The sequence below is a fragment of the Amycolatopsis sp. NPDC005003 genome, from assembly GCF_053600695.1.
Genome location: NZ_JBSGAI010000005.1, coordinates 56,052 through 169,573, shown reverse-complemented (window position 1 = coordinate 169,573; position 113,522 = coordinate 56,052). Strand labels below are relative to the sequence as shown.

At 71.6% G+C, this 113,522-nt stretch carries 97 protein-coding genes and 1 pseudogene (2 of these 98 cut by a window edge); 58 read left to right on the top strand and 40 right to left on the bottom strand.

Annotated features, from left to right (window positions below):
* On the bottom strand, positions 1 to 148 hold the 5' end (the start) of the coding sequence (locus ACWED2_RS08140) for a polyprenyl synthetase family protein (protein WP_449689729.1). The gene continues 944 nt to the left of window position 1, outside the view; only the first 148 of its 1,092 coding nucleotides appear in the window; its start codon is at positions 146 to 148; its stop codon lies off the left edge, out of view.
* Between the two features lie 60 nt (positions 149 to 208).
* Positions 209 to 898, bottom strand: coding sequence for an organomercurial lyase (merB, locus tag ACWED2_RS08135; protein WP_449689728.1), 690 nt, complete (start codon positions 896 to 898; stop codon positions 209 to 211).
* A 49-nt stretch (positions 899 to 947) separates the two neighbouring features.
* Between merB and metF the strand changes: the two genes are divergently transcribed.
* From metF to ACWED2_RS08120, 3 genes are all read left to right on the top strand, one after another.
* Positions 948 to 1,832 carry a methylenetetrahydrofolate reductase [NAD(P)H] gene (gene metF, locus ACWED2_RS08130; protein WP_449689727.1) on the top strand — a complete coding sequence of 295 codons (885 nt, stop codon included), beginning with the start codon at positions 948 to 950 and terminating at the stop codon, positions 1,830 to 1,832.
* 42 nt (positions 1,833 to 1,874) lie between these two features.
* A complete protein-coding gene (locus ACWED2_RS08125) occupies positions 1,875 to 3,557 on the top strand; it encodes a DUF885 domain-containing protein (RefSeq protein ID WP_449689726.1) in 1,683 nt (560 codons plus the stop codon).
* Positions 3,558 to 3,776: 219 nt separating this feature from the next.
* Positions 3,777 to 4,643: a DMT family transporter gene (locus ACWED2_RS08120; protein WP_449689725.1), complete on the top strand. Its 867-nt coding sequence runs from the start codon at positions 3,777 to 3,779 to the stop codon at positions 4,641 to 4,643.
* Between the two features lie 19 nt (positions 4,644 to 4,662).
* On the opposite strand, the gene ACWED2_RS08115 is transcribed toward ACWED2_RS08120, so the two are convergent.
* Positions 4,663 to 5,235, bottom strand: a complete 573-nt coding sequence (locus ACWED2_RS08115) for a GNAT family N-acetyltransferase (protein ID WP_449689724.1) — start codon at positions 5,233 to 5,235, stop codon at positions 4,663 to 4,665.
* Positions 5,232 to 5,744 carry a YbaK/EbsC family protein gene (locus ACWED2_RS08110; protein ID WP_449689723.1) on the bottom strand — a complete coding sequence of 171 codons (513 nt, stop codon included), beginning with the start codon at positions 5,742 to 5,744 and terminating at the stop codon, positions 5,232 to 5,234. Before ACWED2_RS08110 ends, ACWED2_RS08115 begins: the two co-directional genes overlap by 4 nt.
* Positions 5,745 to 5,911: 167 nt before the next feature.
* Between ACWED2_RS08110 and ACWED2_RS08105 the strand changes: the two genes are divergently transcribed.
* The 4 genes from ACWED2_RS08105 to ACWED2_RS08090 all read left to right on the top strand — a co-directional run bounded on the left by ACWED2_RS08105 (position 5,912) and on the right by ACWED2_RS08090 (position 9,868).
* Positions 5,912 to 6,967 carry an SAV_6107 family HEPN domain-containing protein gene (locus ACWED2_RS08105; RefSeq protein ID WP_449689722.1) on the top strand — a complete coding sequence of 352 codons (1,056 nt, stop codon included), beginning with the start codon at positions 5,912 to 5,914 and terminating at the stop codon, positions 6,965 to 6,967.
* Positions 6,957 to 7,724 carry a maleylpyruvate isomerase family mycothiol-dependent enzyme gene (locus ACWED2_RS08100; protein WP_449689721.1) on the top strand — a complete coding sequence of 256 codons (768 nt, stop codon included), beginning with the start codon at positions 6,957 to 6,959 and terminating at the stop codon, positions 7,722 to 7,724. Before ACWED2_RS08105 ends, ACWED2_RS08100 begins: the two co-directional genes overlap by 11 nt.
* Positions 7,725 to 7,782: 58 nt before the next feature.
* Entirely contained in the window at positions 7,783 to 8,514 is a 732-nt protein-coding gene (locus tag ACWED2_RS08095; protein WP_449689720.1) for a VOC family protein, read from the top strand.
* 292 nt (positions 8,515 to 8,806) lie between these two features.
* Positions 8,807 to 9,868, top strand: coding sequence for a GNAT family N-acetyltransferase (locus ACWED2_RS08090; protein ID WP_449689865.1), 1,062 nt, complete (start codon positions 8,807 to 8,809; stop codon positions 9,866 to 9,868).
* 3 nt (positions 9,869 to 9,871) lie between these two features.
* Here the strand turns inward: ACWED2_RS08090 and def are convergent, their stop codons facing one another.
* The 5 genes from def to pdxA form a co-directional block, all read right to left on the bottom strand.
* On the bottom strand, positions 9,872 to 10,372 hold the full coding sequence (def, locus tag ACWED2_RS08085) for a peptide deformylase (protein WP_449689719.1): 501 nt from the start codon (positions 10,370 to 10,372) through the stop codon (positions 9,872 to 9,874).
* A 346-nt stretch (positions 10,373 to 10,718) separates the two neighbouring features.
* Positions 10,719 to 15,389, bottom strand: coding sequence for a DEAD/DEAH box helicase (locus tag ACWED2_RS08080; RefSeq protein ID WP_449689718.1), 4,671 nt, complete (start codon positions 15,387 to 15,389; stop codon positions 10,719 to 10,721).
* Positions 15,382 to 16,170, bottom strand: a complete 789-nt coding sequence (locus ACWED2_RS08075; RefSeq protein ID WP_449689717.1) for a DeoR/GlpR family DNA-binding transcription regulator — start codon at positions 16,168 to 16,170, stop codon at positions 15,382 to 15,384. Before ACWED2_RS08075 ends, ACWED2_RS08080 begins: the two co-directional genes overlap by 8 nt.
* Positions 16,142 to 17,419 carry an MFS transporter gene (locus ACWED2_RS08070; protein ID WP_449689716.1) on the bottom strand — a complete coding sequence of 426 codons (1,278 nt, stop codon included), beginning with the start codon at positions 17,417 to 17,419 and terminating at the stop codon, positions 16,142 to 16,144. The genes ACWED2_RS08075 and ACWED2_RS08070 overlap by 29 nt, the downstream gene beginning before the upstream one ends.
* Positions 17,416 to 18,444, bottom strand: coding sequence for a 4-hydroxythreonine-4-phosphate dehydrogenase PdxA (pdxA, locus tag ACWED2_RS08065; RefSeq protein WP_449689715.1), 1,029 nt, complete (start codon positions 18,442 to 18,444; stop codon positions 17,416 to 17,418). The genes ACWED2_RS08070 and pdxA overlap by 4 nt, the downstream gene beginning before the upstream one ends.
* Positions 18,445 to 18,751: 307 nt before the next feature.
* Between pdxA and ACWED2_RS08060 the strand changes: the two genes are divergently transcribed.
* From ACWED2_RS08060 to ACWED2_RS08045, 4 genes are all read left to right on the top strand, one after another.
* Positions 18,752 to 20,599: an Hsp70 family protein gene (locus ACWED2_RS08060; RefSeq protein WP_449689714.1), complete on the top strand. Its 1,848-nt coding sequence runs from the start codon at positions 18,752 to 18,754 to the stop codon at positions 20,597 to 20,599.
* A gap of 36 nt (positions 20,600 to 20,635) precedes the next feature.
* A complete protein-coding gene (locus ACWED2_RS08055; protein WP_449689713.1) occupies positions 20,636 to 20,830 on the top strand; it encodes a DUF3046 domain-containing protein in 195 nt (64 codons plus the stop codon).
* A gap of 239 nt (positions 20,831 to 21,069) precedes the next feature.
* A complete protein-coding gene (recA, locus tag ACWED2_RS08050) occupies positions 21,070 to 22,116 on the top strand; it encodes a recombinase RecA (protein ID WP_449689712.1) in 1,047 nt (348 codons plus the stop codon).
* A gap of 255 nt (positions 22,117 to 22,371) precedes the next feature.
* Positions 22,372 to 22,899, top strand: coding sequence for a regulatory protein RecX (locus ACWED2_RS08045; RefSeq protein WP_449689864.1), 528 nt, complete (start codon positions 22,372 to 22,374; stop codon positions 22,897 to 22,899).
* Between the two features lie 250 nt (positions 22,900 to 23,149).
* Here the strand turns inward: ACWED2_RS08045 and ACWED2_RS08040 are convergent, their stop codons facing one another.
* From ACWED2_RS08040 to edd, 4 genes are all read right to left on the bottom strand, one after another.
* The gene (locus tag ACWED2_RS08040) at positions 23,150 to 24,469 is read right to left on the bottom strand and encodes an MFS transporter (RefSeq protein WP_449689711.1); all 1,320 of its coding nucleotides are present in this window, start codon (positions 24,467 to 24,469) and stop codon (positions 23,150 to 23,152) included.
* A gap of 21 nt (positions 24,470 to 24,490) precedes the next feature.
* On the bottom strand, positions 24,491 to 26,458 hold the full coding sequence (locus tag ACWED2_RS08035; protein ID WP_449689710.1) for a PEP/pyruvate-binding domain-containing protein: 1,968 nt from the start codon (positions 26,456 to 26,458) through the stop codon (positions 24,491 to 24,493).
* 216 nt (positions 26,459 to 26,674) lie between these two features.
* Complete coding sequence (gene eda, locus ACWED2_RS08030) at positions 26,675 to 27,280, bottom strand: bifunctional 4-hydroxy-2-oxoglutarate aldolase/2-dehydro-3-deoxy-phosphogluconate aldolase (protein ID WP_449689709.1); 606 nt, start codon at positions 27,278 to 27,280, stop codon at positions 26,675 to 26,677.
* A complete protein-coding gene (gene edd, locus ACWED2_RS08025) occupies positions 27,277 to 29,166 on the bottom strand; it encodes a phosphogluconate dehydratase (RefSeq protein WP_449689708.1) in 1,890 nt (629 codons plus the stop codon). The genes eda and edd overlap by 4 nt, the downstream gene beginning before the upstream one ends.
* A 247-nt stretch (positions 29,167 to 29,413) precedes the next feature.
* Between edd and ACWED2_RS08020 the strand changes: the two genes are divergently transcribed.
* Genes ACWED2_RS08020 through ACWED2_RS08005 form a run of 4 tightly spaced genes read left to right on the top strand, consistent with a single transcriptional unit; the run spans position 29,414 to position 33,233 of the window.
* Entirely contained in the window at positions 29,414 to 29,701 is a 288-nt protein-coding gene (locus tag ACWED2_RS08020; protein WP_449689707.1) for a hypothetical protein, read from the top strand.
* Positions 29,698 to 30,522, top strand: coding sequence for a hypothetical protein (locus ACWED2_RS08015; RefSeq protein WP_449689706.1), 825 nt, complete (start codon positions 29,698 to 29,700; stop codon positions 30,520 to 30,522). The genes ACWED2_RS08020 and ACWED2_RS08015 overlap by 4 nt, the downstream gene beginning before the upstream one ends.
* Before the next feature lie 45 nt (positions 30,523 to 30,567).
* Positions 30,568 to 32,484, top strand: coding sequence for a fumarate reductase/succinate dehydrogenase flavoprotein subunit (locus ACWED2_RS08010; protein ID WP_449689705.1), 1,917 nt, complete (start codon positions 30,568 to 30,570; stop codon positions 32,482 to 32,484).
* Positions 32,481 to 33,233 carry a succinate dehydrogenase/fumarate reductase iron-sulfur subunit gene (locus ACWED2_RS08005; protein WP_449689704.1) on the top strand — a complete coding sequence of 251 codons (753 nt, stop codon included), beginning with the start codon at positions 32,481 to 32,483 and terminating at the stop codon, positions 33,231 to 33,233. Before ACWED2_RS08010 ends, ACWED2_RS08005 begins: the two co-directional genes overlap by 4 nt.
* A gap of 61 nt (positions 33,234 to 33,294) precedes the next feature.
* Here ACWED2_RS08005 and ACWED2_RS08000 read toward each other — a convergent pair whose 3' ends face one another.
* A complete protein-coding gene (locus ACWED2_RS08000; RefSeq protein WP_449689703.1) occupies positions 33,295 to 33,762 on the bottom strand; it encodes a restriction endonuclease in 468 nt (155 codons plus the stop codon).
* Positions 33,763 to 33,868: 106 nt separating this feature from the next.
* Positions 33,869 to 34,738, bottom strand: coding sequence for a hypothetical protein (locus ACWED2_RS07995; protein ID WP_449689702.1), 870 nt, complete (start codon positions 34,736 to 34,738; stop codon positions 33,869 to 33,871).
* Positions 34,739 to 34,914: 176 nt separating this feature from the next.
* Here ACWED2_RS07995 and ACWED2_RS07990 point away from each other — a divergent pair, with 176 nt between their 5' ends.
* Together ACWED2_RS07990 and ACWED2_RS07985 are read left to right on the top strand one after the other, a co-directional pair.
* A complete protein-coding gene (locus ACWED2_RS07990; protein ID WP_449689701.1) occupies positions 34,915 to 35,439 on the top strand; it encodes a GNAT family N-acetyltransferase in 525 nt (174 codons plus the stop codon).
* Complete coding sequence (locus ACWED2_RS07985; RefSeq protein ID WP_449689700.1) at positions 35,436 to 36,551, top strand: amidohydrolase family protein; 1,116 nt, start codon at positions 35,436 to 35,438, stop codon at positions 36,549 to 36,551. The genes ACWED2_RS07990 and ACWED2_RS07985 overlap by 4 nt, the downstream gene beginning before the upstream one ends.
* On the opposite strand, the gene ACWED2_RS07980 is transcribed toward ACWED2_RS07985, so the two are convergent.
* Together ACWED2_RS07980 and ACWED2_RS07975 are read right to left on the bottom strand one after the other, a co-directional pair.
* A complete protein-coding gene (locus tag ACWED2_RS07980; protein ID WP_449689699.1) occupies positions 36,535 to 36,720 on the bottom strand; it encodes a DUF397 domain-containing protein in 186 nt (61 codons plus the stop codon). The two genes, ACWED2_RS07985 and ACWED2_RS07980, sit on opposite strands and share 17 nt — an antisense overlap.
* Positions 36,721 to 36,723: 3 nt before the next feature.
* Entirely contained in the window at positions 36,724 to 37,575 is an 852-nt protein-coding gene (locus tag ACWED2_RS07975; RefSeq protein WP_449689698.1) for a helix-turn-helix domain-containing protein, read from the bottom strand.
* Positions 37,576 to 37,760: 185 nt separating this feature from the next.
* On the opposite strand from ACWED2_RS07975, the gene ACWED2_RS07970 reads away from it, so the two are divergent.
* Genes ACWED2_RS07970 through ACWED2_RS07960 form a run of 3 tightly spaced genes read left to right on the top strand, consistent with a single transcriptional unit; the run spans position 37,761 to position 40,119 of the window.
* Positions 37,761 to 38,804 (top strand): DUF4037 domain-containing protein, encoded by a 1,044-nt coding sequence (locus tag ACWED2_RS07970; RefSeq protein WP_449689697.1) that lies wholly within the window; start codon positions 37,761 to 37,763, stop codon positions 38,802 to 38,804.
* Positions 38,797 to 39,456, top strand: a complete 660-nt coding sequence (locus tag ACWED2_RS07965; protein WP_449689696.1) for a YoaK family protein — start codon at positions 38,797 to 38,799, stop codon at positions 39,454 to 39,456. The genes ACWED2_RS07970 and ACWED2_RS07965 overlap by 8 nt, the downstream gene beginning before the upstream one ends.
* 54 nt (positions 39,457 to 39,510) lie before the next feature.
* On the top strand, positions 39,511 to 40,119 hold the full coding sequence (locus tag ACWED2_RS07960; protein ID WP_449689695.1) for a hypothetical protein: 609 nt from the start codon (positions 39,511 to 39,513) through the stop codon (positions 40,117 to 40,119).
* 1 nt (position 40,120) lies between these two features.
* Here ACWED2_RS07960 and ACWED2_RS07955 read toward each other — a convergent pair whose 3' ends face one another.
* The 5 genes from ACWED2_RS07955 to ACWED2_RS07935 form a co-directional block, all read right to left on the bottom strand.
* Positions 40,121 to 40,858 carry an SDR family NAD(P)-dependent oxidoreductase gene (locus ACWED2_RS07955; protein WP_449689694.1) on the bottom strand — a complete coding sequence of 246 codons (738 nt, stop codon included), beginning with the start codon at positions 40,856 to 40,858 and terminating at the stop codon, positions 40,121 to 40,123.
* A gap of 75 nt (positions 40,859 to 40,933) precedes the next feature.
* Positions 40,934 to 41,797: an amino acid ABC transporter permease gene (locus ACWED2_RS07950; RefSeq protein WP_449689693.1), complete on the bottom strand. Its 864-nt coding sequence runs from the start codon at positions 41,795 to 41,797 to the stop codon at positions 40,934 to 40,936.
* A gap of 73 nt (positions 41,798 to 41,870) precedes the next feature.
* A complete protein-coding gene (locus ACWED2_RS07945) occupies positions 41,871 to 42,518 on the bottom strand; it encodes an amino acid ABC transporter permease (protein WP_449689692.1) in 648 nt (215 codons plus the stop codon).
* Between the two features lie 101 nt (positions 42,519 to 42,619).
* The gene (locus ACWED2_RS07940) at positions 42,620 to 43,546 is read right to left on the bottom strand and encodes a glutamate ABC transporter substrate-binding protein (RefSeq protein ID WP_449689691.1); all 927 of its coding nucleotides are present in this window, start codon (positions 43,544 to 43,546) and stop codon (positions 42,620 to 42,622) included.
* Positions 43,547 to 43,601: 55 nt separating this feature from the next.
* Positions 43,602 to 44,330 carry an amino acid ABC transporter ATP-binding protein gene (locus ACWED2_RS07935; protein ID WP_003054447.1) on the bottom strand — a complete coding sequence of 243 codons (729 nt, stop codon included), beginning with the start codon at positions 44,328 to 44,330 and terminating at the stop codon, positions 43,602 to 43,604.
* A 278-nt stretch (positions 44,331 to 44,608) separates the two neighbouring features.
* On the opposite strand from ACWED2_RS07935, the gene ACWED2_RS07930 reads away from it, so the two are divergent.
* Both ACWED2_RS07930 and ACWED2_RS07925 read left to right on the top strand, forming a co-directional pair.
* Positions 44,609 to 45,283 carry a response regulator transcription factor gene (locus ACWED2_RS07930; protein ID WP_449689863.1) on the top strand — a complete coding sequence of 225 codons (675 nt, stop codon included), beginning with the start codon at positions 44,609 to 44,611 and terminating at the stop codon, positions 45,281 to 45,283.
* 3 nt (positions 45,284 to 45,286) lie between these two features.
* Entirely contained in the window at positions 45,287 to 46,684 is a 1,398-nt protein-coding gene (locus ACWED2_RS07925; protein ID WP_449689690.1) for a sensor histidine kinase, read from the top strand.
* Between the two features lie 131 nt (positions 46,685 to 46,815).
* Here ACWED2_RS07925 and ACWED2_RS07920 read toward each other — a convergent pair.
* Positions 46,816 to 46,938 (bottom strand): annotated as a pseudogene (locus ACWED2_RS07920) (IS481 family transposase); the annotation flags it as partial.
* Positions 46,939 to 47,316: 378 nt separating this feature from the next.
* Between ACWED2_RS07920 and ACWED2_RS07915 the strand changes: the two are divergent.
* Positions 47,317 to 47,796 carry a hypothetical protein gene (locus ACWED2_RS07915; RefSeq protein ID WP_449689689.1) on the top strand — a complete coding sequence of 160 codons (480 nt, stop codon included), beginning with the start codon at positions 47,317 to 47,319 and terminating at the stop codon, positions 47,794 to 47,796.
* 29 nt (positions 47,797 to 47,825) lie between these two features.
* Here the strand turns inward: ACWED2_RS07915 and ACWED2_RS07910 are convergent, their stop codons facing one another.
* Positions 47,826 to 48,752: a TAXI family TRAP transporter solute-binding subunit gene (locus tag ACWED2_RS07910; RefSeq protein WP_449689688.1), complete on the bottom strand. Its 927-nt coding sequence runs from the start codon at positions 48,750 to 48,752 to the stop codon at positions 47,826 to 47,828.
* A 218-nt stretch (positions 48,753 to 48,970) separates the two neighbouring features.
* Here ACWED2_RS07910 and ACWED2_RS07905 point away from each other — a divergent pair, with 218 nt between their 5' ends.
* Positions 48,971 to 49,519, top strand: coding sequence for a CGNR zinc finger domain-containing protein (locus tag ACWED2_RS07905; protein ID WP_449689687.1), 549 nt, complete (start codon positions 48,971 to 48,973; stop codon positions 49,517 to 49,519).
* On the opposite strand, the gene ACWED2_RS07900 is transcribed toward ACWED2_RS07905, so the two are convergent.
* Positions 49,498 to 51,462 (bottom strand): hypothetical protein, encoded by a 1,965-nt coding sequence (locus tag ACWED2_RS07900; RefSeq protein ID WP_449689686.1) that lies wholly within the window; start codon positions 51,460 to 51,462, stop codon positions 49,498 to 49,500. The genes ACWED2_RS07905 and ACWED2_RS07900 overlap by 22 nt on opposite strands.
* 189 nt (positions 51,463 to 51,651) lie before the next feature.
* Here ACWED2_RS07900 and ACWED2_RS07895 point away from each other — a divergent pair, with 189 nt between their 5' ends.
* From ACWED2_RS07895 to ACWED2_RS07865, 7 genes are all read left to right on the top strand, one after another.
* Positions 51,652 to 52,761: an ROK family protein gene (locus ACWED2_RS07895; protein WP_449689685.1), complete on the top strand. Its 1,110-nt coding sequence runs from the start codon at positions 51,652 to 51,654 to the stop codon at positions 52,759 to 52,761.
* Positions 52,762 to 52,928: 167 nt separating this feature from the next.
* A complete protein-coding gene (locus tag ACWED2_RS07890) occupies positions 52,929 to 53,885 on the top strand; it encodes a carbohydrate ABC transporter permease (RefSeq protein WP_449689684.1) in 957 nt (318 codons plus the stop codon).
* 10 nt (positions 53,886 to 53,895) lie between these two features.
* Positions 53,896 to 54,738, top strand: a complete 843-nt coding sequence (locus ACWED2_RS07885) for a carbohydrate ABC transporter permease (protein WP_449689683.1) — start codon at positions 53,896 to 53,898, stop codon at positions 54,736 to 54,738.
* Positions 54,739 to 54,765: 27 nt separating this feature from the next.
* Positions 54,766 to 56,079 (top strand): ABC transporter substrate-binding protein, encoded by a 1,314-nt coding sequence (locus ACWED2_RS07880; RefSeq protein WP_449689682.1) that lies wholly within the window; start codon positions 54,766 to 54,768, stop codon positions 56,077 to 56,079.
* An 8-nt stretch (positions 56,080 to 56,087) separates the two neighbouring features.
* Entirely contained in the window at positions 56,088 to 60,251 is a 4,164-nt protein-coding gene (locus ACWED2_RS07875) for a glycoside hydrolase family 38 N-terminal domain-containing protein (RefSeq protein ID WP_449689681.1), read from the top strand.
* A gap of 147 nt (positions 60,252 to 60,398) precedes the next feature.
* Positions 60,399 to 62,249, top strand: coding sequence for a phosphatase PAP2 family protein (locus tag ACWED2_RS07870; protein WP_449689680.1), 1,851 nt, complete (start codon positions 60,399 to 60,401; stop codon positions 62,247 to 62,249).
* Positions 62,246 to 63,574, top strand: coding sequence for a jacalin-like lectin (locus tag ACWED2_RS07865; RefSeq protein ID WP_449689679.1), 1,329 nt, complete (start codon positions 62,246 to 62,248; stop codon positions 63,572 to 63,574). Before ACWED2_RS07870 ends, ACWED2_RS07865 begins: the two co-directional genes overlap by 4 nt.
* Here ACWED2_RS07865 and ACWED2_RS07860 read toward each other — a convergent pair.
* Positions 63,559 to 64,302: a protein kinase domain-containing protein gene (locus ACWED2_RS07860; RefSeq protein WP_449689678.1), complete on the bottom strand. Its 744-nt coding sequence runs from the start codon at positions 64,300 to 64,302 to the stop codon at positions 63,559 to 63,561. The two genes, ACWED2_RS07865 and ACWED2_RS07860, sit on opposite strands and share 16 nt — an antisense overlap.
* Positions 64,303 to 64,425: 123 nt before the next feature.
* Positions 64,426 to 68,478, bottom strand: a complete 4,053-nt coding sequence (locus tag ACWED2_RS07855) for a family 43 glycosylhydrolase (RefSeq protein ID WP_449689677.1) — start codon at positions 68,476 to 68,478, stop codon at positions 64,426 to 64,428.
* Between the two features lie 269 nt (positions 68,479 to 68,747).
* On the opposite strand from ACWED2_RS07855, the gene ACWED2_RS07850 reads away from it, so the two are divergent.
* From ACWED2_RS07850 to ACWED2_RS07840, 3 genes are all read left to right on the top strand, one after another.
* Complete coding sequence (locus ACWED2_RS07850; RefSeq protein WP_449689676.1) at positions 68,748 to 70,121, top strand: glycoside hydrolase family 43 protein; 1,374 nt, start codon at positions 68,748 to 68,750, stop codon at positions 70,119 to 70,121.
* Positions 70,122 to 70,143: 22 nt separating this feature from the next.
* Positions 70,144 to 71,580 carry an RICIN domain-containing protein gene (locus ACWED2_RS07845; RefSeq protein ID WP_449689675.1) on the top strand — a complete coding sequence of 479 codons (1,437 nt, stop codon included), beginning with the start codon at positions 70,144 to 70,146 and terminating at the stop codon, positions 71,578 to 71,580.
* A gap of 81 nt (positions 71,581 to 71,661) precedes the next feature.
* Entirely contained in the window at positions 71,662 to 73,413 is a 1,752-nt protein-coding gene (locus ACWED2_RS07840; RefSeq protein WP_449689674.1) for a cellulase family glycosylhydrolase, read from the top strand.
* On the opposite strand, the gene ACWED2_RS07835 is transcribed toward ACWED2_RS07840, so the two are convergent.
* Positions 73,414 to 74,514, bottom strand: a complete 1,101-nt coding sequence (locus ACWED2_RS07835; RefSeq protein WP_449689673.1) for an FAD-dependent oxidoreductase — start codon at positions 74,512 to 74,514, stop codon at positions 73,414 to 73,416.
* A gap of 83 nt (positions 74,515 to 74,597) precedes the next feature.
* Here ACWED2_RS07835 and ACWED2_RS07830 point away from each other — a divergent pair, with 83 nt between their 5' ends.
* Complete coding sequence (locus ACWED2_RS07830) at positions 74,598 to 75,254, top strand: TetR/AcrR family transcriptional regulator (RefSeq protein WP_449689672.1); 657 nt, start codon at positions 74,598 to 74,600, stop codon at positions 75,252 to 75,254.
* Here ACWED2_RS07830 and ACWED2_RS07825 read toward each other — a convergent pair.
* The gene (locus ACWED2_RS07825) at positions 75,251 to 75,946 is read right to left on the bottom strand and encodes a TetR/AcrR family transcriptional regulator (protein ID WP_449689671.1); all 696 of its coding nucleotides are present in this window, start codon (positions 75,944 to 75,946) and stop codon (positions 75,251 to 75,253) included. The genes ACWED2_RS07830 and ACWED2_RS07825 overlap by 4 nt on opposite strands.
* 68 nt (positions 75,947 to 76,014) lie before the next feature.
* Between ACWED2_RS07825 and ACWED2_RS07820 the strand changes: the two genes are divergently transcribed.
* From ACWED2_RS07820 to ACWED2_RS07810, 3 genes are all read left to right on the top strand, one after another.
* Positions 76,015 to 77,127, top strand: a complete 1,113-nt coding sequence (locus ACWED2_RS07820) for an FAD-dependent oxidoreductase (protein ID WP_449689670.1) — start codon at positions 76,015 to 76,017, stop codon at positions 77,125 to 77,127.
* Between the two features lie 124 nt (positions 77,128 to 77,251).
* On the top strand, positions 77,252 to 78,277 hold the full coding sequence (locus ACWED2_RS07815) for a Rieske 2Fe-2S domain-containing protein (protein WP_449689669.1): 1,026 nt from the start codon (positions 77,252 to 77,254) through the stop codon (positions 78,275 to 78,277).
* Between the two features lie 39 nt (positions 78,278 to 78,316).
* Positions 78,317 to 78,805 (top strand): hypothetical protein, encoded by a 489-nt coding sequence (locus ACWED2_RS07810; protein WP_449689668.1) that lies wholly within the window; start codon positions 78,317 to 78,319, stop codon positions 78,803 to 78,805.
* Here ACWED2_RS07810 and ACWED2_RS07805 read toward each other — a convergent pair.
* The gene (locus ACWED2_RS07805; RefSeq protein WP_449689667.1) at positions 78,802 to 79,116 is read right to left on the bottom strand and encodes a hypothetical protein; all 315 of its coding nucleotides are present in this window, start codon (positions 79,114 to 79,116) and stop codon (positions 78,802 to 78,804) included. The two genes, ACWED2_RS07810 and ACWED2_RS07805, sit on opposite strands and share 4 nt — an antisense overlap.
* A gap of 641 nt (positions 79,117 to 79,757) precedes the next feature.
* On the opposite strand from ACWED2_RS07805, the gene miaB reads away from it, so the two are divergent.
* A complete protein-coding gene (gene miaB, locus ACWED2_RS07800; protein WP_449689666.1) occupies positions 79,758 to 81,251 on the top strand; it encodes a tRNA (N6-isopentenyl adenosine(37)-C2)-methylthiotransferase MiaB in 1,494 nt (497 codons plus the stop codon).
* Complete coding sequence (locus ACWED2_RS07795; RefSeq protein ID WP_449689665.1) at positions 81,248 to 81,721, top strand: Rv2732c family membrane protein; 474 nt, start codon at positions 81,248 to 81,250, stop codon at positions 81,719 to 81,721. The genes miaB and ACWED2_RS07795 overlap by 4 nt, the downstream gene beginning before the upstream one ends.
* Positions 81,722 to 81,739: 18 nt before the next feature.
* On the opposite strand, the gene ACWED2_RS07790 is transcribed toward ACWED2_RS07795, so the two are convergent.
* Together ACWED2_RS07790 and ACWED2_RS07785 are read right to left on the bottom strand one after the other, a co-directional pair.
* On the bottom strand, positions 81,740 to 82,177 hold the full coding sequence (locus ACWED2_RS07790) for a hypothetical protein (protein ID WP_449689664.1): 438 nt from the start codon (positions 82,175 to 82,177) through the stop codon (positions 81,740 to 81,742).
* A gap of 170 nt (positions 82,178 to 82,347) precedes the next feature.
* On the bottom strand, positions 82,348 to 83,661 hold the full coding sequence (locus ACWED2_RS07785) for a DUF349 domain-containing protein (protein WP_449686242.1): 1,314 nt from the start codon (positions 83,659 to 83,661) through the stop codon (positions 82,348 to 82,350).
* Positions 83,662 to 83,880: 219 nt separating this feature from the next.
* On the opposite strand from ACWED2_RS07785, the gene miaA reads away from it, so the two are divergent.
* Positions 83,881 to 84,792, top strand: coding sequence for a tRNA (adenosine(37)-N6)-dimethylallyltransferase MiaA (gene miaA, locus ACWED2_RS07780; protein WP_449689663.1), 912 nt, complete (start codon positions 83,881 to 83,883; stop codon positions 84,790 to 84,792).
* A gap of 10 nt (positions 84,793 to 84,802) precedes the next feature.
* Complete coding sequence (gene dapF, locus ACWED2_RS07775) at positions 84,803 to 85,630, top strand: diaminopimelate epimerase (protein WP_449689662.1); 828 nt, start codon at positions 84,803 to 84,805, stop codon at positions 85,628 to 85,630.
* An 18-nt stretch (positions 85,631 to 85,648) separates the two neighbouring features.
* Here the strand turns inward: dapF and valS are convergent, their stop codons facing one another.
* Entirely contained in the window at positions 85,649 to 88,162 is a 2,514-nt protein-coding gene (gene valS, locus ACWED2_RS07770) for a valine--tRNA ligase (RefSeq protein WP_449689661.1), read from the bottom strand.
* Positions 88,163 to 88,171: 9 nt separating this feature from the next.
* The gene (locus tag ACWED2_RS07765) at positions 88,172 to 89,425 is read right to left on the bottom strand and encodes an MFS transporter (protein WP_449689660.1); all 1,254 of its coding nucleotides are present in this window, start codon (positions 89,423 to 89,425) and stop codon (positions 88,172 to 88,174) included.
* 63 nt (positions 89,426 to 89,488) lie between these two features.
* Between ACWED2_RS07765 and ACWED2_RS07760 the strand changes: the two genes are divergently transcribed.
* Genes ACWED2_RS07760 through ACWED2_RS07750 form a run of 3 tightly spaced genes read left to right on the top strand, consistent with a single transcriptional unit; the run spans position 89,489 to position 92,549 of the window.
* Complete coding sequence (locus tag ACWED2_RS07760) at positions 89,489 to 89,992, top strand: ArsR/SmtB family transcription factor (RefSeq protein ID WP_449689659.1); 504 nt, start codon at positions 89,489 to 89,491, stop codon at positions 89,990 to 89,992.
* A 42-nt stretch (positions 89,993 to 90,034) separates the two neighbouring features.
* Positions 90,035 to 91,477 carry a GTPase HflX gene (hflX, locus tag ACWED2_RS07755; RefSeq protein WP_449689658.1) on the top strand — a complete coding sequence of 481 codons (1,443 nt, stop codon included), beginning with the start codon at positions 90,035 to 90,037 and terminating at the stop codon, positions 91,475 to 91,477.
* Positions 91,478 to 91,529: 52 nt separating this feature from the next.
* Entirely contained in the window at positions 91,530 to 92,549 is a 1,020-nt protein-coding gene (locus ACWED2_RS07750) for a hypothetical protein (RefSeq protein WP_449689657.1), read from the top strand.
* 75 nt (positions 92,550 to 92,624) lie between these two features.
* On the opposite strand, the gene lexA is transcribed toward ACWED2_RS07750, so the two are convergent.
* Positions 92,625 to 93,284 (bottom strand): transcriptional repressor LexA, encoded by a 660-nt coding sequence (gene lexA, locus ACWED2_RS07745; RefSeq protein WP_167384977.1) that lies wholly within the window; start codon positions 93,282 to 93,284, stop codon positions 92,625 to 92,627.
* 360 nt (positions 93,285 to 93,644) lie between these two features.
* Here lexA and ACWED2_RS07740 point away from each other — a divergent pair, with 360 nt between their 5' ends.
* The 3 genes from ACWED2_RS07740 to ACWED2_RS07730 all read left to right on the top strand — a co-directional run bounded on the left by ACWED2_RS07740 (position 93,645) and on the right by ACWED2_RS07730 (position 98,836).
* Positions 93,645 to 94,118 (top strand): LysM peptidoglycan-binding domain-containing protein, encoded by a 474-nt coding sequence (locus ACWED2_RS07740; RefSeq protein ID WP_449689656.1) that lies wholly within the window; start codon positions 93,645 to 93,647, stop codon positions 94,116 to 94,118.
* A gap of 299 nt (positions 94,119 to 94,417) precedes the next feature.
* Entirely contained in the window at positions 94,418 to 94,918 is a 501-nt protein-coding gene (nrdR, locus tag ACWED2_RS07735; protein ID WP_449689655.1) for a transcriptional regulator NrdR, read from the top strand.
* 30 nt (positions 94,919 to 94,948) lie between these two features.
* The gene (locus ACWED2_RS07730) at positions 94,949 to 98,836 is read left to right on the top strand and encodes a vitamin B12-dependent ribonucleotide reductase (RefSeq protein ID WP_449689654.1); all 3,888 of its coding nucleotides are present in this window, start codon (positions 94,949 to 94,951) and stop codon (positions 98,834 to 98,836) included.
* 45 nt (positions 98,837 to 98,881) lie between these two features.
* Here ACWED2_RS07730 and ACWED2_RS07725 read toward each other — a convergent pair whose 3' ends face one another.
* On the bottom strand, positions 98,882 to 100,420 hold the full coding sequence (locus ACWED2_RS07725) for an FAD-dependent monooxygenase (protein ID WP_449689653.1): 1,539 nt from the start codon (positions 100,418 to 100,420) through the stop codon (positions 98,882 to 98,884).
* Positions 100,421 to 100,514: 94 nt separating this feature from the next.
* On the opposite strand from ACWED2_RS07725, the gene ACWED2_RS07720 reads away from it, so the two are divergent.
* The 3 genes from ACWED2_RS07720 to ACWED2_RS07710 all read left to right on the top strand — a co-directional run bounded on the left by ACWED2_RS07720 (position 100,515) and on the right by ACWED2_RS07710 (position 102,743).
* On the top strand, positions 100,515 to 101,210 hold the full coding sequence (locus ACWED2_RS07720; protein WP_449689652.1) for a TetR/AcrR family transcriptional regulator: 696 nt from the start codon (positions 100,515 to 100,517) through the stop codon (positions 101,208 to 101,210).
* A 19-nt stretch (positions 101,211 to 101,229) separates the two neighbouring features.
* Positions 101,230 to 101,940 (top strand): hypothetical protein, encoded by a 711-nt coding sequence (locus ACWED2_RS07715; RefSeq protein WP_449689651.1) that lies wholly within the window; start codon positions 101,230 to 101,232, stop codon positions 101,938 to 101,940.
* A 62-nt stretch (positions 101,941 to 102,002) separates the two neighbouring features.
* On the top strand, positions 102,003 to 102,743 hold the full coding sequence (locus ACWED2_RS07710) for a ferritin-like domain-containing protein (RefSeq protein WP_449689650.1): 741 nt from the start codon (positions 102,003 to 102,005) through the stop codon (positions 102,741 to 102,743).
* On the opposite strand, the gene ACWED2_RS07705 is transcribed toward ACWED2_RS07710, so the two are convergent.
* Positions 102,740 to 103,285 carry a TetR/AcrR family transcriptional regulator gene (locus ACWED2_RS07705; protein ID WP_449689649.1) on the bottom strand — a complete coding sequence of 182 codons (546 nt, stop codon included), beginning with the start codon at positions 103,283 to 103,285 and terminating at the stop codon, positions 102,740 to 102,742. The two genes, ACWED2_RS07710 and ACWED2_RS07705, sit on opposite strands and share 4 nt — an antisense overlap.
* A gap of 77 nt (positions 103,286 to 103,362) precedes the next feature.
* Between ACWED2_RS07705 and ACWED2_RS07700 the strand changes: the two genes are divergently transcribed.
* Both ACWED2_RS07700 and ACWED2_RS07695 read left to right on the top strand, forming a co-directional pair.
* On the top strand, positions 103,363 to 103,974 hold the full coding sequence (locus ACWED2_RS07700; RefSeq protein ID WP_449689648.1) for an FMN-dependent NADH-azoreductase: 612 nt from the start codon (positions 103,363 to 103,365) through the stop codon (positions 103,972 to 103,974).
* Entirely contained in the window at positions 103,974 to 104,288 is a 315-nt protein-coding gene (locus ACWED2_RS07695; RefSeq protein WP_449689647.1) for a DMT family transporter, read from the top strand. The genes ACWED2_RS07700 and ACWED2_RS07695 overlap by 1 nt, the downstream gene beginning before the upstream one ends.
* Here the strand turns inward: ACWED2_RS07695 and ACWED2_RS07690 are convergent.
* Positions 104,278 to 106,290 carry a prolyl oligopeptidase family serine peptidase gene (locus ACWED2_RS07690; RefSeq protein WP_449689646.1) on the bottom strand — a complete coding sequence of 671 codons (2,013 nt, stop codon included), beginning with the start codon at positions 106,288 to 106,290 and terminating at the stop codon, positions 104,278 to 104,280. The two genes, ACWED2_RS07695 and ACWED2_RS07690, sit on opposite strands and share 11 nt — an antisense overlap.
* A gap of 112 nt (positions 106,291 to 106,402) precedes the next feature.
* Between ACWED2_RS07690 and ACWED2_RS07685 the strand changes: the two genes are divergently transcribed.
* Entirely contained in the window at positions 106,403 to 107,380 is a 978-nt protein-coding gene (locus ACWED2_RS07685) for a neutral zinc metallopeptidase (protein WP_449689645.1), read from the top strand.
* Here ACWED2_RS07685 and ACWED2_RS07680 read toward each other — a convergent pair.
* Positions 107,373 to 107,945 carry a TIGR03086 family metal-binding protein gene (locus ACWED2_RS07680; RefSeq protein ID WP_449689644.1) on the bottom strand — a complete coding sequence of 191 codons (573 nt, stop codon included), beginning with the start codon at positions 107,943 to 107,945 and terminating at the stop codon, positions 107,373 to 107,375. The two genes, ACWED2_RS07685 and ACWED2_RS07680, sit on opposite strands and share 8 nt — an antisense overlap.
* An 83-nt stretch (positions 107,946 to 108,028) precedes the next feature.
* Here ACWED2_RS07680 and pdxR point away from each other — a divergent pair, with 83 nt between their 5' ends.
* The 3 genes from pdxR (at position 108,029) to ACWED2_RS07665 (ending at position 110,418) form a co-directional block, all read left to right on the top strand.
* Positions 108,029 to 109,441 (top strand): MocR-like pyridoxine biosynthesis transcription factor PdxR, encoded by a 1,413-nt coding sequence (pdxR, locus tag ACWED2_RS07675; protein ID WP_449689643.1) that lies wholly within the window; start codon positions 108,029 to 108,031, stop codon positions 109,439 to 109,441.
* Positions 109,438 to 109,884, top strand: coding sequence for a hypothetical protein (locus tag ACWED2_RS07670; RefSeq protein WP_449689642.1), 447 nt, complete (start codon positions 109,438 to 109,440; stop codon positions 109,882 to 109,884). Before pdxR ends, ACWED2_RS07670 begins: the two co-directional genes overlap by 4 nt.
* Positions 109,885 to 109,986: 102 nt before the next feature.
* Positions 109,987 to 110,418: a CBS domain-containing protein gene (locus tag ACWED2_RS07665; protein WP_449689641.1), complete on the top strand. Its 432-nt coding sequence runs from the start codon at positions 109,987 to 109,989 to the stop codon at positions 110,416 to 110,418.
* A gap of 42 nt (positions 110,419 to 110,460) precedes the next feature.
* Here the strand turns inward: ACWED2_RS07665 and ACWED2_RS07660 are convergent, their stop codons facing one another.
* Positions 110,461 to 112,017, bottom strand: a complete 1,557-nt coding sequence (locus ACWED2_RS07660; protein WP_449689640.1) for a DUF4139 domain-containing protein — start codon at positions 112,015 to 112,017, stop codon at positions 110,461 to 110,463.
* Positions 112,018 to 112,101: 84 nt separating this feature from the next.
* On the opposite strand from ACWED2_RS07660, the gene ACWED2_RS07655 reads away from it, so the two are divergent.
* Positions 112,102 to 113,522, top strand: partial view of a Xaa-Pro dipeptidyl-peptidase gene (locus ACWED2_RS07655; protein ID WP_449689639.1) — the 5' portion only. It continues 376 nt past the right edge of the window; 1,421 of the gene's 1,797 nt are visible here — the first part of the coding sequence; the start codon lies at positions 112,102 to 112,104; its stop codon lies off the right edge, out of view.

Sequence of the window (113,522 nt, the reverse complement as noted above, 5' to 3'; positions counted from 1 at the left end):
CGCCGAGCACGAACCCGCGCAGCGCGTCGATCCCGGCCGCCACGGTGGGCTCGGTCTCGAGGATCGTGGTGCCCGCCCGATCGAGGAACCCGGCCAGCGCGCGCTCGACGTGGGCGGGCAGGTCGCTGTCGGCGGCGGGCGCGTTCATCCCGCCATCCTCGCGGAACGCGCGGGGGCGCGGGCGGGCGGGGCACCCCGATGTGGCGAATCAGACTTCCGCGGTGGCGCCCCAGAACGGACCGGTGAGGCCCGCTTCGGCGAAGTAGGCGACGGCGTCGTGCGGTTCGCGACGGCGGTAGCCGCGCTCCAGCCGGCCCGCGTACCAGCCGCGGGCGAGCCGCCAGAGGGTGACCAGGTCGAGCACGGACCCCTTGGCCTGCCCGGTTTCCGCCAGCCAGGCGTCCACACAGGACTCGCAGCAGAAGAGGCGCTGGTTCGCGCACGTGTGCAGCACGTCGTCCCACATCCGCGCGGCGGGCACCAGGAAGTGCGCCACCTGGATGCCTTCGGGCGGCGCGGACCGGTTCACCACCAGCGCGTGCGGCTGCCCGCAGCCGGGGCAGCGGGTCGCGACCAGCACCTCCGGCTCGGCGTCGACCAGGTGCGGGATGGCGAACGAGTCCCACGCGCAGCCGCCCCACCACAGCGTGTGCGCGCCCATCACGGAGAAGCCGAGCGGCTTCGCGGCGAAGGGGTGGGCCAGGACGACGTGCTCCCGCTCGTCGAGCACCAGGTGGTGGGCGTCGGCGAGCCGGTGCAGGGCCTGCTTCGCGACGGCCAGCGACCCGCCCGCGGCGTCGGCCAGCTCGGGCGCGCCCGGCGCCCGGCCGTGGCGGGCGAACGCGTGGTACACGGCCAGGCGCACGTCCTCGTCCCAGCTCGCGTCGTCATCCCTCATCGCTCACTCCTGTACCGAGTCTAGAGCCGGGCCCCTTAACATTCGAGGTATGACGTCGGTGATCGAGCGGTTGCGCGGAGACGGGCCGAAGTTCTCCATCGAGTTCTTCCCACCCCGGGACACGGCGGACGAGGCCGTCCTCTGGAAGGCGATCCGGGAGCTCGAGCCGTACGACCCGGCGTACATGTCCATCACCTACGGGGCCGGCGGCTCCAGCCGCGACGGCACGGTCCGCAGCATCGCCCGCGTCGCGACCGAGACGACGCTGGTGCCGATGGCGCACCTGACCGCGGTCAACCACTCCGTCGCCGAGCTGCGGAACGTGATCGGCTGGTACGCCTCGGTCGGCGTCCGCAACATCCTCGCGCTGCGCGGCGACCCGCCCGGCGACGTCTACGGCGAGTGGATCCCGCACCCGGAGGGCCTCCAGTACGCCGAAGAGCTGGTGCAGCTGGTGCGCTCGCTCGGTGACTTCTGCGTCGGCGTGTCGGCGTACACCTACGGCCACCCGCGCTCGACCGACCTGGAATCGGACACGAAGTACCTGGTCCGGAAGCTGCGCGCGGGCGCGGACTTCGCCATCGCGCAGCTGTTCCACGACGCCGAGGACTTCCTCCGGCTGCGGGACAGGGTGGCCGCGACCGGCTGCGACGTCCCGGTGCTGCCCGGCGTCATGCCGCTGACGACGATGCGGACCCTGCAGACGACGATCAAGCTGTCCGGCGCCCCGGCCCCCCGCAAGCTCCTGGACCGGCTCGAACCCCTGGCCGACGACCCCAAGGCGTTCCGCGCGGCGGGCATCGACGTCACCACGGAGCTGTGCGAGAAACTGATCGGCGAGGGCGTGCCGAACCTGCACTTCTACACGTTCAACCGCTCGAAGGCGACGCGCGAGGTGATCGCCCGGCTGGGGCTCGTTCCAGCCCGTGCTTAAGTACGTACCACCGGGTCGGTGTGGCCCGGTAGCGTGCCGCACATGGCTTCTACTGCTTCCGAAGGCGTGCACGAGATCTGTGACCGCTACGTCGACGACTACGCGGCCGCCGACCCGGTCGCGGCGACCGCGCACGGCATCGCCGGCCACGACCACCGGCTGACCGACTACTCGGCGGACGGGTACGCCGAGCGGGCCGGTCTGGCCGCGCGGGCGCACGCCGCCGTCACCGCCGCCGAGCCGCGGGATGCCGCCGAGCGCGCCGCCAAGGCCGTGTTCACCGAGCGCGTCGGCCTGGAGCTGGAGATCCACGAGGCCGGCCTGGACGTGGCGAGCCTGAACGTCATTTCCTCGCCGGTGCAGGAGCTGCGCATGGCGTTCGACCTGATGCCGCTGGAGACGGAGCAGGACTGGGCGGTCGCCTCGGCCCGGATCGCCGAGGTCCCGCAGGCGCTGGCGAACATCCGCAGCGGCCTGCTTTCGGCGGCCGACGCGGGGCACGTCGCGGCGCTGCGGCAGGTCGCGAAGGTCGCGGAGCAGTGCGAGACCTGGGCCGGCCTGAAGGAGGCGACGGGCTTCTTCACCGAGTTCGTCGCACCTTCGCCGGATTCGGCGTTGAAGGCGGACCTCTCGCAGCGCGCCCGGGCCGCGGACGAGGCGTTCGCGGAGTTCGCCGGCTTCCTGCGGGCCGAGCTGGCGCCGAAGGCCCCGGTCAAGGACGCCGTCGGCGAGGACGTTTACCGCCTGTGGTCCCGCTACTTCGTCGGCGCGGCGCTGGACCTGCGCGAGGCCTACGAGTGGGGCTGGGCGGAGTTCGCCCGCATCGAGGCCGAGATGCGCGCGGTGGCGAACCGCGTCAAGCCGGGCGCTTCGCCGGCCGAGGCGGCGGCCGCCCTCGACGCGGACCCGCGCTACCGCGTCCGGGGGCGCGCGGAGTTCGAGGCGTGGATGCAGCGCCTCTCCGACGGCGCCCTGGAGTCGTTGCGCGGCAAGCACTTCGACATTTCCGACCGGGTGATGGCCCTGGAGTGCAAGATCGCCCCGCCGGGTGGCGGAGTGGGCGCGTACTACACGGGCCCGAGCGAGGACTTCGCCCGGCCGGGCCGCATGTGGTGGTCCCTGCCCGCGGGCCGCGAGGAGTTCAGCACCTGGCGCGAGACGAGCACGGTGTACCACGAGGGAGCCCCGGGCCACCACCTGCAGATCGCGACGGCGGTGGACCAGTCGGACGGGCTGAACAAGTACCAGCGGCTGCTGGCGTTCACGTCCGGGCACGCGGAGGGCTGGGCCCTGTACGCGGAGCGCCTGATGGAGGAACTGGGCTACCTCTCGGACGACGGCGACCTCCTGGGGATGCTGTCGGAGCAGCTGTTCCGCGCGGCCCGCGTGGTGGTGGACCTGGGCATGCACCTGGAGCTGGCGATCCCGGCGGGAACGGGCTTCCACGAAGGCTCGCGCTGGACCCCGGAGCTGGGCCTGGAGTTCATGCTGACCCGAACGATCACGGACCAGGCCCACATCCGCGACGAGATCGACCGCTACCTGGGCTGGCCGGGCCAGGCCCCGGCGTACAAGATCGGCGAGCGCCTCTGGCTGACGGCCCGCGCCGAGGCACAGGCGCGCGCGGGGGCGGGGTTCGACATCAAGCGCTTCCACACGGAGGCGCTGAAGATGGGCGGGATGGGGTTGGACACGCTGCGGGAACAGCTGGCCGGCCTGGACTGAGTGCTCGGGAACGGGGCCACCGGTAAACCGGTGGCCCCGTTCGGCTTCTCCCCGTTAGGTTGATCTCGTGCGCCGAATCCTCTTCGTCACCCCACCGCCCCGCGCCTGAGCGGGGTGGTCCCTCGCCGCGTGGCCTCCGAGGCCCGCGGCTGATTCGTGGTGCGCACCGCCCCGCGTTCGTCGAACTCCCCTTCCTTCGACGCAGACGCAGGAGCGTTCATGTCCCTCGCCCTACCCACGCGCGCCCGCTCGTCGGCCGCGCTGGTCCTCGCCGGTGTCCTCTGGGGCACCGGCGGCCTCGCCGGGTCGCTGCTCGCGCGGCGGGCCGGCCTCCACCCGCTCGCCGTCGCCGACTACCGGCTGCTCGTCGGCGGTGCGGCCGCGACCCTCCTCCTCAACGGCCGCCCCCTGCCGCGGACGGCGAACGCCGCCCGGCGCATCCTCGCCGTCGGCGGCCTCTTCGCCCTCTTCCAGGCGAGCTACTTCGCCGCCGTCGCGCTCAGCTCGGTGAGCGTCGCGACGATGACCACGATCGGCGCCGCGCCCGTCATGGTCACCCTCGCGTCGGTGCGGCGGCTCCGTCGCTGGACGCTGGTCTCCGTGACGGGCACCCTCGCCGGCCTGGTGCTGCTCCAGTGGTCACCGGGCGAAGCGATCTCGTTCGGCGGCCTCGGCTTCGCCCTGCTCGCGGCGGCCGGCTTCGCGACCCTCACCCTGGTCACCGCGAAGCCCGCCGATGGCCTGGATCCGCTGTCGACGACGGCGTTCGGCTGCCTCACCGGCGGCCTGCTGCTCCTCCCGGTGGCGAGCTGGTCCGGCATGGCGATCCCGCTGCACGCGGACGTCCTCGCGACCGTCTGCTACCTCGGCGCCGTCCCGACAGCGCTCGCGTACGCCGCGTACCTGCGCGGCCTGGCCGACGCGCACCCCGTGCTCGGCTCGCTGTCGGCGGTGCTCGAGCCGCTGACGGCCGCGGTGCTCTCCGCCGCGGTGCTCGGGGAACGGCTGGGCGTCACGGCGTGGTGCGGCGCCGCCGTGCTGGTCGCGGCCCTGGTCGTCGGCTACTGGCGACCCGAGCCGCGCTGAGCACCCGCTGCCCCTCGGCTCAGCGCGGGTCGAGGGGCAGCGCCCGGCCCAGGATCGCGAACGGGCGCGGGTCGCCCGCGAAGTGGTAGTCGCGCAGGACGTCGACGAACCCGGTCCGGCGGTAGAGCTTCCACGCCCGGCTCGTGCCCTCGGGCGTCGACAGCAGCACGTTCGCGCTCGGGACGCCGTCCAGGAGGCTGCGGAGCAGGTCCTCGCCGATCTGGTGGCCCTGGTTCTCCGGCCGGACGTGGATCTCGGTCAGCTCGAAGTAGTCCGCCAGCCAGCGGTCGGCCTCGGCGGCGCCGGCCCGGCGGCTCAGGCCGTGGCGCACCTGCTCGTGCCACCACTGCCCGGCCCGGCCGCGGTAGCCGTAGGCGACCCCGAGCAGGACGTCGTCGGCGTCGAGCGCGGCCATGCAGCGCCAGCCCTCGCGCAGCGCGTGGGTGAGCCACATCGGCGCGCGCTGCTCGGCGGTGCCCGCCGGGTACCGCATCGCCCGGACGTAGATGTCGAGCGCTTCGGGCAGGCGGGCGCGGAACTCGTCCGCGGAGAGCTGGACGTACCGGGAGCAGCCGGCGGGCATCGCGGTCACGGCTGCCCATCCTCCTCCGCGCCGCCGAGCGCGCCGGGGGTGCCCCCGGTCAAGGCGACCAGCCCGGCGAAGGTCGTGGGGAACACGGCCTTCGGGTGCCCGGCGGCGGCCCACACGACGTCGTGCGCGCGCAGTGCGGTGTCGACCAGGGTGGGCAGCGGCTCGGGGTGCCCGACCGGGGCGACGCCGCCGATCGGCTGCCCGGTGTGCGCCCGCACGAAGTCGGCGTCGGCCTTGCCGATTTCGCCCCCGGCCAGCTGCTCGAGGGTGCCCGGATCGGCGCGGTGGGCACCCGAGGTGAGGGCGAGGAGCGCTTTTTTGTCGGACCCCAGGCGGAAGATGAGGCTGTTGGCGATGGCCCCGACGGGCACGCCGAGTGCTTCGGCCGCCTGGGCGGCGGTCCGGACCTCGGCGGGCAGGACACGGATGCCCTCGGCGGCGGCGTGCTGTCCGGCTTCGGCCAGCGCGGCCGCCACCTTGGCGACGGCGGGGTGCTCCAGCGAACTCATGAACCTATGAGATCACGGCACCGACCTGGTGTCCCGCACCACGCCCCCTGGGGTTGAGCGGGCAGCGGGTCGGGGGTTACTCTGGAAATTGTTCGAACAGGCGTTCGACATCGGTGAGTGGGTGCCGGTCAGGTGCCGGGGCTCACCCGCGCAGGAGGAGGGTCGCCATGTCCGTCAAGGTCGTGTCCCCCACGGATCCCGGGCAGCCGGAGCTGCCCATGTCGCTGCGCCCGCAGCCGGCCCCGGCCGGCTCCCAGCGCGGCCGGTCCCGGCAGTGCTTGGCGCCCGGAGCGGAGCCGCGGCAGCGCTCGTCGGCGGTGGACTCCCGGCAGCCCCAGCTGCCGATCTCCCTGTGCACCTCGGCGGTCGCGGAGGCCGGACAGCCCGAATCGGTGAGCTCGCCGGTTGCGGAGGCGGGTTCCGAGCTGCCGAGCTCTTCGCCTTCGGATGTCGCGGACCACGGGCGACCCGAGGCGGACTCCCGCCAGTCGGAGCTGCCGCTTCCGGCCCTGGCGATCCCGGAGCAGGCCCGGCCGGTCGATGTCGGCGTGGTCGCCGGTCGTCCAGAGTCCTTTGTCGCCGATTCCGCTGTTGCCGATTCCGTGCAGCTCGAGCTGCCGGCCGCCGCGCTGGCTCCCCAGCCGGCAGCACCCTCTTTCGCTGCTGCACCGGCAGCCGCGCGCCCGCCCGTCGTGGCGTCGCCTGCTGTCGGCGCGTCCGAGCTGCCGGTTCCCGAGGCGCCGGCCGGCCCCGAGCTCCCCATGGCGCTGCGCCCGCCCGGTGCCGATTCCGACCAGTCCCAGCTGCCCATGTCCCTGCGCCCGCCCGCTTCGCCGGCCGCCGCCGGGTTGCTTGCCCAAGCCCGGCGTGGGCTCGCCGAGGCCGCGCAGGAAACCCGGCCCGCCGAACGCTTCATCGGCGCCTACCTCGCCGCTCTCCGAGGCGCCGCCGCGGTGCTCGCCGCCCGGGGGCGGCCGCACCGGGGGCGGGCCCGGCCCGCCAGCACCTGGGTGCTGCTCGACTCCGTCGCCCCCGAGCTGCGGGAGTGGTCCGCCTTCTTCGCCAGCAACTCGGCCACCCGCGCCGCCGCGCAGGCCGGGATCACCGGGAAGGTCACCGCCGAGTCCGCCGCCGGGCTGGTCGGGGCCGCCACGCCGTTCCTGGAGCTCGTCCGCCGTCTCGTGCACGGCCTGCCGATCACCGGGGAAGCCCATGTCGCGTGAGCACGGCCCGGTCGACCAGGGGCGGTTGCTCACGGCGTTGGGAATCGAAGGCAGGCTGCTGGCCGAGGTGGTGCACACGGCGCCGACCGAAGCCCCGGTGCCCGCCTGCCCCGGCTGGTCGCTCGGCGAGGTCGCCCGGCACGTCGGCAGCCTCTACCGGATGGTCCGGCGCCGGCTGACCGACGGCCGTAGCCCGGAAGACTGGCCGCGCGAGCCCGAGCCGGGCCAGAGCCTGCAGGAATTCCTGGAGGCGGGCCTCACCGAACTGCTCGACGAGCTCGCCGCGCACGACCCGGAGGAACGCGCCGACACCTGGTGGCCGGCGGACCGGACGTACGGGTTCTGGCGGCGCCGGATGTTGCACGAGACGGTCGTCCACCGGGTCGACGTCGAGCAGGCGGCCGGCGCCGAGCCGCGCGGCGTGCCCGACGACGTCGCGATCGACGGCATCGACGAGGTGCTCACCCTGTGGTTCGGGCAGAAGCTGCCGATGCTGGGCCTGACCGGCACGAAGGCGGGCTCGGTCGGCGTCCGGGCCGGCGCGCACAGCTGGATCGCGCGGGCCGGACCCGCCACCACGGAAGCCTGGCGCTGTTCGGCCGAGGAGGCCGAGGCCGCGGACGACGTCGTCACGGCCAAGCCCGCGCAGATCTACCTGTGGCTCTGGGGCCGCGCGTCCCTGACCGCGGTGACCGTGCGCGGCGTGCACGACCAGGCGGCCCAGCTCTGGGCGCTGCTGCGGCTCGCAACCCGATGACCCGGCCGGTGGGGAAGCCGAACCGGAATTGTCGGAGGTGGCGGATAGCCTGCGGCGCATGACCACGCGCCTGGTGAACCTGGTGATCGACGCGGCGCGGCCGGAAGTCCTGGCGGGCTTCTGGGCCGCGCTGCTCGATTGGCGCGTCGCTGTCGAGGAGGCCGGCGAGATCGACGTCCGGGCTCCGGAGAGCGACGGCTGGGACCTGGACCTCGTCTTCGTGCCGGTTCCCGAACCCAAGGAGGTCAAGAACCGCATCCACCTGGACCTGGCGAGCACGACCCCGGAGCACCAGGCCGAGCTGGTGGCCCGCGCCCTGGAGCTGGGCGGCCGCCGGGTCGACGTCGGGCAGGGCGCGGTGCCGTGGGTAGTGCTCGCCGATCCGGAGGGCAACGAGTTCTGCGTCCTCGAACCCCGCGAGCGGTACGCGGACACCGGCGCGGTCGCGTCGATCCTGGTCGACGCCCACGATCCGGAGCTTCTGGCGGCCTTCTGGGCACGGATCACCGGGTGGCCGGTCCAAGCCCGCGAAGGCGACGTCCTGGTGGGGCTGCGCGCGCCGTCCGGCCGGGGTCCGTGGCTGGAGTTCCTGCGCAACGACGACGTCAAGCGGGTCAAGAACCGCGTGCACCTGGACGTCGCACCCCCGGCGGAGGCCGATCACGCCGAGGCGGTGAAGGAGGTCCTCGCGATCGGTGCGGCGCCGGCGGACCTGGGCGGTTCCGCGCTGCCGTGGCGGGTGCTGACCGACCCGGAGGGCAACGAGTTCTGCGTGCTCACCCCACGCTGACCCGGCGTCGGGATCGCCCGGGAGCGCGCCGGACCGAAGCCCGCTGCTGCGGCCGGTTCGCCCAGCGTCGAGCGCCGATTGGAGCATTCGGGCGCGACGTTCGCCAGGTTGCGGGCGCAGGGTGCCTCGTCCGGATGGGCGACCAGGCAGAGCCGGCGTTCGAGCTGAGGTCCGGTTCGGGTGTTTCGGCGGCGTTGCGGCGGCGCGTCGAACGCTGACCTGCGCGAAACACCGGCGTCCTGGGAAGGCAACAACCTCGGGGGACCGTGGGGGCATGGAGACCTCCAGAGCGTTGCCCCAGCCGGGCCGGACGGCCGCCGTCGAGGAGCCGGCGGCGCCGTCCGCGTGGCGGGTGCGGATCCGGATGCACGACCACCCGGGCACCCTCGCCCGGATCGCCATCCGGCTCGCCGACCTCGAGTGCAACATCCTCGGCCTGTCCGTGCTGCCGGTGCCCGGCGGGGTGCTCGACGAGATCGTGCTGCGCCCGGCCACCGGCCTGCCCCGGCGGCACCTGGTCGACGCCATCCGCGCCGAAGGCTGCGAGTGCACGGCGATCATCGACGCCGACGTCCACGACCTCGTCGACCCGTCGGCCTCGACGCTGCTCGCGGCCCGCCGCGCGATCGACGACCCGGCCCGCCTCGCCGAAGTGCTGAAGGACGTCCTGGCCGCGGACGTCGTCACGCTCGTCCCGGCCGCCGAGGCGAACCCGGCGCGCACGGAGAGCGGACACCGGGCGGTGTTCGTGCTGGCCGGAGGCAGTGCGCTGGTGGCGCGCCGCCAGTGGGCGCCGTTCGTGCAGCTGGAGCTGACCCGCGCCGAAGCGCTGGTGGCGCTGCTCGCGGCGGCGGCCCGGAACGCGGCCGGCCCGGTGGTCCTCGACCGCCCGGACGGCGCGGCGATCGTCCTGCGCAAGGGCGTCCCCGGTGACGCCGACGCGGTGGCCGAGCTGCACCGCCGCTGCTCGATGGCCACGCTGTTCCGGCGCTACCACTCGGGAGTGCGCACGGTGCCGCGCCGCCGCCTGCACCGGCTGCTGGTGCCGCCGCGCGGCACGAGCGTGCTCGCCGTGTTCGGCCGCGAGGTGATCGGCCTGGCCCAGCTCATCCCGATGACGACGGGCGGCGCCGAGATCTCCCTCCTGGTGGAGGACGACTGGCAGCGGCAGGGAATCGGCACGGCCCTCCTGGCGCGGCTCGCGGTGCTGGCGGAGGCCCAGGGCATCACGGAGCTGTCCGCGGACTCCCTGGCGGGCGACGACATCCTGCCCCGGACGGCAGCCCGGGCCGGCCTGCGCACGGAACGCAGCACCGAGGACGGCGCCCGGCTGAGGATGTTCCTGCCGGCCTGAGCTTCAGCGCTTCCAGAACCAGTCTTTGTCGCGCGCTTCACGCATGGCGGACTTCTTGCGTTCGGCGGTGAGCCGGTCGAGGTAGAGGACGCCGTCGAGGTGGTCGGTCTCGTGCTGCAGGCACTGGGCCAGCACGTCTTCGCCTTCGACCTCGATGGGTTCGTTGTGGACGTCGACGCCGCGGACCTTGGCGTGCTTCGCCCGTTTGGTGGGGAACCACAGTTCCGGCACCGACAGGCAGCCTTCGTTGATCTCGTGCGTTTCTTCGGACAGTTCGACGATCTCGGGATTGACGACATACCCGGTCAGCCCGGCAACGTCATAACTGAAAACGCGAAGCCCGACGCCGATCTGCGGCGCGGCCAGCCCGGCCCGCCCGGCGGGTTTGACGGAATCGACCAGGTCCCGCACGAGCGCTTCGAGCTTCTCGTCGAACACGGTGACCGGATCGCAGACGGACTTGAGGATCGGGTCCCCGAAATAGCGCAGTTCGCGCATCGCCATGAGCAGAACATCCTTCGTGCGTGTCGGACTGGCAGCTTAGGCCAGCCCAGAAGACGATCGCGCGGCAATCGCCAACCCGCCGCGCTGGGAGACCCTCCGCGGCCGGCTGACTGCGCCGGTGGTTGCCTGCTGTGGGCGGCGACTCGGACCGCGGGGCGGTGGGCAGGCCGGGTTGCGGGTGGGGTCGGCGAGTTGCCGGGGTGGGCTTGTGGGTTGCGGCGGTCGGTGGCTCTGGTCGCGGTGCGGCCGGTCGGGTTGCCCCGGTGGCAGGCTGCACTCGCGGTGGGCAGCGCACCGCCCGGGACGCGGCGCTCCCTGGCCGGTTTCCCGCAGGCCCGGCGAGCCCTCAGGCCCGCAGGCGCAGGCCGGATGGGGTGGCGCGGAAGCCTGCCTCCTGCAACACCTCCGCCAGTTCCGAGGTCAGCGCTTGCTCGCCGTCCGCGCGTTGGACCGACAGCTGGCCCAGCCAGCCCTCGCGGACCGCTGCCGACAGGGCCTGGGCCGCCTCCGACAGCGGCTCGCGCTCCTCCGTGAAACTCAGCAGGGATCGGCCTCCTCTCTCCACGTACAGGGCCGGGACCCCGTCGACCAGGACCGCCAGTGCGCCCGCCTTGCGGGCGGGGCGGTGCTTCGTGTCTCCCGTCGCCGCCGGCCAGGGGAGGGCTGCGCCGTATGGCTGGGCGGGGTCCGCCGCGGCCAGGACCACCGGGCGGCCCGGGGCCGGGCGGCCGGGACCCGACAGCGCCCGCAAGCGGTCGACCGCGCCCTTCGCCGCGAACTGGGCCGCGCCGAGACCTTCCACCACGTACCCGCGGATTACCTGGCCCGTGTCCTCCATGCCGCGGAGGACCTTGTAGATCCCGGAGAACCCGCCCGTCACGCGTTCGGTGTCGAGCGCGCCGCGGGTCAGGACTCCATGGCGTTCCAGGAACGCCTCCGTTCGTGCGTGGGCCCGGCGGGTCGCGTCGGTTTCTCGGGGTGGGGTCAGCGCCCACCGGCCCGCTACTGTCGGTGGCCCGGACCGCGAAGGCATCTGTGGCCGCCCCGCCCGCAGGCGTGCGTACCGGCCGCGGGGTGCCTGGCGCCGGGGCTTGTGCGCGCCGTGCCCGGCGACCTGCGCCCGCAGCGGGCCCAGGGTGTCGCCGGTGACCAGCCCGGCCCAGACCAGGTCCCACAGCGCCGCCACCACTTCGGCGTCGTTGGGCGCCTTGTCCACCAGCACCGTCGCCCGGTCCACCAGCTGGCGGAAGAACAGCGCGCCACCCTCCAAAGTGGACGCGATGGCGTCGTGGAGCGGGCCGGTCGGGATGTCCTCGACGACTTCGGGCAGCAGGAGGTCGGCGACGTCCGTCGGGGCGAGGGCGATCCAGCCGTCGCCACCGGACAGCGCGCCGCAGCCGGCCCAGGTGACCTCGCCCGCCGTCGTCAGCTCGTCCAGCAGCGCGGGGGAGTAGCCCGGCAGCCGGCCGGGCAGGATCAGCGACTCCACCGCGCTCGCGGGCAACGGTGCCCCGGCGAGCTGCTCCACCACCGACAGCACGTCGTCCGCCGTCGGGGCCGCTCGGACGCGTCCGCCGAACCCGTGCCACGCCGGCAGGAACCGGCCCAGCGCCGCCGGCTCGACCGGCTCGACTTCGGCTCGCAGCTTCGCCAGCGACGCCCGCCGCAGCCGGCGCAGCACCGCCGCATCGCAGTACTCGACGCCGACGCCGTGGGTTTCCGGGTGCCCGACCGGGCTCAGCTCGCCGCGCACCAGGCGGCCTTCCCCGGTCATCCGGTCGAGCACCCCGGTGACGACCGCGGTGCCCAGCCCGAACCGCGCGGCCGCGTCCGCCGCCGCGAACGGGCCCCGGCCGCGGGCGTAGCGCGACAGCAGGTCACCGAGCGGGTCCGCCACTGGTTCCGTGAACGCCTCCGGCACGCCCACCGGCAGGGCGGTGCCCAGCGCGTCTCGCACCCGGCCGGCGTCCTCGATCGCCAGGAACCGTTCCGCGCCGCCGATCCGCACCCGGATCGCCCGCCGCGCCGCTTCCAGCTCGGCGAGCCACTCCGCCTGGATCCCGCGTTCGGCGGCCTCTTCGACGGTCAGGTCGCCGAGGAACCGCAGCAGGTCGGCGGCGTCCTCGGCCGAGCGCGCGTGCCTTTCCGGGTCGAGCCGCTGCAGCGAGCGCTCCACCTCGGCGACGGCTTCGGGATCCAGCAGCTCCCGGATCGCTTCGGTGCCCAGCAACTCGGCCAGCAGCGCCGAATCCAGCGACAGCGCCGCCGCCCGCCGCTCGGCCAGCGGTGCGTCGGTCTCGTACAGGAACATCCCGATGTAGCCGAAGAGCAGGCTGCGCGCGAACGGCGACGCGGCCGGCGTTTCGACCTCCACCAGCCGGACCTTGCGGGCCCGGACGTCGGCCATCAGCTCACGCAGGCCGCTGACGTCGTACACGTCCTGCAGGACCTCCCGCATCGCCTCCAGCACGACCGGGAACCGCTCGTACTTCGCCGCGACCGACAGCAGCTGCGACGCTCGTTGCCGCTGCTGCCACAAGGGCGTCCGCCGCCGCGGATCCCGGCGGGGCAGCAGCAGCGACCGGGCCGCGCACTCCCGGAACCGCGCGGCGAACACGGCCGAGCCGCCGACCTCGGCGACGATCAGCTGCTCGACCTCTTCGGGGTCGAGCAGCACGTCGTCCGCGCCGATGGTGACTTCGCCGCCCTCGGCGTCCAGTGCGTCCGGCAGCCGCAAAACGATGCCGTCGTCGGAGTGCGCCACCTGCGCGTCCACCCCGCGGTTTTCCCGCAGCCGCGCGGCGATCGCGAGCGCCCACGGCGCGTTCACCTGCGCGCCGAACGGCGAGTGCACGACGATCCGCCAGTCGCCGAGCTCGTCGCGGTAGCGCTCCAGCAGGATCGTCCGGTCGTTCGGGACGTGCCGGGTGGCGGCCTTCTGCTCGGCCAGGTAGGCGAGCAGGTTGTCGCACGCCCGCTCGTCCAGCCCCGCCGCCTCGGCCCGCTCGCGCGCCTTCACCTCGTCCGAAGTGGACAGCTCGCGGACGAACTTCCCCAGCGCCCGGCCCAGTTCCAGCGGACGGCCCGGCGCGTCGCCCTTCCAGAACGGCATCCGCGCCGGCTCGCCCGGCGCGGGCACCACGATGACGCGGTCGTGCGTGATGTCGGTGATCCGCCACGACGACGTGCCCAGCAGGATGGTGTCGCCGACGCGCGACTCGTACACCATCTCTTCGTCGAACTCGCCGACGCGCGAGCCCGGCTTGTCGTCCGCGCCCGGCGTCATCACGGTGAACAGGCCGCGGTCGGGGATGGTGCCGCCCGAGGTGACGGCCAGCCGCTGCGCGCCGGGGCGCCCGCGCAGCTCACCGGCGATGCGATCCCAGGTGATCCGCGCGCGCAGCTCGCCGAACTCCTCGCTTGGGTACCGGCCCGCGAGCATGTCGAGCACCGCGTGCAGGGCATCGTCGGGCAGCGCGGCGAAGGGGGCCGCCCGCCGGACCAGTGACGCCAGCTCCGGCACCGTCCACGGCTCCAGCGCCACCATGGCGACGACGTGCTGTGCCAACACGTCCAGAGGGTTGCGCGGGTAGCGGACCGCCTCGATCGCGCCGCTCGCCATCCGCTCTGCGACGACCGCGCAGGAGACGAGGTCTCCCCGGAACTTCGGGAACATCACGCCGGACGACACCGCGCCGACCTGGTGCCCGGCCCGGCCGACCCGCTGCAGCCCGGACGCCACCGTCGGCGGCGCCTCGATCTGCACCACCAGGTCGACCGCGCCCATGTCGATGCCCAGCTCCAGCGACGACGTCGCCACCACGCACGGCAGCTGCCCGGACTTGAGCGACTCCTCGACGTGCGTGCGCTGCTCCCGCGACATCGACCCGTGGTGGGCGCGGGCGATCACCGGCGGCGCACCGGTGCTCACGCCGGACTGCCCCACGGCTTCCGCCGGGAACGCGTCGGCCGGGGTCAGCTCGGTCTGCTCGGCGGCCAGCTCGTTCAGCCGGGCGGTGAGCCGCTCGGTGAGCCGGCGCGAGTTCGCGAAGACGATGGTCGAGCGGTGCGCGCGGATCAGGCTCAGCACCCGCTCCTCGACCGCCGGCCAGATCGACGGCCGCTGCACCGGGTTGCCGGCCATCTCCTCCAGCGTGCCCAGCCCGCCCGGGGCGATGTCTCCTGGCGGGAAGGCCTCGGTCAGCGACTCCAGGGATTCCAGCGCGTCGAGCGGGCTCGGCGCCGGGCCGCTGCGCGGCGCGTCGAGGTTGCTCATGTCCTCGACCGGGACCTCGACGCGGACCTCGATGGTCTTCGCCAGCTTCGGCTGGACCACCCGCACCGGACGGCCGCCGGCCAGGAACGCGCTGACCTCGTCGATCGGGCGGACCGTCGCCGAGAGGCCGATCCGCTGCGCCGGCTTCGGGAGCAGCGTGTCGAGCCGCTCCAGCGAGAGCGCCAGGTGTGCGCCGCGCTTGCCGCCGGCGACCGCGTGCACCTCGTCGACGATCACGGTCTCGACGCCGCGCAGCGATTCCCGGGCCGACGACGTGAGGATGAGGAACAGCGATTCCGGCGTGGTCACCAGCACGTCCGGCGGGGTCTTGGCGAACGTGCGGCGCTCGGCCGCGGTGGTGTCGCCGGTGCGCATGCCCACTTCGATGCCCGGCACCGGCAGCCCGAGCCGGCGGCTGGCCTGCGAGATGCCGGCCAGCGGGGCCCGCAGGTTCCGCTGGACGTCGACCGCCAGGGCCTTCAGCGGCGAGACGTAGAGGATCCGGCAGCGTTTCGTCGCTTCGGCCGGCGGTGGTTCCACCGAGAGCCGGTCCAGCGCCCAGAGAAACGCGGACAGCGTCTTGCCGGACCCGGTGGGCGCCACGACGAGGGCGTGTTCGCCCGCGTGTGCCGCCCGCCAGGCCCCTTCCTGCGCCGCGGTGGGCGCGGCGAAGGCCCCCGCGAACCAGTCCCGGGTCGCGGGCGAGAAGAGGTCGAGCACGTCGGTAGCCACGTCATTCATGATGCGCGGCACCACCGACAATTTCGGGTCCGCCCGCGAGGATCACGCTCTGGGCGAACTGCGGGAAGGTGACGTCGATCTTCGGCTCGTCGGTGATGAGCCGGTATTCACGGTCGAGCGGCGTCCAGTAGGGAAAAGGGGCCTGGTCCAGCTTGGAATGGTCGGCCAGCACGTACGCTGCGCCACCGGCGTGGAGCATCGCGTGCTTGACCACCGACTGCTCCAGTGACGAGCAGCACAGCCCCCGGTCGGCGACCACGCCGTCCGCGCCCAGGAACACCCGATCGGGGGAGATGTGCCGCAGCTGGGCGAGCACAGTCTCGCCGAGGATCGCTTCGCCGGGGTGCCGCAGCCGGCCGCCGAGGACGATGAGGTCGATCCCGGAGAAGCCCGCGAGCTCGCGGATCGCGGTGACGCCGTTGGTGACCACGGTCAGCCCTTCGCGGTGGGCGAGCTGGCGGGCGAGCCGCCCGGCGGTGGTTCCGGAGTCGAGCAGCACGACTTCGCCGTCCTGCACCAGCGCGGCGGCTTGCCGCGCGATGGCTTCCTTCGCTGCCGAGTTCTCCCGGTCCTTCTCGCGGGGGCTGCGTTCGGTGTCGAGCGCGCCACCGTAGGTGCGGACGACGTGGCCCGCCCCGGCGAGCGAGGCGAGGTCGCGCCGGATCGTCGACTCGGAGACGCCGAACTCTTCGGCCAGCTCCGCGATGCCGCCGGCGCCGTCGCGGACGGCCTCGAGCAGCATCGCGCGCCGGTCACGGGTGCCTGGTCGCGGCTGGGACATGCGCCGACCCTTCCACAGTCGCGGGTTTCAGCCCGAAGAACGTCAGCCCGGCGGCCACGGCGAGGAACGCGGCCAGGACGACGAACCCGGTGGTGGCGGTGCCGGTGACGTCGGTGAGCCAGCCGACCAGGTAGGGCCCGGCGAACCCGCCGAGGTTGCCCAGCGCGTTGATCAGGCCCATCGCCACGGCGACCACCTCGATGCCGAGGACCCGGCTGGGGATGGCCCAGAACGGCCCGTACGGCATGTAGACGCCGGTGGCCACGACGCAGAGCAGCACCAGCTGCACGGCCGACGGCCAGTGCGCGAGGTTGCCCACCAGCAGCCCGGCGATCGCGACGAGCAGCGGCACCGCGACCGCGAGCCGCCGGTTGCCGGTGCGGTCGGACCAGTGCGCGCACGCGACCATCCCGCCCAGCGCCAGCACGTACGGCACGGCCGACAGGAAGCCGACGGTGGTGGCCGAGCCGCCCGTCATCGTCTTCACCACCGACGGCAGCCACAGGGAGAAGCCGTAGAAGCCGGTGACCCAGAAGAAGTAGATGCCGACCAGCAGCAGCACCTGGCGGTTCGCCAAGGCCTGCCGATACCCCTGCTTCGCGAACGCCGGTTTCGCTTCTTCCTCGGCCCGCAAGGTGGTTTCGAGGTATTCGCGTTCCGCCGCGGAGATCCACCGGGCCCGGGCCGGCCGGTCGGCCACCGCGAACCACCAGACGGCCGCCCACAGCAGCGGCGGCAGCCCCTGCAGGACGAACACCCAGCGCCAGGACATGTGGTCGAGCATGAACCCGGACAGCGGCGACATGAGGATCGCCGAGATCGGCAGGCACGTCATCCACAGTGCGTTCGCCCGCGCCCGTTCGGCCTGCGGGAACCAGGACGCCAGCAGGACCAGCACCGCCGGCCACACCCCGCCCTCGAACAGCCCGAGCAGCAGCCGGGCCAGGTGCAGCTGCGTTTCGCTCCGCACCAGACCGCACAGCACCGCCGCGACCGACCACGCGATCATCAGCAGCAGTACGGTCTTGCGGGCGCTCCACTTAGCCGCCAGCACCGCCGCGGGGATCTGCAGCACGAGGTAGCCGACGAAGAAGATGCCGCTCGCGAGCCCCTTCGCGCCGGCCGACAACGGGAAGTCGGCGCCGATGTAGGGCAGGATCACCGCGACGTTCGTGCGGTCGAGGTAGGCCAGCATGTACATGACCACCGCGACCGGGATGACGTACGCCCAGCGCTTGCGGGGGATCACCGCAGGCCCGGCGGGTAGATGACGGGCAGCTTCCGCGCGTACGGCGCCAGGGTGGCCGCGGCCTTGAACGCCGCCCGCATGGTGGCGTGCGACGCCCGGCCGGTGCCGGCGATGTCGAACGCCGTGCCGTGGTCGACTGAAGTGCGCAGGATCGGCAGGCCGACCGTCACCGAGACCGTGCCGTCGAAGTCGTAGGTCTTCGACGCGATGTGGCCCTGGTCGTGGTAGAGCGAGAGCACGCCGTCGAACCGGCCCTGGATCCCTTGGTGGAACACGGAATCCGCGGGGAGCGGACCGACCACGTCGAGGCCGGCCGCCCGCGCGGCGGCGACCGCCGGCGCGATCGCGACGATCTCCTCGTCGCCGAACTTGCCGTTTTCCCCGCCGTGCGGGTTCAGCGCCGCCACCGCCAGCCTCGGTTTCTCCGTGCCGAACACCTCCAGCGCGGTGTACGCCTCCCGGATCGCGTGCTCGATGTTCTCCCGGGTGATCCGGTTGATCGCTTCGCGCAGGGAAAGGTGCCTGGTGGCGAAGAAGATCTTCAACCCGGAGACCCAGAACATCGTGTTGAACCGGGTCGAGCCGGTCAGCTCGCCGAGCAGTTCGGTGTGCCCGAGGTGCCGCGAGCCCGCTGCCCAGATGGCCTCCTTGTTGATCGGCGCGGTGACGATCGCATCGACCTCGCCCTTCAGCGCGAGCCCGGTCGCGACCTCGATCGCGCCGACCGCCGCGGCCCCCGCTGTCGCGTTCACCTCGCCCCACGGCAGGTCTTCGGTGACCACGCCGAGGTTCAGCACGTCGATCACGCCGGGGGTGAAGCGGGCGTCGGCGACCGTGGCGATCGGGTTGATCTCCACGGACAGGCCCAGGTGCCGGGCGACGCGGTCGAGCACGAGCGCGTCGCCGACCGCCAACCCGCGCGCCAGCTGCAGGGCTTCGGGCTCGGCGAGGGTCTTCAGGGTGATCTCCGGGCCGATGCCCACGGGGTCGCCGAGGGTGACGGCGAGGACGGGGAGGTCGCTCACGGGTTGTTCCTTCCGATGGCCGGGACGCCGGTAGGACCCGGGGCCCGCGCTGCCTGCATGGCGTGTGGGGGCGAGGCGCGCCGGGTACCCGGGCTCATCACCAGCGCCTCGGCTCCGTTTCGCACCGGACTTCCCTTCTTGCGCGTTCCGGTCAAGTTCGATGACCGAACTGTGCAACTATCGTGCACCTTGATCGCCTTCCGCGTCAAGGAGCAGTGACTTTCCCGGGTCCGCACGCACCGTGACCTCGCGCATGGCAGCATCACGCGGGCGCCGTCGGGGCGTGTTTTTCGCGAAGGGGAGTGCTGTGCGGATCCTGTCGGTGGACCTCGGGACGTCCAACACCGTCGCCGTGCTTTCGGCGCACGGCATGCCGCCCCGGGTCGTCGAAGTGGACGGCTCGGCCAACATGCCGTCGGCGGTGTTCGCCACCGAAGAGGGCACGATCATGGTCGGCCGCGACGCCGAGCGCCGCGCCCGCCTCGACCCGACGCGCTTCGAGCCGAACCCGAAGCGCCGCATCGACGAGCAGACCCTGCTGCTCGGCACCGACGTCGTCCCGGTGACCGACGCGCTGGCCGCCATCCTGCGCCGCGTGCTCGAAGAAACCTCCCGTCAGCTCGGCGGCGAGCAGCCCGACGAGGTCCGGCTGACCCACCCCGCGCAGTGGGGGCAGACGCGCCGGAACGTGCTGATGTCCGCCGCCCGGCTCGCCGGGATGGGCCCGAACATCCTGCTGGTGCCCGAGCCGGTCGCGGCCGCGGCGCACTTCGCGTCGTTCCCCGGCAAGTCCCTCGCCCCCGGGCAGGCGCTCGCCGTCTACGACCTCGGCGCGGGCACCTTCGACGTCGCGGTCGTCGGCGCCACGCAGAACGGGTTCACCGTGCTCGCCGAGGACGGCCTGCCCGACCTGGGCGGCCTCGACGTCGACCAGGCGCTGATGGTGCACGTCGGGCGCGAGGTCTCGCACTCCGACCCGCAGCGCTGGCAGCGGCTGCTGCGGCCGGAGTCCACCGCCGACCGGCGCACCCGGCGCGCGCTGCAGGAGGACGTCAAGGCGGCCAAGGAGGCGCTGTCGCGGCACCCGCAGACCGAGGTGCCGATGCCCGAGCCGTTCAAGGACGTCCTGGTCACGCGCGGTGAGCTGGAGGGCCTGGTCCGGCCGGCGATGCTGCGCAGCGTCGAACTGCTGTCGCGGACGCTGCGGTCGTCGGGGCTGACCCCGGACCGGCTGGCCGGCATCTACCTCGTCGGCGGGTCGAGCAGGCTGCCGCTGGTCGGCACGATGATCGCCGAGAAGCTCGGCGTCGTGCCGGGCAGCCTCGACCAGCCGGAGACCGCCGTCGCGCTCGGCGCGCAGCACGTGGCCCGCGACGGGCTGTCCGTGCGCACCCAGAACGTCGAAGGGGCGGTGGCCGCGGGTGCTCCGCCGCACCGCCCGCAGTACGCGCCGCCGCCTCCGCCCCCGCAGTACCCCGGTTACGCGCCGTCGAACTTCCCGCCCAGCGGCCCGCAGCCGGTGCCGTCGAACTTCCCGGCGTACTCGCCCGCGCCCGAGAAGGCCGAGCCGAAGCCCGGCGGGAAGAAGAAGCTGCTGATCGGGATCGCCGCCGCGGTCGTCGTGGCGCTCGCGGTGGGGGTGACGCTGTTCCTCACGTCGTCGTCCTCGGTGCCGACCTACACCGCGGACCAGTGCAAGACGCCGGGGCAGGAGGACGACAAGGGCTTCACGGGGTGCCTGCGCCAGCTCGCCGGGAAGATCGCCGACACCGGCGACTGCAAGCCGGGCATGGGCAACGGCCCGGCGGCGCCGGCGCAGCGCCTGGGCGCCGCCTCGACCTGCTCGGCACCGGGCCGGGCGGGCACGCAGGTGACCTACGTCCACGGCGACAGCGCCGACGCGCTCAAGCAGTACACCGACGGCCTGCTCACCTCGGCGGGCGGCGACCGCACCGAAGCCGACTGGGGCGGCAACGGGCTCAAGGGGCACTACTCGTCGGCCGCGGGGAAGACGTCGGCGGTGCTCGTGTTCACGGTTTCGGACCGGCCGCTGGCCGGGTTCATCTACCAGCTGAACACGAGTGAACAGGCGGCAGCGACCACGCCCGGCACGCTGGCCGACTACTTCGAGGCGAGCGTCCAGCCGGGTCAGTAGGCGGCTGGTCGGCGCCCGCCGGTTAAAGTGGGTCCGATGCGGATCACGGTTTTCCGGCGGCTGATGGCCGAGGAGTTCGGGCCCGGCCGGGCCCAGGTGCTGGCCAGCGACCACGTCCTGAGCGGGCTCGGCGGGCGCACCATCGACCAGGCGCTGACCGCGGGAATCCCGGCCAAGGAGATCTGGCGCGAGGTCTGCGACGCCTTCGACGTCCCGGCCGAACGGCGCTGACCTGGGCTTCTCCGGGCCGGCATCGACCCGGGCGGGCGAAAAATCCCAGCGCAAGGGTGTGTCGCTGCCGACCTCGAACAGGTGTTCGTCTAAGGTGTTGTCCACATCGGGTCCAGCGATCCACAGATTGGGCGCCGCGCCTGGAATTGTCGGTCCCCGCCGCTAGCGTCGGACCGGACAGCTGAAGAACCGACACAGAGAGCCCTCGACGGGGCTCCGACCAGCGAGGTGGACTTTCCATGCCTGCAGCACCCGACAAGGACAAGGCGCTCGAGCTCGCGCTCGCGCAGATCGACAAGCAGTACGGCAAGGGCTCGGTGATGCGCCTCGGCGAGGACACCCGGCCGCCCATCGCCGTGATCCCCACCGGCTCGATCGCCCTCGACGTCGCCCTCGGCATCGGCGGGCTGCCCCGCGGCCGGGTCGTCGAGATCTACGGCCCGGAATCCTCCGGTAAGACGACGGTCGCCCTGCACGCGGTGGCGAACGCGCAGCGCGCCGGCGGCATCGCGGCGTTCATCGACGCGGAGCACGCGCTCGACCCGGAGTACGCGAAGAACCTCGGCGTCGACACCGACGCGCTGCTCGTCTCCCAGCCGGACACCGGTGAGCAGGCCCTCGAGATCGCGGACATGCTGATCCGCTCCGGCGCGCTCGACATCCTGGTCATCGACTCCGTCGCCGCGCTCGTCCCGCGCGCGGAAATCGAGGGCGAGATGGGTGACTCGCACGTCGGCCTCCAGGCCCGCCTGATGAGCCAGGCGCTGCGGAAGATCACCGGCGCGCTGTCCAACTCGGGCACCACCGCGATCTTCATCAACCAGCTCCGCGAGAAGGTCGGCGTCATGTTCGGCTCCCCGGAGACGACCACCGGCGGTAAGGCGCTGAAGTTCTACGCGTCGGTCCGCCTGGACGTGCGCCGCATCGAGACGATGAAGGACGCCGGCGAGGCGGTCGGCAACCGCACCCGCGTCAAGGTCGTCAAGAACAAGGTCGCCCCGCCCTTCAAGCAGGCCGAGTTCGACATCCTGTACGGCCAGGGCATCTCCCGCGAGGGCTCGCTCATCGACATGGGTGTCGACCAGGCCATCGTGCGCAAGTCGGGCGCCTGGTACACCTACGAAGGCGACCAGCTCGGCCAGGGCAAGGAGAACGCGCGCCGGTTCCTGCGCGACAACCCGGACATCGCCAACGAGATCGAGAAGCGGATCAAGGAAAAGCTCGGCATCGGCCCGCAGCTCGACGCGGCCGCCGTCGAGGCGGTTCCGGCGCCGGTCGACTTCTGATCGAAGGGGCGCTGCGGGATTGGGTGAGGTGTGCTCGCGGAGCGCGCTCGCCTTTATCCCTCCGCCGTGTCCTCCGGGGGTCGAACCCCCGGACCCCCGCCAGGGGGCGAGCCCCCTGGACCCCCGGCGGGGTTGCGTTGCGTGGTGACCTGCGGTCCGGGTGTGTGGCCTTGGTGACATGCGGCTTTGGTGATGCGCGGCTTTCGTATGGAGTTGTGAAGACGAGGAGTGATCGAGGTGGCCAGGGCGCCGAAGGTGGTGCCGGCCGAGCTTCCTCCTGAGGAGCGGTACAAGAAGGCCAAGGAGATCTGCTTCGATCTCCTGGCCGCTCGGCCGCGCACCCAGGAAGAGCTGCGGCAGGCGTTGCACCGCAAGGGGTTCGACGAGGAGACCAGCGAGGTCCTGCTCGGCAAGCTCGACCGGGCCGGGCTGGTCAACGACGAGGAGTTCGCCCAGCTGTGGGTGAAATCCCGGCACGCGAACCAGGGCCTGTCCCGCACCGCGCTGGTGGCCGAGCTGCGGCGCAAGGGCGTCGACGGCGAGGTCGCCGCGCAGGCGGCGGGCGAGGTCGACCGCGAGTCCGAAGAGCAGATGGCCAGGGAACTGGTCCGCAAGCGCCTCGGCTCACTCGGCAACGTCAACGAACAGACCGCCCTGCGGCGGCTGCTCGGCTTCCTCGCGCGCAAGGGCTACCCGCAAGGGCTGGCCTACACCGTGATCAGGGAGGAACTCCGCGCGTACGGCGCGGAGTCCACCCTGCTCGACGACGCGGTCATCGACTGACCGGCGCCTGCGGCTGAGGCCCGGTTGCGCCCGGCCGGTGAAGAGGGCTGGGCGAGAGCTGGTGCCATACGGGCTGCGCGGCGGCGACCGGGCGGCTTGGGTGATGCGCGAGCGGCCCGGCGGTGGTTGTGCGCGGCCTGGCGATGTGGTTGGGCGGCAGCGGGCGGCTTGAGTGGTGCGGCAGCTGCGCCTGGCCTGTTGCTGCACGCAGCGATCCGGCGGCCGGATGGTGCGACCGCCGGTGCTGGGGTCAGTGGCGGACTTCGCCCCTCTGGCGCGCTCCGAGTTCCGGGGCGGCCGGGAAGCCTTGGCCCTCGCCGGTCTGGTCGGGGCGGCGGGCCGTCGGCACCCGGCGGTCCGAGCGGTGCTTGCGGACCGCCAGCAACAGCAGCGCGAGCAGTGCCATCGCGACGCACGTCACCACCGCTGTCAGCACCAGGAACTCGTTCAGCCGCCCGGCCGCCAGGTACGCGCCCAGTGCCACCGCGACCAGGGCGCACACCGCCCTGTCCACAATGGACTCCATGGACAGGAGGGTGGCGCGGTAGCGCGAGTCCGGGATGGAGTCGTTCAACAGCTGCTTCTGGATCGGGAACGCGATGCCCGTCGCCACCGCGAAGACGCACAACAGCGCCACCGCCGGGACGGAACCGGCGAACACCATGGCTCCGAGGCACAGCGCCATCACGATCGTCAGCGTGAACACCGACCCCACCGGGCCGATCGCACGGCGGAGCCGGTGGGGGCGGGCCGCGCCGAGTGCTTCGAAGACCGTCATCGCCGCCAGGACCGCGCCGTACCAGTTCACCGACACCGTCTTCGACTCCAGGATCGGCTGGAACAGGTTCACCTGGCAGATCCGCACCAACGTGAACATCGCGACACCCTGCACCATCAGCAGCACCAGCCAGCGGGACGAACGCAGCGCCGAGAGCGCGCCGCCGACTCCGGCGACCAGCGATGCCGTCTTGCCGGTCACCCTGCGGCCGCCCGGGATCGGGGGGAGCTTGACCGCGAAGGCGAGCGCGATGCCCGCGTTGATCGCCGTCAACCAGTACGGGGAGGAGAGGCTCCAGGACATCAAAAGGCCGATCACCGGCCAGAAGACGATCTTGCCGACCAGGCTGTACGCGCGGCCGACGCCCTCCACCCGGAGGTAGTGCTCTCCCGCGCCGGAAGCGTGCAGGTACTCGTACAGGTACGCGCTCTGCGCGCCGGACACCAGTGAGCGGGCCAAGGCGATCAGGACGAAGTGCACCAGGAACCCGGTGTACGAGCCCAGGAACACCGGCACCAGGTTCGCCGCCACCAGCACGCCGGCGCCCGCCGTCAGGGACGTGCGGTAGTCGAAGCGGTCGGCGATCATCCCGGTCGGGATCTCCAGCAGGCAGAACACGATGTAGTAAATGCTCTGGATACCGAAGATCTCGCCGTCGGAGAGGCCGATCAGCTTCTGGTACGAGTAGAAGATCGGCACCCACAGCAGCAGGCCGAAGAAGAACTGGAACCCGTAGGTCAGCCGGACGGCGCGCTGAACGTCGGGTTTCGCGGGCAGACGGAGGCCCAGCATGATCGTGTGTCTCCCGGGAAGTCAGGCCGAATAGGGGCGCAGCTGCACCAGGTGGAGGTGGTCGCCGTCGGCGAGCCACTCGACGTCCACCGGCGAGTCGAACGTGTAGTCGGGCGAGAAGTGGCCCTGCAGCAGGCGGCCGGCGATCGCCAGCCGCTGCAGCTGGTCGTGGGCCCGCGAGTCGAGGTCCGCGGGCGCGTCGCCCAGTGACAGCGTGCGACCGCCACCCTCGACCGTCGAATACAGGTACTGCATCGGCAGGGCCGAACCGTCGACGACGTCCGTCACCCGCGGTGAGACGTTGACGTACACCGTGCGGAAGTCCGCGCGGTTCATCGGGTTCGTCGTCACCAGCACCCCGCCGAAGTCCGCCGCCACCTGCTCCTGGATCACCACACCCATGTAGCACTCGTCGAGGGAGATCCTGGCCTGCTGCCGCAGCCGGACGCTGCGCACCGACACCAGCGACGCCCAGACCTCCTTCACACCGGCGAAGATCCGCTCGGCCGTGGTGACGTGGTTGTGGGACTCGTAGATCCCGGCGGCCGAGAACCCGGCGAGGTCCTCGGCGTTCGACGAACTGCGCACGACGAACGTCCGCACGCCGGCCAGCTGCGACACCAGCGCCGAATCGATCTCACCGGCGAGCGCGCCCGGCAGGCGCGCCGACCGGATCAGGCCCTGCAGCTCGACGCACAGCGGCTCGATCTCCCGCGCGTCCAGCTCGAGGGCCATCTTCAGCTTCCCGATGGCCTGCTGGATCCGCGGCGACGACTCCAGGAACCGCCGCTGCAGCGAGAACGGCAGCGCGATGCCCCGCGGCACGCGAACGTGCTCGTCGAGCAGTCGGTGGGCGGCGGCATCGAGGTCCGCGTCGAGCGGGACGTCCAGCAGCCGGGCCAGGTAGGGGAGCAGGTTGTCGCGCGGCGGCCGCGGCACCCGGTAGAAGCCGAGCAGCCGCTGCGACCCGTGCGCCAGCACGTGGTGCAGCTCGCCCAGGTTGGCCGCCTTGGTGCCGTAGCGGTGCCGGTCGGCCGCGCGCAGCCGGGCGAGGTTCACGATCGGGCTGTGGTCGGCCTCCGGCTGCTCCAGGGTGACGCGCTGGGCGTACCAGGACGGCGGCGCCGCGTCGGCCGGCTCGTCGACCTCCCGCAGGGTCAGCGCCTGGGCGTCCACTGTGTACTCGACCCACTTGCCGTCGAGCCCGCGGCGCTCGATCTCGGCCAGGGCGCCGAGCTGGACGGCGTTCGGGATCTGCCAGCCGGTGGCCAGGACGTTGGTGTGCGACAACGGTGTCGTATGCCGGGCGTTGACGATCCCCGCCAGCCTTGGGATGTCGTCGGGTACGCGGTCCATCACGATGATGTCGGTCCAGTCCAGCGTCGCGGCCCGGTACTCGGCCTCGGTGCGGAACGCGCGGATCCGGCCGGTGGCCGTGCCCGGGTTCAGCGGCACGAACGGTGCCGTCGAGAACAGCTCGTGCGCGAACACCCGCGGCAGCTCGCCCGCCGGGATCTCCCGGACGATGCGCTCCTGCAGCTGGTTGGCCGGCTTGAACAGCAGCGGCAGCGACGGGTCGACGTACTGCGCGACGAAGGCGTGGAACTCCCGGATCAGCGCGGCCGGCATCGTGTCGACCTCGACCGTCTCCAGCGAAAGCATCTGCGGGTGCAGCGCGAGAATGCCGAGCAGGAACCGGCGGTCCGGCGCGTGGTAGAAGGTCTCGTTGTACGAGTCGATCTCGGCGCGGACGCGTTCTTCGCCGACGCCGAGGATCTCTTCCCCGATATAGATCGCGTGAAAGGAATGTCGCGCGTTGTTCAGAAAGTGGATCTTCGCCCGCTCGCGGTCGACCACGACCTTGACGAAGGAATAGCCGCCGAGAGTGCCGCCGAGCTGGTGAAGTGCGGACACCGAAAGGCGTTCGCCGACAAGGGCGGCGACGGTCTCGGGGGCAGGACTGGGCGCGACCACGCTGGTCAGGGACAACGGATTCTCCTCGCTGGAAACAGCGAAGAGAAACGATAACAGGAAGATAAATGACCCACCAGGGCGGTGGCTGCGCCATTCAGCGGGAACCGGCCCGCTTTCATGACCGGCGCCACACCCGCTCGGAGCACCGTTCCAGCGCGCTGGAACGGTGCTCCCGGTATGCGGACGCTTATTCGGCCGTTCGGGTGCGGCAATGACGCGGAGTGATCTCCGCTACAGCGCGGCGGCTTCCGCGGCCAGCTTCTCGATCGTGGCGGGGTCGAGCGAGGCCGTCAGCCACGTGCCGCCGATGCAGCCGACGTTCGGCAGCGCCAGGTACGACGGCGCCGAGGCCACCGTGATCCCGCCGGTGGGGCAGAAGCGCAGCGACGGCAGCGGTCCCGCGATCGACTTCAGGTACGCGACGCCGCCGGACGCCTCCGCCGGGAAGAACTTCAACGCCGTGAGCCCGCGCTCGGCCAGCCGCATCGCCTCGGACACCGTGCTCGCGCCGGGCAGGAACGGCAGCCCGGTCTCGAAGCACGCGTCGACGACGGCGTCCGTGCAGCCCGGCGTCACCAGGAACTTCGCGCCCGCGTCGGCCGCCTGCTTCGCGTGCTCGGGCGCGGTGACGGTGCCGGCGCCGATGACGATGTCCGGCACCTCCGCGGCCACGCGCTCGATCGCGGACAACGCCGCTCGTGTGCGCAGGGTCAGCTCGATGACCCCGATCCCGCCGGCGAGCAGGGCCCGGGCCGTGGGCACCGCGTCGGCGGCGTCTTCGATCACCACGACGGGCATCACGGGGGACAGCTCGAGCAGGTCCTGACCGGTGGTCACTGACCGACCTCCTGGGTTTCCAGAGTGGGCATTCCGAAGTGCTCCGGAGTCAAACCGCCGAAGACGGAAGCGCCCTGGTCGGCGGGGCCGACCGCCCGGCGCAACGCGGCGAACAGCTCTCGGCCGGTGCCGGTCCAGGATGCTTCGGACGGCGGCGAGTCCACAAGTTCACGCCGGGCGAGTTCTTCGTCACCGACGAGCACGTCGAGCGAGCCCGAAGTGGCGTCGAGGCGGATGACGTCGCCGTCGGCGATGCGCGCGATCGGGCCGCCCGCCGCGGCTTCCGGCGTCACCTGGATGGCCGCCGGGATCTTGCCCGAGGCGCCCGACATGCGGCCGTCGGTGAGCAGCGCCACCGCGTGCCCGCGGTCCATCAGCACGCCCAGCGCCGGGGTCAGGCCGTGCAGCTCCGGCATGCCGTTGGCCTGCGGGCCCTGCTGCCGGATCACCACGACGACGTCGCGGTCCAGCTCGCCGGCGTCGAACGCGGCCTTGAAGTCCTCCTGCGTGGTGAACACGCGCGCCGGCGCCTGGACGACGCGGTGTTCGGGCGCCACCGCGGACACCTTGACCACCCCGCGGCCGAGGTTGCCCTCGACCATCCGCAGCCCGCCGTCCGCGGCGAAGGGGCGCCACGCCGGGCGCAGGACCTCCTCGTCGAGGCTGCGGGTCGGCACGTCGCGCCAGACCAGCTCGCCGTCGGACAGGATCGGCTCGGCGCGGTAGCGGTGCAGCCCGAACCCGGCCACCGTGTGCACGTCCTCGTGCAGGAAGCCCGCGTCGAGCAGGGTGCCGACCAGGAACTGGATGCCGCCGGCGGCGTGGAAGTGGTTGATGTCGGCGCTGCCGTTCGGGTAGACGCGCGCCAGCAGCGGGACGACCGCCGAGAGGTCGGAGAAGTCGTCCCAGGTCAGCTGGATGCCCGCGGCCGCGGCGATCGCGACCAGGTGCATCGTGTGGTTCGTCGAGCCACCCGTGGCCAGCAGCGCGACGACGCCGTTGACGAACGCCTTCTCGTCGAGGATCCGCGAGACCGGCGCGTACTCCTCGCCGCGCGAGATCGCCACGACCCGCCGTCCGGCCTCTTCGGTCAGCGCCCGGCGCAGCGAAGAACCCGGCTGGACGAAGCTGGCGCCGGGCAGGTGCAGGCCCATCACCTCGACGACCATCTGGTTCGAGTTGGCCGTGCCGTAGAAGGTGCAGGTGCCGGCGGAGTGGTACGACGCCGCTTCGGCGTCGAGGAGGTCTTCGCGGGTCGCGAGGCCCTCGGCGTACAGCTGCCGGACGCGCGCCTTCTCCTTGTTCGGCAGCCCGGAGTTCATCGGGCCCGCCGGCACCAGGACGGCCGGCAGGTGCCCGAACGACAGGGCCCCGATCAGCAGGCCGGGCACGATCTTGTCGCACACGCCCAGCAGCAGCGAGGCGTCGAACATGTCGTGCGACAGCGCGATCGCCGTCGACATCGCGATGACCTCGCGGCTGAACAGCGACAGCTCCATGCCCGCGCGGCCCTGCGTGATCCCGTCGCACATCGCGGGCACGCCGCCCGCGAACTGCGCGACCCCGCCGGCGGAACGCACCGACTTCTTCAGCCACGCCGGGTACTCCTGCATCGGCTGGTGCGCCGACAGCAGGTCGTTGTAGGAGGACACGATCGCGACGCCGGGGGCGCGCGCGGCCCGCAGCGCCTCCTTGTCGACGCCGTCCATCGCGGCGAAACCGTGGGCGAGGTTGCTGCACGCGAGACCGCGGCGGACCGGGCCTTCTTCGTGGGCGGCGGCCATGCGGTCGAGGTAGGCGGTGCGCGTCGCGGCACTGCGCGCGGCGATGCGGGCGGTGACTTCGGCGATGACGGGGTGCAACGATGTGGCGGGGGCGGGGCTCATGTCCGGCTCCGGATCACTGGTGTGGGGTGGTCCGCGGGACGGCAGCGCTGACGCCTCAGGGTCGTGACACTGGCCACACTACCTCGGGAAAACGCCGAATCAAAATCGATTCAGAAGATCGACCCGCGTGACCCCGATCACCTTCGGAACCGTTAGTGTGCTAGTTGTCACACTGCACGACGCGTGGCAGTGCCTTCGAAGGTTGCCTTCGCCGGTTCCCTGCCAGCCCCACCACACGGGAGGCATGATGTCCACCTCCGAGATCGCCGAGCTGCGGCGAACCATCGGCCAGCTCCGGCAGTGCGTCGGCGCACTGCGCTCTCGCTACGGCGACGCGTCGGCGGTGCGCCGGCTCGCCAACGACGTCGAGCGCCTCGACATCGACACCGCGGACCTCGACGGCGTGCAGCCCGCCGTGCCCGCCCAGGCGAAGGCCGCGGAGCGCGTTCCCGTCCCCGACACGCCCTACGACCCGGCGCTGTGGCACGGCGCCGATGACGAAGGCGTCGGCGGCTACAAGCGCGACCAGCGGTGAGCGCTCCCGCTGACAACGGCGTCGGCACCGGCGTCCGGGCCCCGAAACGGGCCCGGATCGCCGAGCGCACCCTCCGCACGGACCGGTGGTGGCTGCAGCCGCTGCTGACCGTGCTCGGACTGTCGGCGTTCATCGTCTACGCGACGGTCCGGTCGTTCGTGCGCACCGCCTACTGGGTGCCCGACTACCACTACCTGACGCCGTTCTACTCGCCGTGCCTGTCCACGTCCTGCGTCGAGGGCTCGAGCCACTTCGGCCACTGGTTCGGCGACCTGCCCGGGTTCATTCCGCTCGGCTTCGTCGTGCTGCCGTTCCTGCTCGGGTTCCGCCTGACCTGCTACTACTACCGCAAGGCGTACTACCGGTCGGTGTGGTTCTCCCCGCCCGCCTGCGCCGTCGCGGAGCCGCACGCCAAGTACACCGGCGAGACGCGGCTGCCGCTGATCATCCAGAACGTCCACCGCTACTTCTTCTACGTGGCGCTGATCGTCTCGCTGATCAACACCTACGACGCGATCACGGCGTTCCACGGCAAGACCGGCGGCTTCGGCTTCGGCCTGGGCAACATCGTCCTGCTCGGGAACGTGATCCTGCTCTGGGCGTACACGCTCTCCTGCCACTCGTGCCGGCACGTGACCGGCGGTCGGCTGAAGCACTTCTCCAAGCATCCGGTGCGCTACTGGATCTGGACGAAGGTCTCGAAGCTCAACACCCGCCACATGACGCTGGCCTGGACGACGCTCGGCACGCTGGTGCTGACCGACTTCTACGTCATGCTCGTCGCCAGCGGCGCGATCGCAGACCTGCGGTTCGTGAACTAGTTCTCCCAACCACAGACGTCCCCAGTTCCGAGGTGGAATCTCTTCATGACCGAGGTCGAACGGCACAGCTACGACGTGGTGGTGATCGGTGCCGGTGGCGCCGGTCTGCGCGCCGTGATCGAAGCCCGCGAGCGCGGCTTCCGCGTCGCCGTCGTGTGCAAGTCCCTGTTCGGCAAGGCGCACACGGTGATGGCCGAGGGCGGGTGCGCCGCCTCGATGGGCAACGCGAACTCGAACGACAACTGGCAGGTCCACTTCCGCGACACCATGCGCGGCGGGAAGTTCCTCAACAACTGGCGGATGGCGGAGCTGCACGCCAAGGAGGCGCCGGACCGCGTCTGGGAGCTCGAGACGTACGGCGCGCTCTTCGACCGCACCGCGGACGGCCGGATCAGCCAGCGCAACTTCGGCGGGCACACGTACCCGCGGCTCGCGCACGTCGGTGACCGCACCGGCCTGGAGCTCATCCGCACGATGCAGCAGAAGATCGTCTCGCTGCAGCAGGAGGACTTCGCCGAGACCGGGGACTACGAGGCGAAGATCAAGGTCTTCGCCGAGTGCACGGTCACCGAGCTGCTGACCACCGAGGGCAAGATCGCCGGCGCGTTCGGCTACTGGCGCGAGAGCGGGCGGTTCGTCCTCTTCGAGGCGCCCGCGGTCGTGCTCGCCACCGGCGGCATCGGCAAGTCGTTCAAGGTGACGTCGAACTCGTGGGAGTACACCGGCGACGGCCACGCGCTGGCCCTGCGGGCGGGCGCGAAGCTGATCAACATGGAGTTCGTCCAGTTCCACCCGACCGGGATGGTCTGGCCGCCGAGCGTCAAGGGCATCCTCGTCACCGAGGGCGTGCGCGGTGACGGCGGCGTGCTGAAGAACTCCGACGGCAAGCGGTTCATGTTCGAGTACGTGCCGGACGTCTTCAAGGGCCAGTACGCGGAAAGCGAAGAAGAAGCCGACCGCTGGTACACCGACCAGGAGAAGAATCGGCGCACGCCGGACCTGCTGCCCCGCGACGAGGTGGCCCGCGCGATCAACTCCGAGGTCAAGGAGGGCCGCGGCTCCCCGCACGGCGGCGTCTTCCTCGACATCGCCAGCCGGCTGCCGGCCGAGGAGATCCGCAAGCGGCTGCCGTCGATGTACCACCAGTTCAAGGAGCTGGCGGACGTCGACATCACCGCGGAGCCGATGGAGGTCGGCCCGACCTGCCACTACGTGATGGGTGGGATCGAGGTCGACCCGGACACGGCGGCGGCGAGCGTGCCCGGCCTGTTCGCGGCCGGCGAGTGCTCGGGCGGCATGCACGGGTCCAACCGGCTCGGCGGCAACTCGCTGTCCGACCTGCTGGTGTTCGGCCGGCGTGCCGGGCTCGGCGCGGCCGAGTACGTGTCCGGCCTCGACGGCAGGCCCGCGGTGCTCGAGTCCGATGTGGACGCCGCGGCGAAGATGGCGCTGGCGCCGTTCGACCCGCCTTCCGGTGCTTCGGCGGAAAACCCGTACACCCTGCACACCGAGCTGCAGCAGTCGATGAACGACCTGGTCGGCATCATCCGCAAGGCGGGCGAGATCGAGCAGGCGCTGGTCAAGCTGGCCGAGCTGCGGGAGCGGATCCTGCGCGTCACCGTCGAAGGGCACCGGCAGTTCAACCCCGGCTGGCACCTCGCGATCGACCTGCGGAACATGCTGATGGTCAGCGAGTGCGTCGCGAAGGCGGCGTTGACGCGGACGGAAAGCCGCGGCGGGCACACGCGCGACGACTTCCCGGGCATGGAAGCGGACTGGCGCAACAAGCTCCTCGTGTGCTCGGCTTCCCCGGGCGAAAACCCGGTGGTGCCGGACGTCGACGTCGAGGTGAAGGAGCAGGTGCCGCTGCGGCAGGACCTGCTGGAGCTGTTCGAGTTCGGTGAACTCGGGAAGTACTACACCGATGCGGAGCTCGAGACGCACCCCGGGAGCAAGGCATGAGCTACAAGGCGAGTTTCCGGGTCTGGCGCGGCGACGACACGGGTGGCGAGCTGCAGGACTTCACGGTGGAGGTGAACGAGGGCGAAGTCGTCCTCGACATCATCCACCGCCTGCAGGCGACGCAGGCCGCGGACCTCGCCGTGCGCTGGAACTGCAAGGCGGGCAAGTGCGGCTCGTGCTCGGCGGAGATCAACGGCCGCCCGCGCCTGCTGTGCATGACGCGGATGTCGACGTTCACCGAGGACGAGGTGATCACGGTGACGCCGATGCGGACGTTCCCGGTGATCCGCGACCTCGTCACCGACGTGTCGTTCAACTACACGAAGGCGCGCGAGATCCCGTCGTTCACGCCGCCGGCGGACCTGAAGCCGGGCGAGTACCGGATGCAGCAGGTGGACGTCGAGCGGTCGCAGGAGTTCCGCAAGTGCATCGAGTGCTTCCTGTGCCAGAACACCTGCCACGTGGTGCGTGACCACGAGGAGAACAAGGAAGCCTTCGCCGGGCCGCGGTACCTGATGCGCATCGCCGAGCTGGAGATGCACCCGCTGGACGTCGCGGACCGCCGGGACGCGGCCCAGGACGAGCACGGGCTCGGGTACTGCAACATCACGAAGTGCTGCTCGGAGGTGTGCCCGGAGGGGATCCACATCACCGACAACGCGCTGATCCCGATGAAGGAGCGGGTCGCGGACCGGAAGTACGACCCGATCGTGTGGCTGGGCAACAAGCTCTTCCGGCGGGACAAGTAGGGCTTTCTCCCTCGACGCTCGCGAACCGCGCCCGGAGCCGGTTCGCGAGCGTCTTTTCGTGCTATGCCTTGGGCGGGACGATCTTCGCCTCCATGCCCGCGTGTTCAGTCAGAAGATAGAGCAGATTCGAGCCGTCGATGAGCTCGAGCGGCTTCCCGGTCGCGAACTCATAGCTCGCCGGGCCGTAGCCTGACGTTGTCACCAGAATGCCTTTCGAGGCACCTTCGTTCTGCATCGTGCCGAAGAGATCGCGGACGGCCGACACGTCGACGGTGTTGCGGTACCGCTTGGCCTGGATGACCACCTTCCCACCGAAGATGGGCCGCGGATCGAATGCTACGCAGTCGACGCCCCCGTCGCGTGAGGGGCGAGTCTGTTTGGTGTCGAGACCCATCTTGCTGAACAAGTTCTGAATGAGGGCTTCGAACTCGCCAGGGGTCAGCTCCAGGAGGTTCGGTCGTTGATCCAGGCCCGAGAGAACATCGGTCTCTTCGATGAACCGCTTGTCCACCATGTCGAACTCCAGCACCGGGCGCACGGGGGCCAGATCGCTCGGCCGCTTGGACACCGAGGCGTTGAGCCGCTCCAGGCAGGCAAGGGGTTCGACGAGGGCCAGATCGAGATCGGAGAAGACTTCACGGGTGGTGGACGGTGACCAGGCAAGGGCGCACCTGCTTGCCGGTTCCGGGGTCGGTGGTGGTGACCATGCCGTTGAAGACGACGGTATCCACGAGTGCGGTCCGATCGGCCTCGAAAATCTCATGGAGGGTACGAAGAGCGATCTGGGCTACGACAGAGCCGTACAGTGCTTTGATGTCCCGTGCAGGCCGCGCAGTGGAAGTCACTTCGTCCTTGGACTTGACGTACTTGTACTCCCGCACGGCCGGGACGCACGTCAGGTCGGGAAGTTCGTATTCCACGACAAGCTGTGTGGACTCGGGGATGTGGGCGATTCGGTACTGCTGGGGAAACTTCTCCGGATAATCGGAGTTGGCAAGCACCAGCGTGAAATATTCGAGGACTGCTTGAGGTTCCCGGCGGGCGAAGGCGTCCGCCAAGGCGGTTACGTTCGCGTTGTGCGCTGAAATTTCACGCTCCCGTTCGGCGCACTGCTCTTCGTAGACTGCTTTGGCCTGCTTCAAAGCTTCGCCGCGCGTATGCTCGGCCTGCTGGTGCTTCCGTGCGGCGGCCGCATTGCGCTGTTGGACGGCGCCCACCTCCCGTTGCCACGCGGCGTGCGCTTGGGAGAAATGTTGCTGGGCGGCGAGAACATCCCGCTCGTGTTTTCCCTTGCCGAAGACCTTGGCCATTCCGGTGGGCGGCGGCGGTGCGAACTGGGCGAAAACGGGTTCACGAGGCGCGTTTTCGAGCTGCGGCGGGGGCGTGGGACGTCCGATGGGTCCGGGTTGGAACGGCGGGTGCTCAGCGGTGCGCTTGAGCGAATCGAAGTCGATGAAGTCGTCGACTTCCAGGGTTGCGGCGAGGAGCTGCTCCAGCTCTGCCACCTCTGCTTCGAGGTCGGCGTTCTGGCTGGCAACGCAGCTCGTTGCCGCTCTCGTCGGCGGCGGGCAGCATCCCTCTGCATCTGAACGAGAATCCCGGTACGTGTGATCGTTCCGTTATGGCGGCGAACGATGGGACGGGTCGTATTGGCTCGTGCGATGCCGGGCAGTATGGAGGCATGGAGATCGAACTGCTGACGCCGACGGCTGACCGCGCCGTGATCGAACGGGTCACGGCGTTGGTCAACCACGTCTACGCCGAATCGGAGAAGGGGCTCTGGCAGGGGAGCACCGACCGGACCTCCGCCGACGAGGTCGCGGGGTTCGTGGCCGCCGGGGAGATCGCCGTGGCGTTCGTCGATGGTGGACTTGCCGGGGCGGTGCGGGTTCGGCGGCTTGACGACTCGACCGGCGAGTTCGGCATGCTCGCCGCCGATCCGGCGCGGCGGGGGCTCGGGGTCGGGCGGGAGCTGGTGCGGTTCGCCGAACAGGCGAGCCGGGCCGCCGGGTGCCGGGAGATGCAGCTCGAACTGCTCGTGCCGCGGGACTGGACGCACCCGTCGAAGCAGTTCCTCGCCGAGTGGTACGGCCGGCTCGGGTACCGCGTGACCCACCGCGCCGACCTCGCCGGAGACTATCCGCACCTGGCGCCCTCGCTGGCGACGCCGTGCGATTTCCTCATCTACCGCAAGGACCTTGCGTGACGGTGCTCGCCGGGGCCCGGGTGTTCGATCCCGAAACCGGGGAAAGCACCCGCGCGGACGTGCGGCTGGACGGCTCGCGCATTGCCGAGGTGGGCCTGGGGCTCGACGGCGAGCGGGTCGACTGCTCCGGGGGCCTGCTGATCCCCGGGCTCATCGACTGCCACGTGCACGTGGCCTTCCCGCGGCCCGAACCGTTGCCACGCAGTGCGCGGATCCTCGAAGCCGTGCCGGTGCTGCGGGGGCTGCTGGCGCGGGGGATCACAACCGTCCGGGACGCCTGGGGCGCCGACGCCGGGCTCAAGCACGCCCTGCGCGAAGGGTGGATCACCGGGCCCGACCTGCTGGTCAGCCTGCGGCAGCTGGGCCCGACCGGCGGGCTCGGCGACAGCTGGGAGCCACCCGCCGGCACCATCGACCACTTCGGTGACCCCTCGCTGCCCGACCCGCTCTTCGACGGGCCGGACGCGGCGCGCGCGGCCGTCCGCCGGATGGTGCGTGCCGGCGCCGACTGGATCAAGGTCGGCGCGGGCGGCTCGATGCGGGCGGTGCGTTCCGGTGCCGACGTCCGGCCGACCGACGACGAGCTCGCCGCGCTGGTCGACGAGGCGCGCCGCGCCGGCCGGGACGTGCTGGCCCACGCGCACACGTCCGCCGCCGTTGTCTCGGCCGCCCGCGCCGGGGCGCGCAGCATCGAGCACGGCACCTTCCTCGACGACGACGCCGTGGCCGCGCTCGGGAACGCCTGGTACGTGCCGACGCTGGCGCCGATCAGCGACAGCGAGTTCGCCGAGACGCACCGCCGCTCGCTCCGGCTCGCGGTGGACGCCGGTGTCCGCGTCGCCGCCGGTTCGGACCTCGCCCCGCGTCCCCATGTCGACTTGACGACCGAGCTGCGGTTGCTGGCCGCGGTGCTCGGCGAGGCGGCCGCCCTGAAGGCGGCCACCTCCGAAGCGGCCCGGCTGCTCCGGCTCGACGACGACCGGGGCCGGGTCGAGCCGGGGCTGCGCGCCGACGTCGTGTTCCTGGACGGCACCGATCTCGACGTGACCGACCTGCCCGGGCGGATCCGGGCGGTGTGGCACGACGGGAGGCTCGTCAGCGCACCGAGCTGAGCAGGGCGCGCCACGCGGGGTGGGGGACGGTCAGGTGCCCGGCGGCGGGCGCCTTCGAGTCGCGGACCGCGGTGGTCCGGGACTCGAGGGCGACTTCGACGCAGGTGCTGTGTTCGGTGTCGGCATCGCTGTGACTGCTCTTGAACCACTGCCGTTCGCGGCCCGCCATCGGTCACTCCTTCATGCGCTCGAACTCGTCCGCCAGCCGGATGAGTACCTCCCTCGATTGTCCCTCCGAGAGGGCGGCTTGTTCCAGCCTCGTGGCCAGGACGTAGAAGGCCTCGACCGCGACCCGGTCGTCGACGAACAGGCCCGCCGCGTACGTTTCCTCGTAGACCACCGGCGGATGCTCGGGGAACTCCATGATGGTGAACCGGCTGCCCACGAGGTGGTAGGGGAGCGCGGTCTCGGGCAGGACCCGGATGGTGCAGTGCGGCAGGTTGGTCGCCAGCACCAGGTACTGCAGCTGCTCGTGCATCAGCGCCGGATCGCGGACGACGGTGCGGAGGTTCCGCTCGTAGACGAAGTAGCGGCAGCGCGGCGGATTCGGCCGCTGCAGGAGCTGTTGCCGGTCGAGGCGGGCCTGCACGAGGATCTTCAGGCGATCCGAGGTGTAGCGCCCGGTCAGTTCGTAGAGCTCCTTCACGTAGTCTTCGGTCTGCAGCATGCCCGGGATGGCTGTCGGGCTGTGCGAGATGATCGTGTCGGCCAGGTTTTCCTGGATGATGAGGGACTTCATCGGGTCGACGAGCTTGTCGAAGTAGGGCCGCACCCAGTACAGCCGGCTGGGCGGCTTGGCCAGCTCGAGGAGCCGCGCGCGTTCGGCGGCCTTCGTGCCGCAGTGGGCGAGGTAGATCGCGGCGTCGATCGGCGAGATGCGACGGCCGTTCTCCCAGGCCGACACCTTCGACGCCGACCAGTCCGCGCGGCGGGCCAGCTCGCGCAGGGTCATCCGGTTCAGCTCGCGCTGGTTCTTGAGTTCGCAGGCCATTTCCCGCGTGTGCACCGTGCTCTTTTCGGTCATGCCACGGACGGTAGAGGGGACCTCCGACAAAACGCCGCTCGCCGCGCGCGGATTCACCGCAAGGAGGTCGCTGTTCCGCCTGTGTGACAACGGAATCCGCGCGCGAAGCGCTGCGAAGCCGCTTCGCGCGCGAAGCGGCTTCGTAAATGAAGTGCGCTTCTCGCCTTAATGGGCAACAATCCGTCATGGCATTCGTTCCGGGGATCGAATTGAGCGAGCGGTTCCACGCCGAAGCGGTCCGGCCGATCCTGCGCCGCGAACTCCCGCGCCTCCGGTACACCGCCGCGCTCGTCGGGTACGGCTCCGAAGTGCTCGGCTTCGATTCGCCGCGCTCCACCGACCACAACTGGGGGCCGCGGCTGCTGCTGTTCGCCGGAAGCGGCGGCGAGCGGATCCACCGGCTCCTGGCCGACCATCTGCCCCGGACGTTCCTCGGGTACCCGACGCACTTCGTCAGCGACGAGGAAGGCACCCGGCACCTCGCTCGGACGGACGGCCCTCCCGACCACGGCGTCGTCGTCGCGGCACTCGACGACTGGACCCGCGGCACGCTCGGCTTCGATCCCCGGCGGCCGGCTCTGCGGGACTGGCTCGCGACCCCCACCCAGGTCTTCGCCGAGTTCACCGGCGGCGCGGTCTTCCACGACGACCTCGGTTTCGAAGCCCTGCGGCGGAACGTGGCGTGGTACCCCGACGACGTCTGGCGGTACGTCCTCGCGTGCCAATGGCAGCGCATCGGCCAGGAGGAAGCGTTCGTCGGCCGGTGCGGAGAGGCCGGGGACGAACTGGGGTCCGCGGTCGTCGCCGCGCGGCTCGTCCGGGACCTGATGCGGCTGTGCCTGCTCATGGCGCGCCGGTATCCGCCGTACAGCAAGTGGCTCGGCAGCGCCTTCGCGCAGCTGCCCGCGGCGGCCCGCCTGGCTCCGGACCTCACCGCCGCACTGGCGGCCACCACCTGGCGCGAACGCGAGCGGCACCTCGTGGCCGCCTACGAGCGCGTTGCCGGGCTGCACAACGAGCTGGGCCTCACCGCCCCGGTGGAGCCGCGCACCAGCGGCTACTACGACCGGCCGTTCCGGGTGATCCACGCCGGACGCTTCGTGACGCCGTTGCTCGAGGGCTCGCCGCTGCGGGTGCCCACCGGGGCGATCGACCAGTTCGTCGACAACACCGACGCGCTCGGGGACCGCGTGTTCACGCGTGCGGTGGTTGACTGCCCGCATGGCTGAACCGAAACCGCGGGACCTGGCCGCCCTGCTGCTGACGCTGACCGTCGTCACCGGGGTGGTCGACGCCGTCAGCTTCCTCGGGCTGGGGCGGGTCTTCGTCGCGAACATGACCGGCAACGTCGTCTTCTTCGGCTTCGCGGCGGCGGGGGAGACGACGCTGTCGGTGCTCGCCTCGCTGACCGCCGTGGTCGCGTTCCTGGCCGGTGCGCTCGCCGGTGGGCGGCTGGCCCGGCGTGACGACGACCACGACGCCCTGCGGCAGGCGACCGCCGCACAGGCGGTGCTGATCGCGGTGGCCGTCGTGCTGTCGGCGACCTCGGGCGGCGGCACGCGGTGGGGCGCCGAACTGCTGATCGTCGTGCTCGGGCTGGCGATGGGGCTGCAGAACGCGGCCGTCCGCCGCATCGGTGCGCCCGACCTGACGACGACCGTGCTCACGATGACGCTGACCGGCTTCGCGGCGGATTCGAAGGCCGCCGGCGGGCCGGGTGCGCACCCGCTGCGGAAGATCGCCGCCGTGGGGGCGATGCTCGCCGGGGCCTTCGTGGGCGGTTTGCTGCAGTTGCACGTCGCGATGTGGGCCGCGCTGGGGGTGGCGCTCGCGCTGGTGCTGGGCGTGCTCGCCGTGCTGCACCGGAAAACCGTTCGTTAGCGGGCGGTTTCCCGGCTACAAAGGAGGTCTCGGGTACTTCGAGGGGGAACAGGGATGACCTACGGAAGCGTGCGGTTGTACCGGCGGGACTGGTCACCGGAGCAGGTGCACCGCCGGGTGGACTCGCTCGCGGCGGCCGGGATGGTGCTGGGCCACCTCCGGACCGGGCGGATCACCGCGATCAGCGGGGAGTGGGAAACCCTCGGCGAGCAGGTCGAAATGGACCGGGAAGGCCTGCTGGCCGCCATGATCGGGCTGGAGAAGCAGTTCACCTTCCAGTACTGGATGGCCGGCGACGAGGACGCCGACGTCACCTGCACGCTGACGCGGCTCGGCGACGTGGTCGTCGAGGACTACGACCTCGACGGCTTCGGCGGCCCGGTGTACCGGAAGGGACAGGACACGGTGATCCGCCCCCTGCTGGCCGAGTTCCGGGCGACCGGGCCGTCCGCGGCCGGGCTGGTCGTCGACCGCTGGGGGCCGGCGCTCGACACCGACCTCGACGACATCGTGACCGGCGGGCCGACTCCGGTCACGGTGGTGCCGGAGCTGATGGTGCTGCGGCCCGACATCGCCCGGCGCCACTTCGAGCCGCGGAACCTGGTTCCGTTCGGTGACTTCCTCGCCCGTGACACGGACGGCATCCTCGCCCTGGCGGCGTGAGCTAGCCGAGCGCGCGGCCGCCGTCGACCAGCAGGCGCTGGCCGGTGACGAAGCCCGCCTCCTCCGATGCGAAGAAGCTCACCGCCGCCGCCACCTCCTCCGGGGTGCCCAGGCGGCCCGCCGGGACCGAAGCGCGGTACTCCTCGCGCTCGGCCTCCGGGATCTCCGCGTGCCGCTCCACCGGGATGAACCCGGGCGCCACCGTGTTGACCGTGATGCCGTCCGGGGCCAGTTCGCGCGCCCACGCCCGGACCAGGCCGATCTGGGCGCTCTTGGCCGTCGCGTACGCCGAGCGGCCGGGTGGTGGGCGGTCCGCCACCTCCGAGTCGACGTGCACGATGCGGCCGTGGCCGCGGGCGCGCATCCCCGGCAGCACGGCGTGGCCCAGCAACACCGGGGACCGCACGAAGAAGTCCAGCTGGGCCAGGTGATCCGGCCAGTCGACCGACGACACCGGCGCCTCCGGCTGGGGGCCGGTCGCGTTGAGCACCAGCACCCCGATCGGGCCCAGCAACGCCGTGACCGCGTCGACCAGGTCGCCGGCCTGGCGCCGGTCCGTGACGTCCGCCGCGAACGCCGCCGCCCGGCCGCCCTCGGCGAGGATGCTTTCCGCGGCCGTCTTGAGGTCGGCGTTGTCGTGGCGGCCGTTGACCGCGACGGCGAACCCGTCGCGGGCCAGCCGGCGAGCGATCACCCGGCCGAGGCCCCGGGAACTGCCGGTCACCAGTGCGACACCCATGCGCCCGACGCTAGGGGACGCACCGGGACACGACAAGGCCCCCGGGACGTGTCCCGGGGGCCTCGAACGGGTGACTCAGGTGGCGGCGGAGACGAGGGCTGCCTCGCCCGTGGCCGGAGGTGCGGCCACGACCTTCTTGTTGCGGCGGTTGCGCCGCTCCAGGTACGTCGCCAGCGCCGTGAGCAGCAGGCACATCACGACGTAGATGGCGGTCGCCACGATCGTCGACGGCACGATCGGCCGCCCGAACGTGCCCTGCGAACCGATGTAGCGCGCGTAGTACAGCAGCTCCTGGTAGGTGATGATGAAGCCGAGCGCGGTGTCCTTCAGCAGCACGACGAGCTGGCTGATGATCGTCGGCAGCATCGCCCGGATCGCCTGCGGCAGCAGGACCAGGAACATCACCTGGGTCTTGCGCATGCCCAGTGCGTACGCGGCTTCGCTCTGGCCCTTGGGCAGCGACTGGATGCCCGCGCGGAAGACCTCGGCGAGCACCGAGCCGTTGTACAGCGTCAGGCCGAGGACCACACCGAGGAACGGGCTCGTCGGCACGCCGACGGTCGGCAGGCCGAAGTAGAACAGGAACATCAGGATCAGCGCGGGGATGGCGCGGAAGAACTCGACGACGAACCCGGAGATCCGGCGGATCCAGGCGTGGTCCGACAGCCGGCCCGCCGCGAAGATCGCACCGAAGACCAGCGCCAGCACGGCCGCGGCGGCGAACGCCTCGAGCGTCGACAGCACCGCGTTGCCCAGGTCGCGCTGCACCTGCGCGTACTGCAGCCACTCCCACTTGCGGGCGGTGAACTGGCCGCTGTCGTAGAAGCGCCACCCGATGTAGCCGACGAACGCGAGCACCACGAGCGTGCCGGCCACGGCGTAGGTGCGGTACCGCAGTTTCGCCTTCGGCCCCGGGACGTCGAACAGCACATTGCTCATGCGCACACCTCGCTGACGCTCGGTGCGGCCTGAGCCGCAGGCGCAGTGTTGGATGATTCGGTCGCAAGCTCCCTCATCGGGCCACGCTCCAGCGCTTCTCCAGGCTGCGTTGGACGAACGACAGCACGGCGACCAGGATGATGAAGCCGAGCGCGACCCACAGCAGGCCGATCAGCTGGTTCTCGCCGCGCTCGGACAGGTACGAGCGGATCGCGCCCGCCTCGGCGACCGAGAAACCGGCGGCGATCGTGGTGTTCTTCAGCAGCGCGATGAGGGTGCTGATCAGCGGCGGGACGACCGACCGCAGCGCCTGCGGGAGCACGACCTGGCCGAGGATCTGGCCGAAGGTCAGCCCCAGCGCGCGGCCCGCCTCGGCCTGCCCGACCGGCACGGTGTTGATGCCCGAGCGCACGACCTCGCAGATGAACGCCGAGGTGTACACGGTCAGGGCGGTCACGGCGGCCGGGAAGTAGTCGAGCTTGACGATGTCCAGCAGCGGGTAGGCGAACACGAAGAACGCGAACACCAGGGTGAGCGGCGTGTTCCGGGCGATCGTCACGTAGGCCGTGCCGACGGCGCGGAAGACGGGGACCGGGCTCACCCGCAGCATGGCCAGGATCGTGCCCCAGATCAGGCTGCCGACGGCGGAGAGCACGAACAGTTCGATCGTGCGCAGGAAGAACGGACCGAACAGGTCCAGGTTGTTGAGCAGGACGTCCATGGAGCCTTCCCCGCGTCCGTTTCTTTCAAGCGGTGGTCAAGGGGTGGATGAACCGAGGCCGGTGGACCGGGCGCACCCGATCCACCGGCCTCCGTGTCAGGTCAGTACTTCTCGAGGGTCGGCTTCTTGGCGGCCGAGCCCGACTTGCCGAGGGTCGCGTCGTAGATCTTCTGCCAGGTGCCGTCGTCCAGCGCCTTCTGCAGGATCTCGTTGACCTTGTCGCGCAGGACCTTGTCGTCCTTGTTCAGGCCGATGCCGTACTTCTCCGTGGAGAACGTCTGGCCGACGACCTTCAGGCTGTCCGGGTCCTGGGACGCGTACCCCTTGAGGATCGCGTCGTCGGTGGTGACCGCGTCGACGTCCTTCGACAGCAGCTTCTCGACGCACTGCGAGTACTTCTGGAACTCGACGATGTTGCCCGGCTCGGTCAGGTTCTCCGAGCGGACCTTCTGGATCGGGGTCGAGCCGGTGACCGAGCAGACCTTCTTGCCCTTGAGGGTGTCCTTGCCGGTGATCGAGCTGTCGTCCTTGCGCACCAGCAGGTCCTGGCCGGCGATGAAGTACGGGCCGGCGAAGGAGACCAGCGCCTTGCGCTTGTCGGTGATCGAGTAGGTGCCGACGTAGTAGTTCACGTCGCCGTTCGCGATCGTCTGCTCACGCGCGCCCGAGTCGACCGTGCGGAAGGTGATCTTCTCCGGGTCGAAGCCGAGGCCGGCCGAGACGAGCTTCGCGATCTCGATGTCGAAGCCGCCGAACTTGCCGGTCGTCGGGTCCTTCAGGCCCAGGCCCGGCTGGTCGTCCTTGGCGCCGACGGTCAGCGCGCCGGCCGACTTCATCTTGGCGAACACCGGGGAGCCGGCCAGGTCGACGCCGGTCGCCACCGGGTAGCTCAGCGCCGCGGGGGCGTTCGTGCCGCTCTGCTCGCCCGAGCCCGGGGTGGTCGGCGTGCCTTCCTTGCCACAGGCGGTCAGCGTGGTCAGCGCCAGGCCACCGGCGAGCAGTCCCACCGCGAGGGTGCGGATCCTCATGTGATTCTCTCCTGTGTGTCGTCACCCGGACGCCGACGGCGCCGCGGAACGTTTCTCAGTGGGTCAGGATCTTGCCGAGGAAGTCCTTCGCGCGCTCGCTCTTCGGCGCGGTGAAGAACTCTTCGGGCGTCGTGTCCTCGACGATCTCGCCGTCGGCCATGAAGATCACCCGATCGGCTGCCCTGCGGGCGAAGCCCATCTCGTGGGTGACGACGAGCATCGTCATGCCGTCCTTGGCCAGGCCCGTCATCACGTCGAGGACCTCCTGGACCATCTCCGGGTCCAGCGCCGAGGTCGGCTCGTCGAACAGCATGACCTTGGGCCGCATGGCCAGCGCCCGCGCGATGGCGACGCGCTGCTGCTGACCGCCCGAAAGCTGCGCCGGGTACTTGTCGGCCTGGTTGGCGATGCCGACGCGTTCCAGCAGCTCCATCGCCGTCTTGCGCGCTTCGGCCTGCGAGGTCTTGCGGACCTTCACCGGCGCGAGCATGACGTTCTCGACGATCGTCTTGTGCGCGAACAGGTTGAACGACTGGAACACCATGCCGACGTCGGCCCGCAGCGCGGCCAGGGCCTTGCCCTCGGCGGGCAGCGGGACACCGTCGACGGCGATCTCGCCCGAGTTGATCGGCTCCAGCCGGTTGATCGCCCGGCACAGGGTCGACTTGCCCGAGCCCGACGGGCCGAGCACCACGACGACCTGGCCGCGAGGCACCTCGAGCGTGATCTCCCTGAGCACGTGCAGGTCGCCGAAGTACTTGTTCACGGCGGACGCCTTGATCATCGGCGCCGCCACCTCCGCGGTCATCTGGCCTCCCGGGTCGTTCGTGCAGATCGGGCATGGGTCACCACGCGATGGCGAGAACCTACCGTTGTCGTACCGGCTGGCAAGGCCGCTTGAGCAATACTTAGGGTTTCAACTGAGTATCGATGTCCATTTTGGGGGGTGTCCACCCGAGGTCACGGAGTGTGACCGTCCGGGTGGCCGGTGCGGGGGCCGCCCGGACGTCCTAGAGTTCGCCCTACCGGCCGGTGGAGCAGGTCACCATGGGAGGCGGACGGGTGCGGGTGCTGCTGGTGGAGGACGACGACCGGGTCGCGGGTGCGCTCATCCCGGCGCTGACCCGCCGCGGCCTGGCGATCGCCCGGCTCGCCACCGGCGCCGGCGTGCTCGACCGGGTGCACGAGGTCGACGTCATCCTGCTCGACCTCGGCCTGCCCGACATCGACGGCGTCACGCTGTGCCGCCAGATCCGCGCGGTCAGCGACGTCGCGATCATCGTCGTCTCGGCGCGCGGCGAGGTCGACGACCGGATCCAGGGCCTGCGCGCGGGCGCCGACGACTACCTGGTCAAGCCCTACGACGTCGAGGAGCTGCTCGCCCGCGTCGAGGCCGTGCGCCGCCGCCGCGGCGAGCACCCCGCGGCCGAGCCGGTGGTCATCCGGGTCGGGGACGTCACGGTCGACGTCTCCCGGCACGAAGTCCTGGTCGGCGACAGGGCGGTGGCGCTGTCCCGCAAGGAGTTCCAGGTGCTGGCGCTGGTGGCCGGCGCGCGCGGCGCGGTGTGCTCGCGCGAGCACGTGCTCACCGAGGTGTGGGGCCACCGGGGCCCGGCGGAGAGCCGTTCGCTGGACGTCCACGTCGCGACGCTGCGGACGAAGCTGGGCCGCCCGGCGCTCATCGAGACGGTCCGCGGGGTCGGGTACCGGCTCGGCGGCCAGGTCGCCCGGAGCTGAGGCGTGCGCGTCCGGCTGCAGGGCATCGTGCTGACGCTGGTGGCGTTGCTGGTGTTCGGCCTGGGCATCCCGCTGGCCAGGAGCATCGCGGCCGGCGCGCAGCAGGACCTGTTCCTCGACCGGCTGACCGACACCGCGCGGTTCGCGTCGCTGGCGCAGCGGCCGCTGCTGGACAACAAACCGGGGCTGATCGAGCCGGACCTGACCCGCTACAACGAGGTGTACGGCGTCCAGGTGGCGGTCGTCGACCAGGACGGCAAGCTGTTCGCCTCGTCGCTGGGGCCGGCCGCGGCGCGGATCGACCTTAAGGCCGACCGGATCGGCGGGCCGGTCCGCGAGGCGCTCGCCGGCCGCCGCTCGCAGCCGGCGGGCGTGCTGATGCCGTGGGACTCGACGCCGCTGGTGCTGGCCGAGCCGGTGCTGGCCGACGGTGAGGTGCACGGCGCCGTGCTCACGGTGTCCGAGACCGGCTCCGAGCGCGCCGACGTGCTGTGGTGGTGGCTGCTGCTGGCCGCGGGCGGGATCCTCGCCTTCACGCTCGCGCTGGCCGTGGCGATCCCGGTGGTCCGGTGGATCCTGCGGCCGGTGCACCGGCTCGACGACGCGACGGGCGCGCTGGTGGCGTCGGTGATCAGCGGCCGCGAGGCCGAGCCGGTGGGGGAGAGCGGCGGACCGCCGGAGCTGCGCCAGCTCGGCCGGTCGTTCGACCGGATGGCGTCGAGCGTGTCGGGCGCGCTGGCGGCGCAGCGCGCGTTCGTCGCCGACGCGTCCCACCAGCTGCGCAACCCGCTGACGGCGCTGAAGATCCGGCTGGGCAACCTCGAAGGCCACGTCGACGACGAGCCGGCGGCCGCCGACCTGGAGGCGGCGCGCGTCGACGCCGGCCGGCTCCACCAGATCCTGGACGGGCTGCTGTCGATGGCCCGCGCCGAGGCGTCGGGCGGCGAGCTGGACCCGGTGGTGCTGGACGAGGCCGTGGCGGAGCGGGTGGCGGACTGGTCGGTGGTGGGCGAGGCCCGGGACGTGCGGCTGGTGGTGGAGACGTCCGGCGACGGTGCGCGGGTGTGCATGCCGCCGCGGGGCGCGGAGACGATCTTGGACGCGCTGCTGGACAACGCGCTGAAGTTCACCGCGGCGGGGACGGAGATCCGGATCTCGGTGGTGCGGGAAGAGGACCGGGTCCGGCTGTCGGTGCGCGACCACGGGCCGGGGCTGCGGCCGGAGGAGCTCGACCGGGCGCTGGACCGGTTCTGGCGCAGCCCGGCGCACCAGAACGTGCCGGGGTCGGGGCTGGGGCTGGCGATCGTCAGCGAGCTCGTCGCGCATTCGGACGGGAAGCTGGAGCTGGACCTGCCCGAGGGCGGCGGGCTGCGGATCTCGATGGTGTTCCCGGTCGCCTGAATGTACTTGGCCATCAGGTTGGTGGCAGTCGGCTGGTGGGTGGGTGGCCGACCTTGCCGTTCTGCCAGGGCAGTGGGGTTTGATGAACTTCTGCCGGATGCCGTGCTCGGCGCATACCGCACGCGGCGACCAGCGTGGGCCCAGGCGTTGTCGGTCATCAGCCGTTCGATGCGGGTGATGCCGTGGTCGGCGAAGTAGGCGGTCGCGCGGGTGAGGAAGACTGCGCAGGCCGGCCCCTGCTCGCCCGGCCGGTCTCGCCCGTGGCGCACCGCGGTGGTCTTGCCGACGGCCCGGATTACCTGCCGGGTGATCGGGTCCAGCGCGGCCGGCCGTGGGATCTGGTGCCGGGCCAGCACCCGCGACACCGCCCGTGCCGGGACATCGAGCTCACAGCGCCAAGTACACCCAGAGCCGATCGCCGCTGCGGCCAGGCTGTGACTGGACGCCGCATTCTGGTCGCTGACTGCGATCGGTGAAGAACCCCTTCGGCCCACGCGCTCACCGCGACACGACTGAAGACTTGAGGCGCCGGCCGGCCACGGGTTCGTCCGGTCGTTGCCCGCGGTCGAAGCGAAGCCTCGCAGGTGCAACGGCTCTCATCGCGACAGGACGCACGACTGGGAGGAGCCTGCGTGCCCGACGACGCCAACGAGCGCATTATCCGGATCCTCGAGTTGGATCTCGAATATCTCCAACGCACGGTTGACAAGTTCGACAATCAGAGATTCACCATCAGAAGCTGGTCCGTGACGACCAGCGGTGCGCTGCTCGCGCTGGCGGTGACCGCCAAGAACGGTGTCATCGCGGCAGTGGGGCTTTTTGTCATACTGTTTTTCTCGTACCTTGAGATCGTGTACATGGACATGCAGGTCCGGGTGATGAACAGGTGCACGGAGATAGGTCGGCTTCTGCAGTCGTCGACGTTCGATTCATCCAGTTCACTTTCCCCGGACTACGTCTTCGGCGTGCGGTCGGCCTTCGGGAAGGAGCCATTCAGCCTGAAGAGAATGCGTCGAATCGTGGCAAGCCGGCCCGAGATATACATGTTCTACGCGGGTTTGACGGGGATCATGTCGGCTGCGGTTGTGCTGATCTTGGTGTTCCGGGGATGAGTGCGGATCTCGATGGTGTTCCCGGTCGCCTAGGTCTTCTGTGACCGGTAGTACCGCAGTGCCCCGGGATGCAGCGGGATCGGCTGGGTCTCGATGCCCGGGTGGACGTCGATCGACAGGGCCGCCGAGTTGGCGTTCGCCAGCTCGCGGCGGGCGTCGAACAGGCCGCGGACCAGGGCTTCCGCCACGTCGTCGGGCATCGACTTCGGGACCACGAGGAAGTTCGGCACCACCAGCGTCGTCACCGGGGAGCCCTGGTTGTACGTGCTCGCCGGGATCGTCGCGGTTCCGTAGACCTGGCTGCTCGCCTGCACCCTCGGCATCACGTCGGCGAGGTCGAGCAGGTGCAGCTTGCCCCGGTTCTCCGGTTCCAGCAGCTTCGGCGTGGGCAGGCCGCCGGACCAGAAGAACGCGTCGACCTCGTGGTTGCGCAGCGCGACGACGGAATCGTCGAGGCCGCGGGTGGTCGTGCTGACCGAGTCCTTCAGCCCGAGCAGGCCGAGCAGCCAGTTGGCGATGTACTCGACGCCGGACTGCGGTGAGCCGATCGCGATCCGGTGGCCGCTGAGCTGGGACACCGACCGGATGTCGCTGTCGGCCCGGACGACGATGTGCAGGTAGTCGTCGTGGATCCGGGCGAGCGCGGCGAACCCCGAGCGGGCCCGGTACAGGTCCGCGGCGACGTCGGCCGCGACGAAGGCGACGTCGGCCTGGCCGGCGAGCACCTTCTTGATGTTGTCGGGTGAGCCCTGGGTCTGCAGCACCTGGGGCCGGTCGATGCCCAGGCCGCCCTGCCAGGCGGTGGCGAGGGTCTGGGCGAGCTTGTAGTAGACGCCGCCGGAGTTGCCCGCCGCGATCCGCAGCTTGAGCCCGCCGAAGCCGCTGGTGCAGGCGGTGAGCACCAGCAGGAGGACGGCCGCGATCGCGAGCCCGCGCGTGCGCCTGCTGCTGGTCACGGCCTGATCGTGCCAGACTCCGGGCCCGGCGGGCAGCCTCAGCGGCCTTCGCGCAGCCGCAGCACCGCGTACAGGACGTTGTGGCCTGCCCGTCCGGGCCGATCACGGTCAGGCTGCGCTCGCGCAACGCCGTGAGTTGCTCGCCGCCCGCGCCGATGATCGCGAATTTCACCTCGCCGGCGTTACCCGTCGAAGTGGTAACGCGGTAGCCTGGGGACGTGGGCGACAAGCTGGGCTTCCGCTTCCACGGCGGGCGGCCCTCGGTGAACTTCACGGCGACGGTCGGCGAGCGCTTCCGCGACGGCGGCTTCGAGCGCCTGCCGGATCCGGCGGCGCTGGGCCGTTGGTTCACCGAAGCGGGGCTGACGCAGACTGATCCGCCCTGCACGGCGGCTGAGCTGGCAGCGGCACGCGAGCTGCGGGAAGCCGTCTACCGCCTGATGCTGGGACAGCTGTCCGAAGAGGACTTGGCCACGGTGAACCGGTGGGCGGCGCAGCCACCGCCGGTCACCGCTCTGCGCGTCGGCGCGGAGGGCCTGCGGGCGGAACGGGTTTCGGCGACCGTGCCGTCCCTGCTGGGCCTGCTCGCCGCGGACGCCGTGGCGGTGCTCGGCGGCGACGAGGCCGCCCGGGTGCGCGAGTGTGCGAACCCGGAGTGCTCGCTGCTGTTCCTCGACACGTCACGGGCGGGTGCGCGCCGCTGGTGTTCGATGAGTGCGTGCGGCAGCCGCGACAAGATGCAGCGCTACCGAGCCGCCGACCGGTAGCTCAGCCGCAGGATCGGCTCGCCGTCCGATTCGCCCGCGGGATCGCCGATGACGACCGTGAAGCCCGGTGTCTCGATGACCAGGCCTTCAGCCGATTCGTGGGCCCCGGCCGTGAAAGGGCCGTCGTCGGGCGGCCCGTACCGGACCGCGAACACCGACGAGCCCGGCGGGGACGACGGGAGCGGGCCCGCCAGGACGTGGTTCGTGTCCGTCACCCGGTGCCAGCCCGCGTCCGGGTTCCCGTAGCCACGAGGGTCGTCCGCCAGCGAGAACGCCAGCTGCTCCTGCGTCAGCCCGATCGTCTCCGGGCCGCCGAAGCTCGTCCGGCCCGCCGGCGGGTTGACCACCCGCAGCGACGCCCCCGACGTGATCGCCAGGCTGCCCGCGTGCAGCGTGCCGTTCGTGGCCAGCACCGCGCCCGGCGTGCCCAGGTCGAAGGGTGCTCCACCCGGCGAGGCCACGGTGACGATCTTGCGCTGGCCCGCCTCCGTTTCCTCGACGTACGGCAGCCCGGCGAGGAATTCGCACCCCGCCGCCGGGACCACCGCGAACATCGTCACCCGCCGCTCCTCGACCACGCACACCTGCTGCACGCTCAGCAGCACCTGCTCCCGCGTGACCACCGCCTTGGTGACCAGCCGGGCGACCACGTCTCCGTCCCGGGCGTCGCGGACGCGCAGCGGGCCCAGCGCGCGGGTGAGCAGCGTGCGTCCCAGGACCGGGCCGATGCCGTGCTGGCCGGCCACGACCGACTCGATCACCGCCGCGCGCCCGGCGTCGATCAGGTACGGCGTGTGGCTGCCCGTCCACGACACCGACGCGGCGCGGTGGCGCAGCGAATACGGCGTCGAGACCGGAAGTGAAGGGGAACGGTGCCACTTGCTGCCGTCCTGGTACAGCCAGACCGTGGTGAACGCGAAGTGCCCGCTCGGCGCGCCGGACCCCGCCACCGGGTAGTAGGCGACGCGGCGGTCGGCCAGGTAGCGGCCGAGGTCGGTGGCCAGGTGCGCGCCGAAGTAGCGGAGGCCGAGCAGGCCTTCGGCGCCGCAGTGCTGCTCGCTGTAGCGGGGCCCGCCGTAGTCGAAGCCGCGGGCCGACAGGCGGCAGTCGAGGTGGCGGGCGAGCTCCGCGCCGTCGTCGAGGAACAGCCGGTCGGCCGTGACCCGGTGGGCCTGGGCCAGGAAGGACAGCGAGATCGGCAGGTAGTTCTGGTCGTGGCCGGCGCCGTGCTCGGCCGGCAGCGCGAAGCCGCGGTCGGTCACCCGGGACGGCCGGATGACGTCCGTGTACAGCCGCATCGCCGCCGTCGTGACGCGGTTGCCCTCGCGGTCGCGGGAAACACGGTCGAGGTGGCGGCCGAGCATCAGGCCCGCGACGATCGCGCCGAGGGCCTGGTTGCCCGTCTGCTGGGGGTTGAACATGCTCGCTTCGGTCAGCCACCGCCAGTACCCGAGCGCCAGCTCGGTCACCTCGGCGTACTGGGCATCGGCGAGCAGGCCTTCGCCGAGTTCCAGGACGTTGACCGCGTGCAGCATCGCCCACACCGTGCTCGGCCAGTCGCCGAAGGGGTGTTCACCCTCCCCGGGCATGTAGCGCGCGTACGGCAGGCCGCTGTGGCGGACGCGCAGGAACGGCTCACCGGGGTTGTCCGTCCGGAACACCCGGTGCGCCAGGAAGAAGTCCAAGCCCCGGCGCACCGCGTCGGTGAACGCGGGATCGTCGTCGGCCACGCCGCGCCGCCGGGCCAGGCAGAGAAGAGAGATCACCCCGAGGCCCATGTCGCCGACGTCGTCGTCGGCCGCCGGGTCCTCGAAGTTGCCGTCCGGCTGCTGCGCGGCGAGCGCGGCGGCGGCCGCGGCGGCCAGGACCGTGTCGAGGTGGGCGGGATCGTCGGGCAGGTCGTGCGAGCTCGCGTGCTGGCTCGGCAGCAGGATCGGGTCCATCCGCTTCGCAGCCTCCCTGCCGTCCGGGGACCGGACCGGTCGACGTGGTCGGGAAAGCGCTTCCAGGAAATTGATGCGGCTGGGACCCGCACTTGGTTAAGTAGTAAACAAACGAACTCCCGCGTTGTCAACGTGCGGGGGAGCGGGCACGGTCATTCGACAGTTTCACTGCGGCGAAAGCAGGTGCAGATGGCGAAATCGGGCATCGGTGACCGCGCCGGCGAGGTCTTCGCCGCGCTGGCGGCCGCCGGGCAGGCCACCCGGCCGCAGCTCGCGGTGGCCTGCGGGCTGTCGAAGCCGACGGTCTCGCTGGTGATGGCCGAGCTGGAAGCCGCGGGGCTCGCCGAGCGCAGCGGCAGTTCGTCGGGGACCACCGGGCGGACCGCGGCGATCTACCGGCTGGGCCCCCGGGCCGGGTACGTGCTGGCGGTCGACCGCGGCTCGACGCAGGTGACGCTGCGGGCGACCCGGCTCGACGGGGAACTGCTGGACGAAGACCGGACCGCCCGGCCCGCCTCCGCGGAAGCCATGGTGGAAGCCGTGCTGCGCCGCGGGAACGGCCGCGGTCCGCTTCGGGCCGTGGTGGTCGCGGTGTCCGATGTGGTCTCCCCGCCCGGCCGCGGCGAGCCGGCGACCATGGCCCGGGTGCGGGACGCGGTGGCCTCGCTCGGGCTGCCCGCCGGCGCGCCCGTGCACACCGAGAACAACGTCAACTGCGCGGCCATCGCCGAACTCGCCGAAGGGGCGGGCCGTGACCACGACAGCTTCGTGTTCCTGCAGGTCGGCGTGGCGATCGGGGCGGGGGTGGTGCTCGGGCGCCGGCTGGTGCGCGGGGCGAGCGGCGCGGCGGGGGAGGTCGCGCGGCTGGCCTACCCCTGGGCGGACGACCGGCCGCCGGTCCGCGACGCCCTGGAAGCGCGGCTCGGTTCACGGGCGCTGCTGCGGCGCGCCCGCGGGCGCTGGGCGGGCCGTCCGGACCCGGCGCCGCGGACGGCCGCCGCGCTGTTCGCACTGGCGGAGAAGGGAGACGCCGTCGCGCTCGGGATCGTCGCGGAGCACGCCGAAGCCGTCGGGAACCTCGCCGCGTCGATCTGCGCGGTCGTCGACCCCGGCCTGGTCGTGCTGGGCGGCGGGGTGGGGCGCAACAAGCTGCTCCGGCCCGGCGTCGTCGCCACCGTCGAGCGGCTGAGCTGGCCGGCCGACGTCGTGGTGAGCGAGCTGGGCGCCCGCGCGACCGTGCTCGGGGCCGCGCACCTGGCCCGGGAACGGGGCATCCGCGCGGTGCTGGCCGAAGGGTGACCACTCGGCCGTTGACAGCGGTGGAGCGCCTGCCTAGAGTGCCGAGAAAGCGCTTCCAGCTCCCTGGGACGGAACCACTGGAACCGCGTGCGTCGGAAGAAATGCCACGGCAGCCGCCTCGTTTTCGGCAAGGCTGCCGGTCCACGCTGGAGTCCCGGGAGCAGCCGATGTCAGCCGAAGCAGCAACGCACCCGATCGAAGCCGGGAGCGCGCCGCCGGCGAAACCCGTGCCCGTCCGCCGCCGCCGGAAACGGCACAAGGACAACCGGGCCGCCTACGCCTTCCTGACGCCGTGGTTCTTCGGGATCTTCGGGTTCGTGCTGCTGCCGATGGGCTATTCGCTGTACCTGTCGCTGACGAAGTTCGACCTGCTGAGCTCGCCGCAATGGGTGGGCTTCGACAACTACCTGGCGATGTGGCAGGACGAGAAGTTCCTGCACTCGGTCAAGGTCACGCTCACCTACGTCGTCGCCTCGGTGCCGCTCAAGCTCGCGGCCGCGCTCGTCGTCGCCGCGGTGCTCAACCGGGGTCTGCGCGCGCTGGGGTTCTACCGCTCGGTCTTCTACCTGCAGTCGCTGCTCGGCACGAGCGTCGCGGTGTCGGTGATGTGGCGCCAGATCTTTTCGCAGCAGGGCCTGCTGAACCAGGTGCTCGGGATCTTCGGCATCCGCGGCGCCGACTGGATCGGCGACCCGCGGTTCGCGCTGTGGACCCTGGTCCTGCTGTCGGCCTGGCAGTTCGGCACCCCGATGCTGATCTTCCTCGCCGGGCTCAAGCAGATCCCGAAGGAACTGTACGAGGCCGCGGAGCTGGACGGTGCCGGCCGGATCCGGATGTTCTTCCGGATCACCGTGCCGATGCTGTCCCCGGTGATCTTCTTCAACCTGGTCTTGGAGACGATCAACGCGTTCCAGGCGTTCACCCCGGCCTACGTGGTCAGCGGCGGGCTGGGCGGGCCGATCGACTCGACCATGCTGTACACGCTTTACCTCTACCGCAAGGGCTTCTCGAGCCTGCAGATGGGCTACGCCTCGGCGATGGCGTGGGTCCTGTTCGTGGTGATCGGCCTCTTCACCGCGCTCTACTTCGCGTCTTCACGGCGCTGGGTCACCTACGCGGACTGAAAGGACCGAAATGGCCGTCAACGTCAAGGCGAAGACCCACTGGCGCGCGCACACGGTGCTGCTCGCCGCGGTCGTCGTGATGATCTACCCGCTGGTGTGGCTGGTCGGGGCTTCGTTCAAGCCCGAGAACCAGATCTTCAGCTCGCTCGACCCGATCCCGTGGCACTTCACCTTCGACAGCTACCTGAGCGGCTGGACGGCGACGGGGACGTCCTTCACCGTCTACCTCGCGAACTCGGCGACCATCACGCTCTGCGTGGTGTTCGGCAACATCGCGTCCTGCTCGCTCGCCGCCTACGCGTTCGCCCGGCTCGACTTCGCCTTCCGCAAGATCTGGTTCGGGCTGATGCTCGGCACGCTGATGCTGCCGTTCCAAGCCACGATGATCCCGCAGTACACGATCTTCTACAAGCTGAACTGGATCAACACGTTCCTGCCGCTGGTGGTGCCGCAGCTGCTCGCCTGCGACGCGTTCTTCATCTTTCTCATGGTGCAGTTCATCCGGGGCATTCCCCGCGAGCTGGACGAAGCGGCGGCCATCGACGGCGCCGGGCACGGCCGGATCTTCTTCTCGGTGATCCTCCCGCTCCTGCGCCCGGCCCTGCTCACCACCGGGGTCCTGACCTTCATCTGGACGTTCAACGACTTCCTCCGCCAGCTCGTCTACCTCTCCGACAAGTCCCGGTACACGGTCCCGCTGGGCCTCAACTCCTTCATCGACCGGGCGAGCGGGTCCAGCTACGGCGGCATGCTCGCGATGTCGGTGGTCACCCTCGTCCCGACGGTCGCGGTGTTCCTGATCTGCCAGAAGCGCCTGGTCGACGGCGTCGCCAACACCGGCATCAAAGGCTGAACCCCAACAGCAGAAAGTGAGACCGCGATGGCACAGCACCTGTCCAGGAGGGGGTTCCTCGGGATCGCCGGGGCGGGGGTGGCCTCGGCCGCGCTCGCCGGCTGCGGTTTCGCGCCGCCCAGCAGCAGCGGAACCGGTGGCGGGAACAACGCCCTGACCTTCCGCTGGTGGGGCGGCAACGCCCGCAACGACGCCTACCAGAAGGCGGTGAAGCTCTTCACCGACAAGACCGGGATCGCCGTCACCACCCAGTACTCCGGCTACGACGGGTACTTCGACAAGCTGAACACCGAGTTCGCCGGCGGCAACCCGCCCGACATCTTCCAGATGGACACCGCGCTCATCAGCACCTACGCCGGCCGGAACACGCTCACCGACCTGGGTACCTACATCCCCGGCACGATCGGGCTGGACACCCTCTACGCGCCGCTGCGCACGGCGGGCGCGGTGAAGGGCAAGACCTACGGCGTCCCCTCCGGCTCCGGAAACGCCCCGGTGCTCTACGACAAGACGGTCTTCGACCAGCTCAAGATCACGCCGCCGACCGACGACTGGACGTGGCAGGACTTCGGCACCCTCGCCGGAGAGATCTCCAAGGCCTGGGGCCCGGACAAGTACGGCGCACTGGACGCGTCGAAGGACGACTCGGGTGCGCTGCAGCCGTGGCTGCGCCAGCGCGGCAAGGACCTCTACACCCCGGACCAGACCCTCGGCTTCGGCCCCGAGGACCTGACCGAGTGGTTCACCTTCTGGGACGGCCTGCGCAAGTCGGGCGCGGTCTGCCCGCCGACGCTGCTGAGCAACACCGACGCGGCGACGGGCACCCATCCGCTGATCACCGGGCAGATCGCGATGACCACCGGGTGGGGCCTGGCCCAGATGCAGCCGCTGACCCAGCACGAGCTCAAGCTGGTCGTCGTGCCGCGGGCCAACGGCAAGACCGGCCAGGCGCTGTCCGGCGGTGTGCTGCTGTGCATCCCGGTGAAGAGCAAGAACCCGGAAGGCGCGGCCAAGCTGATCAACTTCTTCCTCAACGACGACGACGCGATCAAGACGATGAAGCTGCAGCGCGGGCTGCCCCCGTCGGACAAGGCGAAGAACCTTCTCGCGCCGACGGCCAGCGCCCCGGAGAAGGCGGACATGGAGTTCGGCGAGTACGTGGCCGCGCAGGTCGCCAAGGACGGCCTGCCCACCGCGCCGACCGCGCCGCCGGGCTACGGCGACGTCAAGACCGCGCTCGACTCGGCGGCCAAGCAGATCGCGTTCGGCAAGGTGTCGATCGCGGACGGCGTGACCCAGTTCTTCAGCGACGCCAAGAACGCCCTCGCCAACGCCAAGTAGGGAGAAGCGTGCGCATCGACGCCGTGCGGGGCACCGATCTGTTCGTCGGCTCCGCCGCCGCGGCCCGCCAAGTCGTCCGGGTGACGCTGAGCGGGCCGCGGGCGCCGGTGCGCGTCCGCGTCGAGGGCAAGCGGGTGTCCACACCGGAGCCCGTCCTCGCCGACGTTCACCCGGACGGGGTGACCGTCGAGGTCGGCGTGGTCTTCCAAGCCCCCGAAGGTTCCGAGCACCGGGTCACCGTGGTCGCGGAGTCGGCCGGGCAGCGCGTCTCGGCGGAGGCGGACCTCGTCGTCGCGGAGACCGGCTGGACGATGTGGATGGTCTCGCACTTCCACTACGACCCGGTGTGGTGGAACACCCAGGCCGGCTTCACCGACACCTGGCTCGACCTGCCGCTGGCGCAGGAAAAGCGGATGACCTTCCAGCGGTCGGCGTTCGACCTCGTCCGCGCGCACCTGGAGGCCGCCCGCGACGACGAGGACTACCGGTTCGTCCTCGCCGAGGTCGACTACCTCAAGCCGCACTGGGACGCCTTCCCCGGCGACCGCCACGACCTGCGCCGGTTCCTCCGCGACGGCCGGATCGAGCTGGTCGGCGGCAACTACAACGAGGCCAACACGAACCTGACCCACCCGGAGTCGACGATCCGCAACGCCGTCTACGGCGTCGGCTACCAGCGGGACGTCGTCGGCGGCGACCCGCGCTCGGCGTGGATGCTCGACGTCTTCGGCCACGACCCGGCCTACCCCGGGCTGATGGCCGACGCGGGCCTCGAGTCGAGTGCCTGGGCGCGCGGGCCGTGGCACCACGTCGGGGCGAAGCGGCACACCGGCGACATCGGCCGGATGCAGTTCCCGTCGGAGTTCGAGTGGATCTCCCCGAGCGGGCGGGGCCTGCTGACCGCCTACATGGCCGACCACTACGTCGCCGGGTGGGGCGTCGAGCGCCAGGACACCCTCGAAGAGGCGATGGAAGAGGCCTACCGGCAGTTCAGCACGCTGCGGCAGGTCGCCGCCACGCGCAACGTGCTGCTGCCGGTCGGGCACGACCACAACATCCCGTCGCGGTTCTGCACGGAGATCCACCGCACCTGGAACGCCCGGTACGTGTGGCCGCGGTTCGTGGTCGGCCTGCCGCGGGACTTCTTCGCCGCGGTCCGCGCGGACGCGGCGGCGCGCGGCACGGCGATCAGCGTGCAGACCCGGGACATGAACCCCGTCTACACCGGCAAGGACGTCTCCTACATCGACACCAAGCAGGCCCAGCGCGCGGCGGAGGTCGCGGTGCTCGACGGCGAGCGGGCGGCCACCCTCGCCACCCTGCTCGGGGCGCGGTACCCGCACGCAGCCCTCGACAAGGCCTGGCGGCAGCTGGTGTACGGCGCCCACCACGACGCCATCACCGGCACCGAGTCCGACCAGGTCTACCTCGACCTGCTCACCGGCTGGCGCGAAGCGGCCGACCGCGGCGGCGAGGTCCTCGACGGCGCGATCGCCGAGCTGGCCGGCCACGCCGACACGAGCGGCGACGGCGTGGCCGTCTTCGTGCTCAACACGCTGTCCTGGACCCGGGACGCGATCACGTCGGTGACCGTGAGCCCGGGGACCACGGGCGCGCGGGTCGTCGATCCGGACGGCCGCCCGGTCCCCGCCGTCGCCGACGCGGTCGTGCGCCGCCCCGACGGCTCCCTCGAAGAGATCACGCTGACCTTCCTCGCGACGGCGGTGCCCGCGCTCGGGTACCGGGTCTACCGGGTCGTCGACGCGGCCGACGTCCCACCCGGGTGGACCGCGAAACCGGGGCCGCCGTCGATCGAGAACGACGTCTTCGCCGTCGAAGCCGACCCGGCGCGCGGGGGCGCGCTCAAGCGCGTCCGGGACCGGCGCAGCGGCCGGGACCTGCTGCGCGACGGCGGGCTCGCCGCCGGGCTGGTCGTGCAGGACGAGCACGCCGAGCACCCGGTGTGGGGCGAAGGCCCGTGGCACCTGCTGCCGAAGGGGCCCGGCCACGGCCCGGGCGCGGCGGAGGTGGTCGTCGAGACCAGCCCGGTGGGGGAGCGGCTCGTCGCCACCACCACCCTGGACGAGCTGCGGATCACCCAGCGCACGACGCTGTGGCGTGGGGTGTCCCGGGTGGACGTTCGCACCGACGTCGACGGCTCGCTGGGCCGGGACCGGCTCCTGCGCGCCTGCTTCGACTTCGCCGTCCCGGGCGCCCTCCCGGTGGCCGAGGTCGGCTTCGGCGCGATCGGCCGGTCGTTCGGCTTCCCGGACGTCGACGCGGCCGAACACCTGTGGACCCTCGACACGCCGGCCCACACCTGGGCCGGGCTGTCGGCCACCGCCCGCGTCGCGCTCGTCCGCGACGACGGCACCCGGACCGCGCACGCCATCGGCGTCGCCGAAGTCGTCGAGCCCCTCGCTCCCGGGCTGGAGGTCCGGGCGCTGGTGGCGGCGCTGGCCGCGAAGGGCGTCACGGCGACCTGCACCCGCCCGGGCGGCCCGCGTTACGGCGCCCTGGACGCCGATTCGAACCTGCCCGACGTCCGGATCGTCGTCGGCGCGGACAATCCGTACGCCGCCGAAGTCCTCGCCTCCGCCGGGCCCGGTTACCGGGACGCCCTCGCCCGCCACGGCCGCGTGTTCGTCCCGGCGACCCGGACCCGCCGTGAGGCCTGGGTGCCCGACGCCGATCTGCGCGGCCTCCGTGACCTGCCGGTGGTGATCGTCGACGACGTCAAGGCCGCCATCGCCGAGCTGCGCGCGGAGGCGACCCTCGACGTGCGGGTCCCCGGCGGGCTCGACGGCACCGCCGAACCCGCCGACAGCTACTCCGTCGCGGTCGTCAACCACGGCACGCCCGGGTTCGTCGTCGACCCGGACGGCACGCTGCACCTGTCGCTGATGCGCTCGTGCAGCGGCTGGCCCAGCGGCGTCTGGATCGACGGCGACCGCCGGACCGCGCCCGACGGCTCGAGTTTCGCCTGGCAGCACTGGACCCACACGTTCGGCTTCGCGATCGTCGCCGGGGAAGGGGACTGGCGGGCCGCCGGGTTCCCGCGTGGCGCGCAGGAAGCCGCGCACCCGCTGCGGGCCCGTCCGGTGCCCGCCACCGCGGGCGCGCTGCCGCCCACGCTGAGCCTGATCTCGGTCGAACCGGCCGAAGTCGTGCTGACGGCGGCGAAACCCGCGGGCAACCCGCTCGCCTCGGGGGCGGTGGTCCCGCCCGCGGACGCGATCACCCTGCGGGTGTACGAATCGACCGGCTCCCCGGCCACGGCGTCCGTCGCGCTGCACGGCGGGATCCGGTCGGCCTGGCGCACCGATCTCCTCGAGGAGAAGGGCGAACCGGTCGACGTCGGCGACGGGCGCGCGCGGGTCGAACTGGGGGCCGCGGACGTGGCGACCCTGCGGCTGGAACCCGCCACCCGGTCGGGCGGTGGCCGGGAAACCGCCGCGGAACCCGTGCAGCCGGTCCACACCCGGTACTGGCTGCACAACGAAGGCCCGGCGCCGGTCGGCAACCTGCCGGTGAGCGTGCACCTGACGCCGACCCGGGCGAGGCTCGACGGCGGACGAGCCTTGTTGGACGTCATGGTGAGCTGCAGCGGCCGCCCGGCTCGCGGGCACGTCGAACTGGAGCTGCCGCCGGGGTGGCAGGCCGGGGACGTGCCGGACCTCGCGTACGACCTGGCACCCGGGGGACACGCGAAAACCACGGTCGAGGTGCGCGGTCCGGAAACGCCCGGCCGGTACCTGCTCGCCGCGCGAATTTCCGGCGACCATGGGCAAATCCTCGAAGACACGGCGGAAATCCTGGTGGGCGCGCCGCCGCCGCGGGCCGATCTGGTCGACGTCGAACTCCTGTCCGGCCCGATCGTCCTGAACCCGGGCGGGCTCGCCGAACTGCCGGTGTCGGTGACGAACCTGGCCCAAAGTGAAATCCGGGGCGGGGTCGCCGCGATCAGCCCGTTCGGCACCTGGGGACCCGAGGTGACGATCGGCCCGCGGGCTCAGCCCTTCCGGCTCGCCGCCGGTGCAAAAGCGATCGCGCCGATCACCGTCCGGGCCGGTCACCGCGCCCGGCCGGGCGCGCACTGGTGGGTGCTGGTCCGCGTGGCCGCCCACGGGCGGCTCGCCTACAGCCCCGCCGTCGAAGTCCGGATCGAGTGAATTCGTCGAATTCGCGGTACTGCCGCAAAAGTTCAGGTTACTGCCCGGCGAATTACTCCGGACGCTCCTTGACCCGGATCGGTCCGGAGCTGATCATTCCCGCAGCGATTCCCCGCGCGATTTCCCGCGCCTTCCCAGGAGAACCCCTTGAGCCTCGCGCCCTTGGACCGGCGGACCTTCCTGCGCTGGTCCGCCCTCGTCCCCGCCGTCGCCGCCGTGCCCACCGTGCTGGGCGTGCCCGCCTGGGCGGCGGAAACGGCGGCCTTCGTCGACACCTACCGCACGAACGTCCCGGCCAACCACACCGCGGAGACCAACGCGGCGGTGCGGATCCTGAGCGGGATGCAGCGGGTCTGGCGCACCGGGTCCACTTGGGACGGTGGGGTCGTGCTCGACGCGGCCGTGCTGCGCGCGAACGTCCGCCACTGCGTCGCCGTCACCCGCGCCCGGACCGACGCCGAAGCCAAGCGGGCGTTCGTCTACGACCGCCAGCACCAGTCCTACGCGGCCATCGGCGGCCTCGGCCCCCTCGCCGACCTCTACCGCAGCGGCGCCAAGGCCGTCACGAGCATCACCTCCGCCCCCGACGGCACGCCGCCGGCGAAGGTCGACGACACCGTCCCGGCGAACGCCCCGGCGGGCTCGGCGCTCGGCGCCGGTGCGCACGACTCGGAGCTCGGCCTGGTGGCCACGCTCGTGGACACCGTCCGCGGCACCTTCGCGTCCGGCAACCCGAGCAAGAACGCCTACCAGTACCCGCGGCCGTGGCGGCTGACCGCGGACAGCAAGGTCGTTCCCACCGGCGCGACCGACGCCCTCGGCTACCCGGTCTACGACTCCGAAGTGCTCGTCGCACCGCAGCTGCTGCGGCAGCGCAGCACGACCCCGGCCGAAGACGGCGGCTTCCCCAGCGGCCACACCAACGCGTTCCACCTGGCCTGCCTCGCGCTGGCCTACGCGATCCCGGAGCGGTTCCAGGAGCTGGTGGCCCGGGCCTACGACCTGTCCGACACCCGGATCGTCGCCGGGATGCACTCGCCGGTCGACGTGCTCGGCGGCCGGACGCTGGCCACCGCGCTCACCGCGGCGACGCTCGCCGACCCGGAGAACGCCACGCTCAAGGCGGCGGCGCGTGAACAGGCCCTGAAGTACTTCACCGCCAAGACCGGCGCGACCGCCGACACGCTGTTCGCCCGCGCCCACACCGGCGCCGACGAATACGGCGACCGCCGGGCCAACGCCGCGATGGTCGCGCGCCGGGCGACCTACGGCCTGCCGAGCAGCGGGGCGCGCACGCCGATGCAGGTGCCGAAGGGGGCCGAGGTGCTCCTCGAAACCCGCCTGCCCTACCTCGACGCGGCCCAGCGGCGGGAAGTCCTGCGCACGACGGCGTTCCCGGCCGGGAACCCGCTGCTCGACGGCCCCGAGCTCTGGGGACGGCTGAACCTCTTCGCCGCGGCCGACGGCTACGGCGCGTTCGACACGAGCGTCCGCGTCACGATGGACGCCGCCCGCGGCGGGTTCGGCGCGAACGACAGCTGGCGCAACGACATCGGCGGCGACGGCGGGCTCGTCAAGGCGGGCACCGGGACGCTGACGCTCGCCGGGGCCAACAGCTACCGCGGCGGCACCCGCGTCGAGGCGGGCACCCTGGTCGCCGCGACGCCGGGCGCGCTGGGCACCGGCGACGTCGAACTCGCCGGCGGCACCCTGCGCGCGTCCGGGCTCCGGGCGGGCGGCTACCACCAGACCGGCGGCACGCTGTCCGTGGCCGCCGGGCCGGCGCTGGTCGTGCGCGGCGAGGCCACCCTCGAGCGCGGCAGCGTCCTGGAGCTGCGGATCGACGGCTCCTGCCCGTGGCACGAGGTCGACGTGCTGTGCGCGCGGCGGCTGCGCGGCCGGTTCGCCGCCATCCGAGTCGACCGCCCGGGCTTCCGGGTGGTTCCCCGTTACACCCCCACCGGTTTGTCCGTCCGAATCCTGCGGGAGTTCTCGTGAGAAGACGCATCGCCGCGTTGGCACTCGCCGTCACCGTGTCCACTGTGGTCAGTCCGGCGGCCGCGCACGCGGCCACCGACGGCGGCAGCTTTTCGGTGCTGGCCTACAACGTCGCCGGCCTGCCGGAAAGCATCTCCAGCGCGCCGACACCGCGTGACCCCGCGACGACCGCGATCGGGCAGCGGCTCGGCCCCTACGACGTCGTGCACGTCGAGGAGGACTTCAACTACCACGCCAAGCTCTACGCGGCCGACACCCACCCGTACCGCACGCCCACCAGCGGCGGCGCGGGGATCGGCAGCGGGCTGAACACGCTGTCCTCGCTGCCGTACGACGCCGACGACTTCGAGCGCGTCCGCTGGACGTCCTGCCAGCTCGACTCCGGCGACTGCCTGACCCCGAAGGGCTTCACCTTCATGCGGGTGCGGCTGGCCGAAGGCGTGTACGTCGACTTCTACAACGCGCACACCAACGCCGGCACGAACGACGGCGACGAGGCCTCGCGCGCGTCGAACCTGGCGCAGCTGACCGCCTTCATCCGGTCGCACTCGGCGGGCAACGCGGTGGTCGTGATGGGCGACACCAACACGCGCTACACCCGCGCGGCCGACACGATCGCCCAGTTCGGGGCGGACAACGGCCTCACCGACGCGTGGGTCAAGCTCGTGCGCGGCGGCGTCGCGCCGGCCCCGGGCAGCCCCGACCTCGTGTGCGACAAGCAGGCGCCCACCAACGACTGCGAGGTCGTCGACAAGGTGCTCTACCGCGGCAGCAAGCTGGTGAACCTCGACGCGACCTTCTACAACAACGAGCACTCGAAGTTCCTCTACACCGACGGCAACATGCTGTCCGACCACGACCCGATCACCGTGCGGTTCAGCTGGACCCGCAATCCGGCGCTGCAGCTGTCGGAGCAGTACGGCGGCCCGCACGGCGACTACTTCACCGATGTCCCCGCGGTGCCGGCGGGCGCCCGGGTGCGCACGCTGTCGCTGCGCAGCGGCAACCGCGTCGACCAGGTCGGGGTGACCCTGGAGAACGGCACCACCCTGACCCACGGCGGCACGGGCGGGACGGCGGCGTCGCTCACCCTCGGCACCGGCGAGTACGTCACGACGGCGGCTTTGTGCCAGGGCAAGTACAACAACACGACCCGGATCTTCTCGGCCCGGTTCACCACCAACCTCGGCCGCGTCCTCGCCGGCGGCTCGACGACCGGTGACTGCGTGACCCGCACGGCCCCGGACGGCTGGCAGATCGCCGGCTTCCACGGCCGCACGGGCAACGAGGTCGACAAGGTGGGCTTCGTCTACACGCAGCGGTAATCGCCGGCGATCCCCCGAGGCGCCCCGCGGTCCGGTGGTCCCGGACGGCGGGGCGTCACGCTGTTCAGCAGCTCTTCGGCCACGGCCATGGTGGGCCGGGCGTTGGGATCGGGGTGGAGCAGCCGCAGCACGGCCTCGGTGAGCGGGTGGCGCTGCCCGGTACCCGCTTCACTGCCCACTTCACTGCCGACGGCGGCGTAGAGGGTGGCGCCGAGGGAGTACACCTCGGCCGGGAAGTCGGGGAAGCCGCCGTCGAGCACCTCGGGGGCGAGGAAGGCGCGCAGCGCCCGCCCGCCGCTCGCGATGGCGGCGTGCCCCTCGGCGGAGATGACGACGTGATCCGGATCGACCGCGGCGTGCAGGACGCCGTCGTCGTGCGCCGCGGCCAGCGCGGCGGCCAGCTGGGCCCCGAATCGCGCGACGAGCCCGGGCGCGAGCGAGCCGTGCTCGCCGAGCAGCTCGGTCAGCGTCCGCGCCCCGGGGTATTCGAGCACCAGGTAGGTGGTGCTGTCCTGGTCGACGACGTCACAGATGGCCGCCCGCGGCGCGGGGATGGCGGGCACCGCGGGCGGCTCGTCGAACAGCGGCTTGACGGCGACGATCCGGTCGAGCCGCTCGTCCTGGGCGTGCCAGACCAGCGTCCCCGACCCCGCGGGGCCGAGCAGCCGGTACCGGTCACCGATCAGTGTCCCTTCGCGCGCCACGTCGCCCGTCCCTCCGTCGTCCACCGTCCTACTGGGGGATACGGCCGGAAAGCGAATCCGGTTCGCTTGATCGACACGATTTCCCCCGCCCGGGTGGACCGCCCCCGCAAGCGCCCCCAGGTGGCCTGGGGGCGCTTGCGGCGGGGCCTACTTGAGCGGGGGGACGCTCCCGAGGGTGGGCACGACCTTGGCGATCGTCCCGTCCGGGGCGAACCGGAGCCGGTCGATGGTCACCTCCCGGTGGGTGCCGTCGCCGCCCGGGACGGCGAACCGGTGGTAGGCGATGTACCACTCGTCCTTGCCCGGCACCTGGACGATGCTGTGGTGCCCCGGCCCGAGGATCCCGAGCGACGGGTCCTTCTCCAGGATCACGCCCCGGTTCACCAGCCCGGCGCCCAGCGGGCTCGTCGCCGTCGCGTAGCCGACGCGGTAGTTCTCGCTGCCCGTGTCGTCGATGGACCACGTCAGGTGGTACGTCCCGGCGCGCTTGGTCATGAACAGCCCCTCGCGGAAGCCGTCGAGGCCGGTCAAGCGGGTGATCTTCGCCGGGTCGTAGGACACCAGGTCCGCGTTCAGCGGCACGACGTAGGCGTTGCCGTTGCCCCAGTAGAGGTAGGTCTGCCCGTCGTCGTCGGTGAACACCGCCGGGTCGATCGCCTGGCCGCCCGCCGGGTTCGCCGCGATCAGCGGCTTGCCCAGCGCGTCGGTGAACGGCCCGGCCGGCGACGAAGACACCGCGACGCCGATCTTGGCGTCCGCGCAGAAGTAGAAGTAGTACTTGCCGTTCTTCTCCGTGATCGTCGGCGCCCACGCCCGGCTGTCCGCCCACGAGACGTCCGGGCCGAGGTCGAGGATCTTCGGGTGCCGCGTCCAGGTGACGAGGTCCTTGCTCGACCAGGCGTCGAACGTCGTGCCGGACCAGCCGGGGAAGCCGTCGGTCGTGGCGTAGATGTAGTACGTGTCGCCGAAGCGGACGATGTTCGGGTCCGCGTTGAAGCCGGGCAGCACCGGGCTGTTCATCACCACCGCGCTGACCGTCCACGTCCGCCGCTGCCGGCCGGGCCCGACGACCGAGTAGCCCACCGGGCCGGTGAAGTCCTGCCGGGAACCGTTGTGCGGGAACACCTGCGTGCCGTCGGCCACCTGCAGCACCGGCGCCAGCCGCCGCACGTCCGTGCCCGGCTTCACCGGCAGGACGATGGTGCCCTTCGCGCTGTCGACGATCGCCGGCACCTTCAGGGAGTCGAGGGTCACCGAGCCGACGGCCGTCTCGTTGCCCGGCGTGCCGAGCACCTCCTTGGCCGTCAGGCCGCGGTTCCACACGGTGAACCGGCGCATCTTGCCCTGGAAGTACTTGTCCGCACCGTAGGCCGACCGCCCGAGGTAGTTCGACGTCGTGATGCCCGCGCCGAGGTCGCCGGGCTTCGCCGTGACACCGTCCACATGGGCCACTTCGACGCCGTTGTCGTACAGCCGCGCCGTTCCGTTCGACAACGTGTACGTCAGCGTGTGCCAGGCGCCGCGGGTCAGCGCCTTCTTGCTGTCGGCGTTCTGCTCGGTCGACCAGTTGCCGGACGCGATCGCCGCCCGGTAGGTGTCCCCGGTCGCGAACAGGTAGCCGTCACCGGCGTTGTCGGTGCTGTTGCCCAGGTTCCACAGGAAGTACGGCGTCTGCTGGCCGGGGTCGACCCACACCTGCGCCGACACCGTGATCCCGCTCAGGCCGCTCATCAGGTTGTTCGGCAGTGCGACGTAACCGTCCTTGCCCGCGAAGGCGAGGCCGTCCGGCGAGCGCGTGACACCGCCGTGCACGGTGGCGTCCCGCCGGTTCCCGGAGACGTCGGCGACCGTGTCGCCCGAGGCCGCCGCCGTGAGGTCGTAGTCGGCGACGACGCCCTTGCCGTCCGCGGTCACCGGCGGCGGCCCCTGCCGCAGCCGGGCGAGTTCGGCCTTGGTCACCGGCAGCACTGTGCCGTGACGCGGGCTCTTCGGCAGCTGGTACTCGGCCGGGATCGTCCAGTTCGGCTTGGCGAGGGAGTCGGTGACGAAGGGGACGTACCCGCGGCGCGGCGTCTCGTCCATGAAAGCGTAGAACTTGTTGCTGTCGTTGGCCTTGAAGACCGTCGGGCCCTCGACCCAGTCGGTGCCGAGCTTGGTGCGGATGCAGTCGGAGACGAGCTCCCAGTTGCGCGGCTTCGTCGTGGGCAGGTCCACCGCGCGCAGGTTCTTCGACCGCTCGAGCACGATGTCGCGCTCGCAGGAGCCGATGACCTTGCCGTCGGTGGTCAGCCGGTAGTAGTAGTCGCCGTCCTTGATGACGGTGGAGTCGATGACGCCGGCCCCCGGGTCGTTCCACACCTGAGGCTTGCTGAACGTCCGGAAGTCGCGGGTGGTCGCGTACATCATCCGCGGGTAGGTCGAGCCGGTGTGGTCGACGTCGGTGGGGGAGTAGGGGCTGGTGGCCCAGTAGACGACGTAAGCACCGATCGCCGGGTCATAGGTCGCCTCCGGTGCCCAGGTCATGCCGGCCGTGTCGTCGGAGACCCGGACGTGCCGCTGGTTCGACCAGGTGACCAGGTCGGTCGACTCCCAGATCTCCAGGTACTGGCTGCCGTGCCGCTGCGCCTGGTCCCAGCCGCGGCCGTCGTTGATCTGCAGGTCGGTGGCGACGATGTAGAACCGGTCGCCCTCCGGGCTGCGGACGATGAACGGGTCGCGAACGCCGGTCTCGCCGTAGTTCGAGCGCAGCACGGGCCGGCCGCCGTTGAGCTCGTCCCAGTGCAGCGGGTCGTTGCCGCGGCTGGCCGCGAAGTGGATCTGCTCGGTGTCCTGCGTCGCCTCACCGGTGAAGTAGGCGAACATGTAGCCCTCGAGCGCTTCCTTCTTCGGCAGCGGCAGGACGGTGAGGGTGAAGGAACGTTCCGCCGTCGCGTGGCCCTTCGTCGCGCGGACCGTGAGCCGTGCCTTGGCCGGCCGCGCTCCGGCCGCGGGCCGGGTCACCTCGCCGGTGGCGGTGACGACGCGGGGGTCCTGGCTGCACCAGGTCAGCGTGACGTCGCCGGCGCCCTTGACCGGCAGCGTGATGTTGCCGCGGATCGCGTCCTGGTCCGGGATGACGATGCCCTTGAGCGCGTTGTCGACCTTCTGCCGGTCGGTGATGTCCTGCAGCACCGTGACGGTGAAGGAGCGGCTCGCGCTCTGGCCGGCGTAGGAGACGGCCGCCGTCAAGGTCACCTTCGCGTTGCCGGCGCCGGGCGCGGGCCGCGTCACCACGCCGGTCGCGGACACCACGGCCGGGTTGCTCGACGTCCAGGCGATCGCCGAGCCGCCGGCGCCGGTCTTCGGCAGGGTGAGGTCGCCGGTGACGGCGGAGGTGTCGCCGAGGTCGAGCGCCGCGGCATCGGCCGTCGCGCGTCCGGCGGCGGTGCGCTCGCCGAGGGCGCGGGCTTCGTCGGCGGTCACCGCGCGGTCGTAGACGCGGAAGTCGCGGACGTTCCCCTTGAGGTACTTGTCGCCGGTGTAGACCGACCGGCCCAGGTAGTCGGCCGTCGTCGTGCCACCGCCGATCGAGCCGGGCGTGATCGTGACGCCGGTCCGGCGGGCCGCTTCCACGCCGTCCTCGTAGAGGATCGCGGTGCCGCCGCCGAGGGTGTAGGTGACCGTGCGCCAGCTGCCGCGGGACAGGTTGCGGCCCGCGTTCGCGGTCTGTTCGGTGGACCAGTTGCCGGAGGCGATCGAGGCGCGGAAGGAGTCGCCGGTGGTGAACAGGTAGCCGTTCCCGGTGCCGCCGCCGTCGGTGTTGCCGAGGCCCCACAGGAAGTACGGCGTGCCCTGGTCGGCCGCGACGTTCACCTGTACCGAAACCGTGATGTCCGTGAGATCCCGCATGAGGTTGTCCGGCAGCCGGACGTGCCCGTTCGTGCCGCCCAGCCGCAGGCCCTCGTCGCCCTGCCACGTCGTGTCGCCGCTGACGGTGGCGGTGCGGCCGTGCCCCGACGCATCGGGCACGGTGGTCCCCGAACCGCCGGTGAGGTCGTAGCGCACGACCAGCCCGTCGTCGAGGGTGGCCGCGTGGCCGGAGGTGGCCAGGACGGTCGTGGCCGCCGCCGCGACGGCAAGGGTGGCGAGGACCGCGGTCAGCGGCCGGGGCCGCCGGGCGGACTTCGGCGACGTCGTCGTCGCCGAGAGTCGAACGGGCATACCGGCTCTCCAGGAAGGGTGGGCGCCGATGGCGCGGGAAGGGGACGACGCGGCTGGAGCCGGGACCCGGGAGCGGGCGCCGAGCGCGAAGTGAGCGCTAACATAGCTCCCGATCCGGGCCTGGTCAATCGCCTGTTTTGCCTGGTGGGTCCCGTGTCCCGACGATCGGCCCCTTGACACCGTGTGGCGCGGGTCACCTACACTACGACAGCGCTGTTAGCGCTAACAATCGTGCCCGGCGCTCGACGACGAGATGGGTGGACGAGACCATGATCAGCCGACGTGGACTGATGGCGGGCACGGCGGCGGCCGCGGTCGCCGGCTTGCTCGGCGGCAAAGCCTCCGCCCAGGTCGTCTCCGGCGCCTACGTCATGGCGTACTTCACCGAATCGCCGTCGATGACCGGCGCGGACTACGGGCTGCACCTGGCGGTCAGCGTGGACGGCCTCGACTGGATGCCGCTCAACCAGAACAACCCGGTGGTGACGCCGACGGCCGGCACCGGCGGGCTGCGCGACCCGTTCGTGCTCCGCAAGCGGGACGGCCGGTTCGTCGTGCTGGCGACCGACCTCAAGGGCACCGACTGGTCGCTGCAGAACCAGTACATCCACGTCTGGGATTCCGCCGACCTGCGCGGGTTCACCGGGTACCGCCGGATCAAGCTGCACTCGATGGCCACGCACAGCTGGGCACCGGAGGCGTTCTGGGACCCGTCGCGCAACCAGTACGCGATCATCTATTCGGCGGCCTCCGGCGGCCACGACGTCATCATGGTCAACTACACCACCGACTTCGCGACGGTCGGTGCGCCGCAGGTGTTCTTCGACCCCGGCCACGCGACGATCGACGGGACGATGGCCACCATCGGCGGGGTCAACTACCTGTACGTCAAGAACAACACCAACAGCACCCTGGTCGGCCAGCGCTCCGGCGCACTGGCCCCCGGCGGTTTCACCACCTACAAGACCGGAATCTCACCCGGGCGGGGGGTGGAGGCGCCGCAGCTCGTCCCGGCGGCGTCGGGGAACCGCTGGTACCTGTGGGGTGACACCTGGAGCCCCAACGGCCGGTTCTTCTGCTGGGAGACCACCGATGTCGCCGCCGGGAACTGGACGCTGCTGAACGACCGCGCCTACACGCAGCCGCTGAACTCCAAGCACCCCGGCATCACGCCGATCACGGCCGCGGAGCGGTCCGCCCTCGTCGCGCAGTGGGGCGCTCCGGCCTGGCGGCGGCTCAAGTCCCACAACTTCCCCGACCGGTATGTCCGGCACGCGGACTCCGTCGGGCGCATCGACAGCTACCCGTTCGACCCGTACCAGGACCAGCTGTGGAAGCTGGTGCCCGGCCTCGCGGACGCGGCCGGCGTGTCGTTCGAGTCCGTCAACTACCCGGGCCGGTACCTGCGGCACTACAACTACGAGCTGCGCCTGGCCGCCGACGACGGCTCGGCGACGTTCAAGGCGGATGCCACCTTCCACCAGACGGCGGGTCTCGCCGACCCGAGCTGGTCCTCGTTCCGCTCGCACAACTTCCCCGACCGCTACCTCCGGCACCACGACTACCTGCTGCGCATCGATCCCCTGAGCACCTCATCCTCCACTGTGGACAAGCAGGACGCGACGTTCCGCGTCGGCTACTGACACCGCTCGCGAAGGAGCCGTCATGCTACGACGACGTGGCGTGGTTCTGTCCGTGCTCGTGCTCGTCACCCTGTTGCTCGGCGCACCCGGTGCGGGGGCCGCGACGGTGACGGTGACCAACGGGAGCCAGTTCGCCGACCCGGCCGGCGCCCTCGTGCACGCCCACGGCGGCGGGATGCTCAAGGTGGGGGCGTACTACTACTGGTTCGGCGAGAACCGCAACGCCGACGACACTTTCCGGGCGGTCTCGGCCTACCGCTCGACCGACCTGAAGACGTGGGAGTTCCGCGGCGACGTGCTGACGCAGTCGTCGGCCGCCGAGCTCGGGCGGGCGAAGATCGAGCGGCCGAAGGTGCTCTACAACAGCTCGACCGGCCAGTACGTGATGTGGATGCACAAGGAGAACGGCGACGACTACGCCGAGGCGCGCGCGGCGGTGGCCACCTCGTCCACTGTGGACGGGAGCTACACCTACCGCGGCAGCTTCCGCCCCCTGGGCGTGCACATGTCGCGGGACATCACGCTGTTCAAGGACGACGACGGCACCGCGTACATGGCGTCGGCCGCCCGGGAGAACGCCGACCTGAACGTCTACCGGCTCACCGCCGACTACACCGGTGTTTCGGCGCTGGTGCAGACGCTGTGGCCCGGCTCGTACCGCGAAGCGCCGGCGCTGTTCAAGCGCAACGGGGTCTACTTCATGGTCACCTCGGCCGCGACGGGCTGGCAGCCGAACCAGCAGAAGTACGCCACCGCCACCGGTGTCACGGGTCCGTGGAGCGGGTTGGCGAACGTCGGCGACGCCACCGGTTACGGCAGCCAGACCGCGTACGTGCTGCCCGTGCAGGGCTCGCAGGCGACCTCGTACCTGTACCTGGGTGACCGCTGGGCCGGGGCCTGGAGCCGGCCGGTCACCGAGTCGCGGTACGTGTGGCTGCCGCTGGGTTTCCCCAGTGCCACCACGCTGTCGATGACCTGGTACCCGAAGGTGAGCGTCGACGTGGCGACCGGCGTGGTCGCGGGCGTCGGCAGCGGCAGTGCGTACGAGTCGCTCGTCGCCCGGCACAGCGGAAAGTGCGCCGACATCCCGAGTTCGTCGAAGAACGACGGCGTGGCGCTGACGCAGTACACGTGCAACAACGGCTGGAACCAGCAGTGGAGCGTGCTCGACCTCGGCGACGGTTACGTCAATCTGATCGCGCGGCACAGCGGCAGGTGCCTCGGCATCGCGGGCGGCTCCACGGCGGACGGTGCGGCGGCGGTGCAGGGCGCGTGCACTTCGGGCACGAACCAGCAGTGGCAGGCCCAGTCCGCCGGCGGCGGGTACGTCCGGTGGGTGGCGCGGCACAGTGGGAAGTGCCTGGACGTCGTGTCCGCGTCGACGGCCGACGGCACCGCGGTCAAGCAGTACCCGTGTACCGGGGTGACGAACCAGCAATGGCAGCGGAAGGCGGCCTGAACGGCTCCCTTTCGGCCCTTGACGACGGGGTGACTGCTCGGTAACTTTTTGCGAAACTCCTTCACGTTTGGGGCCGCCATCATGCGCATGCTCGTGGCTTTGCTCACCGCCGTGGCGATGACCTCCGGTGTCGTCGCCTCGGCTGTCGCCGAAGACGTTCCGCAGCACCGGTTGACCGTGCGGGGCTCGGCTTTCGTCGACGAGTACGGCCGCGAAGTGGTCTTGCGCGGCTTCAACGTCTCGGGTGAGGTGAAGCTGGCAGAAAACGGTTTCCTGCCCTTCGCCAACGCCGCCGACGCGCGTCGCTCGGCCCAGGCGATGAAAGCGCTCACCGGCGCGAACGCCGTGCGGATCCCGATCGCCTGGGCGGGGATGCAGCCGGTGCGCGGGCCGGTGAACACGCAGTACCTGGCGAAGCTGACCGAGCAGATGAAGGCGTTCCTGGACGAGGGTTTCACCGTCCTGCCGGACTTCCACCAGGACCTGTTTTCCCGCTACCTGTTCAACCGCGGCAGCTGGTACACCGGCGACGGCGCGCCGAAGTGGGTCGTCGACCTCGGCGGCTATCCCGCGGAAAGCTGCGGCATCTGCGCGCACTGGGGCCAGAACATCACCCAGAACGGCGCGGTCCAGGACGCCACGAAGGACTTCTGGCACAACGCCCGCGGCGTCCAGGACGAGTTCGTCGGCATGGCCGTCCAGACGATGTCGTACCTCAAGGGGAACCTGAGCGCCGCCCAGTTCGCGGGCATCGCGGGGATGGACCCGTACAACGAGCCCTTCGCCGGGCGGTACGACTCCGGCCAGGACAGCAAGGCGTGGGAGCAGAACGTGCTGTGGCCGTTCTTCAAGCGGTTCCGCGACGCGATGGATGCCGCCGGCTGGCAGGACAAGCCGGCGTTCGTCGAGCCGAACATGTTCTGGAACGCCAACATCTCCTTCCAGCTGCACCCGGGCGGCTTCCAGGACACCGGCGTCATGGGGCCGCGGTACGTGTTCAACACCCACTTCTACGACCAGCTCGCCCAGTCCGGTGTGTTCATGCCGGGCAAGGCGGGCGACGGCCAGTACAGCGCCGCTTTCGGCACGGTCCGGGACCGCGCGACGGCGCTGGGCACGACGGCGATCGTCACCGAGTTCGGCCACCCGATGACGGGCTACACCTCCGACAAGACGCCGACCGTGGACAAGGCGATGTACCAGGCCCTCGACTCGCGGGTGTCCGGCGCGAACTGGTGGCGCACCCCGGCGCAGTCGGGCCCGGTGCTGTCGGCGACGCAGTGGCAGTGGGACATTTACAGCGGCCGCCACCACGAGCTGATGAACGACAACCCGGACAAGGTCAAGACGGACGGCGACGCCTGGAACGGCGAGGACTTCTCCTCGGCCCGCACGGCCGACGACGGAACGGTCCAGCTCCGCCAGGACGCGCGGCTGCTCGACCGCCTCTACCCGGCCGCGGTCGCGGGGCACACGCTGGCGTTCACCTACGAGGACCGCTCGCGCGACGGCAGCCAGACGCTGACGTGGAACCGGATCCCGTCGACGATGCCGGCGACGGCGGCGCTCACCGGCGCCGGGCGCTACGGCGTCCTCGTGTGGCAGGGGACCGCCGCGGGCGCGCCGACGGAGCTGCACGTCCCGGCCGGCCTGACCCCGACGGTGGTCACGGATGTCGCTTCGCCCACCCGCGTGGGCGACCGCCTGCGCCTGCCGGCGACCCCCGGCCTGCACTACGCCCTGATCGCGGAACCGGCGTCGGCGCCGACGCCGGCCCAGCTGGCGGCGGTCCAGGCGGAACTCGCGGCCTGGGCGCCGACGGCGGTCCGCTAGCTAGCCGGCCAGCATGGCGACCATGGCGTGCGGGGCGTCGTCGCCGAACATGATGGCGTAGACGTCCTCGTCCGCCGCTTCCGCGGCCGCGCGCGCGAACATGGCTTCCTCGTACTCGGCGAGCGCCCGCTCCACGTCGCCCGGGTGGGCGGCGAGGGCCTCGCCGAGTTCGGCGCCGTCCAGCATGGCCAGGTTGGCGCCCTCGCCGTTCGGGGGCATGAGGTGGGCCGCGTCGCCGAGCAGCGTCGCCCCCGGTACCCGGTCCCAGCGGTGCCCGGCCGGCAGGGTGCAGAGGCGGCGCAGCACCGGTGGGGTGTCGCTTTCGGTGATCAGGGCGGTCAGCTCGGCCGCCCAGCCGTCGAACTCCTCGGCGACCCGTGCCGTCACGGTCGCGGCGTCGGCGCCCTCGAGCCAGTCCTGTGGCTTGAACAGCTGCGCGTACGTGTGCAGGGTCCCGGCGCTTTCGCGGTGCGCGACGATTCCCTTCCCCGGCGCCAGCGCGTAGAGCGCCCCCGCGCCGACGGCCTTCGCCGCGGCGGGATGCCGGGTGTCGCCGTCGAGGAGGAAGGTCTCGACGACCGTCACGCCGACGTATTCCGGAGTGGCGCCGGAGAGCAGCGGGCGGACCTTCGACCAGGCGCCGTCCGCGCCGACCAGCAGGCTCGTGACGAAGCTGCCGCCGTCGGCCAGGCGCACCTCGTGGCCGCCTTCGCCGAGGGTCCGCACCCCGGCGACCTTCTGTCCCCAGTGGACGGTGCCGGGCGGCAGCGAGCCGAGCAGCAGCTGCCGCAGCTCGCCGCGCTGCACTTCGGGCCGTACGCCGGTGCCGTCGTCGGGCCGGTCGAGGAGCACGGTGCCGTCGCGGTCGACGACGCGGGAGGATTCGCGGCCGGGCAGGACGAGCTCCCGGAACCCCGCGGTCAGGCCGGCCGCCTCGAGTGCCCGCTGGCCGTTCCAGGGGTGGATGTCGAGCATCCCGCCCTGGCGGCGCGCGGCCGGTGAGGCTTCGGCCTCGTAGACCTCGACCGGGATGCCGTGCCGGTGCAGCACGCGGGCCAGGACGAGCCCGCCGAGGCCGGCTCCGATGATCGTGACAGTCATGGTCACCTCCGATTGGATTGTCGTTCCAATCGCCACGCTAGCACGAGTTTGGATCGATGTTCCAATCATGCGATGATCGGCGCATGGCGAAACGGCGCACGGACGGGCTGTCCAAGGAAGTGATCGTGCAGGCGGCGGCCGCGATCCTGGACGACGGCGGCGAGGCCGCACTGACCTTCCGCGCGCTCACCACCCGCCTCTCGACCGGCTACGGCGCGATTTACCACCACGTCGCGAACAAGAGCGACCTCCTCGCGGCGGCGACCGACGCCGTCATCGCGCGCGTCATGGGCGACGCCGTGGCCGGAGGCGAGCCGCGGGAGGCGCTGCGCACCGTGTCACTGGGCCTGTTCGACGCGATCGACGCCCACCCGTGGGTCGGCGCCCAGCTGTCCCGGGAGCCCTGGCGGCCCGCGCTCCTGGAGATCTACGAGCGCATCGGCGGGCTGCTCGTCGCGCTCGAGGTGCCCGAGCGGGCGTTGTTCGACGCCGCGGGCGCGCTCGTCAACTACGTGCTCGGCGTCGCCGGGCAGAACGCCGCGAACGCCCGGCTCCTCACCGGCGACCAGGGGGACCGGGCGGCTTTCCTGGGCGACATCGCCGCCCGCTGGGCGGCGCTGGACCCGGCGGAGTACCCGTTCGTCCACCAGGCGGCGACCCGGCTGCGGGAGCACGACGACCGCGAGCAGTTCCTCGCGGGCGTCGACATCTTCCTGGCCGGGATCGCCGCCCTGCGCTAGCCGGTGGCGCCGGCGCGGCCGATGCTCGCCCCGATGCCGTCGAGCAGGAAGCCCAGGCCGATCCGGAAGGTCGCGTCGGCGTCGTGGTGGGCGGCGTCGTGCACGACCGTCTCCAGTGCCGGGAACCGGCCGGTGGCGAACATCCGCATCAGGTAGGGGCCCAGCGCGGCCTGCCACTGCCGCTGGTCCATCCCGCTGGCGCGTTCGGCCCGCCGCTCGGCGATCTCGCGGCGGACCGCGCCGATCACGTAGGCGTCGACGGCGGCGACCGTCGGCATGACGACGTCCACGTCGACGCCGTCCAGGGCGGACAGCACCGCCTCGCCCCTGGCCAGCGCGTTCGGGCCGAGCTGGGGCCGTCCCCCGATCAGGTCGGCGAACCACTCGTGCCGGTGGGCGGCCTCGCGGGTGGCCTCGGCCATCGAGGTCAGCACCTCCCGCCAGCCGGCCCCGGCCGGCCGGATCTCGGCGTGGACGGCGTCGACCATCAGGTCGAGCAGCTCGTCCTTGGTGTCGATGTAGCCGTAGAGCCGCATCGGCCCGACGTCCAGCGCGCCGGCGATCTTGCGCAGCGACACGGCTTCCAGGCCGGCTTCGTCGGCCAGTTCGACCGCGGTCCGGACGATCAGGTCCCGGCTCAGCGGCGCCGGCGCCGGTCGGTTCGCCGGCTCCGGCCGCTCCCACACCAACATGGGCGTGACGATACATCGGCTGCTGCGATACAGTGTATCGAGACGTACGGCGTATCGGAGGGGGAACCATGACCATCGCCATCGTGGGAGCCGGCATGGGCGGCCTGGCGCTCGCCCGGGTCCTGCACGTGCACCGCATCGAGGCCGTGGTGTACGAGCGCGACGCTTCGCGCGGCGCCCGCCGCCAGGGCGGCATGCTCGACATCCATTCCGGCCAGCGGGCGCTGCGCGAGGCCGGCCTGCTCGAGGAGTTCCTGTCGATCGCCCGTCGCGAAGGGCAGGACATGCGTCTCCTGGAGCCGGACGGCACCCTCCTGCTGCAGGAGGACACGCCCGAGGACGCCCCGATGGCCCGGCCGGAGATCGACCGCGCCGACCTGCGCGCCCTGCTGCTCGACTCGCTCCCGGAGGGGGTCGTCCGCTGGGGCCACGCGTTCGAGCGCGCCGAAGACGGCGTGCTGCACTTCGCCGACGGCGGCAGCGCACGCTACGACCTCCTGGTGGGCGCGGACGGCGCGAACTCCCGGGTCCGGCCGCTGCTCACCGATGCCCGCCCGGCCCACCTCGGCCAGAACGCCGTCGAGCTCGCGATCCCCGACGTCGACCGCGCCCACCCGGACCTCGCGGCCATGGTCGGCCGCGGCAACTACTGGGTGTTCGGCGAGGGCAAGTCCCTGTCCGCCCAGCGCAACGGCGACGGCTGCGTCCGCATCGGCGTGAGCTTCTACAACACGGGAGAGGACTGGTTCGCCGCCGCCGGGATCGGCTTCGGCGACCCGCCCGCCGCCCGGGCGCGCCTGATCGAGCTCCTGGACGGCTGGGACCCCCGGATCACGGCCCTGATCGCCGCGGCTTCCGACGACACGCTCGCGCCCCGCCCGCTCGCCACCCTCCCGGTCGGCCTGACCTGGCCGTCGAACCCGTCGGTCACCTTGCTCGGCGACGCGGCGCACCTGATGCCCCCGGTGGGGGAGGGAGCGAACATGGCCCTGCTGGACGGCGCCTTGCTCGCCCTGGCGCTGGCCGCGCATCCGGATGACTTCGGAGCGGCGGTGGCGGAGTACGAGGCGGAGATGTTCGAGCGCACGGCCGCGGCCGCCCGGATGTCGGCGGACATGCAGGAGCTGCTGATGTCGCCCGATGCGAGCCGCAGGTTGCTCGAGTTCTTCCAGCCGGGTTGAGGGGGAGGGGCCTTTGGCTGGCGCTACAGGATCCGCCCTCGTCCCGGCGGAGTGCGCTCGAATGTGACCCGGATCTCGGCGGGAGGAGGTCGACGCGCGCCGGTGAACGCCGTTAACTTCCGGCATGAGCCGTGATGTCCGGATGGCCGCGGTCCCTCGTGATCCGCGCGCCGACGAGTACCCCATGCCCGCGGTGCCGAGCGGCTGGTACGCGCTGCTGCGGAGTGGTCAGCTGCCGCGCGGCAAGGTCGTGCCGCTGCACTACTTCGGCCGCGCCCTGATCGCGTTCCGCGGGGCGGACGGAAGTCCCGCGGTGCGGGACGCCTACTGCCCGCACTACGGCGCGCACCTGGGTGCCGGCGGGAAGGTGGTGGACGGGACGGTGGAGTGCCCGTTCCACGGCTGGCGGTTCGGTCCGGACGGCCGCTGCACGCACGCGCCGTTCGCCGTGCGCCCGCCGAAGGTGTCCATCGGCGGCTTCCCGGTACGCGAGCACAGCGGGCTGATCTTCGCCTACGCCGGGTCGGAGGCGCCGGCCTGGGAAGTGCCGGAGATACCGGAACCCACGTCCCGGCGGTTCGCCCGCCCGATCGACGATGTGCGCACCGCGCGGATCCACATCCAGGAAATGCGCGAGAACATCGTGGACGAATCCCACTTCCACTTCATCCACGGGCAGAGCGAGCCGCCGGTGCAGAACCTCGTCACGGACGGGCCGTTCGCCGAGGTGCGCGGCCGCATCCGGCGGCGGATCCTGCGCTGGGACATCGACAACACCTTCGACGTGTTCATGTACGGCCCCGGCGTCATGGTGGTGCGGGTGCACGGCGCGTGGGTGTCCTTGACCGCCGTCGCGCTCACGAACCCGATCGACGACCGCACCAGCGAGCTGAGAATGCTCTATTACCTCCGCAAACCGGCCCGGCTGCCGGTCCTGGTGCCCGTCCTGAAGCTGGTCTTCCGGACGCAGGCCTTCGGCGAGGTCCGCGAGGAGATCGGGATCTGGGACCACAAGATCCACCAGGCCCGGCCGGTCCTGCTGCCGCACGAGAAGGGCATCAAGGCGCTGCGCCGCTGGTACGCCCAGTTCTACCGGGAACCGGCCGGCCCGGAAGACCCGGCGGGCGAGCCGGGGCGAAGACAGGAGTAGGCCGCCGAGCTGCTCGCCGGCCGGACGGCTACCCGATTTGTGGGTCGCCGCCTCAGGACTTTCCGTCTGTTCGCTCGGGCAGCGCAATACTCTGACACGCCGGTCGCGAAGACGCTGCTGCTGGGGCGGGTGGCCTGGGCGAGTGCGCGGGCGCGCGCCGCCGAGGGAGCCCGCCGGGCCCTCGACACGGTCGGTGACACCTACGAGGAACGGTCCCCGGGGATCCCCGAGCCGGAGTTGGTTTACTGGATGGGCCGAGACGAGATCGACGTCATGATCGCCCGGGTGCTAATCGAGGTTGGCCAACCGGCGCAAGCCGCCCTTCTGCCGGCCCGGGCGATCGACGCTAACGCCGCCGAGCACGCGAGCGAAGTGGCGTTGTACCAGACCTGGCTCGCCGAGTCGTACGTCTGCGCGGGGAAGCTGAACGCGGCCCGCGAGGTGATCGGCGCCGCGGGGGAGGGCGGCCGGCATCAACTCCGCTCGGCTCGACCGGCGCGTCGAGGAGACCAACGGCTTGTCGGCTAGCCCGCGTCTTTTGGTGGGTCCGCGTCGGTGAGCTTCGGCGCGTCGACTTCCGCGGGGCGCTGTTCGGGTATCTCCGCGACCGGTTCTGCAGGGGGTGGCATTGTCGGTTGGCCGCTTTCGAACTCGAAGGTCAGCACCTTCTTGAGGGTTACCTTCAACTTGAAGGGCTTGCCCTCGTTGCTCTTCCTCGTGCAGATGATGCCAAGCACGACGAGCCCGATCAGAGCCAATCCGGTGACCGTGACCATCGTCCAGAACCCGGTCGTCGAGATGCCGGAGATGCCGGAGATCCAACCGTCAGATGCAGACACACGTAACCCAAACCGCTAGCGAGTCCCAGGGCGTTCTCACCAGCCGTCAGGGTCGGTGTTCTGCTCAGTCCAGTGCCTGGCGTGCGTGTATCTGGACGACCCGACCCTGGGTGAGCGTTTGCGATTCGTCAACGCCAACGCTCAGACGGGTTGTCCATGCAGTTGCGCGGGCCACACACCCGCACGGTTGCATCTAGAAAACCTGCTAGACCGGGCAGGCGGCCGGGAGCGTCGTCGCCAGAGCGGCTTCTCCGCTGCCGTTTGCGTCAATTCCCCACGGATCGGCATTCACGGCGCTGCAAGTCTACGCTGGCGAGCGGCGAGCTTCAGCGCGGGTTCAAGGATGCGTCCCGGACGCATGATCGAACTGGGGCGACGTCGCCAAGGCGTATCCGTTCGGGGAACCATCGGGTGTGGGTGTGTTTTCCGAACGGTCTGGATCTCCAGCCGGTTGTGCCCAGGATGCTTCGGCAGTGGCGCCGGACGGCGACCGGCTACTGGGCGGGCCGGGTTCGGTGCAATATCGGCGGGAGCTGAGGTGCGGGGAACCGGCGGCGCATTGGGTGGGTGCATACGCCCTGCATCCCCGACGCGAGGGGACGACTCGGTAGCAGGTGGGGGCGGGGCTACCCTGGAAGCCGATGACCGAGAACCAGGCACCCAGGGCGTACCAGATCCGCACCTTCGGCTGCCAGATGAACGTGCACGACTCCGAGCGGCTCGCCGGGCAGCTCGAGGACGCCGGCTACGTCCCCGCCACCGCCGGGGCGAAGCCCGACCTGATCGTGTTCAACACCTGCGCCGTCCGGGAAAACGCGGACAACAAGCTGTACGGCACCCTCGGGCACCTGCGCCCGGACAAGGTCGCCAACCCGGACCTGCAGATCGCCGTCGGCGGGTGCCTCGCGCAGAAGGACCGCGGGGAGATCGTCAAGCGGGCGCCGTGGGTCGACGTCGTGTTCGGCACCCACAACATCGGGTCGCTGCCCACGCTGCTCGAGCGGGCCCGGCACAACGCCGAGGCCGAGGTCGAGATCCTCGAATCGCTCGAGACCTTCCCCTCCACCCTGCCCGCGCGCCGCGAGTCGTCCTACGCGAGCTGGGTGTCCGTTTCGGTCGGCTGCAACAACACCTGCACCTTCTGCATCGTGCCCGCCCTGCGCGGCAAGGAACGCGACCGGCGGCCCGGCGAGATCCTCGCCGAGGTCGAGGCGCTCGTCGCCGAGGGCGTGCTCGAGGTCACCCTGCTCGGCCAGAACGTGAACTCCTACGGCGTCGAGTTCGGGGACAGGCTGGCCTTCGGCAAGCTGCTGCGCGCGTGCGGCACCGTCGACGGCCTCGAGCGCGTCCGGTTCACCTCGCCGCACCCGGCGGCGTTCACCTCCGACGTCATCGACGCCATGGCCGCGACCCCGAACGTCTGCCACCAGCTGCACATGCCGCTGCAGTCGGGGTCGGACCGGGTGCTGCGCGAGATGAAGCGGTCGTACCGCTCGGCGCGCTTCCTGAACATCCTCGACGAGGTGCGCGCGGCCATGCCGGACGCGGCGATCACCACCGACATCATCGTCGGCTTCCCCGGTGAGACGGAGGAGGACTTCCAGGCGACCCTGGACGTCGTGGCGCAGGCCCGCTTCTCCAGCGCGTTCACCTTCCAGTACTCGAAGCGCCCGGGCACGCCGGCCGCGACGATGGACGGCCAGCTGCCCAAGGAGGTCGTGCAGGAGCGCTACGACCGCCTGGTCGAGCTGCAGAACGCGATCTCCTGGGACGAGAACAAGAAGATCATCGGCCGCCGCGTCGAGCTGCTCGTCGCCGCGGGCGAAGGCCGCAAGGACGCCGAGACCCACCGGATGAGCGGCCGCGCCCGTGACGGGCGCCTGGTGCACTTCACGCCGACCGGCGCCCACGTCGACCGCGCGGTCCGCCCCGGCGACGTGGTCGAGACGATCGTCACCTACGCCGCCCCGCACCACCTGGTGGCCGACGGCGACCTGCTGTCCCACCGGCGAACCCGGGCGGGAGACAACGCGGAGGCCGGGCTGCGGCCGAAGACGAGCGGCGTCACGCTGGGCCTGCCGGGCTTCGGTGCCCCGGCGGTCCGGCCCGAGCCGGTGAGTGGGTGTGCGCTGTGACGGATCCCCGTGGCAACGGCGAGCTGGCCGAGCTGGCGGCCGAAATCGACGAGGCGGGCGCGCAGGCGTCCCGCACGGTGGAGCTGGGCCGCCGCGGGTTCACGATCGCGGTGTTCACGTTCGTGCTGCTGATCTGCCTGATCCTCCCGTGGGTCGGCGACCACGCGGGCTGGCAGGTGCTGGCCGGCGAGGGCGGCGGCATCCCGCAGCTGTTCGCGGCGACGTCGACCGGCGTCGGCATCCTCGCCTCCGCGCTGGCCCTCGTGACGCGGCGCTGGTGGCTGGCGTGGGTCTGCGCCGCGGGCGGCTGGTTCGCCTCGGTGGACGGGCTGCTGGCGATCTGGTCGCAGCAGTCGTCGCACGCCCCCGGGTCGGCGGGCGGCGGCCCGGGCATCGGCATGATCGTCGCCTGGATCGCGATGATCTGCCTCGCGGTCCAGTGGATGCGGACGGCGTTCTCGCGTTCGTGAGGCCGGTGGGGACCGAGCTCAGCCGACGCGCAGGGTGAGCGTGCCGGCGGAGTAGGCGGCGGCGTAGAGCGTCGTCTCGGGGTGGAACAGCCGCAGCGAGACGGTGGCGCTCAGGCTGAAGCTGAGGCTGAGCGAGAAGTTGCCGTTCGGCCGGCAGGTCGTGTCGGCGATGTTCACCCAGGCGCCGGCCTGCAGCTGCTGGACGATGACGGTCTCGACGCTCGCTTCGGAGCGGGCGGCTTCCAGCACCTTCAGGTCGCCCTTGAGGTCGACCTTCTCGTTGACCTTGACGTGGTCCTTGGAGAGCTTCCCGTCGACCTTCACCTTCCCCTTGCCGGCTTCCGTGGCCGAGGAGAGCGGAGCGGCCCCGGCGGGGGCGGCGAGCGCGGGGGCGAGCCCGGCGAGAGCGACGGTGACCGCCAGAGCGGCGAGGATCCTGCGGGATGTCCTGATCATGAACGGAGTGGAGCACCGGCGACGGCCCGGAGCACGCGGTGACCCCCGGTCGGGGCGTGGGCCGAACCCCATCGGGTGTTTTCGCTTGCCGATCGCGCCCTTGACGGCGTGAAGGCCGCATCCGGAGACGTGGAGTCCCCGGATGCGGCCTTCAGCGGCTTTGGCGGCTTTCAGCGGTCGGCGACCGCCGCCTCCGCGGCCTGCAGCCACTCACGCCACTGCGCGGCCTGCTCGTCCGCCTTCTTCGCCCGCCGCTCGTCCCCGGCCGCGCGCGCCTTCGCCGCCTGCGACTCGAACTGCTCCACCCGCTCCCGGAACTGGGCCGCCCGGGCCTGGGCCTCCGGGTCCGTCCGGCGCCACCGCGAGTCCTCGGCCGCCTTCACGGCGTCCTGGACGGCCTTCAGGCGGCCGTCCAGCTCGCGGATGCGCTCGCGGGGGACCTTGCCGATCTCGTCCCACTGCTCCTGGATGCGGCGCAACGCGCTCTTCGCCGCCTCCAGGTTGGCCGCCGCGTCGATCTTCTCGGCCTCGACCAGCAGCTCCTCCTTGCGGGCCGCGTTCGCGCCGAACTCGGCGTCACGCTCGGAGAACACCGCCGACCGGCGGGCGAAGAACTTGTCCTGCGCCGCGCGGAAGCGCTGCCACAGCGCCTCGTCGCTGTCCTTCGGCGCCCGGCCGGCCGCCTTCCACTCGGTCATCAGGTCCTTGTAGCGACCGGCCGTCTCGCCCCAGTCCTCGGACTCGCTGATGGCCTCGGCCTCGGCGATGAGCTCTTCCTTGCGCTGCTTGGCCGAGGCGCGCTGCTTGTCCAGCTCGGCGAAGTGCGACCCGCGGCGGCGGTTGAACGCCTCGCGGGCCTTCGAAAACCGCTTCCACAGCTCGTCGTCGGTCTTGCGGTCGACGCCCTTGACCGTCTTCCACTCGTCCAGGATCGCGCGCAGCCGGTCGCCCGCCGCCTTCCACTGGGTGGAGTCGGCCGCGATCTTCTCGGCCTCCTCGGCGAGCGCCTGCTTGCGGGCGACCGCCGCGGCCCTGGCCTCCTCGCGCTCCGCCTTCGCGCTGGCCAGCGCCTTCTCGGCGTGCCCGATGACGTACTCCAGCCGGGCGGCGAGCGCGGCCAGATCGCCGACCACCGCGGCCTCGGCCAGCCCGTCGCGGATCTGGGTGGCGCTCGACAGCGCGTGCTTCGGGTCGCCCGCCCCGGAGATCAGCCGGGTCTCCAGCAGCTCGACCTCGGTGCGCACGTCGTCGAAGCGGCGCGCGTAGTGCACCAAGCCCTCGTCGGGGCTGCCGGCCTGCCAGACGCCGACGGCGCGCTCGCCCTCGGCGGTGACGACGTAGACGGTGCCCTCGTCGTCGATCCGGCCCCAGGTCGACGGGGTGGGTTCGGCGGGCGGCACGGGCGGGGCGGCGTGCCCGGCGTGCAGCGCGTGCGGCACCGGGTGCGGGGCCGGGGTACCGGTGGAAGTGTTCTCCTGGGCCATCGCAGGCTCCTTATCGCCTGTACGCCCGCTGGTGCGGGCGCCCCGCCGTGGGAGCGGGGCCGGGTAATGCGGTCGTCACGGGCCGTGCTCGGATGCTACGGCCCTCACGCGGCATTCAAGCAGCTCAGCGCGCACCGTGGTACTGGATGGGCCACTCGAAGCTCGTGATCCTACTTCCGGTGGACACTCCGTGTCGGCCCGCCGGTATCGTCAGCCGCCGTGAACAGCCCCGTCGTCCCGCTCGCGGTGGTCGGGCCGACGGCCACCGGCAAGACCGCGCTGGCCGTGGACCTGGCCCGCGAGCTCGGCGGCGAAGTCGTCAACGCCGACGCGATGCAGCTCTACCGGGGCATGGACATCGGCACCGCCAAGGCCACCGAGGCCGAGCGCCGCGGCGTCCCGCACCACCTGCTCGACGTCCTGGACGTGACCGAGACGGCGTCCGTCGCGGCCTACCAGCGGCACGCGCGGGCCGAGATCGAGCGGCTGCTGGCCGCCGGCAAGGTCCCGGTGCTGGCCGGCGGGTCCGGCCTCTACGTCCAGGCCGTGCTCGACGACCTGCGGTTCCCCGGCACCGACCCGGCCGTCCGGGCCCGGCTCGACGCGGAAGCCGAGCAGCTCGGCACCCCGGCGTTGTACACCCGGCTGGGTGAGCGCGATCCGGCGGCCGCCGCCAAGATCCTGCCCACCAACACGCGCCGGATCGTCCGCGCCCTCGAAGTCATCGAGATCACCGGCGAGCCGTTCTCGGCGAACCTGCCCCAGCCGGGGCCCGCCCGCTACGGCACCGTCGTGATCGGCGTCGACCGCACGCCCGAGGAGCTCGACGAGCGCGTGAACGAGCGCGTGGTGCGGATGTTCGAGGCCGGACTGGTCGACGAGGTGCTTGAGCTGGAGAAGCGCGGCCTGCGCGAGGGGAAGACGGCTTCGCGGGCGCTCGGCTACCAGCAGGTGCTCGCCGAACTGGACGGCGAAGGCGACTTCGAAGCGGCCGCCGCGGCAACGGCGCAGGCCACCCGGCGCTTCGTCCGCAAGCAACGCTCCTGGTTCCGGCGCGACCAGCGGATCCACTGGTTCGACGGCGCCGATCCCGCGCTGGCCGCGCGCGTCCTGGATACCCTGGGCCGGTAATCTTGCCCCCATGGGCGGAATCGAATTCCTCAAGGGGCACGGCACGCAGAACGACTTCGTGCTGCTCCCCGACCCGGCGGGCCGCCTCGAGCTGACCGAGGCGAGGGTCGCCGCGCTGTGCGACCGGCAGCGCGGCCTCGGGGCCGACGGCGTGCTGCGCATCGTGCGCGCCGCCGCGCTCGGCGAGCCGTCCGCGGGCGAGTGGTTCATGGACTACCGCAACGCCGACGGGTCGATCGCCGAGATGTGCGGCAACGGCGTGCGCGTCTTCGCCCGCCACCTGGTCGACGCGGGCTTGGCCGCCGAGGGGGAGTTCGTCGTCGGCACCCGCGCGGGCGACCGCCCGGTGGTGGTGCACCCGGACCGCTCGGTGACGGTGCAGATGGGCCCGGCGACGATCACCGGGACGTCGGTCACGGTGGTGGCGGGCCGCCCGTTCTCCGGCGTCGCGGTCGACGTCGGCAACCCGCACCTGGTCTCGCTCCTCGACGACGACGTGGCCGGCCTCGACCTGCGCGACCAGCCCGACTTCGACCACGACGTGTTCCCGAACGGCGTGAACCTCGAGTTCATCAACTGCCTCGGCGACGGCGCGCTGCGGATGCGCGTGCACGAGCGCGGGGTGGGGGAGACCCGGGCGTGCGGCACCGGCACGGTCGCCGCGGTGGCGGCCGCGTTCCACCTGGCGGGCACCGACACCGGCTCGTCCACAGTGGACATCCCAGGCGGCCGGGTGGAGGTGACGGTGTCCCGCGGCGCGTCGACGCTGTCCGGCCCCGCCGAGATCGTGGCCCGCGGCGAACTCGACGAAGCCTGGTGGGCCGCCGCCGGTTCGTGACCGGGGCGGCCCACTCGGTCAGACCTTCGCCTCCACCCCGAAGTCGCCTTCACGCGTTTCCACGGCGGCGATCGCGCCCGCGGTGCGGATGTCCGGCTCGATCGCCGCCAAGCGGGTCAGCAGGTCGGGCGGCCCGGTCACGGTGAGCGTCTCGACGGTGGATCGCATCGACACTTTCGCGTCGGTCTTCGCGCGGCGGACCGCGGCGATCACCTGGCCCGCCAGGGCGAGCGCCTCCGGGTCACCGTCGGACTCCGCCACCGAAGGCCAGGCGGCCCGGTGCACCGAACCCTCCTGCCACCACGACCAGACCTCCTCGGTCGCGAACGGCAGGAACGGGGCGAACAGCCGCAACAGCGCCGAGAGCGCCGTCACCAGCGCCGCCCGCGCCGACTCCGCCCCCGAGGGGCCGCTGTCGCCGTACGCGCGGCCCTTCACCAGCTCGACGTAGTCGTCGCAGAACGTCCAGAAGAACGTCTCCGTCACCTGCAGCGCCCGCGCGTAGTCCGACGCCTCCAACGCCGCGGTCGCCGAGGAAACCACCTCAGCCAAGGAAGCCAACAGCGCCCGGTCCAACGGCTCGACCGCCACCGCGGACGCCGAGGGCACGCCCAGGCCGAGCACGAACCGGCTCGCGTTGAGCAGCTTGGTCGCCAGCCGCCGCCCGACCTTCATCTGGCCTTCGTCCACCGCCGTGTCGACGCCCGGGCGCGCGCTCGCCGCCCAGTACCGCACGGCGTCCGAGCCGAAGCGCTCCAGCAGGTCCACCGGGGTCGTCGCGTTGCCCTTGGACTTCGACATCTTCTTGCGGTCCGGGTCCAGCACCCAGCCCGCGATCGTCGCCTCCCGCCACGGCAGCACGCCGTGCTCCAGCTCCGCGCGCACCGCCGTCGAGAACAGCCAGGTGCGGATGATCTCGTGCGCCTGCGGCCGCAGGTCCATCGGGAACACGCGCTCGAACAGGTCGTCGTCGAGGCTCCACCGGCCGACGATCTGCGGCGTCAACGACGACGTCGCCCACGTGTCCATGACGTCGGGGTCGGCGACGAACCCACCCGGCACCCCGCGCCGCGCCTCGGTGAACCCCGGTGGGACGTCGCTGCTCGGGTCCACCGGCAGGGTGTCCGGCAGCAGGCGCGCGTCGTAGTCGGGCTCGCCGTGTTCGTCGAGCCGGTACCACAGCGGGATCGGCACGCCGAAGAACCGCTGGCGGCTGATCAGCCAGTCGCCGGCCAGGTTCTCCACCCACGACGAGTACCGGACGCGCATGTGCTTCGGCACCCAGTTCAGCTCTTCGCCGCGCGCCAGCATCTTCTCGCGGAAGCCGGCGTCGTTCCCGCCGTTGCGCAGGTACCACTGCCGGCTCGCGACGATTTCCAAGGGCTTGTCGCCCTTTTCGTAGAACTTCACCGCGTGGGTGATCGGCCGCGGTTCCCCGCGCAGGGCCCCGGCTTCGCGCAGCAGCCGCACCATGATCTCGCGTCCCGTGTGGACGGTCTTGCCGGCCAGCGGCGCGTACGCCTCGGACGGCACCCCGGCCGGCGCGTCGGGCAGGAACCGGCCGTCGCGGCCCAGCACCACCCGCGTCGCCAAGCGCAGTTCCCGCCACCAGGTGACGTCGGTGGTGTCGCCGAACGTGCACACCATCGCGATCCCGCGGCCCTTCTCCGGATCCGCGAGGTGGTGTGCCACCACGGGCACCTCGACGCCGAACACCGGCGACCGCACGGACTTCCCGAAGAGCGGCTTGAACCGCTCGTCGTCCGGGTGCGCCACCAGCGCGACGCACGCGGGCAGCAGCTCCGGCCGGGTCGTCGCGATCACGACGTCGGCGCCGTCGGGGCCGGTGAACGCGAGGTCGTGGAAGGCGCCCGGGCGCTCGCGGTCCTCCAGCTCGGCCTGGGCGACGGCGGTGCGGAACGACACGTCCCAGAGCGTCGGCGCTTCGGCCTGGTACGCCTCGCCGCGTTCGAGGTTGCGCAGGAACGCGCGCTGCGAAATCAGCCGCGAGTCGTGCCCGATCGTCTGGTAGGTCATCGTCCAGTCGACCGAGAGCCCGAGCTGCCGCCACAGCTGTTCGAAGGCCTGCTCGTCGGTCTCGGTCAGCGACTCGCACAGCTCGATGAAGTTGCGCCGCGAGATCGCGACGACGTCCTTGCCCGGCTTCTCCGGCGGCCGGAAGCCCGGGTCGTAGGGCAGCGAAGGTTCGCAGCGGACGCCGAAGTGGTTCTGCACCCGGCGCTCGGTCGGCAGGCCGTTGTCGTCCCACCCCATCGGGTAGAAGACCTCGCGCCCGCGCATCCGCTGGAACCGGGCGAGGACGTCGGTGTGGGTGAAGGAGAAGACGTGCCCGATGTGCAGCGACCCGCTGACCGTCGGCGGGGGAGTGTCGATCGAGTAGATCTCGGCCCGGGTCTTGGTGCGGTCGAAGCGGTAGGCGCCGGTGGACTCCCATACGGGTACCCACTTGGCCTCCAGACCGTCGACACCGACCTTGTCCGGGACTCGTGGGCGCTCGTATGGGGTACTCATGAACCAACTCTAGGCGGCGGTGGAACCGCTTTTCGCCTCGGTGGGCAGGTCGCGCATGTGCCGCAGCGGCGAGCACACCACCCACAGCGCCGCGGCCGCTTCCCCGGCCACCGCGACCCACATCGCGCCGCGCAGCCCGAGCCCTTCGCCGAGCGCGCCGCCCAGCAGCCCGCCGAGCGGCAGCGTGCCCCAGACGACGAACCGCGCGCTCGCGTTCATCCGGCCGAGCAGCCGGTCCGGGCAGATCGCCTGCCGGTAGGAGACCGAAGCGACGTTGTAGATGACGATCCCGAACCCGCCGAAGGCCGTGCCGAACGCGGCCAGGCCGAGCCGCCAGTCCGGCGCGGCCAGCGGGGCCAGCAGGTGCGCGGGCCAGGTGAGCAGGGGGACCAGCCAGATCGCGCGGGCGTGCCCGATCCGCCGCGTGACCGCGCCGGAGCACACCGCGCCCACGATCCCGCCCGCGCCGCCCACGGCCAGCAGCACGCCGACCGCCGCCGGGGGCAGGCCGACCGTGCGGGTCAGGAACAGCACTTCGACCGCGGTGAAGGCGCCCCCGAAGAGGTTCGCCGTCGCCGTGCAGGCGACGCTGGCCCGCAACGGCCTGTCGGAGAAGACGAACCGCAGGCCCTCGGCGATCTGCGGCAGCAGCCGGTCGTGCCCGGTGCGTTCCGGCTCCGGCTCGACCGCGCGGATCCGCAGCAGCCACAGCGCCGACGTCAGGTAGCCGAAAGCGGTGACCAGCACCGCGTTCGCCGCGCTGACCAGCTGGACCAGCACGCCCGCGCCGCTCGGCCCGGCGATCTGCGCGACCGACTGGACGGCCTGCAGCTTCGCGTTGCCTTCCAGCAGGTGCTCCCGGCCGACGAGCGAGGGCAGGTACGACTGGTAGGCGACGTCGAAGAACACCGTCGCCACGCCGACGAGCAGGACGACCACCAGCAGCTGGGCGAACGTCAGCACCCCGGCCCACCAGGCGAGGGGCACGCTCGCCAGGAGAGCGAAGCGGATGAAGTCGGCGGTGAGCATGACCCGGCGGCGTCGCAGCCGATCCACCCACACGCCGGCGGGCAGCCCGATCAGCAGGAACGCGAGGGTCTGGGCCGCGGTGAGCAGACCCATCTCGAACGGCGTCGCGGCCAGTGTCACCGCCGCGAGCAGCGGAATCGCGGTGTACCCGACGGTGGTGCCGAACTGGCCGGCCGCGTCGCCGGCGAAGAGCCGCCGGAAGTCGGCGTGGCGGAAGAGTGACCCCCGGTGCATGGTCCCCGAGTCTGACGGGAGTGATTGGAAAGTGTCAATCACTGTTCGCTCTAGGCTGTGCGCGTGCCTGATGGGAAACGACGCCCCGCGACCGAAGCCGAGGCCGCCGCGCTGGCCTCCGGAATACGGCTGCGCATCATCCGGTTGACCTTCTCGGAGGCGCTGACGAACAAGGAGCTGGCCGAAAGGCTGGGCCGGGACCCCGCGACGACGCTGCACCACGTGCGCAAGCTCGTCGAGACCGGCTTCCTCGCCGCCCAGCCGCCGCGCCGCGGGACCCGGGGCGCCAAGGAAATTCCGTATCTTTCGACGGGGCTTTCGTGGACACTCGACTCATGCGGTGACAAGGACGTAGAACAGGCGGTTCTCGAGGCCTATCTGGCCGAGATCGCCGAAACCGGATTCGAGGGCGTGCACCAGTCGCGCCTGGTCGTCCAGGTGGCCCCCGAGGAGCGGGCGGAGCTGGAAACCCGGCTCAACGCCCTGCTCGAGGAGTTCCGCGCGCGCCCCCGCCGTCCCGGCGCCGAGCGCACCGCGGTCTATCTCGCCACCTATCCCAGCACGTAAAAGTTCGGTTCCCGCGGCGAATCGTGGGAACATGGAGGCACGATGACAGAACTGACACACACCGAAGACCACGACGACGACCTGTACGACCCGTCGACCGGCGAGATGGAGCTCGAAGACCGCGCGTCGCTGCGCCGGGTCAGGGGACTGTCCACGGAGCTGGACGACGTCACCGAGGTCGAATACCGGCAACTGCGGCTCGAGCGCGTCGTGCTGGTCGGCGTGTGGACCGAGGGCACCGCCCTGCAGTCCGAGGCGTCGCTGGCCGAGCTGGCGCGCCTGGCCGAGACGGCGGGCTCGGAGGTCCTCGAAGGCCTCATCCAGCGGCGGACCAAGCCCGACCCGGCCACCTACATCGGCTCGGGCAAGGTGCGGGAGCTGCGGGACATCGTCGGCTCCACCGGCGCCGACACCGTGATCTGCGACGGCGAGCTCTCCCCGGGCCAGCTGCGGCAGCTCGAGGAGAAGGTCAAGGTCAAGGTGATCGACCGGACCGCCCTGATCCTCGACATCTTCGCCCAGCACGCCCGGTCCAAGGAGGGCAAGGCGCAGGTCGAGCTGGCCCAGCTGCAGTACCTGATCCCGCGGCTGCGCGGGTGGGGTGCTTCGCTGTCCCGGCAGGCCGGTGGGCGCGCCGGCGGCGCGAACGGCGGCGTGGGCCTGCGCGGTCCCGGTGAGACCAAGCTCGAGACCGACCGGCGGCGGATCAACAAGCGCGTGGCGAAGCTGCGCCGGGAGATCGCGGCCATGGACACCATCCGCGAGACCAAGCGCGGGCGGCGGCTGGCCAACGAGGTGCCCAGCGTGGCGATCGTCGGCTACACCAACGCCGGCAAGTCGAGCCTGCTCAACGCGCTGACCGGGGCCGGGGTGCTGGTGGAGGACGCGCTGTTCGCCACCCTCGACCCGACCACCCGGCGCGCGCAGACGCCGGACGGCCGCGGCTTCACGCTGACCGACACCGTCGGGTTCGTGCGGCACCTGCCGCACCAGCTGGTGGACGCGTTCCGCTCGACGCTGGAGGAGGCCGCCGACGCGGACCTGCTGCTGCACGTGGTGGACGGGTCCGACCCGGCGCCGGAGGAGCAGGTCAGCGCGGTGCGCGAGGTGCTCGGGGAGATCACCCGCAAGCGCAAGGAGCCGCTCCCGCCGGAGCTGCTGGTGATCAACAAGACCGACGCGTCCGACGAGGTCAGCCTGGCCCGGCTGCGGCACGCGCTGGCGGGCTCGGTCCAGGTCTCGGCCCGGACCGGGGCGGGCATCCCGGAGCTCGTCGAGGTGATCGCCGACCGCCTGCCGCGGCCGGAGGTCACGGTCGAGGTCCTCGTGCCCTACTCGCGCGGCGAGCTGGTCGCGCGGGCCCACGCCGACGGCGAGGTCCTCGAAGAGGAGCACGCCGAGGAGGGCACGCGCCTGCTGGTGCGGGTCCGCCCGGACCTCGCGGCGGCTTTGCGCGAGTACGAGACCAACTCGACCAGGGCCTGACACGTCTCCGTAGTGTGCGGACACCGAGTTCGCACACTACGGAGGTGGCTGGGTGCGCTGGATGGTCGCGGTCGCGGCGGTGTTCGTGGGGGTGCTCGCCGCCCCCGTGCCTGCTTCGGCGGCGCCGGCACCGGAGACGCTGTGCACGGTGAAGGACTCCCGACTCAACGAGCTGTCCGGCCTGGTCTCCGACGGCTCGCGGCTGTACGCGATCAACGACGGCGGCAGCAAGGTCCAGGTGTTCGTGCTCGGCCGCGACTGCAAGGTGCAGAAGGTCCTCACCGACAAGACCGACCCGTTCGACGTCGAGGACCTGGCCCGCACCCCGGACGGAACGCTGTGGCTGTCCGACACGGGTGACAACGAGAAGGGGCGGCTGACGGTCGCCCTGCTGGAGCTGAGCCCGGCGGGCAAGCTGACGCTGCACCGGCTCACCTACCCGGACGGGCAGCACGACACCGAAGCGCTGATCATGGACAAGGCGGGCACGCCGTACCTGATCACCAAGGACGTCCTCGGCGAGGCCCGCGTGTACCGGCCTTCGGGACCACTGGCCAGCCCGGGCCCGACCAACCTGGAGAAGGTCGGCACGGTGAAGATCGCCACCACGGACACCCAGGGCGGCCCGGTGGGCTCGATCGGCTCGGTCCTGGTGACGGGCGGCGCTTCGACGGCGGACGGCACGGTGGTGGCGCTGCGCACGTACACCGACGCTTACCTGTACGCCGCTCCCGACGGCGACGTGCTCGCCGCACTGCAGCGCAACCCGGTGCGGATCCCGCTGCCGGGCGAAAAGCAGGGCGAGGCGATCGCGTTCGATCCGGACGGGACGCTGATCTCCGGCAGCGAAGGCGTGGGCGAGCCCCTCCGCACGGTGCGGGGCGCGGCGGCACTGGCCGCGCAGTCCGTCGCACCGGCGGAGGGAACGACCTCGACCGGGACGAGCGCGTCGTCCGGCTCGGCGGGGGACGGGGCCGGGCTCCCCATCCTGCCTGCCGCCGGGATCACGGTCGCGGTGGTCGGTCTCGGCTGGTTCGGCTTCAGCAAGCTGCGCCGGCGAGCCCGCCGCTGACCCTCGGCTCCCCACGGCCGAAGATCATCCGATCCGGTGAATCTTCCGGGCCGTGCGAAAGCCCGGAAGTGACTTCTAAAGGCGGCGCAGGACGGCGACCACCTTGCCGAGCACCGTGGCGTCGTCGCCGGGAATCGGCTCGTACGCCTCGTTGTGCGGCATCAGCCAGATGTGGCCGCCCTTGCGCTTGAACGTCTTGACCGTGGCCTCGCCGTCGATCATCGCCGCGACGATCTCGCCGTTGTCCGCGTCCGGCTGCTGGCGGACGACGACCCAGTCGCCGTCGGTGATGGCCGCGTCGACCATCGAGTCACCGGTGACCTTCAGCAGGAACAGCTCGCCCTCGCCGACGATCTCCCGCGGCAGCGGGAAGACGTCCTCGATGGCCTGCTCGGCCAGCACCGGGCCACCGGCGGCGATCCGGCCGACCAGCGGCACGTACGCCGCCTTCGGCATCACCGGCTGCTGGTCCATCTCGATGCCCATGGGGTTGTCGTCGGTCGCCGCGAGCACGCCGACCGCGCGCGGCCGGTTCGCGTCCCGGCGCAGGTAGCCCTTGCGCTGCAGCGCGCGCAGCTGGTGCGAGACCGACGACGTCGACGTCAGCCCGACCGCCTCGCCGATCTCGCGGACGCTCGGCGGGTAGCCGAACCGGCTCACCCACGTGCGGATCACGTCGAGCACCTGCTGCTGGCGGACGGTGAGGGTCTCGTCCACGTCGTACACCTCGGGCATGGCGTGCACCTTGCCCGAGCCGCCGGGGGACCCACTGGTCCTGCCCGCCTTGTTCTCCTTCGCCACTGCGTCGCCTCCCAGACGTTCGCTGCACGTATCTGCGCGCCGGCCGCCGCCCGCGGGGTTGCGGGCAGGCTCGCCGGCGGCATCTGCCCGGCAGATGCCCTGGTCACCGACGTTAGCCCCCGGGCACGACGATTTCAAACATCTGTTCGATCGACACGCCGTGTCCGCTCGATTTTGTCGGTGGCAGGTGGTAGACCTTCGCACGGGCGTTCGATAGAACGCCTGTTCGACCTTGATCCACGGGCCGCTCCCGGTCCGGGAAACGGGCGGACACAGGGTTTCGAGGAGGTTCGGATGTCCATTCTGGCCGAACGCGGACACGTTCGCCCGGCGACCCCGGTCCCGGCGCCCCTCCGTCCCGTGCGCGTCCTGCGCGGGCGCCGCGGCGAGGTGCACCGCCCGCCGACGCGTGCGCGGGTCGTGGCGGGCCGCCGCCCGGCGGGCGCCCCCTGTGCGGCGCCGCGGCGGGTGCCGGTGCGCTGGCCGTGGCTCGCCGCGCTCGCCGTCGCGAGCTGCCTGATGATCACCGGTTTGGGTTTTCTGGGGAGCGGGTCCTCCGGCGCCCCGGTGCCCGAGCACACCGCGACGGTGTCCGTCGGCCAGGGCGACACGCTCTCTTCGCTGGCCGCCCGATTCGCGCCGAACAGTGAGCCTGGCGCGGTTGTCGCCCGGATCAAGGAGCTGAATCGCCTGGACGGGGCCGCTCTGGTGCCGGGGCTGCCGCTCACGGTCCCGGTCGCCGACCCGGCCGCCGTCCCCGCACCCTGAGCCGGCGCGGTCGTCAACCGCACTCACCCGGGCGAGGAACCGGCCCGGCGCGCCGCTTGCGCGCGCCCCGCTCGAGTCCTACCCTTCGCCGCTATATGTAGTAGTTACACCGCTGTAGTTGGTCCACAGGTTGGGGTAGACTGGGCAGCAGTTGTCCACAGCTGGTCGGCTTTTACCCACCGGATGTCCACAAAACGATCACCAGGTGCAGGGGTGCCCGGTGCTCGCGCCTGGCCACGCGTGGTGGCCGGGGGACGTCGACCGGGGCGGCCGGCGAGGGAGGGGAAGGTGATCGGCGGATGAGGTGCCCGTTCTGCCGGCATGCGGACTCTCGGGTCGTCGACTCCCGAGAGGTGGATGAAGGCCAGGCGATCCGCAGGCGGCGCTCGTGCGCGTCGTGCGGGCGCCGGTTCACGACGTCGGAGACGATGGTGCTCGCCGTCGTCAAGCGGTCCGGGGTCACCGAACAGTTCAGCCGGGACAAGGTGGTGAGCGGCGTCCGCCGCGCCTGCCAGGGCAGGCCGGTCGACGACGACGCGCTGCAGCAGCTCGCGCAGCGCGTGGAGGAGTCGATCCGCTCCGCCGGGCTGGCGGAGATCCCGAGTCACGAGGTCGGCCTGGCCATCCTGGGCCCGCTGCGTGAGCTCGACGGGGTCGCCTACCTCCGGTTCGCCAGTGTCTACCGCTCCTTCTCCTCGGTCGAGGACTTCGAGAAGGAGATCGCCGACCTGCGTGAGGCCATGGCGGGTGCTGCTGCCGAGAAGGTCAGCGTCAGCGATCAGCGCGAAGACGGCGACTGAGCCGTCCCGCTGCGGGAGAGGGTTCAACCGATGACGGAAACCGTGGGAACGGGGGCCCGCGCGGCCACCGGCAAGAAGGGCAAGGCCGCCGGCGGGCTGAGCGTGCAGCGCGTCTTCACGACCGAAGGGCAGCACCCGTACGACCAGGTGACCTGGGAGCAGCGGGACGTCGTCATGACGAACTGGCGCGACGGCTCGGTCAACTTCGAGCAGCGCGGCGTGGAGTTCCCCGAGTTCTGGTCGGTCAACGCCACCAACATCGTCACCAGCAAGTACTTCCGCGGCGCCGTCGGCAGCCCGCAGCGCGAGCGCAGCCTCAAGCAGCTCATCGACCGGGTGGTGCACACGTACGTCAAGGCCGCGCGCGACTTCGGCTACTTCGCCACGCCGCAGGACCTCGAGATCTTCGAGCACGAACTCACCTGGATGCTGCTGCACCAGGTCTTCAGCTTCAACTCCCCGGTCTGGTTCAACGTCGGCACGCCGTCGAAACAGCAGGTCAGCGCCTGTCAGCCGTACGACGCCTTGGTGAGCACGCCCGGCGGCGCCGTGCCGATCGGCCGCTTCGTCGAGCTGAACGCCGTGGGTGCCAAGGTCTACGACGCGCACGGGCTGACCAAGGTCGTGGCGACCAAGGCCAACGGGATCAAGGAAGTCCTGCGCGTCACGACGAAGTCGGGCCACGTCCTCGACGTCACGGCCGACCACCTCGTGTGGCGGGCGAGTGCGGGCGGCGGGAAGTTCGTGCCCGCCGGCGAGCTGCGCGTCGGAGATCAGCTCGAATGGCACCGTCGCAGCGCGTTCGGCGAAGAGGAGATCAGGGAGACCGACGTCGCCCAAGCCGCACTGGCGGGCTGGTTGCAGTCGGACGGCTTCGTCGGTCAGTACGACGGGACGAACCGCTCGCTCACCATCGAGGCGATGACCGTGAACGACGCCGAGCTGGCCTGGGTGCGTACGGCACTCGACCGCGTCTTCCCGGGCGTCCACCGCCACGAACGTGCCGTCGAAACGCAGGACGAGACACTCGACTGCCGCCGAACCCGGCTTTACGGCAATGTCCTCGAGAACTTCGTCGAGACCTGGGGCCTGCGTGCTCGGGGAACCGACATGGTGGTGCCGGAGTTCCTGTACACCGCACCCCTTCCGGTCGTGGCCGCCTACCTGCGGAGCATCTTCCAGGCCGAGGGCTACGTTTCGGCGCGGGAACGGTCCACTCTGGTCGCGTTGGACATGATCGGCGAAGACCTCGTTCGTGGCCTTCAGCAGTTGCTGGCCCGGTTCGGCATCTTCGCTCGCGTGGGCCGCAAGAAGGAGAGCCGTCCGAACCGGCACGACCTCTGGGGTATCCAGATCCAGAACGCCGGCGACCGGCGGATCTTCGCGGACGAGATCGGCTTCATCGATCCCGTGAAGACCGCGAAGCTGGAGGCGTCTTTCGAGAAGCCCGGCTTGGCCGCCCACGAGACGAAGCGGCTGGAGATCGCCGCGATCGAGAGCCGTGGTGAGATGCCGGTCTACGACATCCAGACGGAATCCGGCGAGTACCTTTCCGGAAACCTTCGTGTCCACAACTGTTTCATCCTCGCCGTCGACGACACCATGGAGTCGATCCTCAACTGGTACCGCGAAGAGGGCCTGATCTTCAAGGGCGGCTCCGGCGCCGGCCTCAACCTCTCGCGCATCCGCTCCTCGAAGGAACTCCTGACCTCCGGCGGCACCGCGTCCGGCCCGGTCTCGTTCATGCGCGGCGCCGACGCGTCCGCGGGCACCATCAAGTCCGGCGGCGCCACCCGGCGCGCGGCGAAGATGGTGGTGCTCGACGTCGACCACCCGGACATCGAAGAGTTCATCCAAACCAAGGCGCGCGAAGAGGAGAAGATCAAGGTCCTCCGCGACGCCGGGTTCGACATGGACCTCTCCGGCGCGGACATCTCCTCGGTGCAGTACCAGAACGCGAACAACTCGGTCCGCGTGTCCGACGAGTTCATGCAGGCGGTCGAGAACGGCACCGATTTCGGCCTGCGCGCCCGGCTCACCGGCGAGGTCATCGACCGCACCGACGCGAAGAAGCTGTTCCGCACGATGGCGCAGGCCGCGTGGGAGTGCGCCGACCCCGGCATCCAGTACGACGGCACGATCAACGACTGGCACACCTGCCCGGAGTCGGGCCGGATCACCGCGTCGAACCCGTGCAGCGAGTACATGCACCTGGACAACTCCAGCTGCAACCTCGCCTCGCTGAACCTGCTCAAGTTCGTCACGCCCGAGGGCACCTTCGACGCGCCGCTGTTCGCGCGTGCCGTCGAGTTCGTCATCACGGCGATGGACATCTCGATCTGCTTCGCGGACTTCCCGACCGAGCCGATCGCGGACACCACGCGCAAGTTCCGCCAGCTCGGCATCGGCTACGCGAACCTCGGCGCGCTGCTGATGGCGCTGGGCCACGCGTACGACTCCGACGGCGGCCGCGCGCTCGCCGCGGCGATCACCTCGCTGATGACGGGCGTGTCGTACCGGCGTTCGGCGGAGATGGCCCAGGTCGTCGGCGCCTACGAGGGCTACGCGCGCAACGCCGAAGCCCACCAGCGCGTGATGCGCAAGCACGCGGCGGCGAACGAGCTCGTCCGCACCTACCACTCCAACGACGCCGCGGTCCGCGCGCTGGCGACGGAGGAGTGGCAGAAGGGCATCGAGATCGGCGCGAAGCACGGCTGGCGCAACGCGCAGGCGTCAGTGCTCGCCCCGACCGGCACCATCGGCTTCATGATGGACTGCGACACCACCGGGATCGAGCCGGACTTCTCGCTGGTGAAGTTCAAGAAGCTCGTCGGCGGCGGCTCGATGCAGATCGTCAACCAGACGGTGCCGCGCGCGCTGGAGGCGCTGGGCTACCCGACCGAGCAGGTCGAGGCGATCGTCGAGTACGTGGCGCAGCACGGCCACGTCGTCGACGCGCCGGGGCTGCGTCCCGAGCACTACGAGGTGTTCGACTGCGCGGTCGGCGAGCGCTCGATCGCGCCGATGGGGCACGTCCGGATGATGGCCGCGGTGCAGCCGTTCCTGTCCGGCGCGATCTCCAAGACGGTCAACATGCCGGAGTCGGCGACGGTCGAAGAGGTCGAGGAGATCTACTTCCAGGGCTGGAAGCTCGGCCTGAAGGCCCTCGCGATCTACCGCGACAACTGCAAGGTCGGCCAGCCGCTGTCGACGGCCAAGAAGTCCACGGAGACCGCCTCCGCCGAGCCCGAGAAGGTCGTCGAGTACCGCCCGGTGCGCAAGCGCCTGCCGAAGAAGCGCCCGAGCCAGACGGTGTCCTTCACGGTCGGCGGCGCCGAGGGCTACCTGACGGCGGGCTCGTACCCGGACGACGGCCTCGGCGAGATCTTCGTCAAGCTCGGCAAGCAGGGTTCGACGCTGGCTGGCGTGATGGACGCGTTCTCGATGTCCATTTCGGTCGGTCTCCAGCACGGCATCCCGCTCGAGTTCTACGTCTCGAAGTTCTCCAACCTGCGCTTCGAGCCGGCGGGCATGACGGACGACCCGGACATCCGCATCGCCACGAGCGTGATGGACTACCTGTTCCGCCGCCTGGCCCTGGATTACCTGCCCCACGAGAAGCGCTCGCAGCTGGGCATCCTCTCGGCCGACGAGCGTTCGGCGGAGGTCGAGGCGACGTACGGCAACCCCGGCGTCGACCTGGAAGCCCTCCAGTCCACAGTGGACGCGTCGCCGGAGCCGCACGCGGACGGCCCGGAGCACCCGCACCGCGAAGCCCAGACGACGACGGAGCTGATGGAGCTCCGCCTCGGCAAGGCGGCGGACGCCCCGCTCTGCATGACATGCGGAACGAAGATGCGCCCGGCAGGCTCGTGCTACGCGTGCGAAGGCTGCGGCGCGACTTCGGGTTGTAGCTGACCGATCCGCGGCCGAACCGGGGGACGCCCGGTTCGGCCGCGGTGTTCAGCGGGCCAGGATCCGCGCCACGACACCGCCGAGGTCGCCGGACGGCTCGGTGCTCCGCCAGGCGACGAAGTGGTCCGGCCGCACCAGGACGGCGCCGCCCCCGGCGATCCCGGTGGTGCGAAGCCAGGTTTCGTCCTCGACGACGTGTGCGTCGACGTCGAGCTTCTGCGCCGCCTCGAGCCACGCCCGGCCGGACGGGCCGGCGAGCAGCGTGAGCCGCCGGCCGACCAGGTCCAAAGTGGACACGTCGTCGCCCAGCCACGTGTGCGGCACGCGGGAGCCGGGTGTCCCGTCCAGGACGATGTCCTCCGTGGACGGCAGGGCGGTCTGCGCACCGAGCACCGCCGCCGAGGCGTAGCGGAAGCCGAGGTGCACGATCGGGGCGTTGACCACGCCCGCCGCGGCGCGAGCGGCGGCCGCCGCCGGCCCCTGTTCCCAGTGCAAGCGGGGATCTTCGAGCCGCAGCAACGCCTGTTCGAGCGCGAGTGCCGCCACCGGACGGCGTTCGGCTTCGTAGGTGTCCAGCAGCGCCGGGCCGGCCGAGCCGTCGAGGACCGCGGCCAGCTTCCACGCCAGGTTGTGCGCGTCGGCGATGCCGGTGTTCGCGCCGAACGCGCCGAGCGGCGGCACCGCGTGCGCCGCGTCGCCGGCCAGGAACACGCGGCCGGCGCGGAACCTGTCGGCCAGCAGCCCCCGCACCCGCCACGGCAGCGCGCTCAGCACCTCCACCGCCAGGTCCGGGTCGCCGACGGCGGCGCGGATCAGCGCGCGGCAGCGGTCCGGTGAGAACGCCTCCGCCGGCTCGTCGCCGAGTTCGGTGTGGAAGATCCAGTCCTTTTCGCCGTCGACGGTCACCAGCATCCCGGGTGACTCGGGCGCGGTGATCGTGCAGTTCGCGAAGTGGTGGCCCTTCGTGTACGGCGTGAGGTCGGCGCGGAAGAGGATGTTGAGCAGGGGCTGTCCGAGTGCGCCCGGCCCGGTCGTGCCGATGCCGAGTGCGGCGCGCACCTCGCTGCGGCCACCGTCGGCCGCGACCAGGTAGCTCGCGCGCACGGTTCGCCGGCCGTCCGGCCCGTCGAGCACCGCGGTGACGCCGGAGTCGTCCTGCCGCGCCGAGACGAGCGTGGTCGAGTACGCGACCGAGGCTCCGCGCTCCCGCGCCGCGCTCAGCAGCACCGCGTCGAGCCGGTCCTGCGGGCAGGTGCCGCGCAGCACGCCCGGGCTGAGCTCGCTCGCCGTGAGGTTCGGGCTGTTCGGCACGGCGGGCGGGGTGTCCGGCAGATCCGCCGTCGCCAGGGTCGGCGCGGAGATCTTGCCGAGGGTCGCGGACGCCCGGACGGCGACGGCCTCGACGTCGCCGTGGATCCCGGCCTGGCGGAAGAACTCCATGGTGCGGAAGCCGAGGCCGGTGGCGCGCGGGTGCGGGGACGGGCCGGCCGCGCGTTCCACGACGAGGGCGGGGACGCCGTGGTGGGCGAGGAAGAGCGCGGTGGACAGGCCGACGGTGCCCCCGCCGGCGATGAGGACCGGAATCATGCTGAAACCCCCAGTTGTGGCTACGGTGTACTCGCTACGGATACACTGTAGCCACTCGGGTACGATGTTCGCAACCGACGACGGGAGAACGACGATGGCCGACGAGCCGGCGCTGGTGTGGACCAAGGAACGGCGCAGCCCGCGGCGCCAGGCTCCGGGAGTCGAGCAGATCGTGCGCACGGCGATCGCGATCGCCGACGCCGAAGGCCTCCCCGCGGTCTCGATGCGCCGGGTGGCGACGGACCTCGGCTCGGGCACGGCATCGCTCTACCGCTACGTGGCGAGTCGCGACGAGCTGCTGGACCTGATGATCGACGAGGTGAAAGGCGCCGAGCACACCGAAGTCACCGGCGACTGGCGAGCGGACCTGGCGAGCGTCGCCCGCCAGGTCCGGCTGACGCTGCTGCGGCACCCCTGGCTGAGCGGCGAGCTCCCGGGCCGTCCGGCACTGGGAACGAACTCGCTGCGTCGCCACGAGGCCGCGCTGGCCGCAGCGGCCGGGCTGACCGCCGACATCACCTTGGCGGCGGGAGTGGTGGACACGGTGCTGGCGTACGTCGCCGGCACGGTCGCGCAGGAACTGGCGGAGCTGCAGGCCCAGCGCCGCTCCGGCCTGACGAAGGAACAGTGGCAGGCGAGCGTGGGCCCGTACATCCGCGACGTCATCGCGAGCGGGCGGTACCCGCAGTTCACCCGCCGGGTGGTCGAGGGCGAAGAGTGGAGCGCGGAGCGGGTGTTCGAGTTCGGCCTGAACTGCGTCCTGGACGGCGTCGCGGCCCGGGCCGGCTGAAGCAATTCGGTGGTCGCCGATGCCGTCCGGCACCTATCGTCCCGTCGAGGACAGCGAAGGGGGACAGCGGATGCGGCTCGCCGGCCGGGAGTGGCGGACGCTGGTCAGCACGGCGCGGCTGGACGGCCGCGACTACCGGGTGATCCGGCCCGCGCGGCCGGTCGCGCACGCCTGCCTGTCCGAAGAGCGGTACGGGGCGCAGATGTCGGTCGACAAGGCCGCGACGGCGGACCTCGCCTGTGCGTGGTGGTTGGCGGCCCGGTCGCCGCGCAGCATCGTCCACCTGCCGCTGCGGGCGAGCGCGTCGAGCTGCCGCGGCGAGCACGGCGGCCCGCCGCTCGATCTGGTGTTGCTGCACCACAGTCTCGGCTTTCCGGTGTCCCGCTGGAAGCGGCTTCGCGCGCGGTTGTCCCCGGCCGCCCCGCACAAGGTGACCCTGCCGCCGGGTGCCTTCCCGCCCGTGGAGCACACGCGGCGGTGGCGACAGGATTTTCGTGACCACCTCCACTGGAGGATCGCCGCCGACACGCTGTTCGTCACCGGCAGCCGCCCGGCGTACGAGTTCCAGGGCCACGAAGTGCGGTCCCTCGCCGAGGACAGCCCGGCTCGCCTGGCCGAAGAGCCCGGCGCGCACTGCTGCGCGGAAATCTCGCTGGGCGCCTGGAGCCCTTACCCCGGCCGGAACCCGATGGCGCTGCTGCACGTCGAGTGCTGCACCCGGCACTGGTGAGCTCACCGAATCTCCACGAAAGCCACCCAGCCGGTCCACAAGCACCCGGCATCATCGAACCGATGACGTACGCACACTGGCTCCAGGATTTCGAAACCGAGGCCGAACGCCGCCGGCAGCGCGAAGACCCGCCGTGGGAACGGGGCGCGCACCTGCACCCCGACGTCGCCAAGAGCATCCAGCGGTTCCAGGTCGGCGAAGCCGGCGACGGCGCCAACCTCATCGCGAAAGCCGCCGGGGACGACACCTACCTCGCCGCCGTGAAGCTCTTCGTCGCCGAGGAACAGAACCACGCCCGGATGCTCGGCCTGCTGCTCGGCGCCGGTGGGGTGCCGACCCTCGCGAGCCACTGGTCGGACACCGTGTTCGTCAAGCTGCGGCGGGCGCTCGGGCTGCGGCTGGAGCTCATGGTGCTGCTCATCGCCGAAGTCGTCGCCCTGCGGTACTACCGCGCCCTGCGGGACGGCACCGGCGACCCGCTGCTCACGCAGGTCGCCGCGCGGATCCTCGCCGACGAGGAGCGGCACGTGCCCTTTCACTGCCACCGGCTGGGGATCGCCTTCCGCACCCTGGGCAAGCCCGCCCGGGCCGCGGTGTTCGGTGCGTGGCGGATCCTGCTGCTCGGCGTCGCGGTGACGGTCGCCGCGGACCACGGCGCGGCCTTGAAGCGCCTCGGTGTCGGGCGGCTCGTCTTCGTCGCCGACGTGCTCACGGCGTTCGAGGCCGCCCTCGCGAGAATCCGTGGCGAGCGCCCCCAGGCGCCGTACGTCCCGAAGCGCGCCCGGCCACGCGGGCTCTTCTAAAGGAGCCCGGCCAGCTGCCGCAGCGTCGCGGTGATCCGCTCCACCGGCACCCCGCGAGACGTCTGGTGCAGGAACAGTTCGGGCGCCAGCGGGGCCAGCAGCACGTCGGCCAGGACGTCGGGGTCCGGTGCGCCCGCCGCCTCCGCCAGGACGCGGACGTGCGTGCGCCAGAACCCGTACGCACCCGTCGTGAACCGGGAGTGGCCCACCTCGGCGCCCAGCACCAGGGGCGCGTGCCGCTCCAGGAGCGCCACCATCGCCTCGTAGAACGCCGCCAGCCGCTCGGACGGTGGCGCACCCGGGCCCAGCGGCGGGTCGCCGCGCACCAGCGCCTCCTGGAGACGGCGTTCGTGCTCGTCCAGCAACGCCACGGCGATCGCCGCGCGGTCCGGGTAGCGGCGGTACAGCGTGCCGCGGCCGACGCCGGCCGCTCGGGCGATGTCCTCCATCGTCACCTCGGCCGCGCCGCGGGTGGTGAAGAGCTCCTCGGCCGCCTCGAGGATCTTCACGCGGTTGCGGGCCGCGTCGGCGCGTTCGGGCATGGGCGCCAGCCTAGGGAATATCCGGACGCGGCGTCCAGTTAGCTCAAGTGGACACCGCGTCCACTTGAGGAGGAATCGTGCCCCACCTGCTGCACCTCGACTCCAGCGCCCGCCGCTCGTCGTTCTCCCGCGAGCTCTCCGCCCGGTACGCCGCCGGCTGGGCGGGCACCCGCACCTACCGCGACCTCGCCGCCGATCCGGTCCCGGTGATCGGGGAAGCGTGGACCGAGATCTGCGACGCCCTGCTCGCCGCGAAGATCACCGATCCCGCGCACTACGCCGACGTCGTCGAGACGCCGGAGCAGCGGAAGGCCTGGGCGGTCGTCGAGCCGCTCCTGGTCGAGCTGCTCGAAGCCGACGTCGTGCTCATCGGCGTGCCGATGTACAACTTCTCGATCCCGGCCGCCCTGAAGGCGTGGATCGACCAGGTGACGTTCCCGCGCATGTCGCTCAAGGGCAAAGCGTTCGTCATCGCCGGCGCCCGCGGCGGCACCTATGCCGAGGGCACGTCGCGAGCGCCGTTCGACCACCACGAGCGCTACCTGCGGGACTTCATCGCCGGGCACTACGACGTCGACGACGTCCGGTTCGTGCACGCCGAGCTGACCAACGCCCTGGTCGACCCGCACCTCGCCGCTCGCGACGGCGAGCGGAGAAGGTCGCTCGAAGCGGCCCGGGCGGCGTTCTGATGGGCTGGGTGACGCTCGTCCTCGCCGGGCTCGTCGAAGTCGCCTGGTCGCAGAGCATCAAGCCGACGGAGAACTTCACGCGGCCGTGGCCGACGCTCCTGTGCTTCGTGCTCGGCGCCGCCGCGGTCTACCTGCTCTCGCGCGCGATGGACACCGTCCCGGTGGGCACCGCCTACGCGGTGTTCACCGGGATCGGTGCCGTCGGCGCGATCGTGCTCGGCGTCGTCGTGACCAAGGACCCGCTGAGCGTCGGCCGGGTGGCCGCGCTGGCCCTGATCGTCGGCGGCGTCGTGCTCGCGCGGATCACCGCGTGAGCTGCTCCCACAGGAACTCGAACACCAGCGCCCACTTGAACGCCAGCTGCTCGTTGTCCGCCGCGGCACCGTGGCCGCCTTCGATGTTCTCGTGGTAGCGGACGTCGTGCCCCTGCTCGCGCATCCGCGCCACCATCTTGCGGGCGTGGGCGGGGTGCACGCGGTCGTCGCGCGTCGACGTCACGAACAGCGAAGGCGGGTACGCGCGTCCACTGTGGACGTTCTGGTACGGCGAGTACTTCGAGATGTAGTCCCATTCCGCGGCGTCGTCCGGGTCGCCGTATTCGGCCATCCAGGACGCGCCGGCCAGCAGCAGGTGGTAGCGGCGCATGTCCAGCAGCGGCACCTGGCTGACGATCGCGCCGAACCGGTCCGGGTAGCGGGTCAGCATGACGCCCATCAGCAGGCCGCCGTTGCTGCCGCCCTGGATGCCGAGCTTCGCCGGCGTCGTGATGCCCCGCGAAACCAGGTCCGACGCCACCGCGGCGAAGTCCTCGTACACGCGGTGGCGCTCGGCCTTGATGGCCTGGGTGTGCCAGCCGGGCCCGTACTCACCGCCGCCGCGGATGTTCGCGACGACGTACGTGCCGCCGCGCGCGAGCCAGCCGCGGCCGATCATCCCGCTGTAGGACGGCGTCAGCGAGACCTCGAAGCCGCCGTAGCCGGTCAGCAGCGTCGGGCCGCCTTCGGCGCCGGACGGCCGGACGACGAAGTACGGGATCTTCGTGCCGTCCTCCGACGTCGCGAAGTACTGCGCCACGCTCATACCCGAAGCGTCGAAGAACGCCGGAGCCTGCTTGAGGATCTCCGGCTCTTCGCCGACGTGGCCGTAGCTCAGCGTCGACGGCTGGAGGAAGCCGCTGGAGTCGATCAGGTACTCGTCGCTGACGTCGGGGTCGGTGTCGAAGATGTCCGCGCTGCCGAACTCCGGGCCGCCGGCCAGCGGCTCGTCGGCCCAGCCGTCCGGGCCGGGCGTCAGGGTGCGCAGCTCGCTGCGGACGTCGCGCAGGGTGCCGAGCAGCAGGTGGTTGCGCGTCCAGGCCCAGTACTCGAGCGAGGTGTGGTCGTCGGGCGTGAACAGCGTCGTGAAGTTCCGGTCGCCGGCCATGAAGGCGTCGAAGAGGATGGCGATCAGCGAGCCCGCCGGGTGTTCCGCGCCGCCGGTGGTCCACGCCGTCCGCGGCCGCACCAGCAGCCATTCGCGGTGCACGGACGCGCTCGCGTCGTCCGGGACGTCGATCTTGACCAGCCCGTCCGGCGTCCTCAGGTGCAGTTCCGAGCGGTAGAAGTCGATCGCGCGGCTGACGAAGTCGCGCTCGAAGCCTTCGGTCGGGTCGTGCGACGCGCCGATCGAGACGTCGTCGGGCTTGCCTTCGAAGACCGTGACGGCTTCTTCGATCGGGGTGCCGCGGCGCCACTCCTTGGCCAGCCGCGGGTACCCCGAACTGGTCAGCGAGCCCGGCCCGAAGTCCGTCCCGAGGTAGACGCGGTCCTCGTCGATCCAGCCGATCCGCGTCTTCGCCTCCGGGACCGTGAAGCCGTCCGCGACGAACTCGTGCGCGTCGAGGTCGAACTCGCGGACGACGGTGGCGTCCGCGCCGCCGCGCGACAGCTCGACCAGGCCGCGCCGGTAGCCCGGCCGCAGCACGGCCGCGCCCTGCCAGACCCAGTTCTCGCCCTCGGCCTCGGCCAGCGCGTCGACGTCGAGCAGCAGCTCCCACTCGGGCTCGGCCTGCCGGTAGGACTCCAGCGTCGTCCGCCGCCACAGGCCGCGCGGGTGGCTCGCGTCCTGCCAGAAGTTGTAGAGGAATTCGCCGCGGCGGCGCACGTACGGGATCCGGTCGTCGGCGTCGAGCACTTCGCGCAGCTGGTCACGCAGTTCGGCGAATCGCGCGCCGGTGGTCAGCTCGGCCAGCGTCTCGTCGTTGCGGGCGCGCACCCAGCCGAGCGCGTCTTCGCCGGTCACGTCTTCCAGCCACAGGTAAGGATCCTCGACACTCATAGCGACAGTCTCGCCTGGTCGAAGGCCCGGCGGCTACCGGGTGGCGTTTTCGTTTCGTGATCCCTGCCTCCCTGGTCGTCCGTATGCTGGAGCCACACAGCAGGGGGAGAACGTGAGCGACGCCGAACCGTCGTGGCCGGGGTCGGCCCGGCCACCGGAACCCGCGTGGGCGCCGGAGCCGAACCCGTGGGCGCCCAACTGGGCCGCCGCGCCGCCGGTCCCGATCGCGCCGCCGCGCACCCGGTTTTGGGGAGCGGTCACCGGCGTCCTCATCGTGGTCGTCTCCATCTCCTTGATCGCGGCCACCATCCCGCGCCGGGTGGACGGCCGTGCGCTCGCCGCGCAGGGCACCGATCCCGGCCGGGCGTACGGCGGCACCGGGAAGCCCCCGAAGGCCGTGCCGGAGCTGGCGCGCAACCCCCTGCTCGGCGACGGCGTCAGCCCCGGGCCCGCCACCTGCACCCTGCCCGAACTCGGCCGGTCGGCCGACCAGCTCAAGGCCTACTACCAGGCGCTCGTCACCTGCCTGGAGCAGTCGTGGCGCCCGGCGCTGGAGAAGGCGAACGAGCCGACGCTCACCGCCACCGTGTCGGTGACGCTGCCGGAGCACAGCTCGTGCGGCGCGGCGCCGACGGAGAACGAAGCCGTCGCCTACTACTGCGGCGGCGACACGACGATCTACGCCCCGACCGACTGGATGCTGGCGGACGCCGGGCTCAACAAGGCCCGGCACATCGCGACCATCGCCCACGAGTACGGCCACCACGTGCAGCGCGCGAGCGGCATCCTCTCCGCGGCGTCGGACAAGATGACCTCGCCGGACGAGGACAGCGCGGCCGACAAGGAGGTCGTGCGCCGGATCGAACTGCAGGCGAACTGCTTCGGCGCGCTGTTCCTGACCGCCGTCGCCGGATCGGGCTCGATCAGCCGGTCGCTGGCGAACGCCGCGGTCGCCGACTACGGCCGGGCCAACAACAGCGACACCCACGGCTCGCGCGAGCACCAGCTGTCCTGGGCGAAAGCGGGCTACGACGGCAAGGCCACGAAGGCGTGCGACACGTGGAGCGTCCCGGCCGGCGAGGTCAGCTGAGCGTCCAGGCGGGGTCGCGGCCGAGGAAAGCGAGGAACCGGTCGAGCCCGCTCGCGTCCGCGGGCACTTCGACGCTGCGGGCGAACGAGCCGTTCTTCTCGCGGCCTTCGTCCGGGATCCGCTCGGCCAGCTTCGTGGCGATGTACACGGCTTCGGCGGCCGGCTCGTAGGGCAGGTCGAGCGTGCGGGCCAGGTCCCAGCCGTGCGCGACCGTGTCGACCAGGTGCATGTGCGCGGCGATCGAGCCGGGGAACGTGCCGAAGTGGTTGATGGTGAGCTGCCGCTCCAGCACGGCGTCGCCGGCGAAGGCGTCGAGGAAGTCTTCGACGGACGCCCGGTACGCGGCGCAGGCGTCGTCGCCGAGGACACCGGCGTCCCAGTCGGACGCCGAGCCTTGCCGGGCCGCCGTCGCGAAGGCGTGGTTCTCGCTGACCTGGTGCCGGAGCAGATCGGCGAGCGTCCAGCCGGCGCACGGGGTGGGGCGGGCGAGGTCGGCCGGCGTCACGCCGTCGACGAGCTCGTCGAGCAGGAGCAGGGTGCGGCGGTCGAGTTCGCGGAGGTCCATGCCGGCCACGCTAGGCGCGGAAGCGGACCACGAACAGTGCCAAAACCGACGGAACCTTCGTGGGCCAATCTAGACTGGTGCCGGTGGAGATCCACATCGACCTGACCGGGACGCGTGGCCACCGCGACGCGATCTACCGGCAGCTGCGCGCGGCGATCCTGGCCGGCCGGATCCGCCCCGGCGAGGCCCTGCCGCCGAGCCGCGAGCTCGCGCAGCGGCTGGCGGTCTCCCGGACGACGGTCAGCGCGGCCTACGACCGGCTCACCGCCGAGGGGTTCCTCGCCGGGCGCGTCGGCGCGGGCACGTTCGTCACGGCTTCGCCGGTCTCCGCCAAGCCGGTGCCGGACGGCTCCGGCGTGCGGCCGCTGCCGGAGTGGGACGCCGTCCCGCCGCCGCCCGCGCCCTTCGCCCCGGCACCGGAGTTCGACTTCCGGCCGGGCGTCCCCGACCTCACGCTGTTCCCGTTCGACACCTGGCGGCGGCTGATCACCCAGCGGCTGCGCGCCGGCCAGGCCGACCTGATGACCTACGGCGACCCGCAGGGGCACCCCGCGTTGCGCGCCGAAATCGCCCGCCACGTGGGCGTCTCGCGGGACGTCCGCGCGAGCGCGGCGCAGGTCGTCGTCACCGCCGGCGCCCAGCAGACGACCGACCTCCTCGCGCGGGTGCTGCTGCGGGCCGGTGACGTCGCCGCCGTCGAGGACCCCGGCTACCCGCCGCCGCGGCTGGTGCTCGGCGCGCGCGGGGTGCGGGTCGCGCCGGTGCCGGTGGACGCGTCCGGGATCGTCGTCGACGCCATCCCGGCGGGCACGCGGCTGGTGTACGTGACGCCGTCGCACCAGTACCCGCTCGGCCTGTCGATGTCGCTGGACCGGCGGCTGGAGCTGCTCGACTGGGCCGAGCGCAACGACGCCGTGCTCGTCGAGGACGACTACGACACCGAGTTCCGCTACACCGGGCGGCCCCTGGAACCGTTGCACAGCCTGGATTCCCGCGGCCGGGTCGGGTACGTCGGCTCGTTTTCGAAGGTGCTTTCGCCGGCGCTGCGGCTGGGGTACCTCATCGCGCCGCCGTCGTTGGTGCCCGCGTTGGTCAAGGCCCGCTACCTCACGGACTGGCACGCGCCGAACGTCGAGCAGGCGGCGCTGGCGGCGTTCATGGCCGAAGGCGGCTTCGCCCGGCACGTCCGGCGGATGCGGAAGATCTATCGCGCGCGGCACGAGCTCGTCTCCGCGGTGCTCGCCCGGGACTTCGCGGACTTCCTGACGCCGCTGCCGTCGACCGCGGGCCTGCACCTGAGCGCGGTCACGCCGGCGGACTGCGGCCCGCTGGTCCGCGCCGCCCGCCGCCGGGGCGTACGGCTGTACTCCTTGGGGGACTTCGGGGTGGGGGAGCGGCGGCACGGGCTCGTGTTCGGTTACGGTGCGGTCGCGGCCGGGCGGATCGAACCCGGACTGGCCCGGCTGCGGGCGCTGGCGGACGAAGGAGCGGCATGACCGACGACGTGATGGTGGCGATCGACGCCGGTCTGCGGCAGCACATCGGCGGCGACCGCGCCGGCGCGTACGCGACCTTCGCGCAGCTGTGGGCGTCGATCGGCGAAGACGGCGACCCGCTGCACCGCGTCGCGCTGGCCCACCACATGGCCGACGTCTGCGACGACCCGGCCGAGGAACTCGAGTGGGACCTGCGCGCGCTGGCCGCGGCGGATTCGCTGACCGACTCGCGGGCCCAGGAGTACCACTCGTCCCTGGCCGTCCGCGGCTTCTACCCGTCCCTGCACCTGAACCTGGGCGAGGACTACCGCAAGCTCGGCGACCTGCCCGCGGCGCGCGAGCAGCTGGCGCTGGCCCGCGCCCGCCTGGACGCCCTCGGCGACGACGACTACGCGGCCGGGATCCGGCTGGCCCTCGACGGCCTGGCCGAACGCCTCGGCTGAATCGGTACCAATACCACGAAGACGCCCCGTTTGCCGGACTTTCGCGGGGCGCCAAGGGGCCCTAACCTGTGGTGATCCAGCTCACCGACGGGAAGGATCGCCATGCGGATTGCGGATCTGCTGCGCACGAAGGGGTCGGCGGTCGCGACGGTCACCCCCGAGACCACGGTGACCACACTGCTGGCCGGACTGGCCGAACACAACGTCGGCGCGATGGTGGTCGTCGCCCCGGACGGGTCGATCGCGGGCATCGTCTCGGAACGCGACGTCGTGCGGCGCCTGAACGAACACGGCCCGGGCCTCCTGGACGGGCCGGTGTCGGAGATCATGACGAAACTGGTGGCGAGCTGCACCCCGGACGATTCGGTGGACCAGCTGTCGGTGCTGATGACCGAACGCCGCATCCGGCACGTCCCGGTGCTCGCGGACGGACGGCTGGCCGGGATCGTGTCCATCGGGGACGTCGTGAAGAACCGGATGGAACAGCTGGAGCAGAGCCAGGAACAGCTGCAGGCCTACATTTCCCAGGGTTAGCGCGCACACCGGCTCGCCTCCGGGCGAGCCGGTGCCACCGCGCTATTCCCGCCAGCCCGACAACTCCACACCCTTCGCGACATCGACCCGGTAGGACAGCGTCACGTCCCTGGTCTCCCCGGGAGCCAGCGTCAGCTTCCACGTGAACTCGCCCAGCGCCGACGTCTCCACCGGGTCCGGTGAGGTCTTCACGTCCTTCACCGTGATCGTGTCGTCCCGCGAAACCGGCGCCTGGTCCAGCACCGTCACCACGGCTTCCCGCGGCCCGTGGTTGCCGACCGAAATCCGGTACTCCGCCTCGCGCCGCTTCTGGCCGGACAGCGTCGCCTTCGAAGCCGTCCGCCGCACCAGTTCCCGCTCCACCCGGATGCGGTCGTCGACCCCCAGCGCCAGTTCCAGCTCTTCGCCGGGCGCCCACGGATCGAGCACCGTCGTCCCGACGAACTCCGCGTCGTGGAACACCGAAGCACGTCCCGGCCGCAGGGCCTGTTCCGACGCATTCACCACCGTGGCGCGCAAGTACGCCTCCTCCGCCAGTACCGGCGCGGTGACATAGCCGAGTGAAGCCGTCAGCGAAAGCTGCGCCAGCGTGGTCCGGTGGCCGGAAGCCCCCGAAGGCACCGCCACCGGTCGCGAAGGCCGGTAGGTGACCGCCGTCGCGCCCTGCTCGACCGAAGCCAGCTTCGGGGCCATTGCCGGAGCCGCCGGGGCGAACTGCCGTGCGCGTTCCGGCATTCCGCCACCCGCGCCGCCGTACGCCGCCGAGGCCATGTACGTGTCCTGCGCCGGGTGCACGCGGTCGAGGTACCACGGCTGCAGTTCCGGCACCACCACCGACACCGCCGGCCGGGCCGTCGACAGCGCCAGCTCGCACTCCGGCCAGTCCTCGCCCGTCTGCTGGCTGACCAGCCCGTACGACACCACGGTGACGTCGGTGCCGCGCACCCGGATGTCGTAGCCCGGTTCCCAGCTCGCGCCGGGGACCACATAGGACAGTTCCAGCTCGGCTTCCGCGGCGGGGTCGGAGATCTCCAGCTCGACGAGCACCGAGGTGCTGTCCCGGCCGGGCCGCGAGTTCTGCGCTTCGATCCGCCGGTCGAGCGCGGCGAGGTCCTCGCGCAGCCGGGCGATCCGCTCGCTCAGCACCCGGCGCGCCTTCAACGCCGACGCCAGCCGCGAACTCAGCGCGTCGGTGACTTCGGCGACGCGCGAAGGTTCGGCGGTGCCGGCCGCCAGGGCCTTCGCGAAGCTGCCGCCGCTGCGCTTCGCGAGCGAAGTCAGCAGATCCACCTTCATCGTTTCGGCCGCCTCGTCGTCCAGGACCCCGTCGAGCGTGGCCTGGTCGGCGCGCCGTTGCTCGACGAGGGCCTGCACCGCCGGGTCGGCCGGGTCGGCGTGCCACTCGGTGCGCACGTCGACGCCGGTGATCAGCGCGGGCCCGGTGCCGGTGACGCGCACCGAGCCCGGGTCGAGCGCCGGGGGCAGCCCGGCGAACGTCAGGCGCGGTCCGCCGTCGAGCGGAGCCTTGCCCCGGCGGGTGATCCGCGCCTGCTGCGGGTAGACGGTCACGGCGGCGATCGGCGCTTCCACGGTCGGCATGCCTCCGACGTTAGTCTCTTGACACCCCCGCGGGCGGACCGGAAGTGTCTTCAGTCGTCCGCTTCGCCCGGCTTGGGGGTTTGAGTGAAAGCCGCAGTCCTGCTCGCCGCTGTCCTCGCACTGCCGCTGACCGGGGGCCTCGCCGAAGCCGCGCCACCGGCCCCGGTGTTCACCGGCGGCCAGGCCCAGCCGGTGTTCGATCCCGCCGACGTCGTCCGCGAAGACGTCTGGGTCACCGCGCCCGTCGACAGCGACCACGACGGCCAGGACGACCTCGTGCACGCCCAGGTGGTGCGCCCCCGCGCGACCCAGCAGGGGCTGAAGGTGCCGGTGGTCTACCAGGCCAGCCCGTACTACGCCGGCGGCAACGACGTCGCGAACCACGACGTCGACGTCGAGCTGTCCGCGCCGGGGTACGCCCGCGGCCCGGAAGGCCCGCGCGTCGCCGCGCACGGCGTCGGCCCGGCCGCCCCGATCACCTGGCGCTACCAGGACTACTTCACCGCGCGCGGGTTCGCCGTGGTCTACGGCGAGTCGCTCGGCAGCGGGCTGTCGACCGGCTGCCCGACCACCGGCGACGTCAACGAGACGATCGGCGCCCGCTCGGTCGTCGACTGGCTCAACGGCCGGACGTCGGCGAAGGACGCGAACGGCGCCGCCGCGACGGCGGACTGGACGACCGGCAAGACCGGCATGATGGGCGTCTCCTACAACGGGACGCTGCCCAACGCCGTCGCGAGCACCGGCGTCGAAGGCCTCGAGACGATCGTGCCGATCGCGGCCATCTCCAGCTGGTACGAGTACTACCGCCACGACGGCGCGGTCGTCGCGGCCGGCGGGTTCCAGGGCGAGGACGCCGACGTGCTCGCCGAGTACGTCTACACCCGCGCCGACCGGCAGGTCTGCCGTCCGGTGATCGACGGCTTGACCCGGGACCAGGACCGGGTCACCGGCGACTACACGCCGTTCTGGGACGTCCGGAACTACCGCAACGACGTCGGCAAGGTGCGCGCGTCGGTGCTCGCGGTGCACGGCCTCAACGACTGGAACGTCAAGACCGAGCAGGTCGCCACCTGGTACGAGGCGCTGAAGGCCCGCGGCGTCGAGCACAAGATCTGGCTGCACCAGTCCGGGCACGCCGACCCGTACTCGCTGCGCCGCGACGTCTGGCTCGCGACGCTGAACAAGTGGATGTCGCACTACCTCTACGGCATCGACAACGGCATCCAGAACGAGCCGAAGGCGACGATCCAGCGCGAGGACAAGTCGTGGACCGACGAGGCCGACTGGCCGGCGCCGGGCACCGCCGACGTCCGCGTGTACCCGTGGCCGGGCGGCCGCTCGAAGGGCACGATCGATACCCGCAACCCGGTGCCGGGCACCGCGGCCGCCGAGACCCTCGCCGACGACTCGTCGAAGACGATCGAGCAGCTGGCCGGCCTCGCCTCCTCCGGCAACCGCCTGCTGTACGCGACTCCGGCGGCGAAGCAGGCCGTACGCCTTTC

What these genes read in the sequence shown, in the direction of transcription:
- merB (WP_449689728.1), bottom strand. Translation starts at nt 898, where the DNA reads ATGAGGGATGACGACGCGAGCTGGGACGAGGACGTGCGCCTGGCCGTG.
- metF (WP_449689727.1), top strand. Translation starts at nt 948, where the DNA reads ATGACGTCGGTGATCGAGCGGTTGCGCGGAGACGGGCCGAAGTTCTCC.
- ACWED2_RS08125 (WP_449689726.1), top strand. Translation starts at nt 1,875, where the DNA reads ATGGCTTCTACTGCTTCCGAAGGCGTGCACGAGATCTGTGACCGCTAC.
- ACWED2_RS08120 (WP_449689725.1), top strand. Translation starts at nt 3,777, where the DNA reads ATGTCCCTCGCCCTACCCACGCGCGCCCGCTCGTCGGCCGCGCTGGTC.
- ACWED2_RS08110 (WP_449689723.1), bottom strand. Translation starts at nt 5,744, where the DNA reads ATGAGTTCGCTGGAGCACCCCGCCGTCGCCAAGGTGGCGGCCGCGCTG.
- ACWED2_RS08105 (WP_449689722.1), top strand. Translation starts at nt 5,912, where the DNA reads ATGTCCGTCAAGGTCGTGTCCCCCACGGATCCCGGGCAGCCGGAGCTG.
- ACWED2_RS08100 (WP_449689721.1), top strand. Translation starts at nt 6,957, where the DNA reads ATGTCGCGTGAGCACGGCCCGGTCGACCAGGGGCGGTTGCTCACGGCG.
- ACWED2_RS08095 (WP_449689720.1), top strand. Translation starts at nt 7,783, where the DNA reads ATGACCACGCGCCTGGTGAACCTGGTGATCGACGCGGCGCGGCCGGAA.
- def (WP_449689719.1), bottom strand. Translation starts at nt 10,372, where the DNA reads ATGGCGATGCGCGAACTGCGCTATTTCGGGGACCCGATCCTCAAGTCC.
- ACWED2_RS08080 (WP_449689718.1), bottom strand. Translation starts at nt 15,389, where the DNA reads ATGAATGACGTGGCTACCGACGTGCTCGACCTCTTCTCGCCCGCGACC.
- ACWED2_RS08075 (WP_449689717.1), bottom strand. Translation starts at nt 16,170, where the DNA reads ATGTCCCAGCCGCGACCAGGCACCCGTGACCGGCGCGCGATGCTGCTC.
- ACWED2_RS08055 (WP_449689713.1), top strand. Translation starts at nt 20,636, where the DNA reads ATGCGGATCACGGTTTTCCGGCGGCTGATGGCCGAGGAGTTCGGGCCC.
- recA (WP_449689712.1), top strand. Translation starts at nt 21,070, where the DNA reads ATGCCTGCAGCACCCGACAAGGACAAGGCGCTCGAGCTCGCGCTCGCG.
- ACWED2_RS08040 (WP_449689711.1), bottom strand. Translation starts at nt 24,469, where the DNA reads ATGCTGGGCCTCCGTCTGCCCGCGAAACCCGACGTTCAGCGCGCCGTC.
- edd (WP_449689708.1), bottom strand. Translation starts at nt 29,166, where the DNA reads ATGAGCCCCGCCCCCGCCACATCGTTGCACCCCGTCATCGCCGAAGTC.
- ACWED2_RS08020 (WP_449689707.1), top strand. Translation starts at nt 29,414, where the DNA reads ATGTCCACCTCCGAGATCGCCGAGCTGCGGCGAACCATCGGCCAGCTC.
- ACWED2_RS08010 (WP_449689705.1), top strand. Translation starts at nt 30,568, where the DNA reads ATGACCGAGGTCGAACGGCACAGCTACGACGTGGTGGTGATCGGTGCC.
- ACWED2_RS08005 (WP_449689704.1), top strand. Translation starts at nt 32,481, where the DNA reads ATGAGCTACAAGGCGAGTTTCCGGGTCTGGCGCGGCGACGACACGGGT.
- ACWED2_RS07990 (WP_449689701.1), top strand. Translation starts at nt 34,915, where the DNA reads ATGGAGATCGAACTGCTGACGCCGACGGCTGACCGCGCCGTGATCGAA.
- ACWED2_RS07980 (WP_449689699.1), bottom strand. Translation starts at nt 36,720, where the DNA reads ATGGCGGGCCGCGAACGGCAGTGGTTCAAGAGCAGTCACAGCGATGCC.
- ACWED2_RS07975 (WP_449689698.1), bottom strand. Translation starts at nt 37,575, where the DNA reads ATGACCGAAAAGAGCACGGTGCACACGCGGGAAATGGCCTGCGAACTC.
- ACWED2_RS07970 (WP_449689697.1), top strand. Translation starts at nt 37,761, where the DNA reads ATGGCATTCGTTCCGGGGATCGAATTGAGCGAGCGGTTCCACGCCGAA.
- ACWED2_RS07965 (WP_449689696.1), top strand. Translation starts at nt 38,797, where the DNA reads ATGGCTGAACCGAAACCGCGGGACCTGGCCGCCCTGCTGCTGACGCTG.
- ACWED2_RS07960 (WP_449689695.1), top strand. Translation starts at nt 39,511, where the DNA reads ATGACCTACGGAAGCGTGCGGTTGTACCGGCGGGACTGGTCACCGGAG.
- ACWED2_RS07955 (WP_449689694.1), bottom strand. Translation starts at nt 40,858, where the DNA reads ATGGGTGTCGCACTGGTGACCGGCAGTTCCCGGGGCCTCGGCCGGGTG.
- ACWED2_RS07950 (WP_449689693.1), bottom strand. Translation starts at nt 41,797, where the DNA reads ATGAGCAATGTGCTGTTCGACGTCCCGGGGCCGAAGGCGAAACTGCGG.
- ACWED2_RS07945 (WP_449689692.1), bottom strand. Translation starts at nt 42,518, where the DNA reads ATGGACGTCCTGCTCAACAACCTGGACCTGTTCGGTCCGTTCTTCCTG.
- ACWED2_RS07940 (WP_449689691.1), bottom strand. Translation starts at nt 43,546, where the DNA reads ATGAGGATCCGCACCCTCGCGGTGGGACTGCTCGCCGGTGGCCTGGCG.
- ACWED2_RS07935 (WP_003054447.1), bottom strand. Translation starts at nt 44,330, where the DNA reads ATGATCAAGGCGTCCGCCGTGAACAAGTACTTCGGCGACCTGCACGTG.
- ACWED2_RS07900 (WP_449689686.1), bottom strand. Translation starts at nt 51,462, where the DNA reads ATGGACCCGATCCTGCTGCCGAGCCAGCACGCGAGCTCGCACGACCTG.
- ACWED2_RS07895 (WP_449689685.1), top strand. Translation starts at nt 51,652, where the DNA reads ATGGCGAAATCGGGCATCGGTGACCGCGCCGGCGAGGTCTTCGCCGCG.
- ACWED2_RS07890 (WP_449689684.1), top strand. Translation starts at nt 52,929, where the DNA reads ATGTCAGCCGAAGCAGCAACGCACCCGATCGAAGCCGGGAGCGCGCCG.
- ACWED2_RS07885 (WP_449689683.1), top strand. Translation starts at nt 53,896, where the DNA reads ATGGCCGTCAACGTCAAGGCGAAGACCCACTGGCGCGCGCACACGGTG.
- ACWED2_RS07880 (WP_449689682.1), top strand. Translation starts at nt 54,766, where the DNA reads ATGGCACAGCACCTGTCCAGGAGGGGGTTCCTCGGGATCGCCGGGGCG.
- ACWED2_RS07855 (WP_449689677.1), bottom strand. Translation starts at nt 68,478, where the DNA reads ATGCCCGTTCGACTCTCGGCGACGACGACGTCGCCGAAGTCCGCCCGG.
- ACWED2_RS07850 (WP_449689676.1), top strand. Translation starts at nt 68,748, where the DNA reads ATGATCAGCCGACGTGGACTGATGGCGGGCACGGCGGCGGCCGCGGTC.
- ACWED2_RS07845 (WP_449689675.1), top strand. Translation starts at nt 70,144, where the DNA reads ATGCTACGACGACGTGGCGTGGTTCTGTCCGTGCTCGTGCTCGTCACC.
- ACWED2_RS07840 (WP_449689674.1), top strand. Translation starts at nt 71,662, where the DNA reads ATGCGCATGCTCGTGGCTTTGCTCACCGCCGTGGCGATGACCTCCGGT.
- ACWED2_RS07835 (WP_449689673.1), bottom strand. Translation starts at nt 74,514, where the DNA reads ATGACTGTCACGATCATCGGAGCCGGCCTCGGCGGGCTCGTCCTGGCC.
- ACWED2_RS07830 (WP_449689672.1), top strand. Translation starts at nt 74,598, where the DNA reads ATGGCGAAACGGCGCACGGACGGGCTGTCCAAGGAAGTGATCGTGCAG.
- ACWED2_RS07825 (WP_449689671.1), bottom strand. Translation starts at nt 75,946, where the DNA reads ATGTTGGTGTGGGAGCGGCCGGAGCCGGCGAACCGACCGGCGCCGGCG.
- ACWED2_RS07820 (WP_449689670.1), top strand. Translation starts at nt 76,015, where the DNA reads ATGACCATCGCCATCGTGGGAGCCGGCATGGGCGGCCTGGCGCTCGCC.
- ACWED2_RS07815 (WP_449689669.1), top strand. Translation starts at nt 77,252, where the DNA reads ATGAGCCGTGATGTCCGGATGGCCGCGGTCCCTCGTGATCCGCGCGCC.
- miaB (WP_449689666.1), top strand. Translation starts at nt 79,758, where the DNA reads ATGACCGAGAACCAGGCACCCAGGGCGTACCAGATCCGCACCTTCGGC.
- ACWED2_RS07790 (WP_449689664.1), bottom strand. Translation starts at nt 82,177, where the DNA reads ATGATCAGGACATCCCGCAGGATCCTCGCCGCTCTGGCGGTCACCGTC.
- ACWED2_RS07785 (WP_449686242.1), bottom strand. Translation starts at nt 83,661, where the DNA reads ATGGCCCAGGAGAACACTTCCACCGGTACCCCGGCCCCGCACCCGGTG.
- dapF (WP_449689662.1), top strand. Translation starts at nt 84,803, where the DNA reads ATGGGCGGAATCGAATTCCTCAAGGGGCACGGCACGCAGAACGACTTC.
- valS (WP_449689661.1), bottom strand. Translation starts at nt 88,162, where the DNA reads ATGAGTACCCCATACGAGCGCCCACGAGTCCCGGACAAGGTCGGTGTC.
- ACWED2_RS07765 (WP_449689660.1), bottom strand. Translation starts at nt 89,425, where the DNA reads ATGCACCGGGGGTCACTCTTCCGCCACGCCGACTTCCGGCGGCTCTTC.
- hflX (WP_449689658.1), top strand. Translation starts at nt 90,035, where the DNA reads ATGACAGAACTGACACACACCGAAGACCACGACGACGACCTGTACGAC.
- lexA (WP_167384977.1), bottom strand. Translation starts at nt 93,284, where the DNA reads ATGCCCGAGGTGTACGACGTGGACGAGACCCTCACCGTCCGCCAGCAG.
- ACWED2_RS07740 (WP_449689656.1), top strand. Translation starts at nt 93,645, where the DNA reads ATGTCCATTCTGGCCGAACGCGGACACGTTCGCCCGGCGACCCCGGTC.
- nrdR (WP_449689655.1), top strand. Translation starts at nt 94,418, where the DNA reads ATGAGGTGCCCGTTCTGCCGGCATGCGGACTCTCGGGTCGTCGACTCC.
- ACWED2_RS07730 (WP_449689654.1), top strand. Translation starts at nt 94,949, where the DNA reads ATGACGGAAACCGTGGGAACGGGGGCCCGCGCGGCCACCGGCAAGAAG.
- ACWED2_RS07725 (WP_449689653.1), bottom strand. Translation starts at nt 100,420, where the DNA reads ATGATTCCGGTCCTCATCGCCGGCGGGGGCACCGTCGGCCTGTCCACC.
- ACWED2_RS07720 (WP_449689652.1), top strand. Translation starts at nt 100,515, where the DNA reads ATGGCCGACGAGCCGGCGCTGGTGTGGACCAAGGAACGGCGCAGCCCG.
- ACWED2_RS07715 (WP_449689651.1), top strand. Translation starts at nt 101,230, where the DNA reads ATGCCGTCCGGCACCTATCGTCCCGTCGAGGACAGCGAAGGGGGACAG.
- ACWED2_RS07710 (WP_449689650.1), top strand. Translation starts at nt 102,003, where the DNA reads ATGACGTACGCACACTGGCTCCAGGATTTCGAAACCGAGGCCGAACGC.
- ACWED2_RS07705 (WP_449689649.1), bottom strand. Translation starts at nt 103,285, where the DNA reads ATGCCCGAACGCGCCGACGCGGCCCGCAACCGCGTGAAGATCCTCGAG.
- ACWED2_RS07695 (WP_449689647.1), top strand. Translation starts at nt 103,974, where the DNA reads ATGGGCTGGGTGACGCTCGTCCTCGCCGGGCTCGTCGAAGTCGCCTGG.
- ACWED2_RS07690 (WP_449689646.1), bottom strand. Translation starts at nt 106,290, where the DNA reads ATGAGTGTCGAGGATCCTTACCTGTGGCTGGAAGACGTGACCGGCGAA.
- ACWED2_RS07680 (WP_449689644.1), bottom strand. Translation starts at nt 107,945, where the DNA reads ATGGACCTCCGCGAACTCGACCGCCGCACCCTGCTCCTGCTCGACGAG.
- ACWED2_RS07670 (WP_449689642.1), top strand. Translation starts at nt 109,438, where the DNA reads ATGACCGACGACGTGATGGTGGCGATCGACGCCGGTCTGCGGCAGCAC.
- ACWED2_RS07665 (WP_449689641.1), top strand. Translation starts at nt 109,987, where the DNA reads ATGCGGATTGCGGATCTGCTGCGCACGAAGGGGTCGGCGGTCGCGACG.
- ACWED2_RS07660 (WP_449689640.1), bottom strand. Translation starts at nt 112,017, where the DNA reads ATGCCGACCGTGGAAGCGCCGATCGCCGCCGTGACCGTCTACCCGCAG.